89 protein-coding genes, 1 tRNA gene and 1 pseudogene (1 of these 91 running past the window's edge) are annotated in these 115,343 nt (G+C 67.6%); 44 read left to right on the top strand and 47 right to left on the bottom strand.

Going from position 1 to position 115,343, the window contains the following annotated elements:
- Positions 1 to 127 precede the first annotated feature (127 nt).
- Complete coding sequence (locus ADBZ6K_RS15695) at positions 128 to 907, top strand: alpha/beta fold hydrolase (protein WP_526348258.1); 780 nt, start codon at positions 128 to 130, stop codon at positions 905 to 907.
- A complete protein-coding gene (locus ADBZ6K_RS15700) occupies positions 867 to 1,031 on the top strand; it encodes a tautomerase family protein (protein WP_526348260.1) in 165 nt (54 codons plus the stop codon). Before ADBZ6K_RS15695 ends, ADBZ6K_RS15700 begins: the two co-directional genes overlap by 41 nt.
- Before the next feature lie 112 nt (positions 1,032 to 1,143).
- On the opposite strand, the gene ADBZ6K_RS15705 is transcribed toward ADBZ6K_RS15700, so the two are convergent.
- Positions 1,144 to 2,880: a helix-turn-helix domain-containing protein gene (locus tag ADBZ6K_RS15705; protein ID WP_526348262.1), complete on the bottom strand. Its 1,737-nt coding sequence runs from the start codon at positions 2,878 to 2,880 to the stop codon at positions 1,144 to 1,146.
- Between the two features lie 220 nt (positions 2,881 to 3,100).
- On the opposite strand from ADBZ6K_RS15705, the gene ADBZ6K_RS15710 reads away from it, so the two are divergent.
- The 5 genes from ADBZ6K_RS15710 (at position 3,101) to ADBZ6K_RS15730 (ending at position 9,369) form a co-directional block, all read left to right on the top strand.
- Complete coding sequence (locus ADBZ6K_RS15710) at positions 3,101 to 4,222, top strand: alcohol dehydrogenase catalytic domain-containing protein (RefSeq protein WP_526348264.1); 1,122 nt, start codon at positions 3,101 to 3,103, stop codon at positions 4,220 to 4,222.
- Positions 4,219 to 5,697: an NAD-dependent succinate-semialdehyde dehydrogenase gene (locus ADBZ6K_RS15715; protein WP_526348266.1), complete on the top strand. Its 1,479-nt coding sequence runs from the start codon at positions 4,219 to 4,221 to the stop codon at positions 5,695 to 5,697. Before ADBZ6K_RS15710 ends, ADBZ6K_RS15715 begins: the two co-directional genes overlap by 4 nt.
- Positions 5,698 to 5,764: 67 nt before the next feature.
- Entirely contained in the window at positions 5,765 to 7,126 is a 1,362-nt protein-coding gene (locus ADBZ6K_RS15720) for an MFS transporter (protein ID WP_526348268.1), read from the top strand.
- A gap of 258 nt (positions 7,127 to 7,384) precedes the next feature.
- Positions 7,385 to 8,692, top strand: a complete 1,308-nt coding sequence (locus ADBZ6K_RS15725; RefSeq protein WP_526348270.1) for an MFS transporter — start codon at positions 7,385 to 7,387, stop codon at positions 8,690 to 8,692.
- A gap of 5 nt (positions 8,693 to 8,697) precedes the next feature.
- Positions 8,698 to 9,369: a GAP family protein gene (locus ADBZ6K_RS15730; protein ID WP_526348272.1), complete on the top strand. Its 672-nt coding sequence runs from the start codon at positions 8,698 to 8,700 to the stop codon at positions 9,367 to 9,369.
- Positions 9,370 to 9,384: 15 nt separating this feature from the next.
- Here ADBZ6K_RS15730 and ADBZ6K_RS15735 read toward each other — a convergent pair whose 3' ends face one another.
- Genes ADBZ6K_RS15735 through ADBZ6K_RS15750 form a run of 4 tightly spaced genes read right to left on the bottom strand, consistent with a single transcriptional unit; the run spans position 9,385 to position 16,905 of the window.
- Entirely contained in the window at positions 9,385 to 11,184 is a 1,800-nt protein-coding gene (locus ADBZ6K_RS15735) for a fatty-acid--AMP ligase (RefSeq protein WP_526348274.1), read from the bottom strand.
- Positions 11,185 to 11,192: 8 nt separating this feature from the next.
- Positions 11,193 to 12,326 (bottom strand): acyltransferase PE, encoded by a 1,134-nt coding sequence (gene pe, locus ADBZ6K_RS15740; protein WP_526348276.1) that lies wholly within the window; start codon positions 12,324 to 12,326, stop codon positions 11,193 to 11,195.
- Between the two features lie 57 nt (positions 12,327 to 12,383).
- A complete protein-coding gene (locus ADBZ6K_RS15745; protein ID WP_526348278.1) occupies positions 12,384 to 15,425 on the bottom strand; it encodes an MMPL/RND family transporter in 3,042 nt (1,013 codons plus the stop codon).
- Between the two features lie 58 nt (positions 15,426 to 15,483).
- A complete protein-coding gene (locus ADBZ6K_RS15750) occupies positions 15,484 to 16,905 on the bottom strand; it encodes a condensation domain-containing protein (RefSeq protein WP_526348280.1) in 1,422 nt (473 codons plus the stop codon).
- A gap of 251 nt (positions 16,906 to 17,156) precedes the next feature.
- On the opposite strand from ADBZ6K_RS15750, the gene ADBZ6K_RS15755 reads away from it, so the two are divergent.
- Positions 17,157 to 28,085: an SDR family NAD(P)-dependent oxidoreductase gene (locus ADBZ6K_RS15755; protein ID WP_526348282.1), complete on the top strand. Its 10,929-nt coding sequence runs from the start codon at positions 17,157 to 17,159 to the stop codon at positions 28,083 to 28,085.
- A gap of 246 nt (positions 28,086 to 28,331) precedes the next feature.
- Here ADBZ6K_RS15755 and ADBZ6K_RS15760 read toward each other — a convergent pair whose 3' ends face one another.
- The 3 genes from ADBZ6K_RS15760 to ADBZ6K_RS15770 form a co-directional block, all read right to left on the bottom strand.
- Positions 28,332 to 30,314: a primary-amine oxidase gene (locus tag ADBZ6K_RS15760; protein WP_526348284.1), complete on the bottom strand. Its 1,983-nt coding sequence runs from the start codon at positions 30,312 to 30,314 to the stop codon at positions 28,332 to 28,334.
- A gap of 25 nt (positions 30,315 to 30,339) precedes the next feature.
- Positions 30,340 to 31,725 carry a cytochrome P450 gene (locus ADBZ6K_RS15765; protein ID WP_526348286.1) on the bottom strand — a complete coding sequence of 462 codons (1,386 nt, stop codon included), beginning with the start codon at positions 31,723 to 31,725 and terminating at the stop codon, positions 30,340 to 30,342.
- 231 nt (positions 31,726 to 31,956) lie between these two features.
- Complete coding sequence (locus ADBZ6K_RS15770; protein ID WP_526348288.1) at positions 31,957 to 32,205, bottom strand: EamA family transporter; 249 nt, start codon at positions 32,203 to 32,205, stop codon at positions 31,957 to 31,959.
- Between ADBZ6K_RS15770 and ADBZ6K_RS15775 the strand changes: the two genes are divergently transcribed.
- Positions 32,140 to 32,646, top strand: a complete 507-nt coding sequence (locus ADBZ6K_RS15775; RefSeq protein WP_526348466.1) for a hypothetical protein — start codon at positions 32,140 to 32,142, stop codon at positions 32,644 to 32,646. The two genes, ADBZ6K_RS15770 and ADBZ6K_RS15775, sit on opposite strands and share 66 nt — an antisense overlap.
- A gap of 196 nt (positions 32,647 to 32,842) precedes the next feature.
- Here the strand turns inward: ADBZ6K_RS15775 and ADBZ6K_RS15780 are convergent, their stop codons facing one another.
- The 3 genes from ADBZ6K_RS15780 to ADBZ6K_RS15790 form a co-directional block, all read right to left on the bottom strand.
- A complete protein-coding gene (locus tag ADBZ6K_RS15780) occupies positions 32,843 to 33,274 on the bottom strand; it encodes an SRPBCC family protein (protein WP_526348290.1) in 432 nt (143 codons plus the stop codon).
- Positions 33,271 to 34,803 carry a DUF2867 domain-containing protein gene (locus ADBZ6K_RS15785; protein WP_526348454.1) on the bottom strand — a complete coding sequence of 511 codons (1,533 nt, stop codon included), beginning with the start codon at positions 34,801 to 34,803 and terminating at the stop codon, positions 33,271 to 33,273. Before ADBZ6K_RS15785 ends, ADBZ6K_RS15780 begins: the two co-directional genes overlap by 4 nt.
- Positions 34,804 to 35,235: 432 nt before the next feature.
- Positions 35,236 to 35,784, bottom strand: a complete 549-nt coding sequence (locus ADBZ6K_RS15790) for a DUF302 domain-containing protein (RefSeq protein ID WP_526348292.1) — start codon at positions 35,782 to 35,784, stop codon at positions 35,236 to 35,238.
- Positions 35,785 to 36,079: 295 nt separating this feature from the next.
- Here ADBZ6K_RS15790 and ADBZ6K_RS15795 point away from each other — a divergent pair, with 295 nt between their 5' ends.
- Both ADBZ6K_RS15795 and ADBZ6K_RS15800 read left to right on the top strand, forming a co-directional pair.
- Positions 36,080 to 36,919: an alpha/beta fold hydrolase gene (locus ADBZ6K_RS15795; protein ID WP_526348294.1), complete on the top strand. Its 840-nt coding sequence runs from the start codon at positions 36,080 to 36,082 to the stop codon at positions 36,917 to 36,919.
- 17 nt (positions 36,920 to 36,936) lie between these two features.
- Entirely contained in the window at positions 36,937 to 38,010 is a 1,074-nt protein-coding gene (locus ADBZ6K_RS15800) for an alcohol dehydrogenase catalytic domain-containing protein (protein ID WP_526348296.1), read from the top strand.
- Here ADBZ6K_RS15800 and ADBZ6K_RS15805 read toward each other — a convergent pair.
- Genes ADBZ6K_RS15805 through ADBZ6K_RS15820 form a run of 4 tightly spaced genes read right to left on the bottom strand, consistent with a single transcriptional unit; the run spans position 37,953 to position 44,593 of the window.
- A complete protein-coding gene (locus tag ADBZ6K_RS15805) occupies positions 37,953 to 39,188 on the bottom strand; it encodes a Wadjet anti-phage system protein JetD domain-containing protein (RefSeq protein ID WP_526348298.1) in 1,236 nt (411 codons plus the stop codon). The genes ADBZ6K_RS15800 and ADBZ6K_RS15805 overlap by 58 nt on opposite strands.
- Complete coding sequence (locus ADBZ6K_RS15810) at positions 39,185 to 42,583, bottom strand: ATP-binding protein (RefSeq protein WP_526348300.1); 3,399 nt, start codon at positions 42,581 to 42,583, stop codon at positions 39,185 to 39,187. The genes ADBZ6K_RS15805 and ADBZ6K_RS15810 overlap by 4 nt, the downstream gene beginning before the upstream one ends.
- Positions 42,576 to 43,154: a DUF4194 domain-containing protein gene (locus ADBZ6K_RS15815; RefSeq protein WP_526348302.1), complete on the bottom strand. Its 579-nt coding sequence runs from the start codon at positions 43,152 to 43,154 to the stop codon at positions 42,576 to 42,578. Before ADBZ6K_RS15815 ends, ADBZ6K_RS15810 begins: the two co-directional genes overlap by 8 nt.
- Positions 43,151 to 44,593 carry a DUF3375 family protein gene (locus ADBZ6K_RS15820; protein WP_526348304.1) on the bottom strand — a complete coding sequence of 481 codons (1,443 nt, stop codon included), beginning with the start codon at positions 44,591 to 44,593 and terminating at the stop codon, positions 43,151 to 43,153. Before ADBZ6K_RS15820 ends, ADBZ6K_RS15815 begins: the two co-directional genes overlap by 4 nt.
- Positions 44,594 to 44,741: 148 nt before the next feature.
- Here ADBZ6K_RS15820 and ADBZ6K_RS15825 point away from each other — a divergent pair, with 148 nt between their 5' ends.
- Positions 44,742 to 45,017, top strand: coding sequence for a type II toxin-antitoxin system Phd/YefM family antitoxin (locus ADBZ6K_RS15825; protein WP_526348306.1), 276 nt, complete (start codon positions 44,742 to 44,744; stop codon positions 45,015 to 45,017).
- On the top strand, positions 45,014 to 45,424 hold the full coding sequence (locus ADBZ6K_RS15830; RefSeq protein ID WP_526348308.1) for a type II toxin-antitoxin system VapC family toxin: 411 nt from the start codon (positions 45,014 to 45,016) through the stop codon (positions 45,422 to 45,424). Before ADBZ6K_RS15825 ends, ADBZ6K_RS15830 begins: the two co-directional genes overlap by 4 nt.
- 254 nt (positions 45,425 to 45,678) lie before the next feature.
- On the opposite strand, the gene ADBZ6K_RS15835 is transcribed toward ADBZ6K_RS15830, so the two are convergent.
- The 5 genes from ADBZ6K_RS15835 to ADBZ6K_RS15855 form a co-directional block, all read right to left on the bottom strand.
- Positions 45,679 to 45,755, bottom strand: a tRNA-Met gene (locus tag ADBZ6K_RS15835).
- Positions 45,756 to 45,806: 51 nt separating this feature from the next.
- On the bottom strand, positions 45,807 to 47,219 hold the full coding sequence (locus ADBZ6K_RS15840; protein ID WP_526348310.1) for an FAD-binding oxidoreductase: 1,413 nt from the start codon (positions 47,217 to 47,219) through the stop codon (positions 45,807 to 45,809).
- 93 nt (positions 47,220 to 47,312) lie between these two features.
- Complete coding sequence (locus ADBZ6K_RS15845) at positions 47,313 to 50,753, bottom strand: ATP-binding protein (RefSeq protein ID WP_526348312.1); 3,441 nt, start codon at positions 50,751 to 50,753, stop codon at positions 47,313 to 47,315.
- A 133-nt stretch (positions 50,754 to 50,886) separates the two neighbouring features.
- On the bottom strand, positions 50,887 to 53,898 hold the full coding sequence (locus ADBZ6K_RS15850) for a UPF0182 family membrane protein (protein WP_526348314.1): 3,012 nt from the start codon (positions 53,896 to 53,898) through the stop codon (positions 50,887 to 50,889).
- Positions 53,899 to 54,044: 146 nt separating this feature from the next.
- Positions 54,045 to 55,067 (bottom strand): YlbL family protein, encoded by a 1,023-nt coding sequence (locus tag ADBZ6K_RS15855; RefSeq protein WP_526348316.1) that lies wholly within the window; start codon positions 55,065 to 55,067, stop codon positions 54,045 to 54,047.
- A gap of 224 nt (positions 55,068 to 55,291) precedes the next feature.
- Here ADBZ6K_RS15855 and ADBZ6K_RS15860 point away from each other — a divergent pair, with 224 nt between their 5' ends.
- The 3 genes from ADBZ6K_RS15860 to ADBZ6K_RS15870 are packed head-to-tail and all read left to right on the top strand — an operon-like array spanning position 55,292 to position 58,957.
- Complete coding sequence (locus ADBZ6K_RS15860; RefSeq protein WP_526348318.1) at positions 55,292 to 56,665, top strand: zinc-dependent metalloprotease; 1,374 nt, start codon at positions 55,292 to 55,294, stop codon at positions 56,663 to 56,665.
- A gap of 60 nt (positions 56,666 to 56,725) precedes the next feature.
- A complete protein-coding gene (locus ADBZ6K_RS15865) occupies positions 56,726 to 57,571 on the top strand; it encodes a cyclodehydratase (RefSeq protein ID WP_526348320.1) in 846 nt (281 codons plus the stop codon).
- A gap of 57 nt (positions 57,572 to 57,628) precedes the next feature.
- Complete coding sequence (locus ADBZ6K_RS15870) at positions 57,629 to 58,957, top strand: macrolide-binding ATPase MABP-1 (protein WP_526348322.1); 1,329 nt, start codon at positions 57,629 to 57,631, stop codon at positions 58,955 to 58,957.
- 17 nt (positions 58,958 to 58,974) lie between these two features.
- On the opposite strand, the gene ADBZ6K_RS15875 is transcribed toward ADBZ6K_RS15870, so the two are convergent.
- The 3 genes from ADBZ6K_RS15875 to ADBZ6K_RS15885 form a co-directional block, all read right to left on the bottom strand.
- Positions 58,975 to 59,277 carry a WhiB family transcriptional regulator gene (locus ADBZ6K_RS15875; protein WP_526348324.1) on the bottom strand — a complete coding sequence of 101 codons (303 nt, stop codon included), beginning with the start codon at positions 59,275 to 59,277 and terminating at the stop codon, positions 58,975 to 58,977.
- A 143-nt stretch (positions 59,278 to 59,420) separates the two neighbouring features.
- Positions 59,421 to 59,795, bottom strand: a complete 375-nt coding sequence (locus ADBZ6K_RS15880) for a hypothetical protein (RefSeq protein ID WP_526348326.1) — start codon at positions 59,793 to 59,795, stop codon at positions 59,421 to 59,423.
- Positions 59,796 to 59,956: 161 nt separating this feature from the next.
- A complete protein-coding gene (locus ADBZ6K_RS15885) occupies positions 59,957 to 62,095 on the bottom strand; it encodes a UvrD-helicase domain-containing protein (RefSeq protein WP_526348456.1) in 2,139 nt (712 codons plus the stop codon).
- Between the two features lie 123 nt (positions 62,096 to 62,218).
- Here ADBZ6K_RS15885 and mrx1 point away from each other — a divergent pair, with 123 nt between their 5' ends.
- Positions 62,219 to 62,461 (top strand): mycoredoxin Mrx1, encoded by a 243-nt coding sequence (mrx1, locus tag ADBZ6K_RS15890; RefSeq protein WP_526348328.1) that lies wholly within the window; start codon positions 62,219 to 62,221, stop codon positions 62,459 to 62,461.
- On the opposite strand, the pseudogene ADBZ6K_RS15895 reads toward mrx1, so the two are convergent.
- The 3 genes and pseudogenes from ADBZ6K_RS15895 to ADBZ6K_RS15905 form a co-directional block, all read right to left on the bottom strand.
- A pseudogene (locus tag ADBZ6K_RS15895) lies at positions 62,458 to 62,775 on the bottom strand (amidohydrolase family protein); the annotation flags it as partial. The gene mrx1 and the pseudogene ADBZ6K_RS15895 sit on opposite strands and share 4 nt — an antisense overlap.
- 41 nt (positions 62,776 to 62,816) lie before the next feature.
- On the bottom strand, positions 62,817 to 63,794 hold the full coding sequence (gene nudC, locus ADBZ6K_RS15900; RefSeq protein ID WP_526348330.1) for an NAD(+) diphosphatase: 978 nt from the start codon (positions 63,792 to 63,794) through the stop codon (positions 62,817 to 62,819).
- A complete protein-coding gene (locus ADBZ6K_RS15905; RefSeq protein ID WP_526348332.1) occupies positions 63,791 to 64,870 on the bottom strand; it encodes a potassium channel family protein in 1,080 nt (359 codons plus the stop codon). Before ADBZ6K_RS15905 ends, nudC begins: the two co-directional genes overlap by 4 nt.
- Before the next feature lie 51 nt (positions 64,871 to 64,921).
- Here ADBZ6K_RS15905 and ADBZ6K_RS15910 point away from each other — a divergent pair, with 51 nt between their 5' ends.
- Positions 64,922 to 65,317, top strand: coding sequence for a DoxX-related protein (locus ADBZ6K_RS15910; protein ID WP_526348334.1), 396 nt, complete (start codon positions 64,922 to 64,924; stop codon positions 65,315 to 65,317).
- A 42-nt stretch (positions 65,318 to 65,359) separates the two neighbouring features.
- On the opposite strand, the gene eutC is transcribed toward ADBZ6K_RS15910, so the two are convergent.
- The 5 genes from eutC to ADBZ6K_RS15935 all read right to left on the bottom strand — a co-directional run bounded on the left by eutC (position 65,360) and on the right by ADBZ6K_RS15935 (position 75,976).
- Positions 65,360 to 66,157 (bottom strand): ethanolamine ammonia-lyase subunit EutC, encoded by a 798-nt coding sequence (gene eutC, locus ADBZ6K_RS15915; protein ID WP_526348336.1) that lies wholly within the window; start codon positions 66,155 to 66,157, stop codon positions 65,360 to 65,362.
- 28 nt (positions 66,158 to 66,185) lie between these two features.
- On the bottom strand, positions 66,186 to 67,595 hold the full coding sequence (locus ADBZ6K_RS15920) for an ethanolamine ammonia-lyase subunit EutB (protein WP_526348338.1): 1,410 nt from the start codon (positions 67,593 to 67,595) through the stop codon (positions 66,186 to 66,188).
- The gene (gene eat, locus ADBZ6K_RS15925; protein WP_526348340.1) at positions 67,592 to 69,031 is read right to left on the bottom strand and encodes an ethanolamine permease; all 1,440 of its coding nucleotides are present in this window, start codon (positions 69,029 to 69,031) and stop codon (positions 67,592 to 67,594) included. Before eat ends, ADBZ6K_RS15920 begins: the two co-directional genes overlap by 4 nt.
- Positions 69,032 to 69,575: 544 nt before the next feature.
- A complete protein-coding gene (locus ADBZ6K_RS15930; protein ID WP_526348342.1) occupies positions 69,576 to 72,818 on the bottom strand; it encodes an ATP-dependent helicase in 3,243 nt (1,080 codons plus the stop codon).
- Positions 72,815 to 75,976: an ATP-dependent helicase gene (locus ADBZ6K_RS15935; RefSeq protein ID WP_526348344.1), complete on the bottom strand. Its 3,162-nt coding sequence runs from the start codon at positions 75,974 to 75,976 to the stop codon at positions 72,815 to 72,817. Before ADBZ6K_RS15935 ends, ADBZ6K_RS15930 begins: the two co-directional genes overlap by 4 nt.
- Positions 75,977 to 75,982: 6 nt before the next feature.
- Between ADBZ6K_RS15935 and ADBZ6K_RS15940 the strand changes: the two genes are divergently transcribed.
- Complete coding sequence (locus tag ADBZ6K_RS15940) at positions 75,983 to 76,834, top strand: alpha/beta fold hydrolase (protein WP_526348346.1); 852 nt, start codon at positions 75,983 to 75,985, stop codon at positions 76,832 to 76,834.
- A 4-nt stretch (positions 76,835 to 76,838) separates the two neighbouring features.
- Positions 76,839 to 77,135: an MGMT family protein gene (locus tag ADBZ6K_RS15945; RefSeq protein ID WP_526348348.1), complete on the top strand. Its 297-nt coding sequence runs from the start codon at positions 76,839 to 76,841 to the stop codon at positions 77,133 to 77,135.
- 101 nt (positions 77,136 to 77,236) lie between these two features.
- Here the strand turns inward: ADBZ6K_RS15945 and ADBZ6K_RS15950 are convergent, their stop codons facing one another.
- The 3 genes from ADBZ6K_RS15950 to ADBZ6K_RS15960 form a co-directional block, all read right to left on the bottom strand.
- Positions 77,237 to 78,091, bottom strand: coding sequence for a TIGR02569 family protein (locus ADBZ6K_RS15950; RefSeq protein ID WP_526348350.1), 855 nt, complete (start codon positions 78,089 to 78,091; stop codon positions 77,237 to 77,239).
- Between the two features lie 63 nt (positions 78,092 to 78,154).
- Positions 78,155 to 79,348 carry an adenylyltransferase/sulfurtransferase MoeZ gene (gene moeZ, locus ADBZ6K_RS15955; RefSeq protein ID WP_526348458.1) on the bottom strand — a complete coding sequence of 398 codons (1,194 nt, stop codon included), beginning with the start codon at positions 79,346 to 79,348 and terminating at the stop codon, positions 78,155 to 78,157.
- A 137-nt stretch (positions 79,349 to 79,485) separates the two neighbouring features.
- Positions 79,486 to 80,523 (bottom strand): DUF3152 domain-containing protein, encoded by a 1,038-nt coding sequence (locus ADBZ6K_RS15960; protein ID WP_526348352.1) that lies wholly within the window; start codon positions 80,521 to 80,523, stop codon positions 79,486 to 79,488.
- Between the two features lie 229 nt (positions 80,524 to 80,752).
- Between ADBZ6K_RS15960 and fasR the strand changes: the two genes are divergently transcribed.
- Positions 80,753 to 81,436: an HTH-type transcriptional activator FasR gene (fasR, locus tag ADBZ6K_RS15965; RefSeq protein WP_526348354.1), complete on the top strand. Its 684-nt coding sequence runs from the start codon at positions 80,753 to 80,755 to the stop codon at positions 81,434 to 81,436.
- On the opposite strand, the gene ADBZ6K_RS15970 is transcribed toward fasR, so the two are convergent.
- Positions 81,423 to 81,671 carry a DUF3107 family protein gene (locus tag ADBZ6K_RS15970; RefSeq protein WP_526348356.1) on the bottom strand — a complete coding sequence of 83 codons (249 nt, stop codon included), beginning with the start codon at positions 81,669 to 81,671 and terminating at the stop codon, positions 81,423 to 81,425. The genes fasR and ADBZ6K_RS15970 overlap by 14 nt on opposite strands.
- Before the next feature lie 324 nt (positions 81,672 to 81,995).
- Here ADBZ6K_RS15970 and ADBZ6K_RS15975 point away from each other — a divergent pair, with 324 nt between their 5' ends.
- Positions 81,996 to 82,901: a hypothetical protein gene (locus ADBZ6K_RS15975; RefSeq protein WP_526348358.1), complete on the top strand. Its 906-nt coding sequence runs from the start codon at positions 81,996 to 81,998 to the stop codon at positions 82,899 to 82,901.
- A 1-nt stretch (position 82,902) separates the two neighbouring features.
- Here ADBZ6K_RS15975 and ADBZ6K_RS15980 read toward each other — a convergent pair whose 3' ends face one another.
- Positions 82,903 to 83,607 (bottom strand): ferritin-like fold-containing protein, encoded by a 705-nt coding sequence (locus tag ADBZ6K_RS15980; RefSeq protein WP_526348360.1) that lies wholly within the window; start codon positions 83,605 to 83,607, stop codon positions 82,903 to 82,905.
- A gap of 234 nt (positions 83,608 to 83,841) precedes the next feature.
- On the opposite strand from ADBZ6K_RS15980, the gene ADBZ6K_RS15985 reads away from it, so the two are divergent.
- A complete protein-coding gene (locus ADBZ6K_RS15985) occupies positions 83,842 to 85,383 on the top strand; it encodes a DEAD/DEAH box helicase (RefSeq protein ID WP_526348362.1) in 1,542 nt (513 codons plus the stop codon).
- Between the two features lie 21 nt (positions 85,384 to 85,404).
- Positions 85,405 to 86,616 (top strand): Rv3212 family protein, encoded by a 1,212-nt coding sequence (locus ADBZ6K_RS15990; protein ID WP_526348364.1) that lies wholly within the window; start codon positions 85,405 to 85,407, stop codon positions 86,614 to 86,616.
- Positions 86,617 to 86,629: 13 nt separating this feature from the next.
- On the opposite strand, the gene ADBZ6K_RS15995 is transcribed toward ADBZ6K_RS15990, so the two are convergent.
- The gene (locus tag ADBZ6K_RS15995) at positions 86,630 to 87,451 is read right to left on the bottom strand and encodes a ParA family protein (RefSeq protein ID WP_526348366.1); all 822 of its coding nucleotides are present in this window, start codon (positions 87,449 to 87,451) and stop codon (positions 86,630 to 86,632) included.
- A gap of 50 nt (positions 87,452 to 87,501) precedes the next feature.
- Between ADBZ6K_RS15995 and ADBZ6K_RS16000 the strand changes: the two genes are divergently transcribed.
- The 3 genes from ADBZ6K_RS16000 to ADBZ6K_RS16010 are packed head-to-tail and all read left to right on the top strand — an operon-like array spanning position 87,502 to position 89,764.
- Positions 87,502 to 88,161 carry an acid phosphatase gene (locus tag ADBZ6K_RS16000; protein WP_526348368.1) on the top strand — a complete coding sequence of 220 codons (660 nt, stop codon included), beginning with the start codon at positions 87,502 to 87,504 and terminating at the stop codon, positions 88,159 to 88,161.
- Positions 88,143 to 89,279: an isochorismate synthase gene (locus ADBZ6K_RS16005; protein ID WP_526348370.1), complete on the top strand. Its 1,137-nt coding sequence runs from the start codon at positions 88,143 to 88,145 to the stop codon at positions 89,277 to 89,279. Before ADBZ6K_RS16000 ends, ADBZ6K_RS16005 begins: the two co-directional genes overlap by 19 nt.
- Positions 89,276 to 89,764 carry a GNAT family N-acetyltransferase gene (locus tag ADBZ6K_RS16010; protein WP_526348372.1) on the top strand — a complete coding sequence of 163 codons (489 nt, stop codon included), beginning with the start codon at positions 89,276 to 89,278 and terminating at the stop codon, positions 89,762 to 89,764. The genes ADBZ6K_RS16005 and ADBZ6K_RS16010 overlap by 4 nt, the downstream gene beginning before the upstream one ends.
- Here ADBZ6K_RS16010 and ADBZ6K_RS16015 read toward each other — a convergent pair.
- Genes ADBZ6K_RS16015 through ADBZ6K_RS16025 form a run of 3 tightly spaced genes read right to left on the bottom strand, consistent with a single transcriptional unit; the run spans position 89,710 to position 92,401 of the window.
- Positions 89,710 to 90,120 (bottom strand): hypothetical protein, encoded by a 411-nt coding sequence (locus ADBZ6K_RS16015; RefSeq protein WP_526348374.1) that lies wholly within the window; start codon positions 90,118 to 90,120, stop codon positions 89,710 to 89,712. The two genes, ADBZ6K_RS16010 and ADBZ6K_RS16015, sit on opposite strands and share 55 nt — an antisense overlap.
- 11 nt (positions 90,121 to 90,131) lie before the next feature.
- Positions 90,132 to 90,599: a type II 3-dehydroquinate dehydratase gene (aroQ, locus tag ADBZ6K_RS16020; RefSeq protein ID WP_526348376.1), complete on the bottom strand. Its 468-nt coding sequence runs from the start codon at positions 90,597 to 90,599 to the stop codon at positions 90,132 to 90,134.
- Positions 90,596 to 92,401, bottom strand: a complete 1,806-nt coding sequence (locus tag ADBZ6K_RS16025) for a sugar phosphate isomerase/epimerase and 4-hydroxyphenylpyruvate domain-containing protein (RefSeq protein WP_526348378.1) — start codon at positions 92,399 to 92,401, stop codon at positions 90,596 to 90,598. Before ADBZ6K_RS16025 ends, aroQ begins: the two co-directional genes overlap by 4 nt.
- A gap of 119 nt (positions 92,402 to 92,520) precedes the next feature.
- Here ADBZ6K_RS16025 and ADBZ6K_RS16030 point away from each other — a divergent pair, with 119 nt between their 5' ends.
- The 3 genes from ADBZ6K_RS16030 to ADBZ6K_RS16040 all read left to right on the top strand — a co-directional run bounded on the left by ADBZ6K_RS16030 (position 92,521) and on the right by ADBZ6K_RS16040 (position 95,689).
- Positions 92,521 to 93,198, top strand: a complete 678-nt coding sequence (locus ADBZ6K_RS16030; protein WP_526348380.1) for a TetR/AcrR family transcriptional regulator — start codon at positions 92,521 to 92,523, stop codon at positions 93,196 to 93,198.
- Positions 93,199 to 93,416: 218 nt separating this feature from the next.
- Positions 93,417 to 94,310: a shikimate dehydrogenase family protein gene (locus tag ADBZ6K_RS16035; RefSeq protein WP_526348382.1), complete on the top strand. Its 894-nt coding sequence runs from the start codon at positions 93,417 to 93,419 to the stop codon at positions 94,308 to 94,310.
- Between the two features lie 44 nt (positions 94,311 to 94,354).
- Complete coding sequence (locus tag ADBZ6K_RS16040) at positions 94,355 to 95,689, top strand: MFS transporter (protein ID WP_526348384.1); 1,335 nt, start codon at positions 94,355 to 94,357, stop codon at positions 95,687 to 95,689.
- Positions 95,690 to 95,797: 108 nt separating this feature from the next.
- Here the strand turns inward: ADBZ6K_RS16040 and ADBZ6K_RS16045 are convergent, their stop codons facing one another.
- Positions 95,798 to 96,547, bottom strand: a complete 750-nt coding sequence (locus ADBZ6K_RS16045; RefSeq protein ID WP_526348386.1) for an IclR family transcriptional regulator — start codon at positions 96,545 to 96,547, stop codon at positions 95,798 to 95,800.
- 71 nt (positions 96,548 to 96,618) lie between these two features.
- On the opposite strand from ADBZ6K_RS16045, the gene pcaH reads away from it, so the two are divergent.
- From pcaH to ADBZ6K_RS16070, 5 genes are all read left to right on the top strand, one after another.
- Positions 96,619 to 97,410: a protocatechuate 3,4-dioxygenase subunit beta gene (gene pcaH, locus ADBZ6K_RS16050; protein ID WP_526348388.1), complete on the top strand. Its 792-nt coding sequence runs from the start codon at positions 96,619 to 96,621 to the stop codon at positions 97,408 to 97,410.
- On the top strand, positions 97,407 to 97,961 hold the full coding sequence (pcaG, locus tag ADBZ6K_RS16055; RefSeq protein ID WP_526348390.1) for a protocatechuate 3,4-dioxygenase subunit alpha: 555 nt from the start codon (positions 97,407 to 97,409) through the stop codon (positions 97,959 to 97,961). The genes pcaH and pcaG overlap by 4 nt, the downstream gene beginning before the upstream one ends.
- Positions 97,962 to 97,963: 2 nt before the next feature.
- A complete protein-coding gene (gene pcaB / locus ADBZ6K_RS16060) occupies positions 97,964 to 99,175 on the top strand; it encodes a 3-carboxy-cis,cis-muconate cycloisomerase (protein ID WP_526348460.1) in 1,212 nt (403 codons plus the stop codon).
- Positions 99,172 to 100,305, top strand: coding sequence for a bifunctional 3-oxoadipate enol-lactonase/4-carboxymuconolactone decarboxylase PcaDC (gene pcaDC, locus ADBZ6K_RS16065; protein ID WP_526348392.1), 1,134 nt, complete (start codon positions 99,172 to 99,174; stop codon positions 100,303 to 100,305). The genes pcaB and pcaDC overlap by 4 nt, the downstream gene beginning before the upstream one ends.
- 171 nt (positions 100,306 to 100,476) lie before the next feature.
- Complete coding sequence (locus ADBZ6K_RS16070) at positions 100,477 to 101,361, top strand: SDR family oxidoreductase (protein WP_526348394.1); 885 nt, start codon at positions 100,477 to 100,479, stop codon at positions 101,359 to 101,361.
- A 41-nt stretch (positions 101,362 to 101,402) separates the two neighbouring features.
- On the opposite strand, the gene ADBZ6K_RS16075 is transcribed toward ADBZ6K_RS16070, so the two are convergent.
- The gene (locus tag ADBZ6K_RS16075) at positions 101,403 to 102,020 is read right to left on the bottom strand and encodes a TetR/AcrR family transcriptional regulator (RefSeq protein ID WP_526348396.1); all 618 of its coding nucleotides are present in this window, start codon (positions 102,018 to 102,020) and stop codon (positions 101,403 to 101,405) included.
- Positions 102,021 to 102,113: 93 nt separating this feature from the next.
- Here ADBZ6K_RS16075 and ADBZ6K_RS16080 point away from each other — a divergent pair, with 93 nt between their 5' ends.
- Positions 102,114 to 103,202 carry an aldo/keto reductase gene (locus ADBZ6K_RS16080; RefSeq protein ID WP_526348398.1) on the top strand — a complete coding sequence of 363 codons (1,089 nt, stop codon included), beginning with the start codon at positions 102,114 to 102,116 and terminating at the stop codon, positions 103,200 to 103,202.
- Between the two features lie 12 nt (positions 103,203 to 103,214).
- Here the strand turns inward: ADBZ6K_RS16080 and ADBZ6K_RS16085 are convergent, their stop codons facing one another.
- A complete protein-coding gene (locus ADBZ6K_RS16085) occupies positions 103,215 to 104,120 on the bottom strand; it encodes a LysR substrate-binding domain-containing protein (RefSeq protein WP_526348400.1) in 906 nt (301 codons plus the stop codon).
- 85 nt (positions 104,121 to 104,205) lie between these two features.
- Here ADBZ6K_RS16085 and ADBZ6K_RS16090 point away from each other — a divergent pair, with 85 nt between their 5' ends.
- The 5 genes from ADBZ6K_RS16090 (at position 104,206) to ADBZ6K_RS16110 (ending at position 109,517) form a co-directional block, all read left to right on the top strand.
- Entirely contained in the window at positions 104,206 to 105,765 is a 1,560-nt protein-coding gene (locus tag ADBZ6K_RS16090) for a GMC family oxidoreductase (protein ID WP_526348402.1), read from the top strand.
- Positions 105,762 to 106,778 carry an alpha/beta fold hydrolase gene (locus ADBZ6K_RS16095; protein WP_526348404.1) on the top strand — a complete coding sequence of 339 codons (1,017 nt, stop codon included), beginning with the start codon at positions 105,762 to 105,764 and terminating at the stop codon, positions 106,776 to 106,778. The genes ADBZ6K_RS16090 and ADBZ6K_RS16095 overlap by 4 nt, the downstream gene beginning before the upstream one ends.
- Before the next feature lie 130 nt (positions 106,779 to 106,908).
- A complete protein-coding gene (locus ADBZ6K_RS16100; protein WP_526348406.1) occupies positions 106,909 to 107,823 on the top strand; it encodes an alpha/beta hydrolase in 915 nt (304 codons plus the stop codon).
- A gap of 214 nt (positions 107,824 to 108,037) precedes the next feature.
- Entirely contained in the window at positions 108,038 to 108,250 is a 213-nt protein-coding gene (locus ADBZ6K_RS16105; protein ID WP_526348408.1) for a hypothetical protein, read from the top strand.
- Between the two features lie 391 nt (positions 108,251 to 108,641).
- A complete protein-coding gene (locus ADBZ6K_RS16110; RefSeq protein ID WP_526348410.1) occupies positions 108,642 to 109,517 on the top strand; it encodes an MBL fold metallo-hydrolase in 876 nt (291 codons plus the stop codon).
- A gap of 274 nt (positions 109,518 to 109,791) precedes the next feature.
- On the opposite strand, the gene catC is transcribed toward ADBZ6K_RS16110, so the two are convergent.
- The 4 genes from catC to ADBZ6K_RS16130 are packed head-to-tail and all read right to left on the bottom strand — an operon-like array spanning position 109,792 to position 113,027.
- Positions 109,792 to 110,073, bottom strand: coding sequence for a muconolactone Delta-isomerase (catC, locus tag ADBZ6K_RS16115; protein WP_526348412.1), 282 nt, complete (start codon positions 110,071 to 110,073; stop codon positions 109,792 to 109,794).
- A gap of 7 nt (positions 110,074 to 110,080) precedes the next feature.
- On the bottom strand, positions 110,081 to 110,947 hold the full coding sequence (gene catA / locus ADBZ6K_RS16120) for a catechol 1,2-dioxygenase (RefSeq protein ID WP_526348414.1): 867 nt from the start codon (positions 110,945 to 110,947) through the stop codon (positions 110,081 to 110,083).
- 47 nt (positions 110,948 to 110,994) lie between these two features.
- Positions 110,995 to 112,107, bottom strand: coding sequence for a mandelate racemase/muconate lactonizing enzyme family protein (locus ADBZ6K_RS16125; protein WP_526348416.1), 1,113 nt, complete (start codon positions 112,105 to 112,107; stop codon positions 110,995 to 110,997).
- Positions 112,104 to 113,027: a LysR family transcriptional regulator gene (locus ADBZ6K_RS16130; RefSeq protein WP_526348418.1), complete on the bottom strand. Its 924-nt coding sequence runs from the start codon at positions 113,025 to 113,027 to the stop codon at positions 112,104 to 112,106. The genes ADBZ6K_RS16125 and ADBZ6K_RS16130 overlap by 4 nt, the downstream gene beginning before the upstream one ends.
- A 248-nt stretch (positions 113,028 to 113,275) precedes the next feature.
- On the opposite strand from ADBZ6K_RS16130, the gene benA reads away from it, so the two are divergent.
- The 3 genes in view from benA to benC are tightly spaced (at most 36 nt apart) and all read left to right on the top strand, a layout consistent with a single transcriptional unit that may run on beyond the window.
- The gene (gene benA, locus ADBZ6K_RS16135) at positions 113,276 to 114,655 is read left to right on the top strand and encodes a benzoate 1,2-dioxygenase large subunit (RefSeq protein WP_526348420.1); all 1,380 of its coding nucleotides are present in this window, start codon (positions 113,276 to 113,278) and stop codon (positions 114,653 to 114,655) included.
- A gap of 1 nt (position 114,656) precedes the next feature.
- Positions 114,657 to 115,181 (top strand): benzoate 1,2-dioxygenase small subunit, encoded by a 525-nt coding sequence (gene benB / locus ADBZ6K_RS16140; protein WP_526348422.1) that lies wholly within the window; start codon positions 114,657 to 114,659, stop codon positions 115,179 to 115,181.
- A 36-nt stretch (positions 115,182 to 115,217) separates the two neighbouring features.
- Positions 115,218 to 115,343: the 5' end (the start) of a benzoate 1,2-dioxygenase electron transfer component BenC gene (benC, locus tag ADBZ6K_RS16145; protein WP_526348424.1), read on the top strand. 2,592 nt of this gene lie beyond the right edge of the window; only the first 126 of its 2,718 coding nucleotides appear in the window; it begins with the start codon at positions 115,218 to 115,220; its stop codon lies beyond the right edge, outside the window.

Below are 115,343 nucleotides of genomic sequence, written 5' to 3' on the forward strand. Positions count from 1 at the left end.
GATCGGCGACGATCGGTGAGTGAAGGCCGAACAGCGGCCCGCCCGCCTACCGGACCGCTCGGGTGCAGCGCGGCGCGAAGGCGTCGCGCTGCACTTCGACGTCTACGGTGGCGCCGCCACGACGGACATGCTGCTGCCGACCTGGTCCGTCGTGCCGTCGCGGTTCTGGAAGGCGCAGGTGGCGTTCCTGGTCCGGCACTATCGGGTCATCCCCTTCGACGGGCGCGGCGCGGGCCTGTCCAGCCGACCGCGGGGCGCCGCGGCGTTCGCCGATCGAGAGTTCGCGGCCGACGCCCTCGCTGTTCTCGACGCCACGGAGACCGAGCGAGCGGTGCTGGTCGGCTTCTCCTGCGGAGCCACCTGGGCCGTCCACCTGGCCGCCGCACATCCCGATCGAGCCCTCGGCATCGTTGCCATCGCCCCCGCGTGCGGGCTGAAGATCACCCGCCCGGACGTCGAACTCTGCCGCTGGCAAACGACTTTCGACGATCCACGGGATGGCAGAAATATTCGCGGCACAACTGGCCTCACACCGCACCAACGGCTGTGCGTGGTCACCGTCGGCGGAACCGCCGTCGGCGAGCCCTTGTTACGTCGAGTGCTCGAGGCGGCGCCGATCGCGCGCCGACTCCTGCCCGGACTGCAGTTCCTGATCGTCACGGGGCCACGAATCGGCGCTGTGCACAGAAGACGATGTGCACGAGGGACATCCACTGTCCACAGCGACACTCAACCCGCGTGTCGCCAAACCTGCCGACCATTCGCCTCGGCCGGCAACAGAACCCAGAGAAGGGTGAACGAAATGCCATTCGTCAACGTGAAAGTCATCCAGGGCGTTGTTCTCCGCGGAGCAGAAGCAAGACATCGTGCGGAAGGTCACCGACGTCCTGGTCGAGGTCGAGGGTGAGAACATGCGGCCGGTCACCTGGGTGGTGATCGAGGAGGTCCTGGGAGGCGATTGGGGCATCGGCGGAAAGCCGATTCACGTCGCCGATGTGAAGGCACTCGCCGCAGGTCAACCGGTCGGCTAGAGATCGTCGGTTCCCTGCGACACGACCCGAGGGTTCGTTTCGCCGGGCGGGCCCGCACTGATCTACTCGTCGCCCAGCCGCCGCGGACGCGAGGAGCAGATCAGGCAACGCGTCAGGGCTGCCGGAGACGCCACAACCGCAGCGCGAAGTGCACGTCCACGCTGTCCGGCGGGCGCCGCCAGGTCTCGCCCAGAAGGGTGTCCAGTCTGTCGGCTCGCTGACGGACGGTGTTGGCGTGGACGTGCAGGATCCGTGAGACGTCGGCGAGCCGTCCGCCGTGTTCGAGGTACTGCCATGCGGTGAAGCACAACTGGGTGTGATTGCGTACGTCGTACTCCAGGACCGGTCCCAGAACCCGCGCGATGAGGCTGTCGACCCATCTCGCGTCGCGATTGGCGGTGAGCATTCCGGCGATCCCGAGACCGAGCGCGTCTGCATGACCGTGTTCGCGCCCCAACGCGCGCAGGGCGTCGACGACAGCCTCGGCCTCCCGGTGCGCCGTTGCGACGTCACCGATGAAAGAAGCAGTGGCCGTGCCGATCCTGGCATGCGCGCCGCGCCTGAGAAGGGCGCGGTGAACACGGCCGCCGAGCTGACCCTGCGGCTCGGCATGTGCAGCGGTGACGATGCAAACATGTCCCGCATGCGGCGATATCACCGCAGGCGTTGCCGAAAGCGCCTCGCGCAAAGCCGATTGCGTAGCGGGATTGCGCACGTCGCCATCGGCCTGGCACACCGCGATCGTCAACCCGCGTTCGCCATCGACACCGAGTGCCTTGAGCCGGTTGAGAAGGGCTTGGCGTCCGCGTTCGTCGGCAACGATCAAGTCCTCGATCAACTCTGCCTGCGCGCGGCTGTCGGCTTCGGCGATACTTCGCTCGAACAAGAGCACGGTGGTCACGAACACGGCGGCGCGGCCGAGAGCCGCTCGCATCGAGGGAGTTTCAGCACCCACCAGCGTGGCGATGTGTTCCTCCCCCGCCGCCGCGGCCATCAGCAGGAGGGCACCGTCGGCGCCATCGGCGACCGTTGCCCCCTGTGTGCGTTGCGACACCGCGACCTTCACGCTGAGCTCCGGCGAACGAAGTATCCTGCCGTCGATAAGCTCAGTGCCGCCGAGGAATTCGCCCGATGGCGAGTAGACGCCGACCGGGCCGCCCGCGGTCTCCACGAGGACGTCGACGAGACCAGGGAGCCCTGTCGAAGCGATCAATGCCGACGTCAGCCGGTCATCGAGACGTAGCAGCGATTCCAGTTCATGGTGGCGCCTGCGGGTTGTCGATTGGGTGCTGAGAACCTCTGCCTGTACGGCGTTGAGTTCGCGGTTGAGCCGGATCTGTTCGAAAGCGACTCCGGCACAGGTGGCGATGTCGCTGAGCGCCTCGATTGTGGTGTCGGAGAACCGTGCCGACTCTCGATGAGCGACCAGCAGCGCGGCGACCACACGCCCCGCATTGCGGACCGGCACCCCCAGGATCGCCTCAACCCCCTCCAGCCGCACGATCTCGTCGATTTCGGGAAGATGGTTCATCTCGGGGTCGGAGAGGTATGCCGAGGTCTGGACCGGCCGGTTACCCGCGGCAACCGCGCCGAGTACGCCTGTGCCCAGGGGCATCCTGATGTTGCGGTATTCCCCGGTCTCGATGCCTTCGCTGTACGCGATATAGGTCTCGCCGTCGGCCAGGTCGTTGATGCTCAGGTAAGCCATGTCGGTGCCGACGAGCAGCCGGGCTCGGCGAACGATTCCGCGCAGGATGACGTGGCGTTCGCGGACGCTGGTGAGGTCCTCGCCGCACTGGCGGATAACCCGGCGGACTTCGTCGCTGGCCGGTTCACGCAGGGCCTTCATCAACCTCCTTCGAGGGCGCGGTGTCGGCGCAGAGTGTGTCGGTATCACATTTTGAAACTCTGATTATGGCATCTTCGCATATAGCTTCCACATCGCGCCGACCGCATCCTGTGTGTCACCACACAAACAAACGGAGGTTAGCGGTACACATGACAACTCAGATTCCCGCCCCGATGTCACGCGCTGCGTGCATTCCCGACGACAGCGCCGGGAGCACCCGATGAGGATCTGCGGTGCCGTGCTGTCGGAGCCGGGCAGCCCGCGCCCCTTTGCCGATTCCCGGCCCGTGAAGCTGGTCGCGCTCGACCTTGACGAGCCCGGTCCCGGCGAGGTGCTGGTCAAGATCGAGGCGGCCGGGCTGTGTCACTCCGACCTCTCGGTAGTCAACGGAACACGATCTCGCCCCGTGCCGATGGTCCTCGGCCACGAAGCCGCCGGCCGCGTGGTCCGGGTCGGCGAGGGTGTCGACGATCTGCCGGTGGGCCGCCGCGTGGTGATGTCCTTCCTGCCTCGCTGCGGTGAGTGCGCGAACTGTCGGACCGACGGGCGCCTGCCGTGCACACCGGGTTCGGCTTCCAACACCGCCGGTGAACTGTTGGGCGGCGGGCGCCGGCTGCACCACGATGGGCGGCCGGTGAGCCATCACCTCGGCGTGTCGGCGTTCGCCGATCACGCTGTGGTGGACCGGCGTTCAGTCGTCGCCGTCGACGACGACGTGCCGCCTCACGTCGCCGCGGTGCTCGGGTGTGCCGTGCTCACCGGCGGCGGGGCGGTCATCAACGCTGGCAACCCGCAACAGGGTGACACTGTGGTCGTCGTCGGCCTCGGCGGTGTGGGCATGGCGGCATTGATCACCGCCGTGTCGCTGGGGCGGGGAAAGGTCATCGGTATCGATGCCGTCGAGTCAAAGCGCCAACGGGCTCTCGAACTCGGCGCCGATGCCGCTTTCGAGCCTGCCGAGGCGATCGCGGCCGGACTCAGAGCACAGGTGGTCATCGAGGCGGCGGGCAACTCGCGTGCCTTCGAAACCGCATTGGCGGTCACCGACGTCGGCGGTACCACGGTGACCGTTGGCCTACCGGCGCCGCAAGACACCAGCACGGTCTCACCGCTGACCCTGACGGCCGAGGCACGCGTCATCGTGGGCAGCTACCTGGGGTCGGCGGTACCCGCGCGCGACATTCCGATGTACGCGCAGCTGTGGCGTGAGGGCCGCCTGCCGGTGGAGTCACTGATTTCGTCGACCATCGGCCTCGACGAGATCAACTCCGCTATGGACCACCTTGCCGACGGCGAAGCGATTCGGCAGATCATCCTCTTCGAGAAGGAAACCACCCGATGACGACAAGACATATCGAGGAAAACCGCCTGCTCGACATCGTGCCGACAGGACTGCTGATCGGCGGTCAATGGCGTGAGAGTCGTTCGGGTGCAAGGTTTTCTGTCACCGACCCGGCCACCGGGTCCACCTTGACGACGGTGGCCGACGCCGGGGCCGCCGATGCCGCGGACGCACTCGACGCCGCGGTCACCGCGCAGCGCGACTGGGCCGCGACGGCGCCGCGGACACGTGGGGAGATCCTGCGCCGCGCCTTCGACGCCGTTCATGCCCGCGCCGACGACTTCGCGCTGCTGATGACACTCGAGATGGGCAAGTCGCTGTCCGAGTCCGCGGGCGAGGTTCGCTACGGCGCGGAATTCCTGCGCTGGTTCAGTGAAGAGGCAGCCAGGATCGACGGACGCTACGCGACCGCGCCCGACGGCGGCTCTCGCCTACTGATCACCAAAAGACCTGTCGGGCCCTGCCTGCTGATCACACCGTGGAACTTTCCCCTTGCCATGGTCACCCGTAAGGTCGCGCCGGCCATCGCCGCAGGCTGCACCATGATCGTCAAGCCCGCCGATCTCACACCGCTGACCGCGCTGCTGCTCGCGCAGGTGCTTACGGATGCCGGACTGCCGCCCGGCGTCCTCAACGTCGTCACCACCTCCTCCGCCGCGGCGACCACCGCACCGTTGCTCGGCGATCCGCGGCTGCGAAAGCTGTCCTTCACCGGCTCAACCGAAGTCGGCCGCACCCTGTTGAAGCAGGCGTCGGACACCGTGCTGCGCACCTCGATGGAGCTGGGCGGAAACGCACCGTTCCTCGTGTTCGACGACGCCGACCTCGACGCCGCCGTCGAAGGCGCGCTCGCCGCGAAACTCCGAAACGCCGGCGAAGCGTGCACGGCCGCCAACCGGTTCATCGTCCACGAGTCCGTCGCCGATGCGTTCGCCGCTGCGCTCGCCGAACGCTTCGCCGCGAAGATGGTCGGCCGGGGAACCGAGGACGGCGTCGAGATCGGGCCGCTGATCAACGAGCGCAGCCGGGAGAAGGTGCAATCCCTTGTGGACGACGCCGTCCAGCGCGGCGCGTCGGTACTCACCGGAGGTGCTCCCGTCGCCGGGGACGGGTATTTCTATCAGCCGACGGTGCTCACCGGAATCCCCGCATCGGCCCGGCTGCTCACCGAGGAGATCTTCGGTCCGGTCGCCCCGATCACCGTCTTTCGCACCGAGGACGAAGCGATCGAGGCCGCCAACGCGACACCGTTCGGGTTGGCGGCCTACGTGTACACCCGCGACCTGGGCCGAACAATCCGGCTGACGGAACGGCTGGAGACCGGCATGCTCGGCGTCAACACCGGCATCGTGTCGAACCCGGCCGCACCCTTCGGCGGTGTGAAGCAATCCGGCCTCGGCCGCGAGGGCGGCGTCGAGGGAATCGAGGAGTACCTCGAGACCATGTACGTCGGGATCGCTTCACCCACAGACTAATTCATCCGTTCACACCGGCCACTGTCAGCAGTTCGCCGGCCGTATCAACCTGCCCGAGGAGATGTTCATGAGTTCACCAACCCGCGATCACGACCGCACTGCGGCGAAACGCTCGCTGCAGTCAGGAACCATCGGGGCCATCGTCGAATGGTACGAGTACACCATCTACGGAACGACAGCCGCGCTGGTGTTCGGCACGCTGTTCTTCCCGCAGTTCGAGCCGGGTATCGGCCAGATCGCCGCCCTCGCGTCGTTCGGCGTCGGGTTCCTGGCCCGGCCACTGGGCGCTGTGGTCGCCGGTCATCTCGGCGACCGGATCGGCAGGAAATCCACACTCATCCTTACCTTTTCGGTGATGACGGTGGCGACCGCGCTCATCGGGCTGCTGCCGACGTACGACCAGATCGGTCTCGCCGCACCCATCGTGCTGTGCCTGCTACGCCTTGCGCAGGGCTTTGCGGTCGGCGGTGAATGGGGCGGCGCGGCGATCATCGCCGTGGAAAGCGCCCCACGCGCCCGCCGCGGCTACTTCGGCTCCTGGCCGCAGATCGGGGTGTCCGCGGGGCTGCTGCTCGGCTCTGCGGCCATCATTCTGGCGACCACCGTCTCCGGCGATGAATTCACTCAATGGGGTTGGCGGATACCGTTCTTGCTGAGCATCCCGCTCACCGCGGTGGGATTCTTCATCCGGTTGCGGGCCCTGGAAAGTCCGACGTTTCTCGCAGAGAAGGCGCGCCAGGAGGCGGTTGCGGAAGAGCAGAAGGCGCCGTTCCTCGTTCTCGTGCGAGAGCATCGCCGTGCGCTGCTGATCGCCATCTTCGGCCGGTTCGCAGAGGCCGGAAACTATTACCTGTTCACCACTTTCGCGCTGAGCTACGTCACCGCCAACCTCGGCGTCTCACGGGGTATCGGCCTGATCGCGTCGATGATCGGTGCCGCGGCCAACATCGCCATGATCCCGGTGTACGGACGGCTCTCCGATGCCATCGGTCGCCCCCGCAGTTTCCTGATCGGCGGCGCGTGCATCGTCGCCACCGCGGCACCGATCTTCCTGTTGCTGCAGACCGGCCAGACGTGGGCGATCATCGCGGGAACCATGCTCTTCATGGGACTGGGGCACGCCATGGTCTACGCGCAGCTGCCCGCGCTCTACTGCGAGCTGTTCCCGACCGCGGTGCGGTACTCAGGCATCTCGATCGGCTATCAGATGGCGGCGATCCTGTTGTCGAGCTTCACGCCCGTGCTGGCCAGCACGCTGTTGCTGTGGTCGGGCGGCAGCCTGTGGCCGGTGATCCTGTTCGCGATCGGCACCACCGTGATCGCCATGATCGCCGTGTCATTCGCTCCGGACCGCAGGGCGGTCGATCTCGACGACATCGGCGCACCGGCACCCGCGGACACCGGCGGAGGGCTGCGCGTCCCGCGGTGATGTCTAACTCCGTTTGAACCGACGCGCCTCGGCCTCCCATTGGCACGAACAACGTGAGCGAGATGGCGAGCGAGCGCGTCGGGCTGCGGTCGAGATCCACCGCCAGATAGTGGCATCCACGTACACGACTCGCCGACGAACGCTCCCTCCCGCCAAGGAGACCCGCCCGGCAGCGCACGGCCACTTCCCGAGATATCTTGTGGCACACGGGTAGCAATCACGCCGGAGTCGATGCTGGTGAGTGAGGACGAGACAGCCATGAGCAGCCGCGGCGCGGACCCCCACACCGCCCCGCGGTCCGGCGTGGCGGCATGGGCACTGTGGGACTGCGGCGCGACGGGCGTGAACGCCGTCGTCGTCACGTTCGTCTTCTCCGTCTACCTCACCGAGCAAGTCGGTTCGGGGCTGCCCGGCTCCAGCACGCCCGCAAGCTGGCTCGGTCAAGCGCTGACGATTGCCGGGCTGTCCGTCGCGCTGCTGGCGCCGGCGACCGGTGTTTGGGTGAACGCACCGAACCGACGCCGCACGGCCCTCACCGTCCTCACGGGCCTGGTAGTGGCGCTGACGGCGGCGATGAGCCTGATCCGGGCCGACTATCACTACTTGCTACCTGGCCTGGCGCTGCTCGCGTGCACCGCAGCGTGCAGCGACCTGGCGACCGTGCCGTACAACGCCATGCTCAGGCAGGTGTCGACCGAGGAGAACTCGGGACGAGTCTCCGGGCTGGGATTGGCCGCCGGATTTCTGGGCAGCGTGCTGCTGCTGATGATCGTGTACGCCGGCTTCATCCAGGGTGACGGCGACACCCGCGGTCTACTGGAAATCGGGGCGCACGACGGCGACAACGTGCGGGCGTCGATGTTGCTCGTCGCGGGCTGGATGGCGCTGTTCGCCTGGCCACTGCTGATCTCCGCACGCGCGCATGCCCCCGTCGAGGAGCACCCTCAGGTCGGGTTCCTCGGCGCCTATCGTGCGCTGTGGGATGAGCTGAAGGGCGAATGGCGCCGCGACCGCAACGTCATCTACTACCTGTTGGCCAGTGCGGTGTTCAGGGACGGACTGACGGGTGTGTTCACCTTCGGCGCGGTGCTCGGCGTCGGCGTCTACGGGCTGTCGCCCGCCGACGTGCTGGTGTTCGGCGTCTGCGCAAGCACCGTCGCCGCAATTGGGGCCTTCCTTGGAGGCCGACTCGACGACGCGGTGGGTTCCAAGCGTGTCATCACGGGGTCACTCACCGCGATGATCGGTGTCGGACTGGCCCTGCTGGCATCATCCGGACCGCAAGCGTTCTGGATTTGCGGCCTGCTGCTGTGTCTGTTCATCGGCCCGACCATGGCTTCCGCCCGGGCACTGATGCTGCAACTGTCTGCGGAAGGCAAGGAAGGGGTGGCATTCGGCCTATACACCACAACCGGGCGGGCGGCGTCGTTCCTGGCGCCGTGGATGTTCTTCACCTTCATCGACGCGTTCGATGCCGAGCGGGCCGGGTTGGCTGGACTGGGCCTCGTGCTGGCGGTAGGTCTGACGGCGATGATCATGGTGCGTGTGCCGCGCGGGGCGCACTAGCCGTCATGTGGTTCACGCTCCTCATGATGGCTGTTGCCGTCAGCCTGGAACCGTTCCGGATGGGGGCGACGGTCCTGATGATCAACCGGCCCCGCCCCCTTCTGCAGTTGCTCGCCTTCCTCACCGGCGGCTTCGCGATGGGCATCACGGTGGGCATCGTCGTGCTGTTCGTCCTGCGACCGGCCATGAGGTCGGCCCATTTCACCCTCCCCAGGGTGCAGATCGTCATCGGTGCGCTACTGCTGGGCTACGCCGCGGTGCTGGCAACGGGCCTGCTGGATCGACGCGGCGGCGAATCGACGGGCCCGGCTGCACGGGTATTCGCACCGCTCGCAATGCGGGCCCGACAACTGCTCTACGGCCATTCACTGTGGACGGCTGGCGTCGCGGGCCTGGGCATCGCGCTGCCATCGGTCGACTATCTGGCCGTACTGGCGCTCATCGCCGCCTCCGGTGTCGCGGCGACAGTCCAGGTCGGAGCCCTGTTGATGTTCAATATGGTGGCGTTCGCATTCGTGGAGATCCCGCTGATCTGCTACCTGGTGGCTCCCGCCCGCACCCGCGAAACGCTGGCGGCGCTGCAGGATTGGCTACGGTCCCGGCGCCGCCGCGCGGTCACCGTCCTGTTGGTCGTCGTCGGTTGCGTGCTACTCGGCGCGGGGTTGGTTGGGCTCTGACGGTGGGAGAGACAGCTAGGCGTCCAACCGGACGAACTGGCTCTGCCGGTACTGCTCGACGCACGCGGCGCGGCGAATCTTCCCGCTCGTCGTGGTCGGGATCGACCCCGCAGGCACCAGGACGAGATCCCCGACGTACAGGCCGTGCACATTCGATATCGCGGCGGTGACTTCGCTCTTGATCTCGCTGAGCCGGTGCGCCGGCTCGGTGGAGTCACCCGCCTTCTTGACCTCGATGACGGTGACCAGCTTCTCGGTGCTGTCAGCGCCGTTAGCGGTGACCGATATCGCCGCAACCCGGCCGCGGGTGATTTCCTGGACCGTCGCCTCGATGTCCTCGGGATAGTAGTTGCGGCCACGGATGATCAGCAGATCCTTGATGCGGCCGACGATGAACAACTCACCCTCGGAGATGAAACCCAGGTCACCGGTTCTCAGCCAGGGTCCGTCCGGCGTGCCTGGCGACGGGTCGACCAGCGTCGCGCCGAAGCACCGCTGCTGTTCCGGCGGTTTACGCCAGTAGCCGTCGGCGACGTTGGCGCCGTGCACCCAGATCTCGCCGACCAACCCCGATGGGCACGCACGGCAGGTGTCGCTGTCGACGATCCGCAGCGTAGGTGATTGCGGCACCTTGTATTTCACAAGCGCAGTGGTTTGCCCAGCTGCCGTGCCGGTTGCGGTTGCGGTTGCGCGCCGCACCACGCGGCCCGCTGACAACTCGTCGGTGCCGAAGTGGGCGGCCGGCGACGATTCGCTCCAGGTACCGCTCGTCACGAAGACGGTCGCCTCCGCCAAACCGTACGACGGACGGATCATGTGGTCGCGAAAGTTGAAGTGCGAGAACCGGTCAACGAAGCGCCGCAACGTCGCCGACTCGACCCGCTCGGCACCGCTGATGATGCCGAGCACCCCGCCGAGGTCCAGCCCGGCCAGGTCGCTGTCCTCGGTCTTCCGGGTGGCCAGATCAAACGCAAAGTTGGGCGCCGACGACCACGCGTGCGGATTCTCGGCGAGAGCCCGCATCCAGCGGGCCGGCCGTTCCAGGAACGCCACCGGGCTGGTCAGCACCGCGTGAAAGCCACCGAGGATCGGGGCGCAGACGCCGAGTACCAAACCCATGTCGTGATAGAAGGGCAGCCAGGACACCATCGTGGTGTCCTGGGGAACGGTGATGCCCGAATCCGCGAAGTAGCTGCGCATCAACTGGGCAAAATTCACCTCGAGGTTGCGATGGGACAGCATGACCCCGGTCGGCGTTCGGGTCGAACCCGAGCTGTATTGCAGATACGCGATGCTGGGCGCGTCGGCGATCTCGATACCCGATCCGCCGCCCGATCCGCCCCCCGATCCACCGAAGTGTTCGCGGGCGTCCAGATCCAACCTGTCGATTTCGACGATCTTGGGTGCGGTGTCCAGCCGCGACTGGTCGACATAGTCACCGACGTCTCCGGCAACCCCCGAGGTGGTGAGGACGACCGACGGCGACGTGTCGGCCAGGACCGCGCCCACCCGCTCGTCGTTCGCACCGCGATGCGGCAGTGGCAGCGGCACAGCGATGAGTCCTGCCTGCATGGCTCCCAGGAAAGCCACGATGTAGTCCAGGCTCTGCGGAGCCAGGATCACCGCCCTGTCACCGACCGACGCACGCATGCTGAGTTCACGCGCCAGATTCCACGTCCGGCGCGACAGTTGTGACCAGGTGAGCGTCTCGGAGGTCCCCGTCGGCACGGTGTAATCGGTGAACGTGAAGGCCGCGTCGTCGGGACGCAGGCTGGCACGTCCATGCAGCATCGAGAGAACGGTGGACGGGGACATCGGCGGTGTCAGCGCGGGCCGGTGGCGAACGTGGACAGGACGACGTTGACGAGCTCCGACATCGGATCGGTGCCGCCGCCGAACGTCGCCTCGTTCGCCGGTGCGGTGACCTCGAGCGGATCGAAGCCGTGCACCGGATCCACCTGGACCGGAGCGGTCGCCGGGTCGTCGTTGCGTGAGTAGCCCGCATTCACCCGGGGCAGCAGTATCGCGTCGAGACGATTCAGCGTGTCCTTGTCGTACCCGAGGTACTTGAAGGGCAGCACAAGCGGAAGGTGCTCCTCGGGAATCAGGTACGTCGTCGTCGTCGCACCCTTGGAGTTGACGGTCGTCCTGATGTTCTGCGGTGGCACCATGCTCGGGTTGGTGAACGCCACCGCGGTGTGGCCGGTGGCCAGACCCGCGATCGAGTTGGCGAGCGCGAACAGGTTGTCGGGGCGGTCGGGGAAGTCGGCGATGCTGTCGTAGGCGGAGACGAACTGGTCGGTGTGGTACTGGCTTTCGACCGGAGCCGGTATGCGGTAGTCCATCGAGGGCACGACGCTGCCAACGGGGAACATCTGGGTGAGGAAACTCTCGCCGAAGGGGTGTATGGCGATGGGGTCGCCGAACGTCGCGAACTTCAGTTGGTCCGGCGGCGGTGCCGCCGGGTCGTTGGCGAGCTGCGCCTTGACGGCGTTGAGCACCAGCGCTCCCTCGGACAATCCCATCGCCCGTCCGGGGCCGCCGTTGCGGATGGCGGCGATGAGGTTTCCCTCGCCCTCGTCGACCGACTCGCCGATGCTGGGGCCGTCGAGCCCCAGGCCGGGATAGATCTCCTCGCCCAATGCGCCGATGCCGGGAAGCAAGCGTTCGAGGGTGTGCCCCTGGACCTGTCCGGCCGGATAGTCGACCTTCGTCCGCTTCATGCCCGGGAACCAGTCCTCGCCGGTCATGCGGATGTACTCGTCATAGGGGATGCCGAGAACGTGGGCGCCGCCCAACGCGTATGCGGTGCCGGTGTCGGCCGGCACCAGGGGCGGCGGAGCGGGGGCAGGCGGCGCCGGGGGCCGGGTTTCGTCGGCGATCGCAGGGCCGACGCCGAAAGCACCTGTGACACCGGCAGTTACCAGCACCGCAAGTCCTGCGCGGAGCTTCTTCATCCCTACTCCTGACCGCTGTGCGTCGTTTCGTAGTCTCACATACATCACGGGCGTGCGCTAACCCACCGGTCCGGCGGTTTCGCCCGAAGACAGGGCCGCCGACGGGGATGACCGGGACGTCGGGGACGACCGGGTCGCGTCCACCCGCGATGGCCACCAGTTCGCCCGCCCGACCAGCGCCGCTATCGCCGGCACCGTGACGGTGCGCACCACGAAGGTGTCCAGCAGAATTCCCACCCCGATCACGAAACCGCCCTGGATCACGATGCCGATGCTGGAGAACAACAGACCGGCCATCGAAGCGGCGAAGATCAGACCCGCCGCGGTGATCACGCCGCCGGTCGTGCTCAGGGTACGGATGATCCCGTGACGGACGCTGTGCGGCGACTCGTCGCGCATCCGCGACACGAAAAGCATGTTGTAGTCGGCGCCCACGGCGATCAGCACCACGAAGGCCAACGGGGGCACGCTCCAGTGCAACTGCTGGCCGAGCAGGATTTGGAACACCAGCACGCCGATGCCGATCGCCGCGAAATACGAAATCACCACGGACCCGACGAGATACAGCGGCGCGACGATCGCACGCAGCAGCGCCATCAGCGTCAGCAGGACGACGATCAGCGTCGCGATGATGATGAACCGGATGTCCTGCTGGTAGTAGTCACGCGTGTCGCGCAGCGCGGCGGGAAACCCGCCCATCGAGACGGTGGCGTCGGCCAGTGCGGTGTTGGGCTGAGCGCCCCGAGCGACGTCGCCGATCTGATTGACCTGATCCATCGCCTCGGAGCTGAACGGGTTGAGTTTGGTTTGCACCAGGTATCGCACGGAGTGGCCGTCCGGCGAGATGAACGCCTGGGCTGCCTTCTGGAAATCCGGCAGACCCAGCACCTGTTCGGGGATGTTGAACCCGGCCTGCGACGGATCGGCAGCGTTGCTCTTCATGTTCAGCAGGAATACCGATGCCTCGTCGAGTCCGGCGGCGATCACCTTGACCTGCTCGACGAGCTCGTCGACGCCGGCGGCTACCTGCTGGCTCCCGCCGGCCAGCCGGTCGGCGCCTTGGCGCAGCTCGGACAGGCCCGCCTGCGCGCCGCCGGGCCTGTTCAGCCCCATGGTCTGGACGGCATCCGCGACCGTCGCCAGTGCGCGGTTGAGCTTGTTCACCGACGCGGTCAGCGTCTGTCCGCCACCGAAACCCTGCAGCTGCTGGGCGGCATCGTTGATCTGGTTGAGACTTCCGTCGTTACGCGCGGCGGCGAGCCGCTCGAACTGTTGACGGGTCGCGGCGCACGAGGGATCGGCGTCGCATACCTGGTTGCCCTGCAGCGCCGTCAGGACCGGCCCGATCCAGGCGAACACATCCCTCACGGCGGAGAAGTTCACACCCATCGAATTGCCGAGCTCGTTGATCCCGTCGACGAGCTTGGCGGCGGTGTCGACGTCGCGCACCAGCTTGTCGCCACCATATTGGGTTCGCACCGAGGTGAGCGCGTTGAGCAGGCTCTGGATACTCGGCGCGATCTTGTTGACCTGGCTGCGCACGTCGGCGAGGCTGTCGGCCACCGTGTTGGCCCCGGCCGTCAGCCGATTCAGGTCGCCGGTGCGCTGGCCGATCTGGGTGGAGCCGTCGGCCAGCCGGGAACCGACAAGACCCGCCTGATAGGTGGCCCTGAATTCGGGCGGCACCTCGCCCAGGGGCCGGGTGATGCCGCTGACGAGACCGACGTCGGGCAACTGGGCGACACGCGAAGCGAGCTGCTCCAGGTCGGCGAGGGCACGCGGGGTGCGCAGATCATGCGGCGACTGGATGAGGATGTATTCGGGAATGGACTGGCTGATCGGAAAATGTCGCTCCAGCGCGGCGTACCCGACCGAACTCGGCGCCGAGGCCGCCACTGCCTTGCGGTCGTCATAGTTGTACTGCGCGAAGATCGCGACGCTGGCGAGCAGGTTCAACAGCAGCAGGCTGGCCACCAGGTGGCGCACCGGGTTGCGCACGATGCGGATACCCGAACGGCGCCAGAACTGGGCGGTCAGTTCGCGCCGTGGGTTCACCCAGCCGCGCGGGCCCGCAAGCACCAGGATCGCGGGCAACAGGGTAAGCCCGGCGAGGTAGGCGACGCCGATCCCGATCGCCGATGACACACCGACCGTTTTGAACACGCCCATCTTGGCGAAGCTCAGGAGAAGGAAGGTGATGCCCACCGTGGCCGCCGAAGCGCTGATCACCTTCCCGATCGAGACCATCGCCGCCTTGACCGCCTCGTCGGAATCCGCACCCGAGCGCAGATAGTCGTGATATCGGCTGATCAGGAAGACCGCGTAATCCGTTCCCGCGCCTGCCATGATCGCGCTCAGGAAGATGACGGACTGGTTCGACACGCCCGACCCGGTCAGCATCGAATACGCCGCCACCAGCGCCTGCGCAATCAGCAGGGACGACCCGATCGTCACCAACGGGAGCATCATCGTGACCGGGTTGCGGTAGACCACCAGCAGCACACCGAGAACCAGGACGGCGATAGCGATCTCGATCGGCAGGCGGTCCCGCTGACCCGCAACCGTGAGGTCGGCGACCGTGGCCGCCGGACCGGTGAGATGCACCTCCAGCGGGCCTTGCTGTTGCGGGACGGTGTGCTCGACGATGTCGGCCACGCGGTTGAACGACTCGAAGGACCGCGGCGTGCCCAACTCCCCCGCCAGACCCACGGGAAGCACCCAGGTCGTCTTGTCCTCACTGGTCAGGAACTGGCGCAGTTGGGGCGTGCTGACGAAATCCTGCACGCTCACGACGTCCGTCGTGTTGTCGCGCAGCGCGTCCACGAGCTTGCGGTACACCGCCTCGTCAGCGGGGCCCAGCCCGTTCTCGTTGATCAGCGCCACCAACAGGAGGTCGTCGTTGCCCGATTCGTGAAACGCCTCGGTCATCTTCTTGGCGGCGACGCTCGACGGCGCGTCGCTGGGCAGGATCGCGAGCGGATGCCGCTGGGACATCTCGGCCAGCGACGGGAACGCCAGCGGCAGCGCAACCGCCAACGCGACCCAGATCCCGATCACCGCCCAGGGCCAGCGCGCCACCACCTCGGCTAGCCGTCGCATACCAACCCGGCCCCCAAATCGCGGAACGCAGAAAGTCTGCCCATCGAACTGTCCTCGCCTATGCGACCCGTCCCCAATGCCCGCTGTGGGCGACCCGTGCGGACACCGACCTCATCGCCTCGATGTATCGGGTGACCGATTTCCGGGCAACCGGATTGTCGGGGTGCATGATCGCCATGACCGTCCCCTCCCCGTAACGGAATATGTAGATCGTCAACTGGTAGGAGAAACGCCCGTCGGGGTAAATCCCGATGTTGTTCGCGAGGCCCATGTCAGCCGCGGCGAGGATCGCGTTGAGCGGGGCGGCGCCACCGTGCAGGAAATTCGAGACCGGAAAGTTCGGCCGGGGCCAGTTCAGCCACGGGGCCAATTCCAGCACGCGGTAGTACGGAACTCTCGACATGTCCAGGCTCGAATCGAAAGCGGCCTGCGCCGCCCAGGCGGCGTCGCTGAATGAGGTCGCCGCTACCGGGACGGTGATGGGGATCAGGCCGGTAAACCACCCCTGCGTCATGAAATTGTCGCCGGCGGTGCGGGAATCCCTCGGGGTGAGCCCGTAATACGTGAGCGCACCGGTGAATTCGTGCTCGACGAGGCCCAGGCAAGCGAATAAGCCACCGACGAAGCGTGCGCCTGCCGCGGTGCAGGCCGATTCGAAGCGTTCCGTCTGCGCGACGTCCATCAGGACCATCGAGGTCATGTCGCTGCTGGTGGAGGTGTTCGGGTCGCCCAGTGGCAGCGGAAACTCGGGAAAGCCGTCGTTGTTGTTCTCAGCGAATTCGATCCAGGCGCGTACGCCCGGGGAATCGAGCGTCAACGCGGATGTGTGTTCCCGCTCGCGGACACAGAAATCATCGAAGCTGCCGGCATCGGGAAGGATGAGCGCCGGGCCCCCGCCACTGAGCGCCGAATACATTCCGTTGGCTTCCAGCATCGTCGTGCCGATCAACGTCGCGTCCCCGTGTACGTGATCGATGGCGGCAAAAAACGTGAAAAACCCGTCGTTCTGAACGACCCCGAAGGTGAAGCAGCCCCACTCCAACGGACTCGGAATGGCCACGACGTGCGCATGAATTTCCTCAGCCGTCATGGCGCCCTGATCGATCGGCGTGAATTCGATATCGGCCGGATCCTCGATGGCGTGCCGGACGAACTCCCCGTCACCGGTCTGTTCGAACCAGCTGCGAAATGTGTCGTGCCGTCGTAGATATGCATTGACGGCGCGATCCATGGCGGCGATGTCGCATTGGCCGGCCACCTCGCAGCTGGCGATGATCTGCCGGGAGAAGTTCAGTCCTGCGGACGTCCGTTCGCTGTAGTTACGAAGGTGCTGGCCCTGCATGTGGCTGATCGGCACGGAGCTCGCCGGCGCCCGCTGCGCCTTCTCGGCGGACGCGGCTGTCGGATGCCAGGACGTGACCGACCCCGGACTCACCGACCATTCATCAAGCGCGCCAATCGTGATCTTTCCGATGCGCAAGACGTGGTCCTTTCCGTACCCCCCGCTTGGCCGGCCCGCGGCCGGCATCACACGTGGCCGCCCCAACATACCCCCGGTGTGTGGGCAGCCGCCCGATACGGGCGACCGCACAGCCAGCAACGCCGCGCGAGCCGCGGCCGCGCGTGAAATAGTGTCCGACGGGGGGTGAGGTGGCATTCGCGCGCGCGTCCGATGCGCGACAGATGTCAGCGGGTCACAGCCTGACTGTCCGATACAAGGAGGACCACGTCGTGGGATCCGCCGACCGTCCGAGCGATTCACCGCCGCGTTTCGCCATCGTCGGCTACGCCGCGCGCTTCCCGGGCGCCCCGGACGCCGAGAGCTTCTGGGACGTACTGAGGGAGGGCCGCGACGCTATCTCCAACGTGCCAACGGACCGCTGGGACGCCGACGAGTTCTTCGACCCCGAACCCGGCACACCCGGCAAGGTGGTCACCCGGCGGGCCGGCTTCGTCGACGACGTGACGGGATTCGACGCACCGTTCTTCGGAATGTCGACGCGCGAGGTCAGGCTGATGGACCCGCAGCACCGGCTCCTGCTCGAGACGGCATGGCGGGCGGTGGAGCATTCCGGCACCGCACCGACCGATCTGGCCGACACCAACACCGGCGTGTTCGTGGGCCTGGCCACCCACGACTACCTGGGCATGGCATCCGACGAGCTGACCTATCCCGAGATCGAGGCCTATATGGCCATTGGCACGTCGAACGCCGCGGGCGCCGGACGGATCAGCTACCGGCTGGGGCTACAGGGGCCGTCGGTCGCCGTCGACACGGCGTGCAGTTCGTCGCTGGTGGCAATCCATCAGGCCTGCCAGGCACTGCGCCTGGGCGAATGTGACCTCGCACTGGCCGGCGGCGCGAACGTGCTGCTCACCCCGGCGACCATGATCACGTTCTCCAGCGCGCACATGCTCGCACCCGACGGCCGGTGCAAGACATTCGACGCGGCGGCCGACGGCTACGTGCGGGGCGAGGGCTGCGGCGTCATCGTCATCAAGCGTCTCGAGGACGCGGTTCGCGACGGTGACACGATCCGTGCCGTGATCCGCGGCAGCGCGGTCAACCAGGACGGCGCATCGGGCGGTTTGACGGTGCCCAACGGCATTGCCCAGCAACGGGTTATCACCGATGCTTTGAAACGCGCCGGTCTGGAGGCCAGCGCCATCGACTACCTGGAGGCGCACGGCACGGGTACCTCGCTGGGTGACCCGATCGAGGCCCAGGCCGCAGGTGCGGTGCTCGGCGCCGGACGTGAACCCGGCCGGCCGCTGTTGATGGGCTCGGTGAAGACGAACATCGGACACCTGGAAGCGGCGGCGGGTATCGCCGGCGTCATCAAGGTCATCCTGTCGCTCGAGAACGAATTGCTGCCGCAGCACCTCAATTTCCGGAATCCGTCGCCCCACATTCCCTGGGATCGGCTTGCGGTGCAGGTCGTCGAAGAGCCCACCGCCTGGGAACGCCGCCCCCGGCCGCGGATAGCCGGCGTCAGCTCCTTCGGGTTCGCCGGGACGAACGCGCACGTCATCCTCGAAGAGGCACCGGAGGTGCCCGAGCGGGCCGCTGCGACCCCCGGCCCGGTCGAGCGGTTCAGCGTCGTGCCCCTTTCGGCGCGTACACCCGCCGCCGTGGTGCAGCTTGCCGACGACTACCGCAACTGGTTGAGCGCGCATCCCGAGGCCACTCTGGCCGACCTGAGCTTCACCGCGGGCGCGGCACGGGCTCACCTCGAGCATCGGGCCGCATTGGTGGTCAACTCCAGAGAAGCCACCATGGACCTGCTCGGCGCGCTCGCGGACGACCGCCCCGCTCCGGGTCTGGTTCGCGCAGAGTCTCACGACACACCCAAGACGGCGTGGCTGTTCACCGGGCAGGGCAGCCAGTACCCCGGCATGGCCAGGGAGCTGTTCGACACCGAACCGGTGTTCGCCGAGACGCTTCGCCGATGCGCGGCCGTGGTAGCCGATGTTCTCGAAAAGCCGTTGCTGGACGTGATCTTCGATATCCAGGCGAGCGAAGCGACGGGAGAAAATACCCAGGCGACGCTGCGTCAGACGTCCTACGCGCAGCCCGCGTTGTTCGCCGTGGAGATGGGCCTGGCCCGGCTCTGGCAGTCGTGGGGCTTCGAGCCGGACGTGGTGGTGGGCCATAGCGTCGGCCAGTACGCGGCGGCGTGTGTTGCGGGCGTGTTGAGTCTCGAGGACGGCGCCCTGCTGATGGCCGAGCGTGGCCGCCTCTTCGGCAGCCTGCCCGCGGGCGGGCGGATGGCCGCAGTGTTCACCGCCGCCGAACGGGCCGAAAACCTGACCGACGAGTTCCCCACCTTGTCGGTGGCCGCCTACAACGGTGCCAACACCGTATTGTCCGGGCTCGCGCCGGATCTGGAGCGTGCGGTGGCTCGGCTGGCGGCCGACGGCGTCCGGTGCGACTGGCTCGACACCAGCCACGCCTTCCACTCGGCACTGCTCGATCCCATCCTCGGCGAGTTCGAGGAGTATGCGGATCGGTTCACTTTCAATACGCCACAGCGGATTCTGATCGACAACCGCACCGGCACCGCGCTCGGGTGGAACGTGAAACTCGACGGCGCGTACTGGCGCCGTCATGCGCGTCAGCCGGTCGAGTTCGCCAAGAGTGTGGCCACCCTGGCCGAGCTGAACTGCAAGGTGTTGATCGAGATCGGCCCGCAACCGGTGCTCACCGCCGCGGCTCTGCGGGCCTGGCCCGACCCGGCCACCGCACCCCGGGCCATCGCGTCGTTGCGCCGCAACACCTCCGACCCCCGGCAGATCATCGAAGCCGTCGCCGACGCCTATGTCTCGGGACACCTTCCCGATTTCGCCGCTTTCCGGCAGGCGCACGCGCGAAAGCTCGACCTGCCCACCTATCCGTTCGAGCATCGCCAGTACTGGTTCTCGGACAACCAGGATCGGGCCGCGAAGCCCCAGCGTGCCGGCGGGGCACGGACGCAGGCGGTTCGCCTGCTCGAGGACGGCCGACTCGAGGAACTCGTGGCCTTGCTCGACGGCGACGAACAGACCCTCAACGTGCTGACCAAGCTTGCGGCACAACATAACCAGGAACGTACGACGCAATCGATCGCAGACGACCGATACGAGTTGCGCTGGGAGAAATCCACGACTGCCGGCTCCGGCGAGGCGGCCGGCTGGATCCTTGTGGGCGACGACACCGAAGCGATCAGGCCGCTGGTCGAGGTGCTGACCGCACGCGGCCAACGGCACCGTTTTGTCGAGTTGCCGGTGTCCGACACCGACACCGACAGGCTCGCCGAGACGCTACGCGCTGCGGCAGCCGAGGATCCGACGCTGCAGATCGTGAACGTCGCGGCGCTGGACTCCGACGGTGCACCGTCGATGCGGTCCCTGTTGCGGATGCAGCACCGAATCTTGGGTGAGACCCGGCGGCTGCTGCGTGCCGCGGCGGCCGCCGAGATACGCAGGCCCATCTGGATCGTGACCCGCGGCGCGCAGCGGGTCGGCGACGCCGACACCGTGTCGCCGGAGCAGAGCTGCCTGTGGGGATTCGGTCGCGCGGCGGCGTTGGAGCTCCCGCAGGTGTGGGGCGGACTGGCCGATCTTGCCACGGGTAGCACCGAGGAATGGTCCCGGTTCGTCGACCATGCGGTGGCCCCACCGCGTGGTGAGGACCAGATCGCGCTGCGCGATGACGCGATCTATGTTCCCCGGCTGGTTCGACGGGCCGGGCCGCCGAGTGCCGCGCCGCTGGAACTGCGCGCCGATGCAACATATTTGGTGTCCGGCGGTCTCGGGTCCATCGGGCTGGAGATCGCCGGATACCTGGCCGCGCACGGCGCCAAGCAGCTGGTGCTGACCAGCCGGCGCGCGCCCGGCGACGCCGCGCAACGGCGCATCGATGCCCTCGGAGAACAGTACGGTTGTGAGGTCCGAACCGTCGCTGCCGATGTCGCCGACGCACACGACGTCGCACGCCTTTTTGCCACCGTGGCGGCCGAGCTTCCGCCGCTGGCCGGCATCGTCCACGCCGCGGGCGAGATCGGCACCACCCCGCTGAGCAACCTGGACGACACCGAAGTGGATCGTGTGTTCGCCGGAAAGGCCTGGGGTGCTTGGCATTTGAGCGAAGCGGCTCTTGACGCGTCACCTCACGCCCTGGATTTCTTCCTCAGCACCTCCTCGATCGCCTCGGTCTGGGGTGGATACGGCCAGACCGCCTACAGCGCGGCCAATGCGTTCCTGGACGGGCTGGCCTGGCGCCTGCGCGAACAGGGCGTCCGCGGAATCAGCGTGAACTTCGGCCCCTGGTCGACGGGCATGGCCGACGCCGAGTCCCGTGCCCGGCTCGAACAGCGCGGGGTCCGGACCTTGTCCCCCTCCGACGCGCTGGCAGGTCTGGCCGATGTCGTGTCGGCCGGGGCGGCCCAGGGTGTGGTAGCCCGGATCGACTGGGCCCGGTTCCTGCCGCTCTACCAACAGGCGGGCCGGCGGGGATTCCTGGCCGAGTTGGAACGCGACGTGCCCGCCGCGGTGTCCGCGCCCGTCACCGCGTCCGGGAAGACCCAGTTGGTCGAACGGCTCACCAATGCGCCGGTGCAGCAACGCAAGAAGCTGCTGACCGATTATCTGCGCGACGCGGTCGCCGAGGTGACCCGGGTGGATCCCGCGGAGATCCGCGAGGATGCGGGTTTCTTCGACCTCGGTATGGATTCGCTGATGGCCGTCGAACTGCGGCGCCGCATGGAACAGGGTGTGGGCAAGGAAATCCCGGTCACCCTGGTGATGGACCACCCGCGGCTGTCCGACGCCGCCGACTACCTCCTCGGTGACGTGCTCGGGCTCAGCGAGCAGAAATCCGGGCCGGCGCCGGCGTCGGTGGTGACGACGCGTACCGACGAACCGATCGCGATCGTCGCGGTGTCGTGCCGTTTCCCCGGTGCGCCCGATCCGGAAGCGTTCTGGGAGGTGCTGTCCGGCGGCGTCGATGCGATCCGAGAGGTTCCGGAGGATCGCTTCGACATCGACGAGTTCTACGACCCGGATCCGGAGACTCCGGGCAAGACGTACACGCGCTTCGGTGGGTTCCTCGACGGCATTGACGGGTTCGATCCCGAGTTCTTCGGCATTTCGCCCCGCGAAGCGGTGTGGATCGAGCCGCAGCAGCGCCTGATCCTCGAAACGGTGTGGGAGGGCTTGGAAAGAGCGGGGTACGGGCCGTCCTCCTTGCGCGGCAGCCGAACCGGCGTCTTCACCGGGGTGGCCGCCAACGAATACGCGCACCTGCTGTCCTCGGAGTCGGTCGACAAGATCGAGCCGTACTTCATCACCGGCAATGCTCTGAATGCGATTTCCGGTCGGGTGGCTTTCGCGCTCGGCCTCGAAGGCCCGGCGGTGGCGGTGGACACCGCATGCAGTTCGGCGTTGGTGGCCGTCCATCAGGCCTGCCTGGCGCTGCATTCCGGTGACTGCGACATGGCATTGGCCGGCGGGGTGAACGTGCTGCTGAGTCCGGTGACGGTGATCGCCGCATCCCGGGCGAGGATGCTCTCCCCCGTTGGACGCTGCAAGACGTTCGACGCCTCGGCCGACGGCTATGTGCGCAGTGAAGGCTGCGGCATCCTGGTGCTCAAGCGGCTCAGCGACGCGCAGCGGGACGGCGACCGGGTGCTGGCGGTCATCTCCGGCAGCGCGGTGAACCAGGACGGTGCGTCCAGTGGCCTGACGGTGCCCAATGGTGGTGCACAGCAACGACTTATCGGGACGGTGCTGGCCCGCGCCGGCTTGACGGGCGCAGACGTCGACTACCTCGAGGCGCACGGCACGGGCACCCCGTTGGGTGATCCGATCGAGGTGCAGGCCGCGGCGGCCGCATACGGCGGTGCGCGTGATGCGGACCGTCCGCTGCTGATGGGATCGGTGAAGACCAACATCGGCCACACCGAGTCGGCGTCCGGCGCCGCGGGTCTGATCAAGGTCGTGCTGTCCCTGCAACACGAACAGCTGCCCGCGAGCCTGCATTTCGAGAACCCGTCGCCGCACATCCCGTGGGACTCGCTTCCGGTTCGCGTGGTGGACAAGGCCACGCCATGGCGCACCAACGGCAGGCCGCGGCGTGCGGGCGTCAGTTCCTTCGGGTTCACCGGGACGAACGCGCATGTGCTGATCGAGGAGGCACCGCCCGTCGTCGCCGAGGAACCGACGGGGCCTTCGGGGTCGTCGGGGTCGCTCGACGTACTTACGTTGTCGGCGCGCTCGCCGGAAGCACTGGTGGCACTGGCGCAGCGCTACGAGTCCTGGTTGGCCGCCCACCCGGATGTCGACATCGCCGAGGTGTGCCTGACCGCCGGAACCGGCCGGTCGCACTTCGAGCACCGGGCAGCGCTGGTGGTGGATTCGGTCGAAGGGGCTCGCCAGGGCATGGCCGAGCTGGCCGAGAACCGACAGCGCCCCGGCGTCCTGCGTGGCGAGCACACCAATCGGCCGACGACGGCCTGGTTGTTCACCGGGCAAGGCAGCCAGTATCCGCGGATGGCCCGCGAATTGTTCGACGCCGAGCCGGTTTTCGCCGAGACTGTGACGCGGTGCGCGGAAGCGGTCGACGACATGCTGCCGCGCCCGCTGCTGGAGGTATTGTTCTCGAACGACCCCGAGGCGGGCCAGGCGGTGCGGCATACGTCGTTTGCGCAGCCGGCACTGTTCGCCGTCGAGATGGGGCTGGCCCGGCTGTGGCAGTCGTGGGGTATCAAGCCCGACGTGGTGCTGGGCCACAGCGTCGGCCAGTACGCGGCTGCCTGTGTGGCCGGAGTGTTCAGCCTCGAGGACGGCGCACGGCTCATGGCCGAGCGAGGCCGGCTGTTCGGCAGCCTGCCCGCCGGCGGCCGGATGGTGGCGGTGTTCACCGACCCCACGCACGTCGAGCAGATCGCCGGTGAGTTTCCGCGGGTGTCCGTCGGCGCCTACAACGGACCCAACACGGTCCTCTCGGGTCCGGGTGAGGATCTCGAGCAGATCGTCGCCCGCTTCGGCGACGAGGCGATCCGCTGCACCTGGCTGGAGACCAGCCACGCCTTCCATTCCGAACTGCTGGATCCGGTGCTCGACGAATTCGAGTCGTACGCCACGCAGTTCACGTTCGCCGCGCCGGCGTTGCCGCTGGTGTGCAACCGCACCGGCGCCGTCCTCACCGGCCAGACCCCGATCGACGCGGGGTACTGGCGGCGGCATTCGCGTCAGCCGGTGCAGTTCACCGAAAGCGTGCGCACCGTGGCGGCGCTGGGCTGCTCGGTGTTGATGGAGATCGGTCCGCAACCGGTGCTGACCGGCGCCGCGGTGCAGGTCTGGCCGGAGCATCTGGCCGCGCCGCGGGCGATCGTCTCGATGCGCAAAGGCGTTGGTGATCGACGTCAGATCGCCGAGGCGCTGGCCGCGGCCTACGTCGGCGGTCACCGGCCCGATTTCGCTGCGCTGCACCCTGCTTCCGGGCGCCGTGTGGAACTGCCTACCTATCCATTCCAGCGTCGACGCTTCTGGCCCAAGTCTTCGGGCATCGCCGTCGACGGCGCTGCGGCGTCCGGAATCCTGGGCAATGCCAAGGATCTTGCCTCGGGTGACTCGGTGTACACCAGCAGGTTGTCGGTCAGATCGCAGCCGTGGCTTTCCGACCACGTCATCTACGGCACCGTCGTGGTGCCCGGGGCGACCTATGCCGCGATGGCGCTGGCAGCCGTCGGTGCGCCGGCGAGCGTCAAGGAAGTGTTCTTCTACGAGCCGATCATCCTGCCCGAGAAGAGCTCCCGTGAGGTGCAGCTGACACTGCATCCGGTCGCAGACGGTGGGCAGCGCTTCCAGGTGCACAGCCGTCCGTACGGTGAGCGGGACGCCGAATGGTCGCTGAATGCCGAAGGCACCGTCGTGACCGGCGTTTCGGACGTGTCGGCGCCCGAGGCGGAACCCGTCGACGCGGTGACCGAGCGGATGGAACGGATGCGTCCGCAGGATCTGTTCGAGACCTTCGCGGACATGGAGCTGGCGTGGGGGCCGAACTGGTCCGGTTCGCTGAAATCATTGTGGCTCTCCGACGGCGAGGCGGTCGGAGACATCAGCGTCGGTGAGGAACTGGCCGAGCAACTGGGAACCGAGCCGATGCATCCGGTGCTGATGGACCTGTGCACCGGGGTGGCCTTCCCGGCGTTCCCGGCACTGCTGGCCGCAGAACAGGGAGTCCACGATCTGTTCCTGCCATTGCGGTACGGGCAGGTGTGGCTGGCCGAGAAGATGCCGCGCCGGTTCTACTGCCGCGCCCGCTGGCACACCAGCGAACTCAACAGCGAGACGCAGGTGTTCGACCTCGACTTCGTCGACCGAAATGGCCGGCTGCTGGGCGGAATCCGCGAGTTCACCGTCAAACGCGCACCCCGGGAGGCGCTGCTGCGCGGCCTCGGCGGCGACGCCACCCGGCTGCTGTACACCCTGGGCTGGCACGAGGTACCGGTCTCTGGGGAGACCGCAACCGTCGACGGCACCTGGCTGGTGTGCGGCTTCGACGAGCTGGCTGCTGCGCTCCCGAGCTGTATCCCGTTCGACCGTGATGCTGGGTTGTTGGGACCCGTGCTCGCGGAGGCGGCCGAACGGGGTGTGCCGTTCGCGGGTGTGGTGTGGCGGGTCTCGGCTTCTGAGGGTGAGGCCGAGCGGTTGGAGTCGGAGATCGCCCAGTTGTTGTCCGCTGTGCACACCGTGCAGGGCGGGCAGGTGAAACTGCCGGGCGGCCTGTGGATCGTCACCGAGCGGGCCGTCGCCACAGAATCGGGCGAGCCCGTCGACCCGGTGCAGGCCGCGCTCTGGGGATTCGGCCGCACCACCATCAATGAGGAACCCGCGCTGCGCTGTCGACTGGTCGACGGCGACGGGTCACCGGAGGCCGTGCAGGCGCTGGCTACGCTGCTGGCCACGCCGGCGGACGAACCGGAACTTGCCGTGCGCCAAGGCAAGCTGCTCGCGTCGCGGTTGTTGCCGTGGGCGCGCAGCGGGCATCTCACGGTGCCGCGCGGCAGTGACTACGTACTGGCGCCCACCGAGCGGGGTGCGATCGACAACCTGCGGCTGACCGAGACGGACGTGCCGGCGCCGGACAAGGGCTACGTGCAGGTGCGGGTGGAGGCCGCGGGCCTCAACTTCCGCGATGTGCTCAACGTGCTGGGCCTCTACCCGGGCGACCCCGGACCGATCGGCGGCGACTTCGCCGGCGTCGTCACCCAATTGGGCGACGGGGTCACCGGACTCGATCTGGGCCAACGGGTCTACGGCTCCATGCAGGGGGCATTTGCCAGCCGGTTCAATGTGCCGGCCCAGTTCCTGGCACCGATCCCGGATGGGATCAGCGCCGTGGAGGCGGCGACGATTCCCGCTGCGGCGCTGACGGTCCGGCTGGCCTTCGACTGGGCGGCGCTGCGGCCGGGCGACAAGGTGCTCATCCACGCCGCCAGCGGGGGTGTCGGGCTGGCGGCGATCCAAATGGTCCAGCGGTGCGGTGCCGAGGTGTTCGCCACCGCAAGCACGTTCAAGCGTGCGACACTGCGACGGCTGGGCGTAAAGTACATCTACGATTCGCGCACAACGGATTTCGCCGATCAGATCTTGGCGGACACCGACGGCGTCGGGGTGGACGTGGTGCTCAACAGCCTGACCAGCGAAGGGTTCATCGAGGCGACGTTGCGGGCCACGGCCGAGGGCGGGCGGTTCGCCGAGATCGCCAAGCGTGACATCTGGACGGTTGAACAGATGGCCGAGGCGCGGCCCGATGTCACCTACGAGATCGTCGCGCTGGACACCGTGATGCTGACCGAGCCCGATCGGATTCGCAATTTGCTCACCGAGGTGTCCGATGGGTTGGGCCGGGGTGAGTGGATGCCGCTGCCCGCCGAGGTGTATCCGCTGACCGAGGCTCGGGCCGCGTTCCGCCGGATGCAGCAGGCGCGGCACATCGGCAAGATCGTTTGTCAGATACCGAATCCGCTGCAGCCACGCGCGGATCGGAGCTATCTGATCACCGGCGGTCTCGGTGCGATCGGTCTGCACACGGCGTCCCACCTGGCCCAACTCGGCGCGGGCGACATCGTGCTGACCAGCAGGCGCGCGCCCGACACGAATGCGCAGCGGGCGATCGACGAGATCACCGAGCGCTCCAAGTGCCGTATCCATGTCTTCACCGCCGACGTGGGCGAGGAGTCCTCGGTGTCGGCGTTGTTGGAGCGGATTCGCGCGGAGTTGCCGCCACTGGCGGGGTTGGTGCATCTGGCCGGTGTGCTCGACGATGCGTTGCTGTCCCAGCAGGATGTGGAACGATTCCGGAAGACCCTGGCGCCCAAGGCCTATGGCGCCATGCATCTGGACCGGCTGACGAAGGACGACGACCTGGACTTCTTCATCGTGTCCTCCTCGGTGTCCAGTCTGTTCGGCTCCCCCGGTCAGTCCAACTACGCGACGGCCAACGCACTGCTCGACGGCCTGGTCGCATCGCGGAGGGCGGCTGGCCTGCCCGCCACCGGCATCAACTTCGGGCCTTGGGGCGAGGGAGGCATGGCGTCGTCGAAGGCAGCGCACGCGAATATCGGTGCGCAGGGCCTGATTCCGCTGGATCCGTCGGGGGCGCTGGGGGCGCTGGCCGAGGTCGTCGCCAACGGCACCGGCCAGGCCACCGTCATCAAGGCCAACTGGGTGCGTGCCGCCAAGGTGCTGGGCACGTCGCGGCCGCCGATCCTCGACCTGGTTCTGCCCAGTGCCGCCGGCGAGGTGACCGGTGACAGCGAGCTGCTCAAGCAGCTGCAGGAGATCCCGCCGGCACAGCGCGCCGGCTTCGTGACCGAGTTCCTGCAGTGCGAAGTGCAGAACTTCCTGCGGCTTGCGCAGCCGCCGGCCGCGACGAGCCGGTTCCTGGACCTGGGTACCGATTCGCTGATGGCGATCGAACTGCGCAACCGGCTGCACAGTCAGTTCGGCGGTGCGTTCACCATCAACGCGACGGCGGTGTTCGACTATCCGACCATCGGCGGGCTGGCCGAGTATCTGGTAGCTCAGCTGCCCGATGCGGTGTCGCAGGCTGTATCGGAGGCCGCGGTGGATTCCGCGGAGGAAGCCTCACTGCCGGGCGAGGACCCCGCCTGACTTCGGCGACATCGGCACCGATCCAGGTCGCGCCAACCAGACTGTGAGGGAAGCCGGACTTGTCGGTTCCCGCAGCCACACTCGTGGCATGGCCGGACGAGTTGATCGAAGAGTTCGAGGACTCGTTCAGCGACGCACGAAACACCCGTAACGTGCACTCCTCTCTGGCTCACGACACGGGAACTGCTCACCACGATGCAGCGACGTATCGATGAGCGCAGGACGTCGACCGCGGGGCGGCCAGTACTACTGACCTGCCGTATCGCCCCCGTTACGGGTGCCGCAGGCGTGGTGCGGGGTTGGGGCGGGAAGGTCAAGTGCCGGGTTGCCGTCGAAGAATCCGCTGGGCTTGAGGTGGAAACCGATGTAGGACACCGGCATGACGGGCCAGTCTTCGGGTCGGGCGACGTGGTGAGCGCCGAAGGTGTACCAAACGACGACATCCTCGTTGACCAGCGGCCGGTCCTGTTGAACCCATTGCGGAAGGCCCGCACCACCGCTGCTTTGATACGGGTAGTCGCCGGCGGCGAACCGTTCGCGTACAGAGTATTTCGTCACCCACAGGTGGTGCCTGATGAAGCCTGCCCTGTTGAGTGCCGGGGCGTCCTGGTGCAGCATCGGGAACGCGTTGTCGCCGGGTAGCAACGCGTAGCCGACGGGTTCTCCGACGTGGTTGCGGCGCTCGTGGTTGATGATCGTCCAAAAGCGGGCAGATCGAGGATCGATGTCGCGTTGCGCTTCGGATTCGCGCGCCAGCGGTGTAGCGGTGACGCGCCAGGCGTTTCCATAGGGGTTCTCGGGGCCCACCGGGTCCGGGTGGCTGTCCACCTCGACGACGGTGTTGCGCTGACCGTCGACCGCCATGTCGAGTCGAGCGTTGAAGAAGTGCTGGTGGTGTGGCGCGTACAGGCCGGGCGCGCATTTCACTCCGTGGCGTGGCTTTTCGTCCGCGCGGTGTGCGCCCATCGACATGATGCCGGTCAGTTTGACCTCGCACTGGATGGTGCCGTCTTGGTAGAAGTACCAAAAGAACCCGTAGTCGTAGTTGGCGATGGTGGCGAAGAACGAGATCGCCAGCCGCCGCGATCGGCGGACCTCGGTCTTCCCGGTCCGGTAGTCGGTGTGCTTCCAGAGCACGCCGTAGTCCTCCTCGTGGATGCAGATGGCATTGTCGACCACCCGAGCCTGCCCGTCGGCATCGGTGAGCGCGGCGCTCAGATAATGCACCTCGCCCAGGCAATCACAGCCCAGTTCCAGACTGTTCACATCCACGCCGAGGCCTTCTTCGCCGCCGTCGAAGGCGCTCTTGTAGACGTGGATCGGGGCGGGGTCTCCGTAGGGCACCACCATCTCCGAAATCGACATCCGGTAGGCGATCGAACGCACGGTCCCACGGTCGTCGTAACTGACGGTGTGCAGCACCAGCCCCTCGCGAGGGGTGAAGCCGACCCGCAAGCACCATTTCTGCCAACGCAGCTCATGCCCGTCGACAGTGAAACCCGGGCCCTGCGGCTGGCTGACCTGCAGTGGTGCAACGTCGGTGCGTGGTCCAGCGAACCGCGGGACATTGCCCTGGACCTGGATTCCCGATTCGGTGTATTCCGCTGGGGTGGAAGGGATATCAACGACACCGTGGTCGATGACCTCGACTACCTCACGCCGGTCGAGGTCCACCACAATGCTGAGCCCTTCGACCGGATGCCCGTAGGCATTCTCCTCGGCGGAGTAGCCGACGAAGGTGAGCGGGCGGCTCAGCCGGCGGGTGGGCGCATCCTGCTCGCCGAGATACGCCGCGGGCCACGCGTCGACCAAGACGTGGGTGAAGTCCTGCACTCCGCGCGTACGCATCGCGGCCTGCCACCGCGGATCCTCTTTGACCAGCCGCTCCACCAGCGCGAAATCCTCCTCGATCCCCGCGGACTGCACCGCAGCGACAGCGTCGAGCACGACCAGCCGACCGTCGGTCAGCGAGACCACGGCCTCGAAAGTCTGGCCAGTCGCGGCGTCACGGACCACCAGGAACGCTCGGCGGTCGACCTGCTCATCGTCCGACAACTCGAGAATCAGTTGCTTGGGAGGTTCCTCAACTTCGATGCTGACAAAACGGGGGCGAGCGACTTCGGGCGCATCACGTCGGAAGATCCGAGCCGCGGCTTCGATCTCTTCACCCGTCAACGGATCCAAGGGATGCCGTCGCGAAGCCGTCACGGCCGTCCCGGCGGCGTTCATGCGCTGTCCCTCCACATCTTTCGGTTCAACCGTAACGATCGGCCTCCGCACGACGCACACCCACCCGCGCCCGGATCGGGCCACCGGCAACCAGGGTGAACGGCACCGCCATCGGGAAATCCGGTTCGACGGACCGAATGTCGACCTTCCGGATGACGCTGGCAAGCGCAAGGGTGGCTTCCAGCATGGCGAAGTGGTCGCCGATGCACGAGCGCGGTCCCGCGCCGAACGGCAGATAGTGCCAACGGTCGCGGTTCTTGGCGTTCTGCGGGCTGAAGCGGTCGGGGTCGAACTCCAGCGGCCGCTCCCACAGCGCCGGGTCACGGTGCAGCGCGTAGATGCCGACGCCCAGCAACGTGCCTGCCTCGACACGATAGCCGTCGACCACGATGTCCTGCGTCGCCGCCCGTCCGACACTCGCGGCGGGCGGGCACAGCCGCAGCGCTTCGTGTAACACCTGGACCGTGTAGCCCAGCCGGGGGATGTCCTCGGGTGTCGGCTCCCGATCGCCGAGCTGGGCGACTTCGTCATACACGCGGTCCTGGATGTCACTGCGGCGGCCCAAGGCCCACAAGGTGTACGCCAGCGTCGTGGCCGTGGTGTCGTGGCCGGCGAACATGAACGCGGTCAGGTCGTTGCGGATCTCGTCGTCGGACAGTGCACGCCCGGTGTCGGGATCGGTGGCCTCGATGAGGGCACGCACGAGTGGCGCCTCCCGGCCGGGGTCTGCGCGGCAGGCCTGCAGGATCTCGTCGGCGATGCGATGGACGGTGTCGCTGGCGGCGACGGCCCGGCGACGGGCCGGGGTGGGTAGCCATTTCGGGGCGCGCACCGGCCGCAGCGACCGGTCGGCCACGTAGCGCAAGGAGACGGTCAGCGGTTCGGCGATGGCGTCGACCTGTTCGTCGAGGTCAAGCCCGAGCACCGCGCGGCCCAGCGCCCGCAGCGTCAGCTTGCGACATTCCGCATCCAGATCGACCACGGCGCCATCACGCCAGGTGCCGGTCACCGAGTCGGCGGCCTGCGCCATGTGGCCGGCGAAAGCGTGGACGCGCTGTTTGGTGAACACCGGCTGGAGAGCGCGACGGCGCGGCAGCCAGGGCTGATAGGGTAGATTGAACAGGTTGGGGCCCAGCAGGTCTCGTTGTTCCCGGTGCACAAGGGACTTCTCGGTGTGCGTCCCGCTACCCAGCACATCGCGCATACCTTGCGGGGACGTCACGACGACGACCGGCTGCATGAGCCATTTCGGGGCGAGCCGCAGTCGCGTCACCGGACCGCCCGCGTCACGCAGCACCTCGAGCCCGGTATGAAAAGCCCTAAGCGCCTTGACTTGTCTGCGGTACGGCAACGGGTTCAGCGGCGCCAGTGGCCGCGCCCTCACGTCGACGTTCTCGGTTCTCACGTCCACGGTGCGACCCCCTTCGTCCCCGGGACCCGAACCGGGGCTGTATCGAGGTTCGCACGCGAACGCGGCGGCGTATAGCGTAGGCCACTACTCGATTTTCGCTTGGCAGCGTGCGGGCGGTCAATCGGTCAAGCCGGATAGGTCGACGACCGCCCCGTGTTGGCCCACTGCGTTTCTCAGATCGGTTCCCAGATCATCCCGACTGGAAGGGTCGATCCGAACGGCGTACGTGCGTCACCGCGTTGCGTGCGCGGGCTCCTTATTCGTTGAAACGTCACGGTTTCCCGCTCGGGTACCGACGGCGGTCAGTGCACAACCGATGATGACCAGACCACCCAATACCGTTGGCCAGGTCAGTTGTTCGTGAAGTAGCACGGTCACCCAGTAGATGGTCATGACTGGCTGAACGAGCTGGGTTTGGCTGACTTGTGCCATCGGGCCGAGCGCAAGACCGCGGTACCAGGCGAAGAACCCGAGGAACATCCAGACCGCCGCCCGACGTCATGCACCTCGGGCGTACGGCAGCAGTTTCTCGCTGAGCGGCACGACGTACGGCAGTCGCTGTTCGCTGAAGTACTCCGCTTTGCGTCGGCGCAGCATTCTGTCGCCGTCAGCGACCCAGTCAAAATGCTTTCGCCTCAACAGTTTCCGAGAAATCTCGTTCACATTCTCGGGGTTACGCTCGGCGAGCCGCTCGAACACCAATGGCGACACCGACGGATCGTCAAGGTAGTCCCTTATGCGTTGCCGGACAGCCGGGTCACGAAGCTGATCCGGATCGGTGAAAACTCGTTCGATCGACCCGAAACCCGCATACAGCCCAGACCGTCGACTTCGTCGTGGATGATCGCAACCAAGTCAGAGCTAACCAGATCAGACGAATACTCGACGTTGATCGCCACCGTCTCGGACTGGCTGCGCTGACCGCGGCCGCGCTGACCGCCAGTAGCGTCGACCTGACCCGCCGCGCGGTCGCGGTCCGCCAACAGCGCGCAGCGCCGCTGGCGGCTTTCCCGCCTGGTGCGCGTTCGCCACTGCGTTGTCAACGCATATCTGGTGGATCAACCGGCATTGATGCATTCCCTCATCCACCACCATCGGCCGGGTGCTTCGCACCTTCTCAGATCCGCGACAGTTCTCGGCGAAGTCCCTCCACACCCTTGTCGAGCAGATTGGCCACCGCCAGACGCAACAGCGGTTCGGCCCACCGCAGCCATCCCCGGAAGGCGAACCTCACACAATATGTGATCAGCGAACCCTCGGGGTGGGCGGCGACGGTGATGGTGTCATGGGCGATGACCGAAGCGTTCTCGCCGCGCAGTTCGATCGAATGGCCCGGTGTCAGGCCCGTGACCACGTAGACAAGGTCACTCGTTCGACCCGCGAACCGGGACGTGTTGGCGTAGCGGGTTCCCACACCGCCGTCACCAGCGATGCGGACGGTCCTGACCGTCCCGGGGTCCCACTGCTCGGTCGTGGTGAAGTCGGCCAAGTACGCGAACACGGCGTCCGGTCTCGAATCGGTGGTCAGCTCACGCTGCATCGTGATCATGTGCACTCCTTGCGCGGGGAATCTGGCACGCGCCCGGTGTCGCTCGTGTCGCCGGCCACGGCTGGGTGACGGAGCGGTCTGCGGTGCGTGGCGGCAACGGCGATGTTGTTGACCATGCCGGTGAAGATGATGCCGTGAAACGGCAGTAGTGCATACCAATAGAGCTGTCCAGCAAGGCCTTTCGGAAAGAAGATCGCACGCTGGTGCAGACGGGTGATGTCCGTGTGGCGTGATTCGAGTCGCCATTCCAGCCAGGCGCCACCGGGGGTGCGCATCTCGGCGCGCAGCCTCAATAGGCGCGGGCGCTCGATGCGTTCGACGCGCCAGAAGTCGAGGGCGTCACCGGTGTGCAGGAGGTGGGGGTTTCGGCGGCCCCGAGCCAGGCCGACACCCCCGGTGAGTCGGTCCAGCCAACCGCGGATCGTCCAGGCAAGCGGAAATGAGTACCAACCATTCTCTCCGCCAACACCTTCGACGACCTGCCATACCTGCTCAACGGTGGCGTTGCAGTCGATGCTGCGGTCGTCGGTGTAGATGACTTCACCGGCCCAGCTGGGATCAGACGGCAGCGGGTCGGCGGGGGCTGCGGTCGCGGAGGCGTTGGCCCAGGTGGTTTCCACCTCGCCGTCCTCGATGCGGCGCAACGCGAGCGCGACGGCATCCCGATATCGGGTCGCCCCTGCCGGTGGCGGCGCGATCATCGCGTCGATATCGTGCTCGGCGACCACGGCGTCGGTGCTGAGGGATTCGATGAGGGCGCGGCCGATGCGGGGCGGTACCGGGGTCACCAGTCCGATCCACAGCCCGGCGAGTTTCGGTGTGAGAACAGGCAGTACCAGAATTCTGCGCCGGGCCAGACCGGCGACATCGGCGTAGATCTGCATCATCTCGCCGTAGCGCAGCACATCAGGGCCGCCGATATCGTAGGCGCGGCTGTGCGGCAGCGCCGCGGTTGCGGCGGCGAGCAGGTAGTAGAGCACGTCGCGGATGGCGATGGGCTGGATGCGATTGTTGACCCAGCGTGGTGTCGTCATCACCGGCAGCCGGTTGGTCAGATGCCGGATCATCTCGAAGGACGCCGAACCGGAACCGATCACCACCCCGGCCTGCAGCACAACCGTCGGGACGCCGGAGTTCAGCAGAATTTCCCCGACCTGGCTGCGTGATCGCAGGTGCGTCGAGAGCCGATCCGATTCCGCATGCAGGCCACCGAGGTAGACGATGCGCCCGACGCCGGCGCGCCGTGCAGCGGCGGCGAGGTTTTCTGCGCTGTGGCGCTCGGATTCGATGAATTCTTCGGGGCCGCCCATCGAGTGCACCAGATAGTAGATGACGTCGATGTCGCGGCAGGCGTCATCGAGTGATCCCGGGTCGGTGAGATCACCGCGAACGACTTCCACGTCGGCGGCCCACGGAACATCGCTGATTTTGTCGGGATTGCGGGCCAGTGCCCTGACCCGGTGACCGGCTTCGACTAGACGTGGGGCAAGGCGGCCACCGATGTATCCGGTGGCGCCGGTCACCAGCACGTGCAGCGACGGGTCGGGACGCGCGGGCCAGGCGAATACCTGCTCGCAAGCCGCGTCCACCGCACTGCTGTGCACTACTGCCACAACACCTCCCCGCGGGATCGTCCCTCTTTACTTATTCGGAGCATCCCGGCCGGCGGATGGGTCACACCCGAGAAATTCTCGGCGTACCGCCCACTCGCCGATCCCGGCATGCAGCGGGCGTGCGCAGCCCGCCAACAGCAGGACGCAAGATGGACAGATGCCCACCCTGCCGTGGTTTCGTCGCGATTTGAGGTTGGGGGATCTGCCCTCCTGCTGGCAGCCGCCGACGTCGATCGCCAGGTGCTCGGCCGGTTCGTAATCAGAGCCGAGCGGCTGGAGGCCTGCCGGCGCGATCTTGCCGAATCCAGCCGCCATCGCGGTAAATGGGCCCATCAGCGGCCTCGGCGCTCACCGCGGCGCCCCGTCGCCGTCGGTCTCGGCGAACGCGGCTGCGGCGTTCACGCCGATCACCGCCAATAGGTTCGCCACTTTGCGGTCGAGTTCGAGACCGACGTCGGTGACGGCGGGATCGTCGAGGCTGGCGAACAGGGTGCTGGGTTGATCGAGGGTGAAGATAGCGTCTCCGCGGGCGTCGCCGTGGATGAGGATGCGTAGCGGTGCGTATAGCAGGGCCAGGGAGGAGTGGCGAAACATCTGCTCGGCGATGACGTGATTGCCGACTAGGTACTCCACCGCCGGGGTGTAACGGCCGGCGGCCGACATCAGCGGGGCGGCGTCGATGGAGGAGAACACCATCAGCTCGTGGGGTGCGTTGGCCGCGACCGCGGCGCGAACGTCGTCCCAGGTCCCGCCGCCGGCGGTGATGTCGTGCACCGCTTGACTGTCGAACACCGGCGCCGCGGCTTCGAAGGCGGCTCGAAACTCATCGAAGGGCTTCGCGGTGGCGATGTCGAGGCGGACGACGCGGTGCGGCGTGCGGGTGGTTGACGCGGACATGAGGCTCCTTCGGGTGTGCGGTGGCGGTGCGTGTCGGGCGACCTTTCAGCGAAGGGCTTGCCAATCGCGGGGCACCGCCCCGGGCCGGACCAGGGGCTGGTTGGGTGACTCGCCTGCTCGACCTCCTCACATGTGTGAATTCCGTTGTTGTCGACGCTATTCCCGCAGACAGTCAGGGATGGTGGCCCTGGTGGGACCAGGAAAATCACGGCATGGCTGGTGGGGCTCGATCCGGAATTCGAGGCACGGTTGCTGCGCTCACGGTGAACACATGTGCCCACCGAGGAGGAGCGTCATGAGCACCAACATCGAGCCACGAACAACAACCATCGACGGACTGTCGGTCCGGTTCGCGACGGGTGGCAGCGGTCCCCGGCAGGCGATGCTGCTCAGCCCCTGGCCCGAAAGTGTGTTCGCGTTCGAGCAGGCGTGGCCTCGGCTCGCCGGGGAAGCGCGTCTCGTTGCGATCGACCTACCCGGATTCGGCGGATCGGAGCGTCGCGCCGACCTCATGAATCCGAAGGCGATGGGCGACTTCATCATCCGCATGGCCGACGCATTCGACCTCGAGCAGCCGCATGTGGTGGCGCCCGACGTCGGTACATCGGCAACGCTGTTTGCGGCGTCGGCCCGTCCGGATCGGTTCGCCAGCCTGGTGATCGGCACGGGCGGCGCCGCGGTTCCCATCACGCTGGGCAGCCCGCTGAAGGACTGGGTCGAGGCGACCGACGTGGAGCCTTATCGGCAGATCGGTGGGCGCACGATCGTCGATATCGCGCTGGACACCATCGCTGGTTACCGTCCGTCACAGCGCATTCGCGACGACTACATCGCCAGCTACGACGGGCACAAGTTCGCCGACTCCATCGCCTACGTTCAGGCCTATCCGGAACAACTTCCGATTCTCGGCTCGCTGCTACCGGGAATCACCACACCGGTGCGAGTGGTACAGGGCAGCGAAGACCAGGTCGTGCCCTCGGTGAACGCGACCTATCTCAGAGATCGGCTGCCCAACAGCAACGTTGACTTCATCGACGGCGGCGGGCACTTCATCTGGGAAGAACGGCCCGACGAGTATGCAGCACTGGTCGTCGACTGGTGGAACCACACCGCTGCGAACGCGGCCAGCCGGTAATCGGAAAGGGATCGAAAATGCCTACCTACCGTGCCTATCAAGCCACAAGCCAGCACAATTTGGAGCTCGTCGAACGACCGCTGCTCGAACCTGAGCCCGGCTACGTCCGGTTCAGGGTTCTGAGTTGTGGCGTGTGCCATAGCGATTCCCTAGCCGTCGAGGGTTTGCGCCCTGACCCGGACCGACCGGTGGTGCCCGGACACGAAGCCGTTGGCGTCATCGACGCCATCGGAGCCGACGTGACCGGCTGGCAGCTGGGCGACCGTGTCGGAGTCGGCTTCCTGGGCGGCCCCTGCGGCACATGCGACTGGTGCCGCCGCGGAGACTTTGTCAGCTGCACCAATCAACCCTGGTTCGGCACAACGGCGGACGGCGGGTACGCCGAGGTGGCCTACGCCCGTGCCAGCGGGTTGGTCCGCATACCGGATGCACTGGAATCGGTGGCCGCCTCACCACTGCTGTGCGCCGGCATCACCACCTTCAACGCGTTGCAGCTGGTGACCGCCGGACGGGATTCACTCGTGGCCATCCAGGGAATCGGCGGGCTCGGACATCTCGGCGTCCAATACGCGAACAAGCTTGGATACCGCGTCGCCGCCATCGCACGCGGCACCGACAAAGCCGATCTGGCCACAGCGCTGGGCGCCCATCACTACATCGACAGCGCCTCAACCGATCCCGCCGATGCCCTACAGGACCTCGGCGGGGCCGCGGCAATCGTCGCCACCGCTGCGAGTGGAGCGTCCATGTCGCCCCTGGTCGCCGGCCTGGCGCCACGGGGTCAGCTCATCGTGGTCGGCATCGCCGAAGACCCGATCCAGGCCAGCACCACCGATCTCATTTTGGGGAATCGGTCGATCGTCGGCAGCAACACCGGCACGCCGATGCAGAACGAAGTCGGGATGAGTTTCAGCGCCAGACATGGTGTCGCGGCCATGACCGAGGTCCTGCCGTTCGAGGAAGCACCCAAGGCGTATGAGCGAATGATGTCCGGCGCAGCCCGGTTTCGGGTGGTCCTCGAGATGGCGGCGGATCAGAGCGAGCCCGATTTCCGCAACGCTTCTTCGGAGGGGCTGCCACGCTCAGAATGAAAGGCAATCAGATGCTCTGCAGTCTGCCGGCGGGCCGCCGATAGCCGCCGCTGAACCCAATGCCAGTCGATGCGCTCCTGCTCCAGGCGCACCCGTGCACCGAATCTGTCCTCGACCAGATCGATATAGAGGTCAAGTTCATCGGGCGTCAGTCGGGTGAGGGCCGACGCGGCTGGGCGTTCTTCGTGAACCCACCGCTCACGATGGGCCATCAGCGTCTCACGATCCATCAGCACCGAGCGTGTCCGCGGCAGCCAGGCCCGCAGGCGGTCCAGTATCGCGAATCCATGGGTGTCGATGTCTCCCCAGTAGTGGACATCTGCGTTGGCCAGCCACGGTAACCGTCCGACGTTGTCGACTTCGAAGCCCTTGCCCCAGATCACCACGCCATGCTCAGGGACGTCGACGCTTAAGTAGCTGATCTCGTTCTCGACGATCACCGCCACCCTTGGCTCGATGTCCACCAGCGCCAATTCGTCGGGGCGCGCGGCCAGCTCGGAAAGCGGGTCCGGCAGGCCCACCGACGGCGAGATCCTCAACCGGACCAATCCAGGCTTGGACCTAAGGCCCAGGCCTGCAAGGAATCCCGAAGCTGTCGCCGGTACAGTCAGCATCGCCGCCAACACCGGTCGGTGCCGTTCGGCGAACTTGGTGTCAACGCCGGGTGCACTGATCTCACGCAGGTACCGGTTCGAGTGACGGTGCCTGTCGAGCCAGACGTAGGCGGCGATCAGCTGGGGCATCTCGGCCCCAAGGCCGAGCGCGTGGTGCGGGTGGTCGACGATCCACTCTCGAACCCGCGGGTGTTGATCTGCGAGAGCAAGGATCTGGTCGAAATCACGGACTGAAGTCGCGACACCCAAGATGGCCCAGGCCTGTTCGATCGAGGACACCACCGCACGGACGGGCAGTCGATTGCGGCCGATCTGCCTGCCGCCGATCGATCGCCACTGGAGGGTGTAGTAGCGATCGTCGCGGCGACCGGCGTCGAGCGCAGCCACCCAGTCCCGGGCGGCCGCGATGTTGTCACCGACCTCCGACGGTTTGGGGCCGCGAAGTGATATTTCGATCGGTTCGAATTGAACGCCGTTGGCGTGGATACGCAGCAGTGATCCATCGTCCCAGCGGCGCCTGACCCTGGCGGCAATGTCGTGCGGTGTCGTCCACCCGGAGCTCACGATCGCCGTCCGTCACGTCGCGTCCGGTACTCCTCGATCGTCATCGTCTGGAGGCGAGAATACGTTCCGCTGGGGTTGTCGACGAAGCCGATTGCCTTCACATATGGCTCGATGACGTGAACCTTCTGCAATGGTGTGACGATCAGAAGTTGCAACCCGAGCGTCGCGAAGAGGTCCAGCGCGTAACGCGTCGAGGCATCCGAGCCACGCCCAAACGCCTCGTCGATGACAGCGAATCGGAAGTCTCGTGACTTCTCGGCACCCCATTCCAGCCCGAACTGGTAGGCCAGCGATGCTGCGAGGATCGTGTAGGCGAGCTTCTCTTTCTGCCCGCCGGATTTGCCGTCGGAATCGCTGTAATGCTCCCATTCATCGCCGGTTTCGACGTCACGTTCGGAGGCGGAAAAGACGAACCAGTTACGTACGTCGGTGACGCGTCGCGTCCAGGTCTTGTCGGATTCGGCGTAGCCGTCGCGGCCACGGAAGCGCTCGATGATCCGCTTGACGTCGAGGAAGCGTTGCTCAGAGTACTGGTCACCGTCGAGTGCAAGGCTGTCGTTGGTCAGGTTGCGCAGGTCCGAACGGAACTGCGCGATGTCCTGGTTGGTGGTGGGTTCCTTTTCCAGCCGTATGTAGCGACCCGGATTGTAGGGCACGGCACCGAGCGCCTCGTTGATGCGTTCGACGCGTTCATCGATGGCCGACGCCTGCCGGTTGAGCCAGTTGTTGAACCCTGCCAACTCCTGGATGGCGTTCTTGTTGAGTTGCTCCTTGAACTCGGCTTCGAACCGCGGGAGGTCGTCGGTCGCGACGCGCTCGCGGAACGCCAAAAATTCCTGGCGTGCCTCGACATTGGCGTCCATGTCGACACGAAGCTCAGGCCATCGCCGCAGTACATCGTTCATGTGCTGACCCAGGTTCAACGCATAGCCGTTGAGTTGTCCAGTGAGTCGCTCGATGCGCTGGTGCAGATCGGCCGACAACGTCGCCTGGGTCTCCGCGCAGTCCGCCGCCCGCACCGGGCGATTCTTCCGAAGACGTTCATCGAGGGCCGCATACGACGCACGGACGGTCGCCAGCTCTTGCTCCGGCTGCGCTGCGACGAACTCGTCGTCACGCTTCTTCTGATCGGTTGCGTCCTTCGACGCCTTGGCCGTTGTCGCGAGCCTGCCTGCAAGCTTCTCGATCAACTCCCCTACGGCTGCGGCTCGCTCTTCGTTCTCGGCAAGCGCCCGCGCGATTTCCTCCAGCCGCGACGAACCGGCCAACAGGCGTTCACGTTCGGCGTCATGGTCGTTGGCACGGCGCACCGCCTCGTCGACATCGAGATCGCCCCACGACTGGTACTCCTCAAGACGGGCGAGCGCTTGCAGCTTTGCCTGCACCGCATCCCGTTGCGCGTCGAGCCTCGCCAACTCGGCGCCAGCCGCCGCCAGCTTTCCCTCCAGCTCGGCGAGCTCCTCGCGCAGCGCGGCGATCTTTCGCTCATTGGCCCAGCCGAGCACCCAGCGACGGGGGTCGTCGACGCGGTGTCGGTCGTCCTTCTCGTGGCGCTCACCCGAACGCACCTGGCCCTCGCGGGTCACCGCCCGCCGCTGGCTGCGGAACTCCTCGAGGCTCGACGCGCATCGATAGTCGGCCCGTTTGGTGAGCTCATCGACGAGGTACTGATGGAAAAGCCCGTCCTTGACCTCGATGCAGTCGGCGAGCCAAAGCCCCTCATGCCCCGGCGATTGCAGCGGAACCCGTTGTCTGGCAACCCTTTCGTAGACGAGCTTCGCTCCGATCGCCTTGCCACCTCGGCCATGGTAGGTGAGCCTTCGGCCGTTCACCCATCCGGCGACGGCGTCGTAGTGCTGCTGCGGCACCAGCAGCGAAAGGGCGAACCCTCGCAGCACTCGTTCCGCGGCGCCCCGCCACTCGGCGTGTTCATCGGTCACGTCAAGCAGTTCGCCCGCATACGGAAGGTCTTCCGGCGTCAATCCGAGGGCGGCACACAGCTCCGCGCGCACCTCAACCTGCTCGACGGGCAGGTTGCTGGTGCGTTGCTCCAGGCTCGTGAGTTCATCGGAGACGAGCCCGCATTGGCGTCGGAATTCCCTCTCCTGTCCGATCGCGTCGGCCGTGGCCATATCGAGGACCCGCTTCTCCGCGGTGAGCCGCGACCGCTCCGTGGCGGCCACGATAGACAGAGTCGCGAAGTCCTCGTTGTCGGCGACGGGTTCCAGCCCGGCATCGGCGACGGCGGCATCGAACCTCGTCCTGGCATGACGACGGGTCTGAGCCTGGGCACGCGCTTCGCCGGCAAGTCGCTCCAGCTCGCCAACGCGGTCCCCGCCGGCCTTGGCGCGTTCCTCGATCAGAGAGTCGTGTTCGTCCTTGAGCTTCTGCGCCTTAGCTTTTACACTGTCCTGCTCCTTCCATAAGGCCAAGCCCTCGGCCTCCAGCTGGGCGATCTCGTCGGCCAGCAGACCGGAGCGAAACTCGGCGATGAAGAGCCGCACGGCGGATCGTTCGCGCTCCGTTGACTCACGCTCTGCGAGCGCGGCGTCGTACTTTGCCGCGGTCTGCGCGACGGGCTCGAGCGCTTCGAGCTGCTCTCGCGCACGCTTCACGGCATCGTGGGCCTTCGTCAGGTCGTCGAAATGGGCGATGATGTCGCGAACCCGGTCGGTAGAGTCGCTCGGTTCGAGCATGTGGTCGCGGACAAAGTCATTGAGGTTGCCGACCGACTTCATCGAGACGGTCTGGTGGAAGAGCTCGAGCGCCTGCTGCGAGCGGATTCCTAGGAGACGACGCAATGAGGTTGCGTACTTAGGGAACTCGTCGAAGATCTCCGCCTCGGTAGCCCGCAGCCTCTTTCGGAGATCGCGTAGGTCCGTGCCGAAGTCGGCGAAATCCGTTGCGATCGTGAGCTCTTTTGTTGCGGTGACGAAGAATCGGTAGGGCTGTCCCGCGCTCTCGCGCTGCTGAAAGACTTGCGCCAGGGTAACCGTCTCATCGTAGCCGTGGTTGGTGAAGACCCCGAGAACGACGGAGTAGCTCCGCCTGTTCTCGCGCAGGCCCTTGGGGCGTGACCGCCCGGTGGCCTCGTTTCGCTCGGACTTGTAGTGGCCTTCGACGTACGAGCGCAGGGTGCGTTCCTTGGCGTCGGCGCCCGCGGCCTTGTTGTAGGCGGCCTTGTGCGAAGGCATCAACAGTGTGGTGAGCGCGTCAACGATTGTCGACTTCCCGGAGCCGATGTCCCCGGTGAGCAGCGCGGTGTTTGTGTCGGGAGTGAACCGCCAGACTTGGGAGTCGAATGTGCCCCAGTTCAAGACCTCCGCGTACTGGAGTCGGTAGCCGGCCCTTCGGGTATCGCCGAGTCCGACCATCGAGAAGAGTCCGTCATTCATCGTCGGCCGCCGCTCCGGCGTACTCCGTCAGCTTCGTCGCGAAGTCCGACAAGGTCTGGGCGTCGACGTAGGCCTTGAGGATTCGCCGCACCTCCCAATGGTCACCCTGACCGCGCAGCGGCCGCAGAAAGCCGAGCTCGCGTGCCTTGTTGATCGTCGTCTCCGCCTGATCCACGAGACGTGCGTCGTTGGTGGACTCAGTTTGGAAGAGCCTGAGCATCTCGACCATCTGGTCGGTGGTGAGGACCAGTCGGCCATCGCAGCCCGTCGTCTCGAACTCAACGAGGCGCTTGCGCAGCAACACCAGCAGCAGGCTGACGTTGTACGTTAGTGCCCGCCTGCGCACCAGACGCGGCAGCGCCTCGTCGCCGTCTTCGTCGGGCCGGGACCGAAGATAGGCGTAGCCCTCGGCGTCGTCGATGACCACGTCGACGCCGATGGTGGCGAAATGGTCCCGGACACCGGCGCCCATGCGTTCCAGTACCAGCCAGCTGTCCTCGTCAGACTCTCGGTAGACAACACCTTGCATCAACCGGATGATCGCGCCGGCGACTGCGTGCTCGCCACTCATCGTCGTCGTACCGTCACTTTCGGCAGCCTCGCCCTCTTGGCGATATCGGGGTCGGCTGGGTCGGAGTATTCGAGGAGAGACTCATCGGTGTCGTCCATGTCGACCGCCACGTCTTCGTCGTTGAGTGCGAGGTAGCCGACGATCTCCGCGGCGCCCTGCTCGATGGGGTACATCGCGACGACATCGGACAGAAGAGCCGAAGAACCCTCGGGCAGAACCCCGCGAATGATCTCGGCCAGCCGCGCCTGGTCGACGAAGGTCTGAGCGAAGAGGAGATCGGTATCGACGTCCTGGGTCGCCGCTGGGAGCTCGCTCTCAACCGCCACCGCCGCGGGCGGTTGGTAGAGCGGGCGCTCGAACGGTAGCGCAATCTCGATGCCCGGCTGGTCGACCGTGAGCCCAAAGGTCGGCGGATTGTCGCGGAGCGCGAGAGCAAGGCTCTCCACCGCCCTGACCAGTTCAAGGACGCGCCGGTTCTCCAGCCAGACCTGGTCGTCGAGGAAGCGCCGCAATTGTTCGGATATCTGCCGAACGGTGCGCTGCGCACGATCGGCAGCTTCAGACCAGTCGTGGTGAATGCCGCGAATCCGATGATCGGCCTCGATGGTGTCGAGGGTCGACACCTTGGCGAGCAACTCAGCGAGCTCGGCCTGGCGCGACTCGGAGAGAAGGAAGTCGTAGAACGACTGGAAACTCCGACCCTGGTCCGAGCCGGCGATCTCCGATCGGCTTCCGACCAACTCACCGAGCAATGCGCCTTTGGATCCATCCCAGGCCGCGATCTTCTCCCGCGCGGCACGGTCGAGCAGCCGGAAGTTCTCCTCGACCTCGCGAAAGTCCGAGAGTAGTTCCCGCGCGGTCGCGGAGAGCTGTTGGTAACGATCGCGCACCGCAGTCGCGTCCAGTACAGCAAAAACACCGGCCTCGACGGCCGCGATCTCGGCGTCGAGTTCGTCGCGGCGGCGGCGCAGTTCGATGAGCCGGACATCGGGTTCGACTTCGGTCCCGTGCACGATCTGCCGCAGCAACTCGACCACGGTGTGAAGCCTGGACTCGGTCCCCACGAAGGACCTGCCTTTGAGAGACGTGACCCACGCGTAGGCCTTCTCGAACGCTGGCGTCACCTCATAGTGGACGTCGTCATCGCCGGGCGGGTAGAACCGTCGGAGGTACGCGGCGTCGGTGGCCGCCCAGTCCTCCAGATAGGACCGAGCGTCCTTACGAAACCGTTCCTGACCGTCCTCGGTGGTGGTATCCGTGTTCAGCGCGTACAGGTGGTCGTCCAACGCGGCCACGACCTCGCTAGCCGGGCATGCGCCTCGGTTGCCCTCGACGAAGAACTCACCGAGGAAGGAGAGGATCAGATTGGCATTGCCGGCGCGCAGCAGTCGCCAAGCGGGGTGCCGCTCCCGCAGCGCCTCGATGGTCGCGTACTCCATCAGGGAAGCCTAGAGAATCCAACCGACAGATTCCGCCGCGTACCACGGAGAGTCGGGATACGCGATTTCGAGGTCCCAGGCGACGAGTGGTGGCCAGCATAAGTCGGACTGCGCGGACAGCTGACCGCAGGGCTCCAAACCCCACAGGGTGGCAATCGGAGTCCGGGAATTGAGGCAACACGCGTCGCGATACCTCGCGCGGGTTGAAGCCGGCGAGCAACTGGGCGTCACCAACAACGGGCGGCTGGTAGCCAGGCTCGTCCCCGTGAGGGAAGCCGAGCGCTCCCGTGAAGCCTTGATCAAATCTGGCGTCTTGGTTCCAGCAAGTCGGCCGCGCAACCTCCTCGACGTCACCGCCACGCCACGGCACGGCCGTAAGCGCAACCTGTCCGAAGTTCTCAACGAGATGCGCGATGAACAGTGATCTACATGGACACCTCAGCCCTGACCGAGCTGCTCGTCACCGAAGCTGAGACACCAGAGCTGCGGTCCTGGCTCATTGCGCATAGCGACCAGGGTGAATACACAGTGACGAGTGCGCTCGGCCGCGTCGAACTAATGAGAACCGTTGCACGACAGGGGGAGCCAGGACTCTCCGAGCGTGCACGCTACCTACTCGACGGACTGGACATCCTGCCCGTTACCGATGCAGTAATCGCCCTGGCTGAATCGATCGGACCGGCAACTCTGCGCTCACTCGACGCAATTCACCTTGCGTCGGCGTCCCAGATCAGACACGAGCTCACATCATTCGTGACTTACGACCAGCGGCTCTTAGAGGGCTGCCGCAACGTCGGATTCGATACCCAATCACCAGGCGCAGTCCAGTAAACGTACAAGCAGGGAAAACGGAGCAATACGCGTCATGACCCCCAGAGCCAGGGCTTATTGGGGTCGAAGCGATTGGCACGACACTGCCAGCTCGGCTGTCGGTCTGAGACACGCTGGCGGAAGCCTCGCGGGTACGTCCGCCATGGAGGTTCTGATCGGCGACAATTGGGCCTACGAATCAGATGACGTTCCCAAAAGTGTTCCCAAACAGCATGAAAGAGGCCCCCGGAGACGTCTCCGGGGGCCTCTTTACCTGGTAGCGGGGACAGGATTCGAACCTGCGACCTCTGGGTTATGAGCCCAGCGAGCTACCGAGCTGCTCCACCCCGCGATGGTGAACATGAGGTTACCGAAGCGGCCGGTGCAGCTCCAAATCGCCTGCTCAGCAGCGCGGCCGGTTCCGCTCACGGCTGAAACCGGCGGCCTGACCCGTCCGCAGGACGCCGGCCGGGTCGTACCGGCGCGCCAGCGCCGCCAACCAGTGTCGGGCGTCGTCGCCGTACGCCCGGGAAAGGCGGCCCGGATCGGTCGACGGTGCGAAGTTCGGCATCTGACCGCCCGTTGACCAGGGTGTGAGCGCCTTGACCACCGCCGCCGCATGATCCGGCACCATCTCGGCGATCGGCGGGACCAGCGCGCCGATGACGGCCAGCGAGAACGGGGCATCTCGGTGACAGAACGCACTGCGGTGACGTGGCTCACGGCTCAGCGCCCCGCCGAGCTGCCGCACCTCCACGATCGCCTGGACCGAGCCCGATCCCGGCCCCGCCACCTCCAGCAGCGCGTCCACGGCCTCGGCGGGCAGCTCACGCAGCAGCGTGTGGTCCTCGTGCGTGGGCATCGGATCCACGGGGTCGGCGTGGACGGCGCCGATCGCCGCATACGGCAGCACCCCGATCGTGTCCATCACCGGGCGGGCGACCGCGCGCATCGGCCCCAGCAAGCCCTCGGCCCGCACCGGATCACCCAGCGCCGCGTAGCGCACCGCGACGGTCAGCCGTCCGGCCAAAGGTTCGGGGATACCGGGCATCGGCGGCAGCCGCTGCAGCGCCACCGACGTGTTGGCATCCTCCGGCAACCCGGCACACCACTCACGCCACGCATGCAGCACCGCCGCGGCATCTGCACCGTCGAAATACAAAGCACCACCGTAGAATTCAGCGATCGGCAGCAGGGAGATCTCGACGCCGGTAACGATGCCCAGCGCCGACTTCCCGCCGCGAAGTCCCCAGAACAGGTCGGCATGCTGCTCGGGTGTCACCCGAAGCACCTGTCCGTCACCAGTCACCAGATCGAACGCCCGCACGTAGTCCGCAGACAGGCCTACCGAACGCACCAGCGGCCCCACTCCCCCGCCGGTCAGGAAGCCGACCACGCCGACCCCGGGCGACGAACCCATCACCGGGGCCAAGCCGTGCGGCGTCGCGGCGTCGAGCACGTGCTGCCACTGCGCTCCGGCCCCAATCCGAGCGGTGCGGCCGGCGGCGTCGACCGTGCACCCCGTCATCCACGACGTGCTCACCAGGATGGTGTCATCCTCCACCGGCAGCGCCCCGTGCCCGGTCGCCTGCACGGCGACCCGCAGCCCCTGCTCGGCGGCGAACCGCATCACCTGGGCGACATCACGCGCCGAGGTCGCGAGCACGACCGCGTACGGGCGGACCGCGACCGCGACGTTCCACGGCGTCGCGCGCTCGTAGTCGGGTTCGCCGGGTAGCGCCACGGGTCCGTCGACCCGGTCGCGCAGGGCGGCCACCGCGTCGTGCAGCTCGTCGCGGATTTCGGACAGCGTCATGTGAATTCCTTTCGGGCAGGTCAGGTACGCGCCGTTACCATGCCCGGCTGCTCTTGGAGTTTTCTTGGAGCGCCGCCAAGACAGTTCCAAGCCTCAGACAAGCGCACGCGCGGCAATGGCAACGCCACGCATCCCCATCCGCTCGGCGTCCTCGGCGATGCCGCTGGCCAGCACCCCACGCTCCTGCTGCGAGTCGGTCAGCTCGCACGCCAGCAGCCTGCACCGCAACAGCGTCGGCGCACCCCCGGTGCGCGTCGCGATGTTCTCGGCGATCGCCAGCGACGACAGTGCCTGGACCCGATCGCCGAGCAGCGCATGCAGGCGCGCCGTCGCCAACGCCACCGGCCCGGCGATGCCGACCTGGCCGATGACAGCGATGCGGTCCTCGGACGGTTCGAGCACGGCGAGCAGCGGCGCGGCGAACTCGGACAGTCGATGCTCACACGCGAGATGTGCCAGCAGCGCCGTGTGGCCCAGCGTCGTCCAGAGGTGCGCCCCGCCAGCGCGGCGAGACCACTCACGCAGCCGCGTCCGCGCCTCCGCCCGCGCGCCGGGATCGCGGTCGACGGTGAGCAGCGCCGCATGTGCCAGCGCCACCATCTCGTTGCCACCCGTGTCCCCGATGACCCGCCCGCCCGGCCGCTCCAAACGCGACGGTCCGCCCTGCTCCCACCGCAGACTGGCAATGGCGACCATGCCGCTGCCCGCTTCGTAAAGCTCGGTCCGCTCGTGGACGTGCGCGGCCAGTTCGTGGTGGCACTCGGCCTCGGCGAAGTCGCCCCGCCACACCGCCAGCACCGCTTGCATCCAGCGCAACTGTGCACGAAGCACGGGCAACTGCATCTCGTCACTGCCCTCGATGCCCGCTTGGAGATGGCGCTTCGCTAGATCGACATCCGCCAGGTTCATCGCCGCCATCGTCGCGACGGAATGCCCGATCACCGCATCCTCGCGAGAGCGGCTGTGCTGCAGCGTATTCAGTCGATCAACCCAGGACAGAGTGTCTTCGCTGAACTGCGCCACACCGGAGTAGGTGATCAACCGGCCCATCAGTGCGTCCGCGACGACATCCGGATCGCCGCTGGCCTCGGCAAGTTGGTCGGCCCGGTTCAGGTAGCCCGCGGCCACCGACGGGTCGGGGTGATAGCAGTGCCCGACCGCCAGCGCCGCCAGTACCCGCGCACCCGCGCCGGGGTCGGACTTGGCGACAGCCGAAGCACGTTGCAGCACAGCCACTAACGGGCCGGGGTCGGCGCCCGGTGCGAGCCACGGCCAGCCACCGCTGGCCCGCAGCAGCGCGCTGGCCAGCCGTCCCACCGTCGCCGTCCGCGCCGCATTCAGCGCCTCCCGCAGATAGCGCTCCACCGTGTCGAGGACCAACTGTCCGCGGCCGGCGCGAGCGTGCGCCTCCAGCATCGCCGCGGCCAGTCCGTCGCGCTCAGCGTCGTCGCGCTCCGTTGCGGGCAGTCGGTCGTAGGCGTCCAGCGCCTCCTGCCACCACCACGCGGCGATGTCCGAACTCCAGCGCCGGGTGGCCTGCTCGGCGGCCAGGCGGCACGCCCGGACCACGATGTCGGCGTCGACCAGGGGTTGTGCGGCCACGAGATGCTGCGCGCGCCGGGTCAGCGCATCGTCGGCGCGGCTGGTGGCCAGCGCGTCGGCGACCTTGGCGTGCAGGCGTTGTCGTCGCAGCGCGGGGATGCCGGCCGTCAGGTGTTCACGCAGCAGGCCGTGCGCGAACGCGTAACCGTCACCGGTGTGAGCCTCGACCATGATGCGCGCGTCGGCGGCCTCGTCGAGACGATCGGCCAGGGTGTCAATGTCCAGACCGGTGGCCTGCGCCAGCATCGGCACCGCGTCGCGGTCCATCGCATCCCCGACGACCGCCGCCGTCCGCAGCACCTGCACGACGGCCGGATCCAGTGCGGCCAGTCGCCGATCGAGCACCGTCTTGACCGCCAGCGGGATCTCCGAGCCGACCCGTTCGGCCTTCGGCAGCCGGGCGTATTCGGACACGAAGAACGGGTTACCACCGGTCCGGCGGGCTAGTTCCGCGACTTCGGCGTCGGTCACTGCGTCGTCGGCGATTTGATTGGCCAGTGCGGCAACGTCTTTCGAAGAAAGGGCGGGCACGTCGATATGCCGGTTGCGGTCGCCCCGCGCGACGGTGGACAGCAGGCGGGCGACCTCCGGCGACCACTCGCCGTCGCGGACGGTGAGAATCAACGCAACCGGCCGGTCGCGCATCGCGCTGGCGAGATAGGCCAGGCAGCTCACGGACGTCGAGTCGGCCCACTGCACATCGTCGACGACGACAGCCACCGGCGCACGCCCGGACTCCAGCAACGTCTGGACCCGCTCGTACATCCGGAATCTGGCGGTATCCGGGTCGGAGTGTGGGGGCACTTCGAGCACCTCGTCGGCGTCGGCTCCCAACGCGCGCACCAGCTGACGAATGGGCCACCACGGCGGGGCGGCCTGCTCGTCGGGACAACTCACCCACGCCGTCTGGACGCCCTCGGCGGCGAACCGGGCGATCAGTTCCTCGGCGAGGCGGCTCTTGCCGATACCCGCGGGCCCCGACAGCACCAGCCAGCGTGCGGCTCCGGCCCGCACATCCGCGAGAACAACGGCGGCCGTCGATAATTCACGTTCCCGGCCGACCAGTGCGCCGCGTGAGGGGGTTTCGGTCCCGCAGATCGCCGGGGCCGGCGTCACCGTCGGGCTGGCCACCTCGTCCGCACCCGACCACGACGGCGTCCGCGGCCACGCAGCCAGCTCCGGCGCCTGACGCAGGATCGCGGTCTGCAGGTCACGGAGCTCCGACGGCGGGTCCAGACCCAGTTCCTCGTCGAGCAGACGGGCATGGCGCACGTACACCTCGAGCGCTTCGGACGCACGGCCGCATCGGTACAGGGTCAGCATCTGCAGCCAGCAACCCCGGTCGGCGAGCGGGTCGGCCGCGCGCAGCCGCGCCACCTCGCCCAGGGCCTGCGTCGCGCGCCCCAGCGCGAGGAGCGCCGTGATCCGGATGTCGAGGCACTCGCTGAAGAGTTCCGCGACCCGGGTCGCCTCCTCGGCCACCCACGGTTCGTCGCGCAGATCGTCCAGGAACGCTCCCCGCCACAGCGTCAGCGCGTCATCGGTTGCGCCCAGCGCCTCGTCCCAGGCGCCGGATTCCCGCGCTGTCGCGGCGCGGGCACATTCGGCGGCGAACACAGCAAGGTCGACCTCGCCGGCCTCAAGATCGAGGTAGTAGCCGGGTGGCTGCCGGATGATCGGCGACACCGGCCGCGACGTGTCGGCCCCGTCACGAAGGGCACGGCGAAGGTTCGAGATGTAGGCCTGCAAGCTTGCCGTGGCGCTGCCGGGCACATCCTGGCCCCACACCGCGTCGACGAGGCGGTCGACCGACACCACCCGACCCCGCGCCAGCAGAAGCGCCGCCAGCACCGCCCGTTGCTTCGGGGGGCCGACGTCGACGGGAGAGTCCCCGTCCATCACCTGCAGCGGCCCGAGCAAGCGATAGCGCACCGGGAGAGTGTAGAGACGTCCGCTACTCCCCGCGCGAACGTGCGTGGTTGTACGCCCGGGCGCGGCGTGTCGCGTACAGACACGCGCGCTGGTGCAAAGGAAGTCAGCGCGAACGAGTTAGCGCGGGATGGGACTAGCTGGTGGAGTTGTACTTCTTCATCGCGTCGTCGAGGCGTTGCAGCGCCTCGCCGTACTGCGCGAAGTCCCCGTCCCGCTGGGCCTCACGGACCCCGTCGAGCGCCTGCTGAACCTCCTGCAGCGCCGCGGCTTTCGGACCCGACAGCTGCACCGCGCCCGGCACGGCCGCCGCGGGCAGGGGCGGCGCTGCGGGTGCGGTGCCTGCCTGGTTGGCCGGCGGCGCCGCGGCGGGTGCGTCACCGTTGCCCGGCACCGCCGCAGCCTGCGTCTGCGCGCCTGGCAGCGTGGGCGCCGGACCCGTCGCGGTGGCGTCGGCGCCAGGACCGAACAGTTCGGTCAGCGCGTCGCGCACGGTGGGTCCGTACCCGACCTTGTCGTTGTACATCATCGCCACCCGGATCAGACGCGGGTAGCTCGACGCGGCGTCGCTGCTGCCAGGCGACGCGTACACCGGTGCCACGTATAGCAGACCGCCCTGCCCCACCGGCAGTGTCAGCAGGTTCCCCCACCGGATGCGGTTCTGGTTGTCCCGGCCGATCACACCGAGGTCCTGCGACACCGCGGTGTCGGTGCTGATCGCATTGAAAGCCAGCTTCGGGCCGTTGACCTGACCCGGAATCGTCAACACCGTCAGCTTGCCGTAGGTGTCGGGATCCGAACTGGCGCTGATGTAAGCCGCCAGGAAGTCACGGCGGAACCTGTTCATCGCACTGGTCAGCTGGAAGGACGCCGAACTGTCATTGGCCGCAAGGTCTTTGGCGACGATGTAATAGGGCGGCTGGTAGCTGCTCGCGGTCGGGTTCGGATCGAGCGGCACATCCCAGAAGTCCGAGGTCGAGAAGAACGTGATCGGGTCGTCGACGTGGTACCTGGCCAGCAGTGCGCGCTGCACCTTGAACAGGTCCTCGGGGTAGCGCAGATGCGCCTGCAACTCCGGGCCGATGTCGCTCTTGGGCTTCACGGTGCCGGGGAAGACCTTCATCCAGGTCTGCAGCACCGGGTCGTTCTCATCCTGCGCGTAGAGGGTCACGGTGCCGTCGTAGGCGTCGACCGTGGCCTTGACCGAGTTGCGGATGTAGGACACCTGCTTGTCGGGCAGCAGACGGTTGGCGGCCACCTCGTTGGAGTCCGCGGTCGCCGACGACAGCGTCGTCAGCTCCGAGTACGGGTAGTTGTCCAGCGTGGTGTAGCCGTCGACGATCCACACCATCCGCTTGTTGACGATCGCCGGGTACACGCTGGTGTCGGTGGTCAGCCAGGGCGCCACGGCCTCCACCCGCTCCGCGGGGTCGCGGTTGAACAGAATCTTGCTGTTGTCACCGATCACGTTGGAGAACAGGAAGTTGCGCTCGGCGAACTTGGCGGCGAAGACCGAACGCGAGAACCAGTTCCCGATCGGAACGCCGCCGTTGCCCGCGTAGGTGTAGTTCTTCGTCTCGGTGTTGGTCTCGTAATCGTACTCACGGTCGGGGCCGTTGCTGCCGACGATCGCGTAGTCGGCGGTGGTACTGGCGATGACCGGACCGAAGTAGACACGCGGCTGATCCAGCGGGGCCGGGCCCGGCGAAACCACACTGCCGTTGGCGCCGACGACGCTGGCCAGGAACTCGGGGTAGCCGCCGTTCTGGTTGGGGTCGTTGGCGACGCCGCGCACGGTGTTGGCGGGCGACGCGATGAAGCCGTTGCCGTGGGTGTAGACGGTGTGGCGGTTGATCCAGTCGCGCTGGTTGTCGATGAGGCGGTCGGGATTCAGCTCCCTGGCCGCGACGACGTAGTCACGCAGGTTGCCGTCCGGGCCGACGTAGCGGTCGATGGCCAGCTGGTCGGGGAAGTTGTAGAAGTTCTTGCCCTGCTGGAATTGGGTGAACGCGGGGCTGACGATCGTGGGGTCGAGCAGCCGGATGTTCGACGTGGTCGACCGGTCGGCCGCGACTTGCTGCGCCGTCGCCTGTGCATTGCCGCTGTAGTCGCGATAGGTGACCACGTCGTCGGTCAGCCCGTAGGCCTGCCTGGTCGCGGTGATGCTGCGGCTGATGTATTCGCTTTCCTTCTGCGCCGCGTTGGGTTTGACGCTGAACTGCTCCACGATCAGCGGCCAGCCCGCACCCACGATCAGTGAGCTCAGCAGCAACAGCACCACGCCGATCGCCGGGATGCGCAGGTCGCGCAGCACAAGCGCGGAGAACACCGCCACCGCGCAGATCAGCGCGATCGCCATGAGGATGAGCTTGGCCGGCAAGACCGCGTTGATGTCGGTGTAGCCGGCGCCGGTGAACGGCTTGCCGCTGCGGCTGGTGCTGAGAAGCTGATAGCGGTCCAGCCAGTAGGCGGCGGCCTTGAGCAGGATCAGCACACCGACCAGCGTGACGAGCTGGATGCGCGCCGCGCGGCTCAGCGCCCCCGTGCGACCGGCCAGCCGGATACCGCCGAACAGGTAGTGCCCCAGCAGGTTGGCGATCAACGCCAGGAAGGTCGCGACGAACAGGAAGCTGAGCACCAGGCGATAGAACGGCAGGTCGAAGGCGTAGAAGCCGAGGTCGATGCCGAACTGCGGATCGGTGACCCCGAAGTTGCCGCCGTGCAGGTACATCTGCACAAGCTCCCAGTAGCTCTGCGCGAACAGGCCCGACATCAGACCGACGGCCAGGGGAATGCCGATGCCGAACAGCCGAAGCTTGGTCATCACGGTGGTGCGGTAGCGCGCGACGGGATCGTTGGGTCCCGCGGTCGGCACGAACACCGGCCGGGTTCGGTAGGCCAGCGCCAGGCCTGCGAACACGATCGCGCCGATCGACACGCTCACGACCAGGAAAATCAGCAGCCTGGTGACGACCACGGTGGTGAATACCGAGCGGTAGCCGAGTTCGCCGAACCACAGCCAGTTGACATACGCGTCGACCAGGCGGGGCCCGATCAGCAGCAGTACCACCAGCGCGAGCGCGACTCCAATCAGGATTCGGCTACGTCGCGTGAGCTTCGGCATCCTCGCCGCGGGCCGCATACCCACTCGTCAACTCCAGTCTCGGTCCGTGATGTTCGGTCGTCGATACGCCGACGTCATCGTCGACGGATCGCGACGTGTCGATCGCCCCGTATCGATCCCCGTATCGATGAACGTGCCACAACTGTACGCATTCCTCGTCCAGCAACCTCTCAGCAACGGGGAGGTTCGCCACCGGCGGAAATCGCGTGCAGCGCGTCCACCGCGTCGGTGAGAGTGGCGACCTTCACCAGATCCAGCCCGTCCTGTGGTGCCGTCTTGGCCTCCGCGCAGTTGTCCGCGGGTACCAGGAACGCCGTCGCACCCGCCTCCCTGGCTGCCAACATCTTATGGGTGATGCCACCGATGGAGCCGACCTCGCCGTCGCCGGTGATGGTCCCGGTTCCCGCGATGAACTTGGCGCCGTTGAGGTCACCCGTCGTGAGCTTGTCGATCACCGCGAGGCTGAACATCAGTCCCGCCGATGGGCCGCCGATGTTGGCGAGGTTGAAGTCGATGGTGAACGGCGCCCACGGCGCCTCGACCACGCCGACGCCCAGGTAGCCGTGCTCGCGGTCGGGGTTGGCGCCGAGGGTGATGGTCGCGACGCCCGGGGATGCGTTCTTGCGGCGGAAGTCCACCACCAGTTCCTCACCGGGTTTGGTGGCCTTCAGGAACGTCTGGAACTCGTCGAGGTTGGCGACCTTCGTGCCGTTGACCGCGTCGATCGCGTCGCCGGCCTCGAGCTTGCCCACCGACGGCCCCGGGTCGGAGACATTGTCGACGATCACCGCCTGCGGATATTTCAGGAAGGACAGCGCGGCGAATTCTGCGTTGTCCTCCGACTGCTGGAAGTCGGAGCTGTTCTCCTTGTCGACCTCGTCCTTTGACTTGTCCGGCGGATACACCAGATCGCGCGGCACCAACTGTTCGCGGCCCGACATCCATAAGGCCAGCGCCTGGCCCAGCGTCAGCCCGTCACGCTGAGACACGGTGGTCATGTTCAGATGCCCGGCGGTCGGATGCACCTCGGCGCCCTTGATGTCGACGACCTGCTTCCCGTCGACCTCGCCGAGGGTGTCGAACGTCGGACCCGGCCCCAGCGACACGTAGGGCACCGTCACCACCGACAGAAGTGCGCCGAAGGCGACGATCGGTATCAACGCGACCAGCAGCGTCAAAATCCGCCTGTTCACGCCGCCAAGAGTAGAGGTTGACGACGCGATGTCCCCGACGACGACGGTCGATCGCGATTTCTGCCCCTTGGCTGTGAACGCCCAGGCGAGCACGACCCTGGCGCGGATCTCGGCGCGGGTCGGCGCACATCTGGGCATACATATATGAGCGGCTATGAGCGGCTTCGCTCAGAGCATGGCCCACCGGCCCACATCAGCCGCCCGCGATGGGTACCGTTGACGACATGGCTGACCTGCCCTTCGGCTTCTCCGCGGGTGATGACCCCGACAAACCCAAGAAGGACCCCGACGGCGGCTCGGGCTCGGGCCAGAACCCGGCGGATCCATTCGGCGCAGGCGGCGCCGGCTTCGACATGGGTGACCTCGGGCAGATCTTCACCAAGCTCGGCGAGATGTTCAGCGGTGCGGGCGGCGCCATGGCGGGCGGCAAACAAAGCGGTCCCGTCAACTACGACCTCGCCCGCCAGCTCGCATCGAACTCGATCGGATTCGTCGCGCCGATCCCCGATGCGACCAGATCGGCGGTGGCCGACGCCGTCCGACTCGCCGACACCTGGCTGGACGGGGTGACGGCGCTGCCCGCGGGTACCACCAAGGCGGTGGCCTGGACGCCGAGCGAGTGGGTCGACAGCACCCTGGACACCTGGAAGCGGCTGTGCGATCCGGTGGCCGAGCAAATCTCAACCGTGTGGGCGTCGGCGCTGCCCGAGGAAGCCAAGAGCATGGCGGGCCCGCTGCTGGCGATGATGTCACAGATGGGCGGCATGGCCTTCGGCTCCCAGCTCGGTCAGGCACTGGGCAAGCTCTCCCGCGAGGTGCTGACCTCGACCGACATCGGGCTCCCGTTGGGCCCCAAGGGCGTGGGAGCACTGTTGCCCGAAGCGATCGAATCCTTCTCCGAGGGGCTCGAGCAGCCGCGCAGCGAGATCCTGACGTTCCTGGCCGCGCGTGAAGCCGCGCACCATCGGCTGTTCAGCCATGTTCCGTGGCTGTCCAGTCAGCTGCTCAACGCCGTCGAGGCATTTGCCAAGGGCATGAAGATCGACATGAGCGGCATCGAGGAGTTCGCGCGGGGGTTCAACCCGGCGTCGCTCAACGACCCGTCGGAGATGGAGCAGCTGCTCAATCAGGGCATCTTCGAACCCAAGGCCACCCCCGAGCAGGAGGCGGCGCTGGAGCGACTGGAAGCGCTGCTGGCCCTCATCGAGGGCTGGGTGCAGACGGTCGTCAATGCCGCGTTGGGCGACCGGATTCCCGGCACGTCGGCGCTGTCGGAGACGCTGCGCCGGCGCCGGGCCAGCGGCGGTCCCGCCGAGCAGACCTTCACCACGCTGGTGGGACTGGAGCTGCGGCCGAGGAAGCTGCGCGAGGCCGCGGCGTTGTGGGAGCGGCTGACCGAGGCGGTCGGCGCCGATGCTCGCGACGGGGTCTGGCAGCATCCCGATCTACTGCCCAGCTCGGCCGACCTCGACGAACCCGCCGGTTTCATCGATCGAATCGTCGGCGGCGACACCAGCGGCCTCGACGAAGCCATCAACCAAGCCATCGCCGACCTGGAGAAGGGCGACCTGGACAAGGGCGACGACACCAAACCCTGAACCGCCTGCGCCTGTGGATAACTTCCGCACGGGCCGTCGGTGCCGTGGCAGAGTCGTCGCATGCCGACCGACGAGCAGTATGAGGTGAACCCGGCGATGCCGGTGCTGCTCCGGCCGGACGGACAGGTCCAGGTGGGCTGGGATCCCCGGCGCGCGGTGCTGGTCCGCCCGCCGACCGGGATGAGCCAACAAGCGCTCGCCGAGCTGTTACGAGCACTGCAGTCGCCGATGGCCATGCACGACGTGCGGGCCGCGGCGATGCGGCACGGCTGGCGAGATCCGGACACCGTCGCCGACCTGGTGGTCTCGCTGATCCGGTCCGGCGTCGCAACGGCGGGGTCGCGGCGGCGGCCCCACACGCCGTCGGTTCGCATTCACGGCCGCGGGCCGCTGTCAGACCTGCTCGCTAGCGGTCTGCGCTGCTCAGGCGCACGGGTGCAACGCACCAGCAGGCGGCATGCGGTCATGGCGTCCGAGGCCACCGATCTAATGGTGCTGTCTGACCTGCTGGTCACCGAACCGCGGGTGGTCCGCGACCTCCATGCGACCCGGATCGCTCACCTGCCGGTGCGAGTGCGCGACGGCACCGGCCTGGTGGGTCCCCTGGTCATCCCGGGTGTCACCAGCTGCTTGGCATGCGCCGATCTGCACCGCAGCGACCGGGACGCGGCGTGGCCGGCGATCGCGGCGCAACTCCGCGGTGCCGTCGGCACCGCCGATCGGGCCACGGTGCTGGCGACCGCAGCGCTGGCCCTCAACCAGATCGCCCAGGTCATCCGCGCCGTGCGGGAGGGCGACGATCGCGCCGACCCGCCGCCGACGCTGGACACCACACTCGAATTCGACGTCGGCGCCAGCTCGATCGTCGCGCGCCGTTGGTCACGCCATCCGCGCTGCTCCTGCTGAAAACAATCGTTTCCAGTTGGATGCGGGGTCTCAGCCATCGTCGTGGATGATTGAACCGTGGCAGACATCAAGCGCGGGCGGGCAGCCCGCAACGCGAAGCTGGCGACGCTGCCCGTCGGCATGGCGGGGCGTGCCGCGCTTGGCTTCGGTAAGCGCCTGACCGGCAAGTCGAAGGACGAGGTCACCGCCGAGCTGATGGACAAGGCAGCCAACCAGCTGTTCACCGTCCTCGGCGAACTCAAGGGCGGCGCGATGAAGGTCGGCCAGGCGCTGTCGGTCATGGAGGCGGCGATCCCCGAGCAGTACGGCAAGCCCTACCGGGAGGCGTTGACCAAGCTCCAGAAGGACGCCCCGCCGCTGCCTGTCGCCAAGGTGCACCGCGTGCTCGACGCCCAGCTGGGCACCAAGTGGCGGGAGCGATTCGCCTCGTTCGACGACGTTCCCGTCGCCTCGGCCAGCATCGGGCAGGTCCACAAGGCGGTATGGGGGGACGGCCGCGAGGTGGCGGTCAAGATCCAGTACCCCGGCGCCGATGAAGCGCTTCGCGCTGATCTCAAGACGATGCAGCGCATGGTCAGCGTGCTCAAGCAGCTCTCCCCCGGCGCCGACGTCGAGGCCGTCGTCGACGAACTGATCGAACGCACCGAGATGGAGCTGGATTACCGGCTGGAGGCCGACAATCAGCGCGCGTTCGCGAAGGCCTACCGGGGCCATCCGCATTTCCTGGTACCCGCGGTGGTGGCCAGCGCGCCGAAGGTCATCGTGGCCGAGTGGATCGACGGGATCCCGCTGGCGCAGATCATCCGGTCCGGAACGCCCGAGCAGCGAGACCTGATGGGCACCAGGCTCTTTCAGTTCACCGACGATGCCCCTCGGCGGCTGGGGCTGGTGCACGGCGACGCGCATCCCGGCAACTTCGTGCTGTTGCCCGGCGATCGGATGGGCGTCATCGACTTCGGCGCCGTCGCACCCATGCCGGGAGGCTGGCCCATCGAGCTGGGCCAGATCCTGCGCTACGCCGTCGACAAGGATTACGACCGGCTGCTGCCGACCATGGAGAAGGTCGGCTTCATCCAGAAGGGTGAACGGGTGTCCGTCCGCGAGATCGACGACATGCTGCAGCAGTACGTGCAGCCGCTGCAGGTCGAGGTCTTCCACTACAACCGCAAATGGCTGCAGCGGATGGCCACGGTGAATATGGAACGGGCCGCCGGTCAGATCAAGGCCGCACGGCAGATGGCGATTCCGCCGCGGCTGGCCATCCCGATGCGGGTGATCGCCTCGATCGTCGCGATCTCCTGTCAGCTCGACGCGCATGTGCCGGCCCGCCGGATCGCCGAGGAGTTCGTGCCGGGATTCAGCGAGGCCGGTCCGGCAGCCGGGTAGCTGCCGGACCGGGTAACTCACGCCGCGTAGGCGTCCTTGCGCGGGCGGCCGCGCGGACGCTTGCGGGCGACGATCGCGCCACGCTCGAAGATCTCGCCACCCCATACACCCCACGGTTCCTGGCGTCCGATCGCGGCGGCCAGGCATTCGCGCCGGATCGGGCAATCCGCGCACAGGGCCTTGGCCTGCTCCAACTCGACTGGGCTCTCGGCGAACCACAGGTCGGGATCGCCAGTGTGACACGGCACCGTCGGCAGCATCGCGACACCGCATGTCACCGACGGGACGCTCTCGTCGCGAGCGCTCATCGAAACTGACATGTGCTCTTCCTGCTTCCTGGTCGTTGTTTCGTCTGCCATCTGTCTTGGATGGATCTGCGACCAGGTTCTTCGGTGCTTCCCGAAAAATATGGCCACGGATCCGGTGATTGCGGGTCCGTGGCCTGTGGGGCGTGTGGGGTTCTCTAGGGGGTACCCCAATTCACGGACGTGCAATTCGCGGTAGCGGCGCGGCGCTTCGCGGTTGCGGTGCGACGCTGCACGGGCAGGGCTGCAAAGGCCTTGGGCGCCTGCGCAATACGCCGCCATCCGGCCGCGGGCGCGTTCGAAGGAACGGCCGTCGGCGCGTTCGAAGGAACGGTCGTGGGCGGGCGATGCGCCGGGCTGGCGGCCGCGGCAGGTGCCGCCGGATACGCGACGGGTGGCATTGCAATCGCGGCGTGCGCGGCAACATCAGTTGCGGCGTGCGCGCTGACATCGGGTGCGGCGACCCCGGTGACATGGAGGAGCTGCGGCATGCCAGTAACGTTTACGCCGACAATTGCATCGATAATCGCCATGATCGCAGCACCTCCTCTCGCGCGTCGCCTGTAGCTGTACCTGAGGCTAGACCCTAGCAGCCCAGACCGGCAATACATTTTCTACCTGCGGTTTTGGCGCGATCTTTGCGCAACTTGGCGGTTGCCGGAGGCGTCCCTGTCTCCCGCCCTGTCTCCCGCGACTACGACTGCCGGTCCCTGACCATCGCGAGCACGTCGGGTCCGAACTGCTCGAGCTTGCGTGCCCCGATGCCTGGGATCGCGACCAGTGCGGCGTCGTCGGTCGGCATAGCCTCCGCGATCGCGATGAGTGTGTTGTCGGTGAACACAACGTAGGCGGGCACGTTCATCGCCTTGCAGGTGCGCGAACGCCACTCCTTGAGATGGGCGAGCAGTTCGTCGTCGATGTCGGACGGACAACTCTCGCAGCGGCGGAGCATGATCGACGCCGGAGTGGTCAGCGCGGCATTACAGACCCGGCAGCGTGGTGGCGCACCGCGGGACCGCTTGACCCTGGCGGGAACGGCCTCGGCGGGCGATTGGGGCGCGATGCCGTTCAGGAATCGTGACGGCCGCCTGCCCTGCCTGCCGCCCGGAGCCCTGGCAAGGGCCCAGCTCAGCGCGAGATGTGTTCGCGCCCTGGTAATTCCGACGTAGAGCAGCCGTCGCTCCTCCTCCACGGGCTCGCTGTCGGCACCGTGGGTCAGGGCGTGCGATATCGGCAGAGTCCCGTCCGCCAGCCCCACCAGGAACACGGCGTCCCATTCCAGCCCCTTTGCGGCGTGCAGCGACGCCAGCGTCACACCCTGCACCACCGGCGGGTGGCGGGCGTCGGCCCGCTGCCGCAATTCGGCCAGCAGCGCGGGCAGGTCGAGCGACGGCCGTTGCGCGACCTCGTCGTCGACCAGCTCGGCCAGCGCGGTGAGTGCCTCCCAACGCTCCCTGGCGCGGATGCCCGCCGGCGGCTCGGCGGTCAGGCCCAGCGGTTCCAGCACGCCGCGCACCAGCTCGGGCAATTCTCCCGCCATGTCACGCGCTGCGGCACGTTGCAGCGCGAGCATGGCCTGCCGGATCTCCTGACGGCTGAAGAAACCTTCACCACCACGCACCTGAAACGCGACACCCGCCTCCGTCAGCGCCTCCTCGTAGACCTCCGACTGTGCGTTGATCCGGTAGAGCACGGCGATCTCCGAGGCCGCGGTACCCGACGCGATCAGCTTGCTGACGCCCTTGGCGACCGCGGCGGCCTCGGCGACTTCGTCGGGATTCTCGCGGAAGGTGGGCGCGGGCCCGGGATCGCGCTGGCCAGTCAGGTGCAGTTTGCTACCTGCCATTCTGCCCCTGGCGGCGGCGATCACCCGGTTGGCCAGCGACACCACCTGGGGGGTCGACCGGTAGTCGCGCTCCAGCCGAACGACGGTCGCGTCGGGAAACCGCCGCGAGAACTCCAGCAGGTAACGCGGGGTGGCACCGGTGAACGAATAGATCGTCTGGTTGGCGTCGCCGACGACGGTGAGATCGTCGCGATTCCCCAGCCAGGCGTCGAGCACGCGCTGCTGCAGCGGGGTGACGTCCTGATATTCGTCGACGACGAAACACCGGTACCGGTCGCGGAACTCCTGGGCCACCGCCGGGTCGTTCTCGATGGCGGCCGCGGTGTGCAGCAGCAGGTCGTCGAAGTCCAGCAGCGCCTCACCGTCGCGGCGGGTCTTGAGGGATTCGTAGCCGGCGTACACCGCGGCCACCTTGGCCGCGTCGAAGGGGATGTCGCGGCCCGCCCCCGCGACCGCACCGGCGTAGCCCTCCGGGGTGATCAGCGAGGCTTTGGCCCATTCGATCTCGCCGGCCAGGTCGCGCACGTCGTCGGTGCTGGTGGGTAGGCCTGCTCGGTTGGCGGCCTGCGCCACTACGGCGAACTTGCTGTCCAGCAACTGCCAGCGGGTGTCCCCGACCACCCTCGGCCAGAAGTACCGCAGCTGGCGCCGGGCGGCGGCGTGAAACGTCATGGCCTGCACCGACCCGATGTTGGCGCCCACGCCGGATTCCTGCCCGAGCGTGCGCAGCCGCGCGCGCATCTCACCAGCTGCCCGCTGGGTGAAGGTGACCGCCAGCACCTGACCCGAGGCCACATGCCCGGCAGCCACCAGGTAGGCGATGCGGCGGGTAATGGTGCGGGTCTTGCCCGTCCCCGCCCCGGCCAGCACGCATACCGGCCCCCGTGGCGCGAGCACCGCCTCGCGCTGTTCGTCGTCGAGGTCGGCGGCGATCAGACGTTCGGGCCCGGGCCGCTGCCGCGCGGGATGGCTGGCCTCTGCCGACATGGCGTCCATCTTGGCAGCGCGGGCCGACAGGGGTGCTCGCGGCGGGCACATGTCGGCGTGCATTCCCGGCTTCATCGGGCGTTTGGTCGGTGACTTGGCGGCGTCGGATAGGTTCAACGGCTTATGAGCACAGAGCTGACCATGTACACGACGTCGTGGTGCGGATACTGCCTTCGGCTGAAGAAGGCGCTGAAGGCGGAGGGCATTGTCTTCACCGAGATCGACATCGAGGGCGAGCCGTCGGCGGCGGATTTCGTCATGTCGGTCAACGGCGGGAACCGGACCGTGCCGACCGTGAAGTTCGCCGACGGGACGACGTTGACCAACCCCAGCGCCGACCGCGTCAAGGCCAAACTGGCCGGTTAGCGGCCTGTCGGCGCGGCGGAGTCGTCGCGGATGACGGCACCGCCCTTCATGACGAAGCACACGTGCTCGAGCAGGCTGACGTCGCGCAGCGGGTCGCCCTGCACGGCGATCAGGTCGGCATACGCTCCGGCGGCCACCACGCCGACACGATCGGTCCACTCCATGAGTTCGGCGGCGTCGCGGGTCGCCGACCGTAGCGCCTGGTGGGGAGTCTGCCCCCATTTGACGTGGTAGGCGAATTGGCGGGCGTTGAGCCCGTGCGGGTAGATGCCACTGTCGGTCCCGTATGCGATGCGCACGCCTGCCGCGACGCAGCGGGCGAGGGTGGGTTCCTGCGGTCAGTCCTAGTCCGGTCCTAGTCCAGCGCGGCCCAGGATTCGATGATCTCCCGCGCGATGGATACCGATCCCGGCAGCAGCAAGCGCGACGGCGCGTCACCGCCGCCGCGGGCACCGCTGACCCGCGGCGTGTAATCCGCCGAACTCCAGTCACCCGCGGTGAGGGCGGCCCGAATCTCGGCGCGGGTGAACCACGCCGCCTCCGCGATCTCCCCGTCGTTGAACGAGAACGGCTGCTCGGGGTCGCCGAGCGCATGGAAGCCGACCATCAGCGAACGGGGAAACGGCCACGGCTGGCTGCCGAGGTAGCGGACGTCGGTCACGGTCAGCCCGATCTCCTCGGCGACCTCGCGGACCACGCAGGATTCGAAGGACTCCCCCGCCTCCACAAAGCCCGCCAGCAGGGAGAAGAGGCGCTGCGGCCACACCGTCTGCCGTGCCAGGACCGCGCGGTTGTGACCATCGTGGATCAGACAGATGACCGCAGGGTCGATGCGCGGGAACTCTTCGTGATTGTTGTCCGGGTTCAGCCTCGACCAACCCGCCTTGATCGGCTTCGTCGGCGCACCGTCGACCGGGCTGAACCGGGCATTGTCATGCCAGTTGAGCAGCGCCGCGGCGGTGGCGACCAGTTGGGCGCTGACGTCGTCGAACACCTCACCCGCCCGGCGCAGGTCCATCACCTCGCTGTCGGCGGCACCGGCGGCAGCGTCTTGGGGCACCTCCAGCACCGCACGCACCCCCCACACGTGCCTGCTGTCAGGCAACCGGCCGAGGAAGACCGCCTGATCGGGAGGTGCCGGTGCCAGTGCGGACGCGGCGCCGAGCACCACGCGACCGTTGGAAACCAGCACCTGATTGCGGGGGTCGATCCGCACCAGCAGCGCGTCACGCCACCCGGCGGTCGCCGCGTCGATGTCGGTGCGCAATGTGTCGGCCCGGTCGGCGCCGACCCTGGACAGCAGCGGCACCCGCCGCAGCTGGAAACCCGTCATCGTTCGGAGTCCGCGCTGCGGATGTAGAGCAGTCGGTCACCGAGTTCGAGGGAATCCACCGCGGCGTCGTCCACGCGCAGCAGGGTCCCGGCCCGGACCACGCCGAGCACGATGTCGGGCAGGTGCCGCGCCGACCCGCCCGCCTCCTTGGGGGTGACCTCGCGTTCGGCGATCGCGAATCCGGCATCGGGCGTCAACAGGTCTTCCATCATCTCGACGACGCTCGGGGTCTGAGTTGCGATACCCAGCAACCGTCCCGCGGTTTCGGAGGTCACCACCGTGGTGTCGGCGCCGGACTGCTTCAGAAGGTGCTGATTCTCGGCCTCCCGCACCGCGGCGATGATCTTGGCCTTCGGTGCAATCTCGCGCGCGGTGAGCGTGACCAGTACGGCGGTGTCGTCCCGATTGGCCGCAACCACGATCGCCTTGGCGTGCTGGGCGCTGGCCAGTCGCAACACCTCGGAGTCGGTCGCATTGCCGCGCACCGTCACCAGCCCGGCGCTCCTGGCCCGTTCCAGGGCCACCGGGTTCTCATCGACGACGACGATGTCTGCGGGGGCGACCTCGTCGCCGACCATCGCGGCAACCGCCGTCCTGCCCTTCGTGCCGTATCCGACGACGACGGTGTGGTTGCGCACTCTGCTCCTCCATCGCTGGATCTTCAACGCCTGGCGGGACTGGGTCGTCAGCGTCTCCACAGTGGTACCGATCAACACGATCAGGAAGGCCACCCGCAGCGGCGTGATCACCAGGACGTTGATCAGCCTGGCCTCAGGGGTGTACGGCGTGATGTCGCCGTATCCGGTGGTCGACAGCGAGACCGTCGCGTAGTACAGGCAGTCCAGGAACGACAGCGGGCTGTCCTGCACATCGCGGTAGCCGTCGCGATCCAGATACACGATGAGGACCGCGGCGAACAACGCCCCCAGCGCGTAGACAACCCTGCGCACGATCCGCTGACCGGGGCTGACGAACGGCTCGGGAATGCGCAGGATGTCGACAAGCGCCGAATCCGGCCGCGATGTCAGGTTCTCTTCGATGGCCGCGAGCCGGCTCCGCAGTCTGCCTTTAGCCATGATCGGCTGTCCGCCGGTTCACTTGCTGGGGCCGCACGCCACAATGAAATCATGACCAGTGCCCCATCCGTCGCTCAGCGGACCGGCAGTTCCACCCGCGCCTACCGCCTCGCCGCACTGCTTTTCGGAATCGGGACCATCCACTTCGTCGCGCCGAAGCCCGTCGATGCGATCGTTCCGCCGGAACTGCCTGGCAGCCCCCGCTTCTACACCTATGCGTCGGGTGCCGCCGAGTTCACCATTGGCGGCATGCTGCTCGCACCCCGCACCCGCAGGCTCGGCGCGCTCGCGGCGGCTGGGTTTTTCGTGTCGGTGTTCCCGGCCAACCTGCACATGGTGCGGATGTGCCGGGACAAGCCGTGGCCGATGAAGGTCGCCGCCCTGGCCCGGCTGCCGCTGCAGGTACCGCTGATCACCGAGGCGATCAAGGTGTACCGCACCTCCTGACCCGGGCGGCGGTCGGGCTGATGGGGCGAAAACCGTTGGCTGTCAATTCATTCGGTGTGCATCCGGCTGGCCCAGGGCGATCGTCTCAGCAGCATCGAGCGCCGCGCGCGACGTGTCCTTCAGCGACACCCCGGACCGGCCGAGCCTGCGCGCCCCCGCCACCAGGGCGCCCGCAATGCGGGCCGCGTCTCCGTAGCCGAGGCCGTCGGGCGGATGGATGTTGGAGATGCAGTTGCGGTCGGCGTCGGTCAATCCCGGCTGCGGCCGGTGCGTGAGGTAAATGCCGAGACTGTCCGCGACGGACAGCCCTGGTCGTTCGCCGATGATCACCAGCACCGTCGCCACGCCGAGCGCGGACCCGATGTGGTCGCCGAGGGCGACGCGGGCCTGGGTGGCGATGACAGGCGGGGCGATGCGGTAGCGGTCGCCCAACTCCGCGGCCAGCGCCCCGACGAGGCCATGCCCGTGCTCGATCAGTGCGCGCGGGGAGAGCCCGTCGGCCAGCACGAAGCCGATGTCGGCGCCGGTGTCGGGCAGAGCGGACAGGTCGAACGGGGTTCGGCCCAGATCGGGCCGCCGAAGGTATTCGCCGCGGTCGGCGGCGCGGCTTCGCACCGCCAGCGGCGTACCGAGCCCCAGCGTTTCGATGCGCTCGCTCAGGGCGTCCACGTCGAGCGGTATGTGTACCGCATCCCGCGCCGCCGCGTGTGCGGCCATGAATTCCAGGACGCGGGTCGAGGGCAGCGCGTTGCCGACCCGGCCCAGGCCGATGCGGGCCTGGGTGGTGCGGCGCAGCGGTGACCACACGTCGGCGGCGGGAGTGTCATCACGGGCGGTCATCGCGGTCCTCGGCTCTTCGCGCAAGCGCTCATCGCACAGCCGCCAGCTCGAGCAGCGGCGAGCCTGCCGGGTCGACGGGCAGGACCATGCCGTTCGCATCGGCCATTCCCAGGCGCGCCAGCCACGCCTCGAATTCCGGGGCGGGTCGCAGGTGCAGCGCCTGACGCACGTACAGGGCGTCGTGGAACGACAGGCTCTGATAGCCGAGCATGACGTCGTCGGCGCCGGGCACCGTGATGACGAACGCGACACCCGCGACACCCAGCAGGGTCAGCAGGGTGTCCATGTCGTCCTGGTCGGCCTCGGCGTGGTTGGTGTAGCAGACGTCCACCCCCATCGGCAGGCCCATCAGCTTGCCGCAGAAGTGATCCTCCAGCCCGGCGCGGATGATCTGCTTGCCGTCGTAGAGGTACTCCGGGCCGATGAACCCGACCACCGTGTTGACCAACAACGGCTGCAAGGCGCGCGCCACCGCATAGGCGCGCGTCTCCAGCGTCTGCTGGTCCACCGGCTTGCCGCCGACACCCAGGTGCGCACCGGCGGACAGCGCGGAGCCCTGCCCTGTCTCCAAGTACATGACGTTGTCGCCAACGCTGCCCCGCCCCAGCGACCTCGCAGCCGCGTTGGCCTCGGTCAGGATCGGCAGTGTGACACCGAAACTCGCGTTGGCGGCCTGGGTGCCTGCGATCGATTGGAACACCAGGTCGACAGGGGCGCCCTGCTCGACGAGGTCCATGGTGGTGGTCACGTGGGTGAGCACGCACGACTGCATCGGTATGTCGAAGCGCCTGCGGATGTCGTCGAGCAGGTGCAGCAGCTCCGAGGTCGCGTGCGGCGAGTCCGTGGCCGGGTTGATGCCGATCACCGCGTCCCCACAACCCATCAGCAGGCCGTCGAGGGTGGCGGCGGCGATGCCGCGCGGGTCGTCGGTGGGATGGTTGGGCTGCAGGCGGGTGGCCAGCGTTCCCGGTGTGCCGATGGTGGTGCGGAACGACGCCGTGACGGTGACGGCCTCCGCGACGGTGATCAGGTCCTGGTTGCGCATGATCTTGCTGACGGCGGCAACCATCTCGGGGGTGAGCCCCGGCGAAACGGCCGCCAGACGCGCGGCGGCGTCGGGTTGCGTCGTGACCTCGAGGAGCCAATCCCTGAGCCCGCCGACGCTCAAGTGCGAGACCGCCGAGAACGCCTGCCTGTCGTGGGTGTCGATGATCAGCCGGGTGACGTCGTCGGTCTCGTAGGGCACCACTTCCTCGGTGAGGAAGGTCGCCAGCGGCAGGTCGGCCAACGCCCAGGCCGCCGCCGCCCGTTCCTCGTCCGACTCGGCGGCGCAGCCGGCCAACTGATCGCCCGACCTCAGCGGGGTGGCCTTGGCCATCAGCTCCACCAGCCCGTCGAACTGGTAAGTGGTGCCGTGGATTTGGTGCTGATAGGTCATCGAAGGTCCTCTTCGGCGGCGGCCAGCGCAGCGAACTCCTCGTCGGGCGAGTTGGCCACCAGGCGATGCCTGCTGTAGAGGCCGAAGTACAGCATGAACAGGGCGAACACGACCAGGCAGCACGCGGCGGCGACGTAGTCGACCAGGAAGGTGGCGATGACCGCGAGGACGGCGATGACGAGCGCGAAGCCGGTGGTGGCCGTGCCGCCCGGCGTGCGGTAGGGCCGCGGCATCTGGGGTTCACGCCTGCGCAGCACGATGTGGCTGATCATCATCAGCACGTAACTCAGCGCCGCTCCGAACACCGCCATGTTCAACAGCAGCGCGCCCTTGCCCGTCAGTGACAGCGCGAAGCCGATCAGGCCGGGCACGATGAGCGCCAGCGTCGGCGCCTTGCGTGAGTTCGTCACCGACAGGACCGTCGGCAGATAGCCGGCGCGCGACAGCGCGAACAGCTGCCGCGAGTAGGCGTAGATGATCGAGAAGAAGCTGGCGATCAGTCCGGCCAGTCCGATGTAGTTGACCACCCGCGCCGCGGTGCCGTCACCGAGGGCTTCGACCAGAGGATTGCCCGACGTCGACATGGCTTCCGCGCCACCGGCACCGGTGGTCAGCACCAGAACGGTCGCGCAGGTGACCAGCAGGACCGCGATCGCGGCGATGATGCCGCGGGGAACGTTGCGTTCCGGATTGGCGGTCTCCTCGGCGGCGAGCGGCACACCTTCCACGGCAAGGAAGAACCAGATGGCGAACGGGATGGCCGCCCAGATGCCCAGATAGCCGTGCGGAAGCAACGCCGACGCGCCCGCCGCATCGCCCGGTGCGATATTGGTCAGATTGTCGACCTGGAAGAGGGGGACGGCCGCGACGGAGAAGACCACGAGCCCGACCAGCGCGATCGCGGTGATCACGAACATCACTTTCAGCGCTTCGCCGACGCCCGCCAGGTGGATCCCGATGAACAGCGCGTAGGCCGCCAGGTAGACCCACCAACCGTCGGTGATGCCGAACAACCCGAGCGACTCCACATAGGCGCCGATGAAGGTGGCGATGGCGGCAGGCGCGATCGCGTACTCGATGAGAATCGCGGTCCCCGTGGCGAATCCGCCCCATGGCCCGAGAGCGCGGCGGGCGAAGGTGTAGCCGCCTCCCGCTGCGGGCAGCGCCGAGGACAACTCGGCCATGCCGAGCACCAGCGCCAGATACATCGCGGCGATCACCACCGCGGCGATGGCGAGCCCACCGAAACCGCCCTCTCCGAGACCGAAGTTCCAGCCGGAGTAATCGCCCGATATCACGTAGCTGATACCGAGTCCGGCGAGCAACACCCACCCGGCGCTACCCTTCTTCAACTGCCGCTTCTGCAGATAGGCGTCGGACTCCAGGTGGGTATCGACGCCGTGGGCGTGCGTCACCCGGTGCTCGTTGGTACTCATATCAAGCTCCTTTAGATACAACGGATTTCGTGGAGGGCTACGCCCCGCGCCGCGGGGTGTGATCGCGGGGTGTTATCCGGGACACTAGAACCGGCTAGGTTGCAGCACCGTTGCTTCGATTTGAGTTAAACCGTTGCGGCACAACATAATACACGGACATAGGCAGCTACGTCCGAAATATGCTGCGCCACAGCTGGTTACCGGCGGTCGGGCTATTCAGTTACGCGGCGGCGGCGGCCGTTCGGCCGCGCCGAGGGGCACGACGTTGTCATCACCCCTCGCGTGACGAGCGGCGGCCGGACGTTGTCCGACATCCGCGACGCCTTCGTCGCTGGGGCGAAATCATGGAATCTGAGCCTTCGGCCTACCTTTAGAGCCATCATGGCGGGCGATCCGACGTTGATTCCTCCGTGACATGACCTCTAAAGGTTGCCGAACCAACCTTTAGTGCAGACAGACTAAGCCCCTTCACAGCCGTTTGTCCACCCTTTGTACGATCTGCGCCACCGAGGACGCCGATCACGCCGCGGATGCGCCGCCTGCGCTACGCCGCCGCCTCCACCAGCAGTGCGGTCAGGTCGTTGACGTCCGGCAACGTATCGGGACGGACCGTCCGTCCCGCGCGGACATAGTGGAATGCCGCCCGCACCGACCCAACCGGGCAGCCGCGCAGCTCGGCCCACGCCAGGCGGTACACCGCCAGCTGCACGGCGGCCTCCCGCAGCGCTTCGGCCGTATCCGGAGGCGCGCCGGTCTTCCAGTCCACAACCGTCCAGCCGCCGTCGCCATCGGCGAACACCGCATCGATACGCCCGCGCACCACGGTCTCGCCGATGACCATGTCGAACGGAATCTCGACCTCGGCCGGTGTGCGCGCCGCCCAGTGCGACACCATGAAGGCCGCCTGCAACTCGCCAAGGCTCTCCTCCAGTGCCCTGCCTGCTTCACCGTCGACCGCGCCGGGCAGGTCGTCGAGGTCGATGAGCACCTCAGCGTGGAAGTACCGCTGTACCCAGTCGTGAAATGCGGTTCCCAGCCGGGCATTCGGATCCGGACGCACGGGCAGGCGCCGATACAGCCGGCGCGCGGCGGCGGCCGGGGCTCGTCCGACGTCCACCAGCGCGCTCACCGACATCTGCCTGGGCAGCGGCGTGGGACGCGCCGCTGCGGACCGCTGACGTTCGGCCAGCAGGGCGTCGACGTCGGCTGCCCATCCCTCAGCATCGTTGACCTCGTCGAGCCCCCCGGACAAGGCCTCACCGACAAGGGCGGCACCCCTGTCGATATCGCCGCGCCGCGATCCGGCCGGATCGATCGGCCAGGACGCCTCCAGCACGGTGTTGCGCAGCGGGTTCGGGTCACCGTCGGCGGGCGGGGGTGCCCATTCGTCGATGCGGCCACACGGATCGCCCTGCACCGCCGACGCCTCGATGATCTCCTTGATCTCGCAGAGGAATTCCGACGGTCCCCGAGGCTTGGCCCCCGACTCACCCCAGTGGTGCCCGGAGAGCAGCAGGGTGCTCTGCGAGCGCGTGATCGCGACGTACAACAGTCGGCGTTCCTCGTCCACGCGCCGCTGCTCGAGGCGCTGCTTGTGGTCGTAGATCTTGTCCGACAGCTTCTTCCGGTCGGTGACGTCGGAGGTGTCGAGCACCGGCACTCCATGCCGGGATACCGTGGCCCGGTCGCCGCGCAACAGCGGCGGAAGGTCGGCGGCATCGGTCAACCAGGTGCGGGTCTGCGCCGTGGAGGGAAAGACCCGTCCGCTCAGGTGCGGTACCGCGACCACCTCCCACTCCAGACCCTTGGCGGCGTGCACGGTGAGGACCTGCACCCGATCCGGCGAGACGCCGACCTCGGCGGGTGCCAGACCGTTCTCCACCTCAACTGCCGCCGCCAAGAAAGCCAGCAGCCCCTCCACCGACGCTCCGGGCCTGGCCGCATAGTCGACGACCACATCGGACAGCGCATCGAGATGCTCGGTCCCCACCCACCCCGACGGCACGGGACGGGCCGCACGCGCCTCGGCGTCGATTCCCAGCACCCGGCGCACCTCGGCGACGAGATCGGCAAGCGGATAGCTCAGGTGCGCCCGCAGGGCGTTGAGCTCACGACCCAGTGCCACGATCCGGCGATGCCCGTCCGGCGAATATCGCGCGGCCTCGCCGGGGTCGCAGATCGCGTCGGCCAGGCAGGGCGTCTCGCGCTCCGGCACCCACCGGTCCCCGGGTCGCTCCCGGGTGTCGGGGCGCCCCGCAGGCACCTCGAGTTCGACGGCGCGACGCCACAGCGCCGCGACATCCGCCCCGCCCAGCCGCCAGCGCGGTCCGGTGAGGATCCGTATGGCCGCCGACCCGGCCGTCGGGTCGGCGACCATACGCAGCATCGCCACGACGTCGGCGACCTCGGGCACCGCGAGCAGGCCGGCCAGGCCGACCACCTCGACCGGCACCCCGCGGGCGGTCAGCGCCTGCGCGATCTGTGCGGCGTCGGCGTTGCGGCGGACCAGGACCGCCGCCGTCGGTACGGCGCGGCCCGCCGCACTTGCCTCCTGCCGCAGGTGGGCCAGGCGGTCCGCGATCCACTCCCGCTCGACGGCGATGTCGGATAGCAGCGCACACCGGATGCTGCCCGGCTCGGCATCGGGGCGCGGCCGCAGTGACCGCACCGCAACCGAGCGCCGTCGCGCCTCCGCCGATACGGCGTTGGCCAGGTGCAGCGCCCGTGGCGGGTTACGCCAGCTGGTGCGCAGTTCAAGCACAGGTGCGGGCGTGCCATCGGAGCGGGGAAAGTCGGTGCTGAACCGCGGCAGATTCGTTGCCGACGCACCCCGCCAGCCGTAGATCGACTGAATCGGGTCGCCGACGGCCGTCAGCGCCATACCGTCGTCGGCGCCCCCGCCGAACAGTGCCGACAGGGCGATCCGCTGGGCATGTCCGGTGTCCTGATATTCGTCGAGCAGCACCACCCGGTAGCGCTGGCGCAGCTGTTTGCCGACGGCGGGTGAACTCACCGCCAACCGCGCGGCCGCGGACATCTGCATGCCGAAGTCCATCACCTTGTCCGCGCGCATCCGCGCATGCAGCGCGTCGATCAGCGGGACGAGCTCGCTGCGCTCCGACTGGGTGGCCAACATGCGCAGCAGCCACTGGCTGGGTCCCCGGTCGCGCTGATAGGGACCCGCCGGCAGGGTGTGCACCAACCGCTCGAGCTCGACATGCGTGTCACGGAGCTGCTCGGTGCCGACCAGATGTTCGGCGAGCTGACCCGCCAGGCGTAACACCATCGCGGTGATCGCCGCGGGTGTCTTGTCGGTGTTCAGCGGTCCCGGATGCTCGCAGACGACGCGGAAGGCCAACTGCCACAACTCGGTTTCGCCCAGCAGCCGCGTATCGGGCTCCACTGGGAGCAGCAGACCGTGCTCACGCAGTAACGTCCCCGCGAATGCGTGGTAGGTGCCCACCGATGGGGACCCTGTGTCAGCCGCCGCTTCGGCGGGGAGCAGACCCGCCCCGTCAAGCCGGGCCAGCCGCGATCGGACCCGCCGCAACAGTTGCCCCGCGGCCTTGCGGGTGAACGTCAACCCGAGCACCTCCCCCGGCCGCGCATGGCCGTTGGCCACCAGCCAGACCACGCGCGCGGCCATCGTCTCCGTCTTACCCGCACCGGCGCCCGCGATCACGACCAGCGGACCGGGCGGTGCCGCGATGACGGCGGCCTGCTCGGGTGTGGGTGGGAAGAGCCCAAGGGCGGAGGCCAATTCGGCGGGACCGTAACGCTTCGTCACCGACGTTCACCCCCTGACGCCTGCGCCGGGCAACTCGAAGCCACCGGGCAGTGCGCGCATCCCTCGTTGATGCGTGCGGGGAAGCTCGGGCCCTGGGTGGCCGCCGCGGCCAGTCGCACCCGTTCACTCCACTCGGCGCGCGTGTCGCCGGTCAGCGCGTCCTGCTCACGCTCGGTGGCGCCTGCCGCCCCGATCTTGCCGAGGTAGACGAGGCGTCCACCGCCGGGCTGCTCCCCCTGTGCCAGTACACCTTCGGCGATGGCCAACTGATAGAAGGCGAGCTGGGCGTGACGCTGCGCGTCGTCCTTGGTGACCGGACTCTTGCCCGTCTTGATGTCGACGACCACCAGCCTGCCCTCGCTGTCACGTTCGAGGCGATCCACCCGGCCGCGGACCCGCACCGCGGGTGAGTCACCGTCGCCAGGGGCGACCGCACCGTCGACGTCGACCTCGGTGCCGACCTCGGTCAGTTCGTGGCGCGTGTCGGAGCGCCACTGCGCGAATGCCGCGAGCATCGCCCGGTGTCTGCGTAACTCGTTGTCCGAGTGCCACGGCGCGTCGAACGGCAGGTGTTCCCAGCAGGATTGCAGTTCGCCGTCCATCAGCTCGATGCCCGCTGCGGGGCCCGCGACCAGAGCGTGAACCAGCGACCCGATGGCCGAGCGCACGTCACGACCGTCGGTGCCGCCGTGGCGCTCGAGCAACCAGCGCAACGGGCAGTCGGTGAGTATCTGCAACGTGGACGGCGAGAGCGTGACGACACCGTCATCACCGTCATCACCGTCATCACCGCCGTCACTGCACCACAGCGGGTCGGCGCTGGAGACGGGGGCCATGCCGTACCACTGCCGGGGGTCGGCGCCGGGAACCCCGGCCGCGGCGAGCCGCGCCAATTGCGTTGCGGCGCATGCACGGGTGGCGTCATCCACCGTCTCACCCGGTGCGCAGACGACCCCCCGCAGGCGGCCGACGACAGCGGCGGCCGACAGCACCCGCGGCGCGCGGACGGGCTCGGCGGGGGCGGAATCGGTGCTCAGCGCCGCCAGCTCCACGCAGAACGGGGACGGCAACATCGATTGGTCGCCGGCGTCACTGTCCACCGCAGTGACCAGCAGGTCCGCACTGGTTCGGCCCATCGCCGCGAGCAACAGCCGCCGCTCCTCGGCCAGCAGGGGCGCCGTCGTCGACACCGTCTCATCGGCGGCGGCGACGCCGTCGAGGACGTCGACCAGGTGCTGGGTGGCCAGTACGCCGCCGCGCGGAATGGTATTGGGCCACAGTCCGTCCTGAAGTCCCGCGAGCGCCACGAACTCGAACTCCCGGCCAATCGCAGCGTGGACACTGAGCACCGCGACCGCGTCGACCGCGGGCCGCGCTTCACGCGTCGGGGCGGGCAACGTCAACGCCTCCACGTGGTCGATGAGGCCGCGCAGCGAGGCGCCCGCGGTGCGGTCCACATACTGGTCGGCGATGTCGAACAGCGTGGTCACCGCGTCGAGGTCGCGGTCGGCCTGCGCCCCTGCGGCGCCGCCCCGTTCGCTGCTGGCCAGCCAGCGCTGCTGGAGCCCGCAGGCATGCCACGCCTGCCACAGGGTATGGCGCGGGTCGTGCCCGGCGTCGGCCGACTTGCGCGCGGCGGCGAGCACGGCACGGACCCGCCGCAGCGGCCGGTCCAGGTCGGCCGCCAGGGCGCTCGGCGCACTGGCCAGCGCCTGGACGAGCGGGTCGGCCAACTCCCGGGGAGCCTGCGCGCCGTCGTCGGACAGGGCGTTCGAGCGCAACGCACGCCGCAACCGGCGCAACGTCACCGGATCGACCCGGCCGATCGGCCCGGTCAGGAGCAGTAGCGCCCGATCATCGTCGACACCCTCTGCCGTCGCCGCGAGCACAGCGAGCAGCGCACGCACCGCGGGCTGCTCGGCGGGAGGCGCGCCGGCGGCGGCCGGCTCGACCGGCACACCCGCGCCGGTCAAGGACCGCGCGAGCGCGGCTCCGACCCGGGACACGGAGCGGACGATCACCGCCATCCGCGACCAGGGCACACCGTCGACGAGATGGGCACGCCGCAGTGCGTCGGCGATGACCGCCGCCTCGGCGTGCGGTGTCGCGGCGATCTGGACCCGAACGGTTCCCGGCCGTCCTTCGACGCCCTGCAACTCGGGGCCCGCAGGCCCGGGCAACCGGCGCGCGATCCCGTTGATGGCGCGGGCCACCGCGGGCGGGCAGCGGTGCGATTCGGTGAGGGTGATCACCACCGCCCCGTCGGTGGGGCGAAGGAGCGCGGGATCGGCGCCGCGGTAACCGAATACCGCCTGGTTGGGATCACCGGCGATGACGGTCAGGTCGGTACCGCCCGCCAGCACCCGCACGAGCCGGGCCGCCTGGGGGTCGAGGTGCTGGGCGTCGTCGACGAGCAGCACCCTGATCCGGGCCCGTTCGGCCGCCAGCAGCTCGGGGTCGGCGCCGAAGGCCTCCAATGCCGCACCGACCAGTTCCGCGGCCCCGAGCGCAGGCACGGTGGCATTGGGTGCGGCCATGCCCACCGCGGCGCGCAACAGCATGATCTGCTCGTAGGCCTGGGCGAACTGGCCTGCCGCCAGCCATTCCTGGCGTCCGGATGTTCTGCCGAGGCGTTGCAGGGCAATCGGATCGATGCCGCGTTCGGTGCATCGGGCCATCAGGTCGCGAAGTTCGGCGGCAAACCCGGCGGTGAGCAGCGCCGGACGCAGCGCGGCCGGCCAGGCGACGGACGCGCTTTCACCGTCCTGCACGTCGCCGGCCAGCAGTTCGCGGATGATGCCGTCCTGCTCGGCGCCGGTGATCAGACGCGGGGGCGGCGCGCCGGTGCGAGACGCGGCGAGGCGTAACACCGCGAACGCGTAGGAGTGAACGGTGCGGACCAACGGTTCGCGCACCGCGCGCCTGCCGGTCGCCAACAGTTGCGTGGTGATGGCGGCGCGGGCCTCGGTGCCCAGCCGGGCCGAGCCGGTCAGCAGCAGAACGGATTCCGGCTGCACCCCGGACGCGATGTGCGCCGCGGCGACCCGGATCAGCAGCCCGGTCTTTCCGGTCCCTGCGCCGCCGACCACCCGCACGAGGCCACGGGCGCCGGGTTCGGTCAGTGCGGCGGCGTTCAGGTCGGTCTGTGGTGCGGACATGCCGGCATGACATCACGGGGGTCCGACAAGACAGCCCGGTGCATCTGCTGGCAGCATCGACGCGTGACCAGTGAAAGACAGCCATTGCATGTGCACCACTACGGTCCGGCGCGGGCCGCGCAGGTCCTGGCCATCCACGGTCTGACCGGCCACGGCCGGCGATGGGAAATACTGGCGACCCGATATCTTCCCGACGTTGCGATCGCCGCACCCGACCTGCTCGGCCACGGCCGTTCGTCGTGGGCGGCGCCGTGGACGATCGATGCCAACGTGGCGGCCCTCGGCGCACTGAACGCCGACTTGGACGCCCCGGCGCTGGTCGTCGCGCACTCCTTCGGCGCAGCCATTGCGCTGAATCTCGCGGCGGCCAGGCCGGATCTGGTGTCCGGGCTGGTGCTGCTCGATCCGGCCGTCGGGCTGGACGGCGCCTGGATGCGCGACGTCGCCGACAGCATGCTGGCATCGCCGGACTACACCGATCGCGCCGAGGCCCGCACCGCCAAGTCGTCGGGCTCCTGGGGGGATGTCGACCCGGAACAGCTGGACCGCGAACTCGATGAGCATCTGGTCGAGCTACCCGGCGGGCGCTGTGGGTGGCGCATCAGCATTCCCGCGATGACGTCGTACTGGAGTGAGCTGGCCCGGCCGACCGTCCTGCCGCCCAAGGGGATACCGACCACACTGGTGCGCGCGACGCGGACCGATCCGCCGTACGTGTCACCGGAGTTGATCTCGGGGCTGACGTCGCGGCTCGGGGCCGATTTCACGCTGCTGGACTGGGACTGCGACCACATGGTGCCCCAGGCGTTGCCGCAGCAGACGGCCGAACTTCTTCGCGACCGGCTTGCGGGGAGTTGAGCCGATGGCGGCGGTGACCGACGAGCAGGTGGAGACCGTCCGCACCCTGGTGGCGTCGATCCCGCGGGGACGGGTGGCGACCTACGGCGACATCGCCGACGCCGCAGGCCTTTCCAGCCCCCGCATCGTCGGCTGGATCATGCGCACCGATTCGTCCGACCTGCCGTGGCACCGGGTCATCACGGCCTCCGGCCGGCCGGCATCGCATCTTTCCACGCGGCAGTTGGCGTTGCTGCGGGCCGAGGGCGTGCTGGCGGTCGACGGCCGGGTCCGCCTAGCCGAGGTGCGGCACACGTTCTGACGCGCCCCTCGAAATGACGTCACGACGGTCCCTGAACGCGAATGCGCGATATGCCAACGCGCTTGACTGGTCCGAACTGAAAGCCACAACGGTGCTCGCGCCTACAGCGCCAGACGCACCAGCGCGGCCGTGCGCGCCAGGCCGGGGAAGGCCGCCGCGGTGGAGCGGGGATGCAACGCATGGACGGCCAGCCGGAACATCAACGCGCGCAACAACATCTGCGGCCACTCCGGCAGCGACCCCCACCGCTCGATCAGGCCGTCGTCGGCCTCACCCCATGACAGCGCGTCCACCACGACGACACCCGCGGCCCAGGGCGTGGGCCGCCAGTACGGGGTGATGTCAGTGATCCCCGGCGCAGCGGCGCCGGCGAAGAGCACGGTGCCGTACAGGTCGCCGTGGACGAGTTGGCTTGGACTGCGCGTCGCGCGCCGCAACCCGGCGAGCTGGTTGATCAGCTCGACCGACCGCTGCCCGTCCGCCGAGCCGGGCGACACTCGCGCTCCCGGCGGCAGTGATTGCAGCGGCCGGTCTTCCCAGGCCGCGCGATCGGCGGCGATGAACACGTCGACGTCACCCCATGGTGCGACCGGCGGCTGCGTGAGGAACCTGGGCCGCTCGAGTTTGGCCGTCGCTTCGTGCAGCCGCACCGCCGCCGAGACGACCTCGTCATGGCGCGGCTCGGGGCTGCCCGCCACGAAAGTGTCGGCGCGCCAGCCTGCGACCACGTAGCGGCCGTCGCTCGAGCGCACCGGTCGTGCCAGCCGCACGCCGTCGACGAACAGGGTTTCACGGACCTTCGCCGACCACGCGGCCCTGGCATGGTCGGCGACCATCGACAGCACCACCTCGCCGCAGCGCCAGCCGCCCTCCCAACTCGAACCGAGCGGCACGGGGCGGACGCCGACAAGTCCGAACGCCGCCAACACATGTTCCGGCGGCCGCTCCACAGTCACAGGGGTCAGGCTACCGGCGACGAAGCCGCAGGTCGGTGCGTCGCGCAGCTGTGTCGCGTTGGATCAGTACATCACCATGTCGGGTTCGAGCTGCTTGGCCCAGGCCACGATGCCGCCCTGCAGGTGCATGGCATCGGAGAAGCCGGCCTTCTTCACCGAGGCCAAGGCCTCGGCCGAACGCACACCGGTCTTGCAGTACAGCACCGCCGTGCGGTCATGCGGCAGCCTGGCCAGCCCGGCGCCAGAATCGATCGTCGACTTCGGGATCAGTTCGGCACCCTCGATGCGGTTGATGTCCCACTCGACGGGCTCGCGCACATCGATCAACGCGAGCGCCCTCCCGGAGTCGAGCAGTTCACGCAGTTCCCTCGGGGTGACGGTGGCGTCGGCGGCCGCCTCCATGGCCGCATCCGACACCACGCCGCAGAACGCGTCGTAGTCGATCAGTTCGGTGATCTTGGGCGTCGACGGATCCTTGCGGATCTTGATGGTGCGGTAGGTCATGTCGAGTGCGTCGTAGACCATCAGCCTGCCCAGCAGCGGATCACCGATCCCGGTGATCAGCTTGATGGCCTCGGTGCCCATGACCGCGGCGATCGAGGCACACAGAATCCCAAGCACCCCGCCCTCGGCGCAGGACGGAACCATCCCCGGCGGGGGTGGTTCCGGGTAGAGGTCGCGGTAGTTCAGGCCGCGCTTCTGACCGTCGGGCCCGTCGGGTGCGTCTTCCCAGAACACCGACACCTGGCCCTCGAAACGGTAGATCGAACCCCACACGTACGGCTTGTGCGCCAGCACCGCGGCGTCGTTGACCAGGTAGCGGGTGGCGAAGTTGTCGGTGCCGTCGAGGATCAGGTCGTACTGTTCGAACAGTTCGACGGCATTGTCGGTTTCCAGCCGCAGCTCATGCAGCACAACGTCGACCAGCGGGTTGATCTCGAGAATCGAATCGCGCGCGCTCTGCGCCTTGGACCGGCCGATGTCGGACTGGCCGTGGATGATCTGACGCTGCAGGTTGGATTCGTCGACAACGTCGAATTCAACGATGCCGATCGTCCCGACGCCGGCTGCCGCCAGATACAACAGCGTCGGCGAGCCGAGCCCACCCGCACCGATGACCAGCACTCTGGCGTTCTTCAGGCGCTTCTGGCCGTCGACGCCGAGGTCGGGAATGATCAAGTGACGGCTGTAGCGCGCGACCTCCTCGCGTGTCAGCTCGGCCGCAGGCTCCACCAGCGGTGGGAGTGACCCCGACAGATTCCCGGACACGGTATGTCTCCTCGAAACTCAGCGGAACCGGTTCGCGCGAGCACGCACCCGATGCCTACCCACGCTTACCCAGAATAGGCACCCCACACAACACGCGTGACCGCGTCAGTCTTCCCGAGCCGGCTTCAGGCGATCGGATACGGCCACGGGTTGAACCGGCAGGTCTTGCCGTCGGCACTGACGGTGCCAGGGTCGAACTTGGCGGCGTCGTCATTGCTCGTCGAAAACGTCTGCTGCATCATGATCGGCGCCAGCGCCCCGTTCTCCGGGCACTGCTCGTGCCGCTGGTAGCCGATGGCGTGCCCGACCTCGTGATTGATCAGATACTGGCGGTAGGATCCGACGTCCCCTTGGAATGGCACCGCACCGCGCACCCAGCGCGCCTCGTTGACGAACACCCGTGGCTGCCCGTCGGTGTAGGCAGGGTTGTAGCAGGACGCCTCGAGCTGGATGTCGTAGCCGCAGCCGCCGCGGATCGTCATCGGCGAGGTCAGCGACACCCGGAAATCGGGTGGCTCGGGAGAGGTCGCATCGACGCGGGTGAACGCGAATTGGGGATTGTGCGTCCAGCTCTTCGGATTGGCCAGCGTCTCGCTGACCATCCTGGCGAAGCCGTCGTCGCCCCCGAACGACGTGGTGTCGAGGCCGTCCTCGACCTCGACGGTGTAGGTGAACGACTTGACGGTGCCCTCGCCCACCTTCGGCGTGGCGCCGGGCACGATGTGCCAGAGTCCGGTGCCCGCCTCGGTGAACGGTCCGCCGTCGGGAAGGATGCCCGTCGGCAGATTGGCGTCGAACTGTGTCAGTCCCTTGGGCGGCGCACCAATGATCGCCGTGCTGGCGGCGCCGATGGTGGGCGGACCTTGTACGGGGCCCTCCTCCTCGGCGGCGGTCGGCGGCGCACTGGTTCCGGTGACGGTCTGGTATAGGACGATCGCGGTCACCACCGCGAGGACTGGCACCGCGTACGCGCGCCAGCCGTAGGTGGAGATGAAGCGGCCGAGCCAGGTCTGCTTGCGCCACCGGCGGCGGTCGTCACGGTTGGACCGGGCCCGGCCCGACTCCGCGGTAAGCGGGTCGCGCTGAGCACGCAGCGGCTCCCGCCACTCGTTGCGCAGCACTGGCGCACGCCCGCCCCCGCCGCGCCCCGAGTCGTCCGTCACCGGAACAGGATGGCACAGACCAGCCCACTTCCTCCTCCGGCACGCCACCCCGGGCCCCCCGCCCGGCGGCCTGCGACCAACGTCGGCTAACTGCCGGTGGCGGTCCCGCAGCGCATCCGCAACGGTCGGTAGTAGTGTCGTTGCGACGGGCGAGTTGAGTGGATCTGGACGTGCGCGGTCCGGCGCGGACGGGCCCACAACCGCCGCAGCCATCGAGATTGAGGACGTGATGAGCGATCTCGCCAATGCCGCCGAGAGGAGAGGCCAGCGGGCCGCCGGCAAGGGCACCCCGGCCGCCGCCTCAGGCGGAGGCCGGCGGGGCAACCGGTTGCCGCGCGACGAGCGCCGCGGCCAACTGCTCGCCGCCGCCAGCGAGGTATTCGTCGATCGCGGCTACCACGCCGCGGGGATGGACGAGATCGCCGAACGCGCGGGTGTGAGCAAACCCGTTCTCTATCAACACTTTTCGTCGAAACTCGAGTTGTATCTCGCGGTGCTGCAGCGCCACGTCGACAACCTCGTGTCGGGTGTGCGCCAAGCGTTGCGCACCACCACCGACAACCGGCAACGGCTGCGTGCGGCGGTACTTGCCTTCTTCGACTTCATCGAGCACGACGGCCAGGGCTACCGGCTGATCTTCGAGAACGACTACGTGACGGAACCGCAGGTGTCCGCACAGGTCAAAGTCGCCACCGAGGCATGTACCGACGCGGTGTTCGATCTGATCAGCCGCGACTCCGGGCTTGAGGCGCACCGGGCGCGGATGATCGCGGTCGGGTTGGTGGGCATCAGCGTCGACTGCGCGCGCTACTGGCTGGACAATGACCGCCCCATTTCGAAGGATGCGGCGGTGGAAGGCACCGTGCAGTTCGCCTGGGGCGGCCTGTCACACGTCCCGCTTACCCGGTCTTAGCCGAGTCCGCACCGACTCCGAAGCCGACCCTGCGCACATCGGCGGCGCCGATCTCGACGTAGGCGATCCTGGTGTTCTGCACGAGGAACCTTCTGCCCTTGTCATCGGTCAGGGCCAGCACGCCGGATTCCTTGCCGAGCGCGTCGGTGACCAGCTTCTCCACTTCGCTCGGCGTCTGCGCGCTGTTGAAGCTCAACTCACGCGGGCTGTCCGTGACACCGATTTTGACCTCCACGGTTGACCCTTTCTCGCGGTCTTCTCAGGCTGGCTCCCTGCCCGTCCCTCACAGCAGGCTAGTGGACGGAAGTCCCCGCTCGGCACGGTGGTGCGGCGCCGGCCGTCACTTCGGCGACGGTCGGGCATGCCCGTCGCGGCGCATGCCTGGATGCCGGCTCGGGGCATTTCGCTCCGCATGGCTCGCTGAATACGCGCCCTCGACCCAACCGAGTCCGGACCGTAACCGACACACCCCACACCGAACCTCATCCGTCACTTTTGTACCGATAGCATCAGGTCCGCCAGTCAACGAGACGATCGCGATAGCAGGGGAACAGCCCACATGAGCAGGCCTTATTCGCCACAATCGCCGCATTCGTCGACGCGGACGGAGCGCCTGACCGACCACGCCGACCGAGCCGCCGCTGACCACGATCCCTACGGCAACCGCCCCCGCTACGGCCAGGGATACGAGGACTACGACTCGTATCGGGGCGGCGTGCCCCACCACGAGTACAAGAACGAGTACAAGAACGAGTACAAGAACGGCTACAGGAACGACGACAACAACCACGAGGACTTCGAGGACTTCGAGGACTACGAGGACTACGAGGACTACGAGGCCGCGCCGATCGATCGCCGGTGGATGTGGATAGCCGGTGTCGCGGGCGCGATCCTGCTCGTCGCGGTCATCTGCACCGTCGTGATCCTGGGCGGCGGGGACAGCGGGTCGGTCTCGGCGACGGTCAGCCCTGCGCAGCCACGGACGAGCCAGCCTGCCACGACCGTCCCGTCGGATGCGTTGCCGTCGACGGCGCCACCGCGCGGTTCCCTCTCACCCGTGCCCGCGCTGCCGCCGGAGACGGTGACCACCGTGACGCCGTCACCGTCAGCGAGTGCGGAGCCCCTGCCGCAACCCGCTCCGCCGCCCGCGGCAGCGCCTGCCCCGCCGGCCGCCGAGCCCGTGCCTGCGCCGGATCCGAGGACGGTCACCTACACCGTGACCGGAAATCGCCAGCTGATCGACCTGGTGACCGTGATCTACACCGATCAGCGGGGTGCGCTGCAGACCGATGTCAACGTGGCGCTGCCGTGGAGCAAGACCCTGGTTCTGGACCCCGGCGTGCAGCTGACCTCGGTCACCGCGACCAGCATGGGCGGTCAGCTCAACTGCGCGATCACCGATGCCGCGGGGGCGACGATCGTCGCCCAGAACAACAGCACGATCATCACGACCTGCACGAACTGATTCAGGCCAGCCCCAGCTCCTGCATGCGGGCGCTGTGGGTGCGTTGCAGCCGCTCGAAGAACTCGGCGATCTGGGAGAGCCCGCCACCGGTCGACATCACCAGGTCGACGAGTTCGTCGTGCTCGGCCAGTACGTACTGGGCCTGGGTGATGGCCTCGCCGAGCAGCCGGCGTGACCACAATGCGAGCCGGTGACGCTGTCGGTCACTGGCCTTGACGGCCGCCTGCACCTCAGCGACGACGAACTGTGAGTGGCCGGTCTCGGAAAGCACCGCCCGCACCACGTCGGCGATCTCGTCGGGCAGCGCGTCGGCGATCTGGAGGTAGAAGTCAGCCGCCAACGCATCGCCGATGTAGGTCTTGACCAGCGCCTCAAGCCACGTGCTCGGCGTGGTGAGCTGGTGATAGTCCTCAAGCACCGCCGCGTACTTCGTCATCATCGGCACGACGTCGACGTTGCGGCGCTCCAGCGCGTCGCGCAGCAGCTCGTAGTGGGACATCTCGGCGGCGGCCATGCTGGCCATATTGATCCGGCCGCGCAGATTCGGCGCCATCCGCGCCTCCTCGGTCAGCCGGTAGAACGCCGCCACCTCGCCGTAGGCCAACACCGCGAACAGCTCGTTGACGCCGGGATGCTCGACCGACACGCCCGGCCCCGCTGGGTCGGCGATCTGCTCGGTAGATGCGGCGGGCTGCGGCGAATTCATGGCCCAACTGTAGACGCCGACCGACTCCGCGACGCTCTGGCAAAGAAGGGCGGTTATCATGGTTCCAGGCAGCGGCCCCGGAATCGCGGCTGCCGCCGAAGAAATGTGCGTGCACGTGTATGGCTCGCCTCGATGGCCAACCTTCCTCGACGGCAGAGCCCCTTGATGACTCGTCAAACTCGTGTGCGCGTGGAAGCAACGAGGTTTGACCCTGAAAGGCATCGTTACGCGAGCATGACTCCACTTATCTCAAAACCCCACATCACCTTTGCCACACTCGGAGTTCGCGACGAAATCGTGCGCGCACTGACCGAGAAGGGCATCGAGCATCCCTTCGCCATCCAGGAGCTGACCCTGCCGCTGGCGCTCGCCGGCGAGGACCTCATCGGTCAGGCGCGCACCGGCATGGGCAAGACGTTCGCATTCGGCGTACCGCTGCTGAACCGGGTCAGCACCGACCACCAACGCCCGCTCACCGGCATACCGCGGGCCTTGGTCGTCGTGCCGACGCGTGAACTGTGCATCCAGGTCTCCCGGGACCTGTCCATGGCCGCAAAGCACCTGAGGGCAGGAGCCGCAGCGGAGCGCCCATTCACGGTCGTGTCGATCTACGGCGGGCGCCCCTACGAGCCACAGATCGAGGCCCTCCAGAAGGGCGTCGAGGTTGTCGTCGGCACGCCGGGCCGGTTGCTGGACCTGGCCCAGCAGGGCCATCTGCAACTCGGCGGCCTGTCGGTGCTGGTTCTCGACGAGGCCGACGAGATGCTCGACCTGGGCTTCCTCCCCGACATCGAGCGGATCCTGCGCCAGATACCCGACACCAGGCAGTCGATGCTGTTCTCGGCCACGATGCCGGACCCGATCATCACGCTGGCGCGGACGTTCATGAACCAGCCCACCCACATCCGGGCTGAGGCCCCGCACGCCTCGGCCGTGCACGACAAGACCGAACAGTTCGTGTACCGCGCCCACGCATTGGACAAGGTCGAGCTGGTCAGCCGCGTGCTGCAGGCCCGCGGCCGGGGCGCCACCATGGTCTTCACCCGCACCAAGCGCACGGCGCAGAAGGTGTCCGACGAGTTGGCCGAGCGCGGCTTCAAGGTCGGCGCCGTGCACGGTGACCTGGGTCAGGGTGCGCGGGAGAAGTCCCTGAAGTCGTTCCGCGGCGGCGCCATCGACGTGCTGGTCGCCACCGACGTGGCGGCGCGCGGTATCGACATCGACGACGTCACCCACGTCATCAACTACCAGTGCCCCGAGGACGAGAAGACCTACATCCACCGCATCGGGCGCACCGGCAGGGCCGGCCGCACCGGGGTGGCGATCACCCTCGTCGACTGGGACGAACTCGCTCGGTGGACACAGATCGACCAGGCGCTCGGGCTGGACTGCCCCGATCCGGCCGAGACGTATTCGAGTTCGCCTCATCTCTACGACGAGCTGGGCATCCCCGCCGAAGCCCGGGGCACCGTCGGACCCGCCCGGGCCTCGGGAGCGCGGACGTCGGCGCCGAAGGAAGCCGCCCACAAGCAGGACGCGCAGGACAGAGACAACAGGGACAACAAGGACGACAAACCGGCCCGGCGCAGCACCCGCGTCCGGCGGCGCACCCGCGGCGGCAAGCCCGGCACCGGCCACCCGGAGGGCACCGCTGCCGCCGACGAGCAACCCGCTGCGCCGGAGGACGATCAGGATGGCGCCGCTGACGCCACCCATACCGGCCGGCGGCGCCGGCGTCGTCGGCCCCGCAAGACCGAAGCCGCCGCGGCAGGTTAGGCCGCGTTCAGCCCGACCCCGATGGTCAAACCCGAACGCCGTACCCGCGGCGACATCGTCGCGGCAGTGGCCATTGTCGCAGTGGTCGCGATCGCAGCGACCCTGATTTGGTGGACGAGCGACGCCAGGGCGACGATCAGCAGGCCGGCCGCGGCGCCGCTCCCCCCGCTGGAGTCGGCCAGTGACGTGCCGGCGTCGTTGAGACAACTGTGGACGGTGGCGAGCCGGGCCACCACCATGCCCGTCGTCGCGGGCGGTGCGGTGGTGACCGGGGAGGGGCGCACCGTCACCGGACGCGATCCGGCGACCGGCGCCACGGCGTGGAGCTATGCACGCGACGTCGACCTGTGCGGTGTCACGTGGGTGTACACCGACGCGGTGGCCGTGTACCCGGATGTCAGGGGCTGCGGGCAGGTCAGCACCATCGACGGCACCACCGGAAAGCGCGGCCCCGCTCGCACCGGCTATGCCGATCCCGACGTCACCCTCTCGTCGGACGGGACGACCGTATTAGCCGCGGGTGACAGCCGGCTGGAGCTGTGGCGTTCCGACATGGTCCGGATGCTCAGCTACGGCTCGCTGGATGCGCGCATCAAGCCGGATGTCCCCGCCTCGCCGGTGTGCAGGCTGGTGTCGGCTGCCGCGAGCTCCGCGGCCGTGTCCGTGCTCGAGGCCTGCCCAAAACAGCCCGACCTGCGGCTGACGCTGTTGCGCCCGGCCGACGACGAGGATGTGCCCGAACTGAAGTACGTGCCGCAGCCCGGCGTGACGGACGAATCCGGCGCCCGTGTGATCGCGGTGTCGGGCACCACCACGGCCGTGTATGTGCCCTCCCCGGTGCCTGCGGTGAACATCGTCGACGACACCGGCGCGACCGTCGCCACCACACCGCTGACCGGCCCGCCGTCCCCGCAGGCGACCGCGAGCCGGGCGGGCGACCTGATCACCTGGTGGACCGGCGACAGCGTGCTGGTGTTCGACGGCAACGGGCTGGCCTACAAGTACACGGTGACCCCGTCGGGTGAGAACCGTGCCATCGGACCGGCGACGGTAATGGCCGACAGACTGATCGTCCCGGTGACCGACGGTTACGACGTGTTCGATCCCGACACCGGCAAGGGTGAACGCCACATTCCGGTGGCGCGCCGGGATGATCGGACCCCGGTGGTGCCCGCGGTGGCTGGAACGACGATCCTCGAACAGCGCGGCGACGAGCTCGTCGCGCTGGGTTGATCGACCCCCCGGATCACACCTCGGGGGTGAAGGTGGCCATCGCCTTGCCGTTCTTCCAGTGCCGAAGCAGCGCTTCGGCCAGTTCACGGTAGGCGATCGCGCCTTTGTTCCTGCGCCCGGCAAGCACCGACGCCCCCGACGCGCTCGCCTCGGCGAAACGCACGGTGCGTGGGATGGGCGGCGCCAGCACCGGCAGTTGATAGCGGTCCGCGACGTCGAGGAGCACATCGCGGCTGTGGGTGGTGCGTGAGTCGTACAGCGTCGGCAACGCACCGAGCAGCTTGAGGCCGGAATTGGTGATCTGCTGTACGTCGGCGATGGTGCGGAGGAACTGACCGACGCCGCGATGTGCCAGGGTCTCGCACTGCAACGGCACGATCACCTCATCGGCGGCGGTCAGACCGTTGAGGGTCAGCACGCCCAGCGAGGGCGGACAGTCGATGATCACCACGTCGTAGGGCGCCGACCGCGAGCCCGATTCGACGAGCTTCGCCAGCGCGCGCTTCAGCGCATACTCCCGGCCCGCGCGCATCAGCAGCATCGCCTCGGCGCCCGCCAGGTCGATGTTGGCCGGCAGCAGCGTCATCCCCTCGGCGGTGTCCACCAGGGCAGCGTCGGGCTCCACGTCACCGAGCAGCACCTCGTGCACCGACACCGGCAGCTTGTCGGGATCCTGACCGAGCGAGAAGGTCAGACATCCCTGCGGATCCAGGTCGATCAGCAGGACCCGCCGGCCTTTCTCCACCATTGCCGCGCCCAGCGACGCGACCGTCGTCGTTTTGGCAACCCCACCCTTTTGATTGGCGACCGCAAGTACCCGCGTCACACTGCCCATCCTGGCACGCCCGGATCACATGGGGTGGACGTGGGGCACAATCAGATGCCGTGAGCCACGACCAGACCGATGAGCTGTTGACCGCGCCCGCCGCTGGCGGCGTGCTCAAACACCGCCTGCTGCTGCTGCGCCACGGCGAGACCCTGTGGTCGAAGTCGCGCCAGCACACCAGCAGCACCGATCTGGAACTCACCGAGACCGGCAGGATGCAGGCCAAGCTCACCGCCAACGTGCTGGATGGCCTGAGCCTGTACAACCCGCTGGTCATTAGCAGCCCCCGGCGGCGCGCACAGACGACGGCCGAACTGGCCGGGCTGACCGTCGACGTGGTGTCTCCCCTTCTGGCGGAATGGGACTACGGCGAGTACGAAGGCCTCACGACGCCACAGATCCGTGAGCGGGTGCCGGGTTGGCTGCTCTGGCGGGACGGCTGCCCCGGCGGGGAGAGCGTCCAGCAGGTCAGCGACCGCGCCGACGCCGCCATCGAGATGGCACTGGAGCCGATGGCGTCCCGCGACGTGGTATTCGTGGGCCATGGACACTTCTCCCGCTCCGTCCTCTCCCGCTGGCTGGAACTGCCACTGCCCCAAGGGATCCGATTCGAGATGGTCGCGGCGTCGATCGCGGTGTGCGGGTTCGAACGTGGCGAACGTCAGCTGACCGCACTGGGGTTGACTGGCTACGCCCACCCGTGCCTGCCGGCCACTTGAGCGGCTCGGCATACCGTGCGGCGACGGCTGAACCCGCCTTCCTGCTGACCGGGCCCGACGGCGTGCTGCTGGCCTCGGGATTGCGCACTGGCTACCCGCTGCTGTCCGACGCGCAGGCCGCGCTGAGATCCGGAGATGCGCCAATTGTGGTGGGCGCCTTACCATTCGACCTCTCCGATGCGACAGCGCTGCGGTGTCCGCAGTCGGTGTGGACCGCCTATGCCGCGCCCGACGGGCCGAACCGGTCGCTGCCGGCGGTGCGCATCGCCGAAACCCTCCCCGAACCCGATGAGCATCGCGCCCGCGTCAGCGCGGCGGTGCGCAAGCTGAACGACCCGCGCGCGGGGCTGCACAAGGTGGTCCTGGCCCGCGCGCTGCGGCTGGCCGCCGACGGGCCGATGGACGCGGGCACCATCGTCGCGCGGTTGATCGACGACGACGCGACGGCCAGCGTCTACCTGTGCGATCTGACACCGGCGGGCGGCGCGTACACCGGAACCGTCCTGGTGGGCGCGAGCCCCGAACTATTGGTGGCACGCCGCGGCGAAACGGTGATCTGTCGTCCGTTCGCGGGTTCGGCGCCACGGTCGCCGGATCCGGAGCGCGACAGCGCCAGCGGGGCGGCCCTGACCGGGTCGGCGAAGAACCTCCACGAGCACCAGCTGGTCGTCGACGAGATGCGCAAGGCCCTCGACCCGTTGTGCGTCGACCTGCAGATCGCGCCGACGCCCCAGCTGAGCCGCACCGCCGCCGTCTGGCATCTGAGCACCCCCATCACCGGAAGGCTGCGCGACACATCGATCACCTCGCTGGATCTCGCGGTGGCCCTGCATCCGACCCCGGCGGTCGGCGGGGTGCCTGCCGGCGCCGCCGCGGGCCTCATCCGCGACCTGGAGGGCGACCGCGGCTTCTACGCGGGCGCCGTGGGCTGGTGCGATGCGAACGGCGACGGCCGCTGGGTGGTGTCGATCCGATGCGCGCTGCTGTCGGCCGACCGCCGCACCGCCGACGCCCGCGCCGGTGGCGGCATCGTCGCAGAGTCCGATCCGGACGACGAAGTCTCGGAAACCACAACGAAATTCAGGACCATCCTTTCGGCGCTAGGGGTACAGACATGACCGAGCACATCCGCAGGGTGCGGCCGGGCGACGAGACCGAGCTGACCGCGATGATCCACGAGCTCGCCGAATTCGAGCGGGCCGGCCACGAATGCACCGTGACCGAACACCAACTGGCAGAGGCGCTCTTCGGCGAACGGCCGACCGTCTACGCGCATATCGCGGAGATCGACGGCAACGCTGCGGCCGGCGCGCTGTGGTTCTACAACTTTTCCACGTGGGACGGCGTGGCGGGCGTCTACCTGGAGGACCTGTTCGTCCGCCCGCAATACCGCCGCCGCGGCCTGGCCCGCGCGCTGCTGGCGACACTGGCCCGGGACTGCGTCGACGCCGGTTACACCCGGCTGACCTGGGCGGTGCTGGACTGGAACGTCAACGCCATCGCCACCTACGACGCCGTGGGCGCCAAGCCGCAGACCGAGTGGATCACCTACCGGTTGTCGGGCCCTGAGTTGTCGGACCTGGCCGGCCGGTCGCCGGGCTGAACCCCGGCAACCCAATCCAGCGCCTGGCGGCTGAACAGCGGTGCCAACACCGCCAGCGCGACCGCGGTGACCGCGATGCTGTACCACAGCTGGTGTGAGGTGAAGACGTACCAGGCCACCCCGAGCAGCAGCAGGTTCGCGAAGACAGCGATCCCACGCCCCCAGCGCCGTCCGGTGACCAGCGCCCAGCCGCCCGCGAGCACACCCGCGCCGATCAGCAGGAACCAGGCGGCGGTGCCGTAGCCGCTGACAATGTGCTGGTCGGCACCGCCGAATCCGCGGATGACCAGCACGAGGGCCACGATCAGCATGACCAGGCCCTGCGCGGCGACCAGCAACCCCGCCAGACGCACCATCGGCGGCGGCATCACGACGCGCCGCCCAGCTTCCCGGCGAGGAAACGCACCGCCATCTCGTAGCCCATCGGCCCCGCACCGGCGACCACCATCTCGGCGACGGCGGACACGAACGAGTGGTGCCTGAACTCCTCGCGACGGTGGATGTTGCTCAGGTGCACCTCGGCCACGGGCAGGTCGGCACTGCGCAGCGCGTCGGCGATCGCCACCGACGTGTGGCTGTAGGCGGCGGGGTTGATGACGATGCCCGCACAGTCACCCCTGGCCTGGTGGATGGCATCGATGAGCACACCCTCGTGATTGCTCTGCACCGCACGCACCTCGAATCCGAGTTCTTGCGCGACACTTGCCACGAGCTCTTCGATCTGGGCGAGCGTGGTCGCTCCGTAGATCTCGGGCTGGCGGGTGCCCAGCAGATTGAGGTTGGGCCCGTTGACGAGGAGCAGCCTGCGGCGAGCGGGGTTGTCGCGTTCGGTCACCGTCGTACGGTACCGATGCCGTCGAACTGGGCCGCCAGGCGCACCGGCGCGTTATCGACGCCGTACCCGTCATAGCGGCCGAACCGCTGGACGAACTCGAAGAACACGGTGCCCACGGTGCGGGTGTAGAAGTGTACGAAGTGGCCGTGCGCGTCACGGTCGTAGAGCAGGTTCAGCGCGCGCAGCTCGGCGACCATCGCGTCGTCGATGCCGAACCGCCCGGACAGATAGTCGTAGTAATTGTCCGGTACCGCAAGGAACTTCAGTCCGCGCTCGGCGGCCGCCCTGGCCACGGCCACCACATCGGAGCAGGAGAACGCCACATGCTGGGCCGTCTCCGCCCCGTCGAGCACATGCGGGGCGACGTTGAGCAGCAGCCGCACCGCGGAGTCCGGGCTGCGCATGCCCTGGCTGCGCACGAAGCCGTGCGGACCGGGCACCTCGGCGGGCACGTCGGCGCTCAACCCGAAGACGCCGGTGAAGAACAGCACCGCCTCCTCGGCGCTCTGCCAGGGTTGGGCCAGATTGACGTGGTCGACGCTGCGCACTGGTGTCGCGTGTGCGGGTAGTCCGTTTTCGAACTCGTCGACCCACGCCGTCTCGGCGACCCAGAACACCTCGGTGCCGTCGGGTGCGACCGTCGAGCCAAGTTCCTGCTCGGAGGCATAGGTGCGCCGATAGGCCGTCGGCGCCATCAGTTCGGTTGCGCGGCGCGATGTCGCACCCGCGTCGGGAACCTGCAGCCCGACCGCGGCGACGTGCGGTATCTGGTCGCGGGCCTGCTGTTCGTTCAGCACCACGCGCGCGTCACCGGCCACCCACAGCGAGACGGGTTTCGTGCGGTGCCGCCCGGAGGAGGTGAAGCCGAGCTGGCCGAGCAGCACCTCGACCTCGCTGGTGTCCTCGGCCTTGATCTCGACGAAGTCGAACCCGGTCGGCGGCTTGGTGGCGGTGAGGGTGGCCAGGTCGTGACGCCAGCCCTCGCGGTGCGCCGCGGCCGTCCTGTCCTGCAGCAGGCGCAGCGACCGCAGTGCGTGCACCGCGGTGCGGTCGGGGTCGGTCTGGCGAAAGGTGTCGTTGAAGATCTCGAGCGAAAGCGGTCCGTCGTAGCCGGCGGCGAGCACGTGGGAGGTGAACGCCACCAGGTCGAAGTTGCCCTCGCCGGGAAACAGCCGGTGGTGGCGGCTCCAGGACAGCACGTCCATGGTCAGCGCCGGCGCGTCGGCCAGTTGCAGGAAGAAGATTCTGTCGGCCGGGATGCGCTCGATGTCCGCCGGGTCGTGCCCGCGCGAGAGCACGTGGAAGCTGTCCAGACACACGCCGACGTTCGGCCGGTCGGCGAGTTCGACGACCCGCCAGGCCCTGCGGTAGTCGTCGATGAAGCGACCCCAGGCCAGCGCCTCGAACGCGATCCTGATGCCGTAGCGCTGCGCCAGGTCGCCGATCCGGCCGAGCTGATCGGCGGACACCTCGTCGGAGTCGACGGTGGCGGTCGCGACGTTGCCGCAGACGAGCACGGTCTCGATGCCCAGCCGCTGGGCGGTCGCGAAGGTCGCGGCGGCGCGGCGCACGTTGTCGGCGAACGTCGTCTCGTCGACGCCCTCGAGATCACGCAGTGGCTGGTAGAGGTCCAGCGACAAGCCGAGGCGCGCGGCCAGAGCGCGGATCTCCTCGGGCGAGTGATCGGAGGCGATGAGATCGGGTTCGAACAGTTCCACCCCGTCGAAGCCTGCCGCCGCGCATGCGTGCAGCTTCTCGACGAGCGAGCCGGAGAGCGACACGGTCGCTATCGACGTCTTCACGATTCCTCCTGTGACGGGGACCACTTCGGACCTCAATGTACCAAACGGTTAATTGTGACGGAAGCCCCGACGAGGAAGTTGGTCATGCGGACAGTCTTGCGGGCAGTAAGCTGCGCGACGTGGCGGCAAGCCCCAAACCAAGGCTCAAACGGGGGCTCAATGCTGGGCCTAAACAGGAGCTTCAGCGCGACGCCGAACGCACCCGCGGGGAGCTGCTGGCAGTCGCGACCGAGGTGTTCGCCGAATCCGGCTATGCCGGCGCACGGGTCGACGAGATCGCCGAGCGCACCCGCACCACCAAGCGGATGATCTATTACTACTTCGGCGGCAAAGAGCAGCTCTACCTGGCCGTGCTTGAGAACGCCTACCGCGGCATCCGCGATGCCGAGCAGAAACTACGGGTCGACCACAGCCATCCCGTGGAGGCGCTGCGGCGGCTGGCCGAGCTGACGTTCGACCACCACATCGCCCATGAGGAGTTCATCCGGCTGGTGTCCATCGAGAACATCCACCGCGGCGAATTCATCCGGCAACTGCAGTCGCTGCGGGAACTGTCGGCGCCGGCCACCACCCTGCTCGACGAGATCCTGGCAGACGGACGTGCGCAGGGCCTGTTCCGCCAGGATGTGGACGCTCTCGATGTGCACATCGTCATCAGCTCCTACTGCGTGTTCCAGGTGGCCAATCGGTACACCTTCGGATTCCTGTTCGGCGTCGACTTCGCCGAGACCTCCCAGCGTGCCCACCTGCGCCGAATGATCGGTGACGTGGTGGTCGGCTGGGTCACCAACCGCTGACGCACCCGCCGCCCGCGCACGCGAGGAGCGAAAAATCGCACGCACCCGCGCACGCGAGGAGCGAAGTATTTCCCGTGCAGGGGGCTCGCTACCCCGGCTCGCACCTGTCTCGCACTCATCCAGGGACGCGGCTCACACAAAACACTTGACGAGACGCACACCACAGTGCTCTACTTTTGCGAACGTACTAGTTCGTACATTAAGGAGACGGGCACGAGATGACACACCCCAAGGGCCATCACCCCTACCTGGTCGGCCTGGTCGGCACTGGCGTCGGTCCGTCGCTCACCCCCCCGATGCACATGGCAGAGGGGCGCGCGCAGGGCATGGACTACGTCTATCGCACCATTGACCTCGACGTCATCGGTGCTGCGCCCGAGCAGATCGGCGAAATCCTGTCCTGGGCGAAGGCGCTCGGCTACGACGCGCTGAACATCACCCACCCGTGCAAGCAGCGGGTCCTGGCCCACCTCGACGAGGTCGATCCGGTCGCCGCAGCATTGGGCGCCGTCAACACCGTCGTCTTCGAGCAGGGACCCGACGGCATCCGGGCCGTCGGGTACAACACCGACACCACCGGATTCGCCACCGGGTTCACCGAAGGTCTGCCCGGCGCGCCGACCGGCCACGTCGTCCTCGTCGGCGCAGGCGGCGCGGGCGCCGCGGTCGCCGACGCCCTGCTCCGGCTGGGCGCCGCGCACCTGACCATCGTCGACGTCGACATCGACCGCGCCGCCGCGCTGGCCGGTGACCTCGCGACGCGGCACACCACCGCCCAGGTGGATGCCTCGGCCTTCGACAAGCTGTCGGTGCTGCTGCCCGATGCGGACGGGGTCGTCCACGCCACCCCCACCGGCATGGCCGCCCACCCGGGCCTGCCGTTCGACGCCGCACTCCTGCACGCCGGCCTCTGGGTGGCCGACATCGTCTACCGTCCGCTGGACACGCCGCTGCTGCAGGCCGCCCGCGCCGCGGGCTGCCGCACCCTCGACGGCGGCCACATGGCCGTACACCAGGCCACCGAAGCGTTCGCACTCATCACCGGCGTGACACCCGACGCACACCGCATGTCGAGTCACTTCCGTTCACTCGTCGCCGCCAATCCGGCATGAATCGTCCATTCACCCATCACAATTCACACCAAGGAGTTACACACATGACCACCACCGACCAGTCGGATGCGCATACGCGCACCCCCAGGAAGGCCGCGCTGGCCAGTTTCATGGGCAGTGCCGTCGAGTACTACGACTTCTTCCTGTTCGGATCGGCGGCCGCGCTGATCTTCCCGCACATCTTCTTCCCGTCCGGTGACGACGCCGCGCTGGTGATGTCGTTCGCCACCTTCGGCTTCGCCTACGTCGCCCGGCCGGTCGGTGCGTTCATCCTCGGCCACTTCGGCGACCGCATCGGACGCCAGCGGGTGCTGATGTTCACGCTCGTGCTGATGGGTCTGTCCACGTTCATCATCGGCTGCCTGCCCACGTTCGAGACCATCGGCTGGGGTGCCCCCGCACTGCTGGTCGCGTGCCGGCTGATGCAGGGCCTGTCGGCCGCCGGCGAGCAGGCCGGCGCCAGCTCACTGACGCTCGAGCACTCTCCCGACCACCAGCGCGCGTTCTTCACCTCGTGGACGCTCACCGGCACCCAGGGCGGTCTCATCCTGGCCTCGCTGGTGATGATCCCGTTCATGGCGCTGCCCGACGAGGCCAAGTACAGCTGGGGCTGGCGGGTGCCGTTCTGGTTCTCCGCCGTCGTCGTCATCGTCGCCTTCTTCATCCGCCGTCAGCTGCATGAGACCCCGCAGTTCACCGAGGCCAAAGAGGCCGGAACCATCGCCCGCGTGCCGCTGATCCCGCTGATGCGCAACCACTGGGCCGATGTCCTGCGCGTCATCGTCTGCGCCTTCATCGCCGCCGTCTCAACGGTTTTCGCCAACCTGGCGCTCGCCTACGGCAAGAAGGTCGGCCTCGAAGCCGATATCACCCTGTGGCTGGTCGTGGTCGCCAACGTGTTCGCACTGGGCACGCAGCCGCTGTTCGGCAAGCTCGCCGACCGCATCGGCCGCAAGCCGGTCTTCATCTACGGCGCGCTGTCATCGGCGGTGCTGATGCCGTTCTACATGCTCTCGATGAGTGGCGGGAACACCCTCCTGACGTTCGCGCTGGCCGTGGCGACCTTCTCGTTCGGCTACGCCGCCGCCAATGCCGTGTGGCCGGCGTTCTACGGCGAGATGTTCTCCACCGAGGTCCGCTTCTCCGGCATGGCCATCGGCACCCAGCTCGGGTTCCTGCTGGCGGGCTTCGCACCGTCGATCGTCACCGCACTCGGCGGCGTCCGGGAAGGCGGCTGGATCGTGATCAGCGTCTTCACCGCGGTGGTTTGCGTGGTATCCGCCCTGGCGGCCGCGACGGCTCGCGAGACCAAGGACGTGCCCACCGAGCTGCTCGGCAGGAAGGTCCACAGCTCCCCCGACGTGCTGATCAAGCACTGACACGCGGCACACCCGCCGCGCCGGCCCCGCCACCATTCCCCGGGTGGCGGGGCCTTCGCGCGTAAAAGCCTGTTCAGCAATCGATTACGCCTTCCGCACGGGGCCGGCTCACAGCAACCGGCCGATGCCGCGCGCCGCGACTTGCAGGGCGCCCAGCAGCCGCTGGCGGTCGCGCTTGAGGCTGGGCACCACCACCCCGATCGCGGCGGCCACCGCGTCATCGGAGGCCTGCACGACCGGAACCGCCATCGAACACGCCCCCACCGACATCTCCTCGGATGTGGTGGCCACACCTTCCCGACGGATGCGTTCCAGCTGGGCCAGCAGCACCCGTGGCTGGGTGACGGTATGTGCGGTGATGCGAATCAGGTTGGAGCACACCGTCTCCTGTACTTCACGCGGCGCATGGGCCAGCAGCACCTTGCCCACCCCGGTGCAGTGCATGGGCAACCGGCTGCCCACCGTGCTCACGATCGGCACCGACGCCCGGCCCGACATCCGCTCCAGGTAGAGCACCTGGTGGCCGTCCCGCACCGCCAGATGCACGGTAGCCAGGGTGGCGGCGTAGACGTCATGCAGGAAGGGCTCCGCCACCTGCTTCAATCGACCCTCGACCGGCGCCAGCAGGCCGGCCTCCCACAACAGCCTGCCGACCACGTAGCGCCCGTCGCCGCGGCGCGCAAGCGCCCCTCCCGCAACCATTTCCCTGACCAACCGATGCGCCGTCGGCACAGGGATGTCAGCCCGGTGCGCGAGCTCGGTCAGCGCCAGACTGCGGTGCCGTTCGTCGAACGCGGCGATCACCGCGAGCAGGCGGGCGGTCACGGTGACACCCGGTGCGGAGGTGTTCCCGGCCATCTTCACCATCCTTCCGCTGAACGGAAGTCTACTGTGTCCGCCGCCACGCCCGACCCCCTAACGTCTTCTACATGACAGCCCTCGTAAACACCGACCCCGACAGCGCATCGGCGAGCCAGGCGGAGATCAACGCGGAGATCGCGGCGATCGAAACCGGCTACCTGCGCACCGGCGTCGAAGAGACCCAGCCCCGCCTCGACTACGCCCCCTATCGCAGCAGCCTGCTGCGGCATCCGACCAAGGATCTGCACCACGCCGATCCGGAGACGATCGAGCTGTGGGCGCCCTGCTTCGGCGAGCGCGACGTGCACCGCCTCGAATCCGACCTGACCATCCAGCACAACGGCGAACCGATCGGCGAGCGCATCATCGTCACCGGACGCATCATCGACGGCGACGGCCGTCCGGTGCGCCGCCAGCTCGTCGAGATCTGGCAGGCCAACGCAGGCGGACGCTACGTCCACAAGCGCGACCAGCATCCCGCGCCACTGGATCCGAACTTCACCGGGGTCGGTCGCTGCCTGACCGACGACGACGGCAACTACCGGTTCACCACCATCAAGCCCGGCCCCTACCCGTGGAAGAACCACCACAACGCGTGGCGGCCTGCGCACATCCACTTCTCGCTGTTCGGAACGGATTTCACGCAGCGGATGATCACCCAGATGTATTTCCCCGGCGATCCGCTGTTCGGCCTCGACCCCATCTATCAGTCCATCACCGACCAAAAGGCACGCGACCGGCTCGTCGCCACCTACAACCACGATGTGACCACCCACGAGTGGGCGACCGGCTACCGCTGGGACATCGTGCTGACGGGAAGCAACAGGACGCACTTCGAAGCAGAGGACCACGACCTATGAGCACACTCCTGACCGCAACTCCGGGCCAGACCATCGGGCCGTTCTACGGCTACGCCCTTCCGTTCGAGCGGGGCAACGAGCTGGTGCCGCCGCAGACGCCCGGCGCCGTCCAGTTCCACGGCGTGGTGACCGATGGTGACGGCAAGCCGGTTCCGGACGTCATGCTGGAGATCTGGCAGGCCGATGCCGACGGCAACGTTGCGCAGTCTGCAGGCTCGCTGCGCCGCGACGGGTGGACGTTCACCGGCTGGGGCCGGGTATCCACCGACGACGAGGGCCACTTCAGGTTCAGCACGGTCGAGCCGGGTCCCACCGAGCCCGGTAAGGCGCCGTTCATCGCTGTCACCGTGTTCGGCCGCGGGCTGCTCAACCGACTGTTCACCAGGGCATACGTGCCGGGCGAAGACCTCGACGACGACGCGCTGCTGGCCGGCCTCCCCGAAGACCGCCGCGCCACCCTGATCGCCGAACGCGACGAGCAGGGGCTGCGGTTCGACATCCGGTTGCAGGGCGAGCGCGAGACGGTCTTCCTGCGCTACCCGGGACAGTGAGCGTGCCCGACCTGTTCTGGCCCGGCGACGAGCGCGCGGGGGACGTGATGAGCCAGACCGCGTTCCTCCGCGCGCTTGTCGAGGTCGAAAATGCCTGGCTGGCAGTGCTTGTCGAGGAAGGCGTGGCGCCCCGCTCGGCGGGTGCCGACTTGACCTCGATGGTCTCCACCGACGACGCCGGACCGATCGCCGCGGGCGCCGAGCGTGACGGCAACCCGGTCACCGGCCTCGTCGCGCTGCTGCGAAAACGTGCGGGCACGGACTACCCGGACGCCGCGCGCTGGTTGCATCGCGGGCTGACCAGTCAGGACGTCCTCGACACCGCGCTCATGCTGTGCCTGCGCGACGCACTGCGCAGGGTCGACGAAGAACTCACCGCACAGGTGGCAACCCTGGTCCGGCTCATCGAAACCCGCCGGGATGCGCCGATGCTGGCACACACGCTGACCCAGCCCGCCCTGCCCAGCACGGCCGGGCTGAAGTTCGCCACCTGGCTGTCCGCCGTGCTCGACGCCCGCCGGACACTGGCGGCCCTGCCTGCCCTTCCCGTCCAGGCCGGCGGCGCGGCGGGCACGCTGGCCGCCACGACGGAGCTCACCGCATCACCGGATGCCGCGGTGGCACTGGCCGACGCGCTCGCCTCGGCGCTGGGACTCGCCGCCGCACCGCCCTGGCACACCGTGCGATCGGTCGTCACCCGCTCCGGCGACGCGCTGGTCGGCTGCTGCGATGCGTGGGGCCATCTGGCCGCGGATATCGCCACCGGCAGCCGCTTCGAGATCGGCGAGTTCGCCGAGGGGCAATCCGGCGGTTCGTCCACCATGCCGCATAAGCGCAACCCCGTCGCGGTGGTACTGCTGCGGCGCGCCGCACTGGCCGCCCCGGGCCTCGGTGCGACGCTGCACTCCGCGTCGGCGGCCAGCGTCGACGAGCGCGCCGACGGCGCCTGGCATGCGGAGTGGTCGACCCTGGCCATTCTGGCCCGGCGGACCGTGGTGGCCGCGGCCCAGGCGTCGGAGCTACTGTGCGGCCTGACCTTCGACGGCACCCGCGCGGCGGCCAACCTCGCGGCGGCCGACGGCGTTCTGGCCGAACAACGAACAATGAGCGGACTCACCGGACGTCCACCCGCCCCGGCTTATCTCGGTGCCACCGACCGGCTCGTCGACGCGGCACTGCAACGGGCCAGAGAACAATTGAAGGAACCGCAATGAGCGCTGCCCCGACGATCACCGGCACCGATTTCGGTGGCCCCGACGACGCACCGCTGCTGGTGCTCGGGCCGTCGCTGGGAACCTCGGCGGCCACCCTGTGGGGGACCGCGGCACGACGACTCGCCGCCCGATTCCGGGTGATCGCCTGGGACCTGCCGGGTCACGGCGACTCCCCCGCCTACGCCGAACCGTTCACCATCGCCGATCTGGCCGCGGGAGTGCTCGCGCTCGTCGACCGCGTCAGTCCCGGGGCCGGATTCCACTACGGCGGCGACTCCGTCGGCGGCTGTGTCGGTTTGCAGCTGGCCCTCGATGCCCCGCAGCGGATCCGGACCGCCACCCTGGTGTGCACCGGCGCGGTGATCGGCACCGCCGAGTCCTGGGCCGAACGGGCGGCCACGGTGCGCGCGTCGGGAACCGGGGCGCTGCTCGTCAGCTCCGCGCAACGCTGGTTCGCCGCGGGGTTCACCGACAAGAACCCCGACACCAGTTCGGCGTTGCTGCATGCGCTGCGCGACGCCGACGACGAGAGCTACGCGCGGGTCTGCGAAGCGCTCGCCCGATTCGACGTGACCGACCGGCTGGCCGAGATCGCGGCGCCGGTGCTGTGCATCGCCGGCGCGGACGACATCGCCACCCCACCGGAATCCCTGCGCCGCATCGCATCCGGTGTGAAGGACGCGCAGCTGAGAGTGCTGGACGGGGTCGCCCACCTGGCCCCTGCCGAGACGCCGCTGAAGGTCGCCGATCTCATCGCCGGGCTCGCCGCTCCCGATGTCTACACCGCAGGGATGGCGGTGCGCCGGGAGGTGCTCGGCGACGAGCACGTCGACCGGGCCATCACGGCGACAACGGATTTCACCTCCGACTTCCAGGATCTGATCACCCGCTACGCGTGGGGCAGCATCTGGACCCGGCCCGGTCTGGATCGCCGCAGCCGGTCCCTGATCACGCTAACGGCGCTGATCGCCCGCGGCCATCACGAAGAGCTCGCGATGCATCTGCGTGCCGCGCGCCGCAACGGCCTGACCGACGACGAGATCAAAGAAGTGCTTCTCCAGGCGGCGATCTACTGCGGTGTACCGGACGCGAACACCGCCTTCCGGATCGCCGCGCAGGTGCTGGGCTGATCCGTCACAGGAGCCTCACGAAGTCTCTCCGAACAGATCGGCGATCGAGGTCGCCGCGCTGAGACCGAGAGCGCGGGAACATTACCCATCGCGTCCGCGTTGGTAGGCATATCGATATGTATACAGACGTAGACATGGGATATGACCATCCCGCGATTCTTAGGAGCCCGAATGTCAGCTCGTTCGAAAGTCATCCTGGTTACGGGTGCCTCCCGGGGCTTGGGGCGTGACATCGTCATCGCCGCATTGGCGGACGGGCATCGGGTCGTCGCCGGTGTCCGGTCCGTCCCAGCACTGACCGATCTAGCAGCTGAGCATCCTGAATCATTGGTCGTCGTCGAACTCGACGTGACCAACGATGGGCACGTGCGCGGCGCGGTGAGCGCGACGGTGCAGCGATTCGGCCGCATCGACGTGTTGGTCAACAACGCCGGCTACGCCAACATGGCCGCGATCGAGGACGTCGACTTCGAGGACTTCACCGCACAGGTGGATACCAACTTCTACGGCGTCGTTCGCCTGACCAGAGCCGTGCTGCCGATCATGCGGGCCCAGCGATGCGGTCATATCGTGCAGATCTCGTCGGTGGGAGGGCGACTCACCCGACCGGGCCTGGCCGCCTACCAATCATCGAAGTGGGCGGTGAACGGGTTCTCCGGTGTCCTCGCCGCGGAGGTCGCTCCGTTGGGGATCAAGGTCAGCGTCCTGGAACCGGGCGGGATGCGTACCGACTGGGCAGGGTCGTCCATGCGAGTCGATCCCGTGCGCGCGGAGTACGCGCAAACCGTGGGGACCGCGGCCGGGATGAGCAGGACGGGCCATCTCGGCGCCAGCGATCCGGCCAAGGTTGCCGATCTGGTCCTGCAGGTCATCGGCATGGCAGCGCCACCCGCTCGGCTACTCGTCGGTCCGGATGCCTTTCGGTACGCCACGGCGGCGGGACGTGACCTGCTGGCCTCGGACGAGAAATGGGAGACGCTCAGCGTCTCCACCGCCGCCGACGACGCCACCGCCGAACAACTCAACCCGCTTGGAGTCGAAACCGCATGCAACTGAGGGTGATTCGCACACAATGGCGTCCTTCTCGAGCGCTCCTGTCATGACACACTGCGACGCCGACGCTTCGGCTTCGGCACAGGGGTGTTGACGATCGCGCCGAACACCTTCTCCAGCGCGTCGCGCAGGAAGCGCCTCTCGGTCTCGTCGACCGGATGCGGCGCAACGATGCGCTGCATCAGGAGGGCTCCGCTGATCACCCCGAGAATCAGATCTGCTTGCGGTTGAGCACTCGGCCCGGGAAGCGCGTCGACGAGCCGAGTCTTCACGTGCCGCTCGATCGCACCCCGGACGATCTCGGTGGCGTCTGCGTTCGACACCGACCGAAGCATGATCAGGAAAGGTGCCGGCAGATCATCGTCGGGCGCGATCCGCGCCACCAACTCCGACGCGATGTCGCGAGCGATGGTTGCGGCGTCTCGTGGCTGCTCAGCGACGAATACCGGCGCAGCGAAGGATGTTTCGACTGCCTCGGCGAACAGCTGTCGTTTGGATCCGAAGTAGCGGTTCACCAGCATGGCGGTGACCCCCGCGCCCTGTGCGATCTCGCGAACGCCGACCCCGTCGTATCCGGCGCGGGCGAAGGCCACGATCGCCGAGTCCAGTATCGCCTGGCGGGTGGCCGCCGCGTTCTTGGGTCGACGCTGTTGCGAGGGCACGACAACCAAGCTAGGGAATCATTCCGCCAAAGTCTACGTTCGTACAATTGCCGATGTCTACATACGTAGACTTAATGGAGGTTGACTATGGATATGGCTGAGATGGCTCGCGGGTCGGCACGGGTGGCAATGGGCCACTCCGATCTGACCGTTCGACCGATTGGGTTGGGCTGCATGGGAATGTCGCAGTTCTACGGTGACGCCGATGATGACGAGTCGGTGTCGACCATTCGCGGCGCCCTCGATCTGGGCGTCGACTTGTTGGACACCTCCGATGTGTACGGAGCATCCGACATCACGTGGGGCGTCGCGATCAAGGGATTCGGACACAACGAAGCACTCATCGGACAAGCGCTCGAGGGGCGTCGTGACCAGGTCGTCCTGGCCACGAAGTTCGCCGCCAGAATCAACGACGATCACAACGGCATCGCCATCAACGGACATCCGGACTACGTCCGGACAGCCTGTGACGCCAGTCTCCAACGGCTCCGCACCGACGTCATCGACCTGTACTACTACCACCGCATCGATCCTCGGGTACCGATCGAAGACACGGTCGGAGCGATGAGTGATCTGGTGGAGGCGGGGAAGGTCCGCGCGATCGGCCTTAGCGAGGCCTCACCGGATCACCTCCGGCGCGCGCACAGCGTGCATCCGATCTCCGCGCTGCAAAGCGAATACTCCCTGTGGGAGCGAGGTGTCGAGGCCGGCGGCGACAACAGCGTAGTGGCAACCTGCCGTCAACTCGGCATTACGCTGGTGCCGTACAGCCCGCTCGGACGATCCGCACTGACCGGCGCTCTGCAACCAGGCGCCACTTTCGCACAGAGTGACTTCCGCGCTACGAATCCCCGGTTCAGCGCCCACAATCTGGCGAAGAACCTCGCACCCGTGGAGCAGCTCAAGATCATGGCGCGCGGTAAGGGCTGCAGCCCAGGGCAACTCGCACTTGCCTGGCTCCTCGCCCAGCCGCTCGACGTGGTCGCCATCCCCGGCACCAAGCGACTGGCTTTCGCACGAGAAAACCTCGCGGCAACTGACGTGGCCATCAGCGCCGACGAAGTCTCCTACCTTTCGTACGCCTTCAGTCCGGACCTGATCGCCGGTGACCGGTACTCCGCCGTTCACGCACGGACGGTCCCGGCTCCCGTCTCACCGCAAGGACGTCCCTCGGGAGAATGACGTGACCTACCGTCATCGCTGTTGGGTGCGGGCGGCAGCGGCCGCATCCAGCAGTGCGTCGGCCAGGCGGGCCGCCGCGGGGGTCAGCCGGTCCACCGGCGGGCTGGCCAGGTACACCTGCCACAGCACCCGGTCTGCGAGGTCGACGGCCCGCAGGTCACTGAAACGCCCCGCTTCCGAGACGGGCATGAACGCGGTTCCGAGACCGTTGCCGACAAGTTCGGCGATGGCGGCGAATCCGGCGGGAACCTCGTACTGCGTGCGGGGCTGCACGCCGGCGGCGTGGAAGGCGTCGTCGATCAGCCGTCGCAGGCCGAACCCGGGTGGGAAACCGACCAGGTCTTCGTTGGCGATCTCCGAGAGCTCCACCGGCCCACTGGTGGCCAGCGGATGGTCCTCGCGGCAGACGAACACCATCGGCTCCTCGAACAGCAGCCGCATCTCCAGCTGCGGCGGGAATCGTTCGGGAACCGATACCAGCGCAACGTCAAGAGACCCCTCCACAAGGGCGGACAGATACGCCGACGCACCCGACTGGCTCAGCCGCAGTCGTAGTCGGACGAACGGGTGCACGCGGTGAAAGTCGCCGAGCGCCCGGGCGACATCCATCGGCCCGTACGAGATCAGCGAACCGAATTCGACGATGCCGGAAAGCGATCCGCGGAACTCGCTGACCGATTCGGTGGCCGCGCGGCAGGCGCGCAGCACTTCGTACGCGTGCGCGCGGAAGCGTTCGCCCGCCGCGGTCAGCTTGATCTGCTGGCGGGTCCGGTCGAACAGTTCGACACCCAGTTCCCGTTCGAGCTTGGCGACGGACGTCGACAGCGCGGACTGCACCACGTGTACGCGTTCGGCGGCACGGGTGAAACTCAGTTCACCGGCGACCGCCACGAAGTGCTCGATCTGGCGCAATTCCACATCCGGAATTCTATCTACTACATAGATGTCTTTAATCAAAAACAATCGTTGGACTTGATGATCTGGTTGGACTGTTATGGAATGCATGCCATTCATCACCGCCCCTGACACGAGCTACGACGTCATCGTGTGCGGCGCCGGATCCTCCGGATCGGTCGTCGCCCGACGCCTCGCCGACAACCCCGCCGTCTCGGTGCTGCTGATCGAGGCCGGTGGAACCGATCAGGTGCCGAGCGTCACCGCGGCCGGTCAGTGGCCGTTGAACCTCGGAAGCGAGCGGGATTGGGGATTCATCGCGGCCCCGTCCGCACACGTGAACGGCCGTTCGGTACCACTGTCGATGGGCAAGGTACTCGGCGGCGGATCGGGCATCAACCTGATGGTGTGGGCGCGCGGACACAAAGCCGACTGGGACTTCTTCGCGTTCGACTCCGGCGACAAGAACTGGGGCTACGAGGCCGTTCTGGATATCTACCGGAGGATCGAGGACTTTCACGGCGATCCGGACCCGGACTACCGCGGAACCGGCGGCCCGGTGTACGTCATCCCCGCACCCCTTCCGAATCCGCTGGCACCAGCCACGATTGAAGCTGCCCGTTCGGTCGGGATTCCGACGTTCGACAATCAGAACGGCCGGATGATGGAGTGCACCGCAGGTGCTGCGATCACCGACATCCGGGTGCGCGACGGACGACGCCAGTCCGTCTTCGGCACTTACGTGGCACCGATCGTCCATCACCCCAACCTCAGCGTCCTCACTGCCGCTCTGGTGACCCGGGTCATCGTGGGCGGAGGTCGGGCGACCGGTGTCGAACTCGTGTCCGGTGGCCAGGTGCACCGCGTCACCGCGACAACCGAGGTCGTCCTTTCGCTCGGAGCGATCCACACCCCGAAGGCGTTGCTGCACTCCGGAATCGGCGATGAATCGGAACTGCGTCGCGTCGGCATCCCGGTTCGCGCACACCTGCCCGGCGTCGGGCGCAACCTCCAGGACCATCCCGGATTCGACTGCGTGTGGGAATACCGGGAACCGCTGCCGCCGCGCAACAACGCCTCGGAGGCAACGTACTTCGTGACGAGTGCACCGGGGCTGGAAGCGCCCGACCTGCAGACCTGCCAGGCCGAGGTGCCGAAGTCCAGTGCCGAGAACATCGCCCGATTCGGCCTACCCGAGCAGGGGTGGACACTGTTCGCCGGCGTGGTGCGACCCAAGAGCCGCGGGCACCTCTCGCTACGTTCGGCCGACCCACTCGATCCGATCAACATCCACGCCAACATGTTGGCCCACCCCGACGACGTCAAAGCCGCAGTCGCCGCCGTGGAACTGTGCCGGGAGATCGGCAACTCCGCAGCACTGCGGCCGTTCGCCCGCCGAGAAGTCATGCCCGGAAATCTGAAAGGCGCGGAGCTGGAACGGTTCGTCCGCGACGCCGCATCCAGCTACTGGCACCAAACCTGCACGGCCAAGATGGGCCGCGACGCGATGTCCGTCGTCGACGCGCGGCTGAAGGTCTACGGCATCGACGGCCTGCGGATCGCCGACGGTTCGATCATGCCGCGGGTCACGACGGGAAACACCATGGCGCCATGCGTTGTCATCGGTGAACGCGCGGGCGACATGATCCGGAAGGAACACGGACTGTGAACAGAAGGGACTTCGGGCTGCTTGCCGCGGCAGCGGCGGGTGCCGCCACTCTCGCAGGGTGCACGTCGACACCCGCGACGGCCGGCCCACCGACAGCGCCGGCGCACCGACTCGGCCCGGTCAAACAGATCGACGCAGGCGACCTCAACGTCGGGTACGCCGAAGCGGGCCCGTCCGACGGCCAACCGGTGCTCCTGCTCCACGGCTGGCCCTACGATATCCACAGCTACGCGGACGCGTCGGCCGTCCTCGCCGCCAAGGGGTTCCGGGTGATCGTGCCGTTTCTGCGGGGCTTCGGGACGACGAGGTTCCTGTCCCCTGACGCAATGCGCAACGGCCAGCAGGCGGCGCTCGCCCACGACGCCATCGCGCTGCTGGATGCGCTGGACATCCACAGTGCGATCCTCGGCGGGTTCGACTGGGGTGGCCGCACCGCCAACAACGTGGCAGCGCTGTGGCCGCAACGGGTTTCGGGCCTGGTGGCGGTCAGCGGATACATCACGGTGGATCTGGCCGCCAACCGCAAGCCGCTGACACCGCAGGCCGAGTACGGCTGGTGGTACCAGTACTACTTCGCCACGTCCCGCGGTGAGGCCGGATACCGGCAGAACACCAAGGACTTCAACCGCCTCATCTGGACCAACGCCTCCCCGCTGTGGCACTTCGACGACGCCACCTACGACCTGAGCGCCGCTGCCTTCGAGAACCCCGACCACGCCGACATCGTCATCCACAACTACCGCTGGCGGCTCAGCCTCGCCCACGGCGAAAGCCGTTACGACGCTGACGAACACCGCCTCGCCGCGAAGCCGCAGATCACGGTCCCCACCATCACGATCGGCAGTGATTTCGATGGTGCCGCAAAGGACGGCGCCGCGTACCGACCGCTCTATACCGGTCCCTACGAGCATCGAGTGCTCGACGGCATCGGGCACAACGTGCCGCAGGAGGCACCTCATCAGTTCGCGTCGGCGATCGCCGACATTGCAGACATCGCCAAGCACATCAACTAACGGGACGGATCATCACGATGAGCGCACAGATTCCGGTCGGGCGCACCTTGCTCTCGCGTGTCCACGCACTCCGTGAGACCTGCCCCGACTTCGAGCTGACGAGTTGCGGACAGTACGGGCAGGCCGCGTGATGTCCCTGCTGTCCCGTCCGCTCGTCGCCGATACGCTGGCCCGGCTGTTCGCGGCGACTGTCAACCCGGCGCCGAAACCCGCGGTGCGGTTCACCGACATCCCCGGCCGCACTTCGTCGGCCACGATCCCGACGCGCTACGGAGCGGTCGCCGCCACGGTCTACCATCCCCCGATCGACGTGGAGTCGCCGGCGGTGTACGTCAACATCCATGGAGGCGGATTTGTCGTCGGGCATCCCGAACAGGACGATCCGTGGTGTCGGTACCTGGCCGCCCATGCCGGGGTCGTCGTCGTCAACCCGGACTATGTGCTGGCACCTGCTTACCGATTTCCTGCTGCGCCACAACAGATCTACGACATCGTCTGCTGGGCGGCCGACGCGGACCGGCAGTGGGACGGGACTCGGCTTTGCGTGGGCGGGCAGAGCGCGGGCGGCAATCTTGCCGCGGCAGCCGCCCGTCAGGCAGTGGAGAACGGCGGCCCGCGCATCGCTTTGCAGATGCTGTTCTACGCCCCGCTGGACCTGGTGACGCCCACGCGGGACAAGCCGACGACGATCGGCTCGCGGGCGGTGATGAAGCCGTGGATGGGCGAGGTGTTCGATACCGCCTACATTCCTGATCCGGCACTGCGGCGCCATCCGCTGGCCTCGCCGGCCTGGGGTGACGCCGCCCCCCTGGCGGGTATCGCGCCCGCGCTGATCGTGACCGCAGAGCAGGACCGACTCCGCGACGAAGCGCGACGGTATGCCGACAAGCTGGCGGCTGCCGGCGCGTCGATCGAGTACTACGAGGTGCCCGGCGTCGACCATGGCTACAACATCATGAGTTCGGCGACCGACGTCACCCGCCACTCCTACGCGCGGATCTGCGAGCACGTCGTCCGTGCCACCGCCGCAGGCGGATCACGTTAGATATGCGCTCTTGCCCGCCGGCTGTTTCCACCTGAACGGGCGCCCCTGATCGGTGCGGGTGGCCGCATGTCCACCGATCGGTGGACACCGGATTCCCCCACACCAGGGCCCGATCACCCGACAGACATCTGTGCGCGCAACCGGCATTCTTGGTTCATCGCCGGAACACACCGGCCGGAAGGGCCGAAAAGCCCACGCACACAAGGAGAACCACATGAACACCATCGCACGCCGGATCGCCGCCGGACTCGCCCTGACCGCCGCCCCCGCCCTCATCGCCCTGGGCGCCGCCGCCACCAGCTCCGCGCAGACCACCCCCACCCACACCAACACCCCCTCGATCAGCCACCCGACCTTCCCCCAGCAGCACAACACCCCCCAGCCGGGCACCTCGATCCACCACCACCACCAGAACCACAACGGCTGAACCCCAACCCGACAGCAGGCCCGGACGCCCCCACACCTCCGGGCCTGCCCGGCATCCACCCCCGCTCACAGTCAGGAATCGACGTGACCAGCACTCCACATGCGATGCCCGCGTATGGCGCCTCGCGCGGTCCGGAATACGCCACCACCGAAGCGGTCACCGGGCACAGTGTGGTCGCGGCCGTGGGCTCACCGTCGACGCGAGCCGATGCCACCCCAGCCAGGACGCAGACAGCGCGACGGCGGCAAGGGTAACTGCGGATGATCCTGTCGCGATAGCCGAGCATCTGCCACGCTGCTAATTTCTCATCTTGTCGGTGCACGACGGCGTGACCCGGACAGGATGTGCGCCGTACCCCGGCTCGTGAGAACGACGCACATTGGAGGCCTTGATGTCTGACGTTGACAAACCCGATGTCGTTCCTGTCGCGAAGCCCTTGAACGTCCGCTGGATACACGGATCGGTGTCGTCGAAACACAATTCCGATCCCGACTTACAGGTCTACTGGTATGACGACGACACGGTCATGCTGCGACAGAACAAGGCCATCGACTATGAAGCACCGTTCTTGTTCCTGCTCTTCGGGCGTGATCGCGTGGTTCTACTCGACACCGGCGCAACCGCTTCCGCGCAGTACTTCCCGCTGCGCAGATTGGTCGACGACCTGATCGGGACGTGGCTGGACCGTCACAGCCGCGACGACAGCGCCTACGAACTGCTGGTGCTGCACACCCATTCACACGGCGATCATGTCGCCGGTGACGGGCAATTCGTCGACCGCCCCGACACATCCCTTGTGAAGGCCGACAAGGAGACGGCGTGGAACTTCTTCGGCTTCGCCGAGGACCCCAGCGCCGTCCAGGCAGTCGACCTGGGCGAGCGCACCCTCGAAGTCCTTGCCACGCCGGGCCATGACGCCGCCGCCGTCACGTTCTACGACACGCGCACGGGCATCCTCTTCACCGGGGACACGGTGTACCGGGGCCGGCTCTATATCGTTGACTGGCAAGCGTTCACGCAGAGCATCGACCGACTCATCGACTTCAGCGCATCCCGCCCGGTGACCCACGTCATCGGCTGCCACATTGAGATGACGAGGACGCCAGGCGTCGACTACCCGGTGTTGACGACCTTCCAGCCCGACGAACCCCCGTTGGAGATGACCGTCGAGCATCTCGACGCGATACGTTCAGCACTTCGCGACGCCGGCCCCCACCCGGTCAGGCATGTCTGCGACGACTTCATCCTTTGGCCCGAACAGGAGTAGTGGGCCGAATTCGCCCGATTCCAGGCAGGAACCGGCCCATGCCCGTACCCCCTGCATTGGTATCGATCGAAGAAAGATGTTGATATTGCGATATATGCATATTTTTATTGCACAGGCAAAGGCCGTCAATCTTCGCAACCGCTCCTGACCTGCGTGGCACGGCGGCATCTCGCCCAGACATATGGCAGCGCCTGGCGCGAGGGTGGACTTATGCGACGCGAAGGACGGCGCGTGCCATGAGTCCACCCTCGGCAGTGCCTGCGACGCCAGCCGGTCAGGCCTTGACGTCGGACGGGTGGGCGGCCAGCGGGGTGACGTGCACCTTCATGTAGGGGAACAGCGGCAGACCGGAAAGTATCTGGTGCAGTTCGTCATTGGACTCGACGTCGAAGATCGAGAAGTTGGCGTACTCGCCGACGATGCGCCAGATCTCGGGCCACTTGCCTGCCCGCTGCAGTTGCTGTGAGTAGTCCTTCTCCCGTGCCACAAGCCTGGCCCGGACATCCGGGTCAAGCTCGTGGGGGATGTGGACGTCCATCCGCACGTGATAGAGCATGGAACCTTCAGCCCCGCTCGGGGTCGAGGACGAAGCCGTAGGTGACCTTCTCGCTGCCGTCGGCCTGGGCCTGCGGGGCGAGGATCAGCTCCGGCTTGACCGCGCTGGCGATGTCGTCGTCGTTGTGCTGATCACCGGGGAAGTACAGCTGCGCGGTGAGCAGCTCGTGACCGGGTGCCGACACCTTGACGTGCAGGTGAGCGGGCCGCCACGCATGCCAGCCCGCGGCGGCGATGAGCTTGCCGCATGAACCGTCGGTGGGGATCATGTACGGCGCGGGACGGATCGTGGTGATGGTGAACCTGCCGTCGGCGCCCGTGGAGAAGGAGCCGCGCAGGTTCCACTCCGGCAGACCGGGGGCGAACTGCGAGTAGAACCCGTCGGCGTCGGCGTGCCACAGCTCGACCTTGCCCTGCAGCGGGGTGCCGTCGGTGGAGGTGATGACGCCATCCCACACCAGCGGGGTGCCCGCCTCGTCGTCCCGCATCGGAATGGTGCCCGTCGCGCCGCGCTCAGGTGAGCCGGGGACGTAGTACGGGCCCTCGATGGTGCCCTTGTTGCCCTCGCGGTGGTCGGTCGCGACGTCCTCGACGACGTGCTCCACCCACACGTCGAGGAACAGCGGCCACTCGCCGTCCTCACCGACGTTGATCAGCCACGCCTTGAGCGCGTTGTACTCGTCGTAGGTGACGCGGTGCCTGCGGATGGTGTCGTGCACTGCGGCGAGCACCTCGCGGGCGATGGTGTCGACACGTTCGGCCGGGGTGTCCTTCACCGCCGCGAAGGGCGACTTGTCGGCGTGGAAACGCTCAGTCGCCGATGCGCCGGATGCGGCGGCGCTGGCCTGTTCGGTGGGTGTTTCGATGGTCGTCATCGTTCTTCTCCTGATTTCCTTTGTTGGGCTGTCGATCTGGTCAGGGGTCAGTGGGGTCGCCGGTCGGTGCGGTACCGGTCGAGCTTGTCGGGATCGATGTCGACACCGAGGCCGACGCCGGGCGGGATGTGCAGCAGGCCATCCCGGATGCGCAGGGGCTGGGCGAGCAGGTCGTCGGACATGTCGAGGAAGTTGGACAGTTCGCCGGCCCGCCGTGACGTCAGCTCGTAGGCGGCACCGAAGGTGACCGCGCACGCGGTGCCGAGCTGACCGTCGATCTGGTTGCCGATCACCACCTCGAGGCCGAGACCCTCGGCGAGGTGGTGCACCCGCGCCGAGCCGGTGAATCCGGTACGCGCGGTCTTGATGCTCACCGCGGTCGCCGAGCCGCCAAGCACCTCGCGGGTGACGTCGGCGGGCGTCGGCACCGACTCGTCGGCGATGAACGGCACGTCGAGCTGTCCGACCAGCCAGCGCCGGCCGAGCACATCGTCGGCCGGGCACAGCTCCTCGGCGAACAGCAGGTCCAGGTCGGCCATTTGCTTCATGGCGCGCAACGACTCCGAGGCACTCCACCCGCGGTTGCCGTCGACGTACAGTTCGACGGCGTCGCCGAAGCGGTCACGCAGCGCGCGCACGACGGCGGTGTCCAGCGTGACGGGCAGCCGCCCGACCTTCACCTTGAAGGTGGTGATGCCGTAGGTGTCGCGCATCCGCTCCGCCTCGGCGACCATCTTCGCCGGCTCGGCGAAGCCGAGCATGTGGCTGACGCGCATCCGGTCGGTGTATCCGCCGAGCAGGCTGCTCACCGGGAGCTCCAGGGTGCGGCCGAGGGCGTCCCACATCGCCATGTCGACTGCGGCCTTGGCGGTGGGGTTGCCGACGGTGCGGCCCAGCCGCTGCTGCACGACCTCGCGTTCCAGCAGCGTCAGACCGATGATCTGGGGGGCGAAGATCTGCTCGATGACCGCGACGATGCCGGGTTGGGTCTCGCCGTACGTGAACGGACGCGGCGGCGCCTCGGCCACGCCGACGATGCCGTCGTCGGTGTGCACCCGCACCAACACGTGTTCGGCCACGTGCACCTCTCCGGAAGCGAACTTCAGCGGTTTGACGTAGGGGATGGCGAACGGAATCGCCTCCACAGCAGTGATTTTCACAGTGCCTCTCTCCGGGTCTCTCTCGGGGCTGCGTCGGCATGGGCGGGAAAGGCGGTCTGCAGGACGTCGACGACGGCGTCCACGACCGGGTTGTCGGCACCCTGGCGCCAGGCCAGGGCGAGGTCGATGGTGCCCGCGTCGAGCAGGTCCCGGAAGACGACGCCCTCCAGGGATAGCGAGCGCACCGAAGCGGGCAGGACCGCGACGCCGAGACCGGCGGCTACAAGCGCGAGCAGGACGGCAGTGCCGGGTGCGGAATGCTCGCGGCGCGGAACGAAGCCGGCGCGCCGGCAGCTGCGCAGCAACGCGTCGTTGACGGCGGAGTCCGGGCTCGAATACGCCACGAAGGGTTCGCCGCGCAGATCCGCCATCGCCAAGACCGGTTCGACCCCCAGCCGGTGGTCGACGGAGACGGCCAGCACAAGCGGTTCGACGTCGATGGTGCGCAGCGCGATGCCGTCACCGGATGCCGGCGGACGCAGCACGCCCAGATCCAGCGAGCCCGTCCGCAGACCCTCGCACTGTGGCGGTGTGAGCAGGTCGGCCTGGATCTCCAGGGCGACGTCGGGCAGCTCCCGGCGCACGGCCCGTGCGATGCGCGGCAGATAGGAGAACGCCGCTGTTCCGGTCAGCCCGACACGCAGCAGCCCGGCGCGGCCCGCGGCGATACGTCGAACCCCCCGCTCGGCGTCCGCGACACCTGCCAGGATCCGCTCCGCCTCGGCGCGCAGGAACTCCCCCGCCGCCGTCAGCGACACCTGGCGCGTGGTGCGGTTGAACAGGGTCACGTCGAGTTCGGCTTCGAGCTGACGGATCGCGTAGGACAGCGCAGGCTGGGCAACGTGCAGCTGCTCGGCCGCCTGGCCGAAGTGGCATGTGTCGGCCACGGCGGCGAAGTAGCGCAGGTGACGAAGATCCATGGCTCCCAGTCCGATGTCGTGTTTCCGGCAATGTCTCGTTGGGTCTCGTTGGGGCCCGGTTGTGATGGGCGACACCTCCACGGTAGGTCGCAAATACATACAGAACAAGGACTAAGTTTCGTCTTATTGATAAACGGAACTGCTTAATAAGGCCCTAGGTCAGGACTGGGAATTCCCCTCGTGTGATCGGGGACACCACCTGTGAGTGTGCTGGGAAGCATCACAAACAGCCCAGTCCGGAGGAACTTATGACCGCATCGATCACCCCCCGTCCCAACCGCGTGGCGAGCGTTCTCGCCAACGCGGTCATCGACGATCCCGAGGCCGGTATCTACCGCGCCAACCGCCGGATCTTCACGGACGAGGAGATCTTCGAGCTGGAGATGAAGCACATCTTCGAGGGCAACTGGATCTATCTGGCCCACGAGAGCCAGGTGCCCAATCCGGGCGACTACTTCACCACCTACATCGGCCGCCAGCCCGTCGTGATCACCCGCGACAAGAACGGCGAGCTGCACCTGCTCGTCAACGCCTGCGCGCACCGCGGCGCGATGATCTGCCGGCGCAAAACCGACAACCGGATGACCCTGACCTGCCCGTTCCACGGCTGGACCTTCCGCAACGACGGCACCCTGCTCAAGGTGAAGGATCCCGACGGCGCCGGCTACCCGGACAGCTTCAACGTCAACGGCAGCCACAACATGACCAAGGTCGCGAAATTTGACGGCTACAGAGGCTTTCTGTTCGGCAGCCTCAACCCCGACGTCCTGCCACTGGACGAGCACCTCGGCGACACCACCAAGGTCATCGACATGCTCGTCGACCAGTCGCCCGATGGCCTGGAGGTGCTGCGCGGATCGTCCACCTACACCTACGACGGCAACTGGAAGGTGCAGGCCGAGAACGGCGCCGACGGCTACCACGTCACCGCCACCCACTGGAACTACGCCGCGACAACCAGCAGGCGGTCCACCGGCGAATCCAAGAACGACACCAAGGCGCTCGACGCCGGCAGCTGGGGTAAGTCCGGCGGCGGCTACTGGTCGTTCCCGCATGGCCACCTGTGCCTGTGGACCTGGGCGGGCAACCCAGAGGACCGGCCGCTGTGGGACAAGCTCGACGAGCTCAAGAAGCAGTACGGCGACGCCAAGGGCGAGTTCATGGTCAAGGGGTCGCGCAACTTGTGCCTGTACCCGAATGTCTATCTGATGGACCAGTTCTCGACGCAGATCCGGCACTTCCGCCCGATCGCGCCGGACCAGACCGAGGTCACCATCTACTGCATCGCCCCCAAGGGGGAGAGCGCCGAGGCCCGGGCCCACCGGATCCGACAATACGAGGACTTCTTCAACGCCTCGGGTATGGCCACTCCCGATGACCTGGAAGAATTCCGCTCCTGCCAGCTGACGTTCCGGGCGCAAGCCGCGCCGTGGAATGACATGAGCCGCGGCGCACAGCACTGGCTGACCGGACCCGATCCCGTAGCCGAAGCACTCGACATGAACGGCGTCATCTCGGCCGGGATCAAGAACGAGGACGAGGGTCTCTATCCCGTCCAGCACGGCTATTGGCTGCAGACCATGCGGGACGCCCTCGCCCGCGAAGAAGCCACAGGAACGGAGAACTGAGATGACCACCACCGAAAAATCCAGCACCGCTGGGAAACTCATCACCCAGAACACCATCGAGCAGTTCCTCTACCGCGAGGCCCGCTACCTGGATGACCGCGAGTTCGAGAAGTGGCTCGGCTGCTACGCCGACGACGTCGTCTATTGGATGCCGTCGTGGGATGACAACGACGCGCTCGTCGAGGATCCGCAGCGCGACATCTCACTGATCTACTACGCCAACAAGGGCGGTCTGGAGGACCGGATCTTCCGGATCCGCACCGAGCGGTCGTCGGCGACGTCGATCCCCGAGCCGCGCACCAGCCACAACATCAGCAACGTCGAGGTCATCGAACGCCGGGGCGACCTGGTGGACGTCCGATTCAACTGGCACACCATGTATTTCCGGTACAAGACCATCGACCCGTACTACGGAACCTCGTTCTACACCATCGACTTCTCGGGCGAACAGCCGCTGATCCGGCGCAAGACCGTGGTGCTCAAGAACGACTACATCCACCACGTGGTGGACGTCTACCACTTCTGAGCTGACGACGTCAGCCGAAAACTTAAGGCCACCAACATGACCCAAACCACGGGATATTCGGTGGCGCTGTCCTTCGAGGACGGCGTCACCCGCTTTATCACCTGCCGAGACGACCAGACCGTCGCCGACGCGTCCTACCGCCAGCGCATCAACATCCCGCTG

Origin of the sequence: Mycobacterium sp. (genome assembly GCF_044223235.1) — a bacterium.
In the GTDB taxonomy this organism is placed as follows: Bacteria; Actinomycetota; Actinomycetes; order Mycobacteriales; family Mycobacteriaceae; genus Mycobacterium.

Coding starts and splice junctions, on each gene's coding strand:
- ADBZ6K_RS15695 (WP_526348258.1), top strand. CDS start 128: ATGCTGCTGCCGACCTGGTCCGTCGTGCCGTCGCGGTTCTGGAAGGCG.
- ADBZ6K_RS15705 (WP_526348262.1), bottom strand. CDS start 2,880: ATGAAGGCCCTGCGTGAACCGGCCAGCGACGAAGTCCGCCGGGTTATC.
- ADBZ6K_RS15710 (WP_526348264.1), top strand. CDS start 3,101: ATGAGGATCTGCGGTGCCGTGCTGTCGGAGCCGGGCAGCCCGCGCCCC.
- ADBZ6K_RS15715 (WP_526348266.1), top strand. CDS start 4,219: ATGACGACAAGACATATCGAGGAAAACCGCCTGCTCGACATCGTGCCG.
- ADBZ6K_RS15720 (WP_526348268.1), top strand. CDS start 5,765: ATGAGTTCACCAACCCGCGATCACGACCGCACTGCGGCGAAACGCTCG.
- ADBZ6K_RS15725 (WP_526348270.1), top strand. CDS start 7,385: ATGAGCAGCCGCGGCGCGGACCCCCACACCGCCCCGCGGTCCGGCGTG.
- ADBZ6K_RS15730 (WP_526348272.1), top strand. CDS start 8,698: ATGTGGTTCACGCTCCTCATGATGGCTGTTGCCGTCAGCCTGGAACCG.
- ADBZ6K_RS15735 (WP_526348274.1), bottom strand. CDS start 11,184: ATGTCCCCGTCCACCGTTCTCTCGATGCTGCATGGACGTGCCAGCCTG.
- pe (WP_526348276.1), bottom strand. CDS start 12,326: ATGAAGAAGCTCCGCGCAGGACTTGCGGTGCTGGTAACTGCCGGTGTC.
- ADBZ6K_RS15745 (WP_526348278.1), bottom strand. CDS start 15,425: ATGCGACGGCTAGCCGAGGTGGTGGCGCGCTGGCCCTGGGCGGTGATC.
- ADBZ6K_RS15760 (WP_526348284.1), bottom strand. CDS start 30,314: ATGAACGCCGCCGGGACGGCCGTGACGGCTTCGCGACGGCATCCCTTG.
- ADBZ6K_RS15770 (WP_526348288.1), bottom strand. CDS start 32,205: ATGTTCCTCGGGTTCTTCGCCTGGTACCGCGGTCTTGCGCTCGGCCCG.
- ADBZ6K_RS15780 (WP_526348290.1), bottom strand. CDS start 33,274: ATGATCACGATGCAGCGTGAGCTGACCACCGATTCGAGACCGGACGCC.
- ADBZ6K_RS15790 (WP_526348292.1), bottom strand. CDS start 35,784: ATGTCCGCGTCAACCACCCGCACGCCGCACCGCGTCGTCCGCCTCGAC.
- ADBZ6K_RS15795 (WP_526348294.1), top strand. CDS start 36,080: ATGAGCACCAACATCGAGCCACGAACAACAACCATCGACGGACTGTCG.
- ADBZ6K_RS15800 (WP_526348296.1), top strand. CDS start 36,937: ATGCCTACCTACCGTGCCTATCAAGCCACAAGCCAGCACAATTTGGAG.
- ADBZ6K_RS15810 (WP_526348300.1), bottom strand. CDS start 42,583: ATGAATGACGGACTCTTCTCGATGGTCGGACTCGGCGATACCCGAAGG.
- ADBZ6K_RS15815 (WP_526348302.1), bottom strand. CDS start 43,154: ATGAGTGGCGAGCACGCAGTCGCCGGCGCGATCATCCGGTTGATGCAA.
- ADBZ6K_RS15820 (WP_526348304.1), bottom strand. CDS start 44,593: ATGGAGTACGCGACCATCGAGGCGCTGCGGGAGCGGCACCCCGCTTGG.
- ADBZ6K_RS15840 (WP_526348310.1), bottom strand. CDS start 47,219: ATGACGCTGTCCGAAATCCGCGACGAGCTGCACGACGCGGTGGCCGCC.
- ADBZ6K_RS15860 (WP_526348318.1), top strand. CDS start 55,292: ATGGCTGACCTGCCCTTCGGCTTCTCCGCGGGTGATGACCCCGACAAA.
- ADBZ6K_RS15865 (WP_526348320.1), top strand. CDS start 56,726: ATGCCGACCGACGAGCAGTATGAGGTGAACCCGGCGATGCCGGTGCTG.
- ADBZ6K_RS15875 (WP_526348324.1), bottom strand. CDS start 59,277: ATGTCAGTTTCGATGAGCGCTCGCGACGAGAGCGTCCCGTCGGTGACA.
- ADBZ6K_RS15880 (WP_526348326.1), bottom strand. CDS start 59,795: ATGGCGATTATCGATGCAATTGTCGGCGTAAACGTTACTGGCATGCCG.
- ADBZ6K_RS15885 (WP_526348456.1), bottom strand. CDS start 62,095: ATGTCGGCAGAGGCCAGCCATCCCGCGCGGCAGCGGCCCGGGCCCGAA.
- mrx1 (WP_526348328.1), top strand. CDS start 62,219: ATGAGCACAGAGCTGACCATGTACACGACGTCGTGGTGCGGATACTGC.
- nudC (WP_526348330.1), bottom strand. CDS start 63,794: ATGACGGGTTTCCAGCTGCGGCGGGTGCCGCTGCTGTCCAGGGTCGGC.
- ADBZ6K_RS15905 (WP_526348332.1), bottom strand. CDS start 64,870: ATGGCTAAAGGCAGACTGCGGAGCCGGCTCGCGGCCATCGAAGAGAAC.
- ADBZ6K_RS15910 (WP_526348334.1), top strand. CDS start 64,922: ATGACCAGTGCCCCATCCGTCGCTCAGCGGACCGGCAGTTCCACCCGC.
- eutC (WP_526348336.1), bottom strand. CDS start 66,157: ATGACCGCCCGTGATGACACTCCCGCCGCCGACGTGTGGTCACCGCTG.
- ADBZ6K_RS15920 (WP_526348338.1), bottom strand. CDS start 67,595: ATGACCTATCAGCACCAAATCCACGGCACCACTTACCAGTTCGACGGG.
- eat (WP_526348340.1), bottom strand. CDS start 69,031: ATGAGTACCAACGAGCACCGGGTGACGCACGCCCACGGCGTCGATACC.
- ADBZ6K_RS15935 (WP_526348344.1), bottom strand. CDS start 75,976: ATGTCCGCACCACAGACCGACCTGAACGCCGCCGCACTGACCGAACCC.
- ADBZ6K_RS15940 (WP_526348346.1), top strand. CDS start 75,983: ATGACATCACGGGGGTCCGACAAGACAGCCCGGTGCATCTGCTGGCAG.
- ADBZ6K_RS15945 (WP_526348348.1), top strand. CDS start 76,839: ATGGCGGCGGTGACCGACGAGCAGGTGGAGACCGTCCGCACCCTGGTG.
- fasR (WP_526348354.1), top strand. CDS start 80,753: ATGAGCGATCTCGCCAATGCCGCCGAGAGGAGAGGCCAGCGGGCCGCC.
- ADBZ6K_RS15975 (WP_526348358.1), top strand. CDS start 81,996: ATGAGCAGGCCTTATTCGCCACAATCGCCGCATTCGTCGACGCGGACG.
- ADBZ6K_RS15980 (WP_526348360.1), bottom strand. CDS start 83,607: ATGAATTCGCCGCAGCCCGCCGCATCTACCGAGCAGATCGCCGACCCA.
- ADBZ6K_RS15985 (WP_526348362.1), top strand. CDS start 83,842: ATGACTCCACTTATCTCAAAACCCCACATCACCTTTGCCACACTCGGA.
- ADBZ6K_RS15990 (WP_526348364.1), top strand. CDS start 85,405: ATGGTCAAACCCGAACGCCGTACCCGCGGCGACATCGTCGCGGCAGTG.
- ADBZ6K_RS15995 (WP_526348366.1), bottom strand. CDS start 87,451: ATGGGCAGTGTGACGCGGGTACTTGCGGTCGCCAATCAAAAGGGTGGG.
- ADBZ6K_RS16010 (WP_526348372.1), top strand. CDS start 89,276: ATGACCGAGCACATCCGCAGGGTGCGGCCGGGCGACGAGACCGAGCTG.
- ADBZ6K_RS16015 (WP_526348374.1), bottom strand. CDS start 90,120: ATGGTGCGTCTGGCGGGGTTGCTGGTCGCCGCGCAGGGCCTGGTCATG.
- ADBZ6K_RS16035 (WP_526348382.1), top strand. CDS start 93,417: ATGACACACCCCAAGGGCCATCACCCCTACCTGGTCGGCCTGGTCGGC.
- ADBZ6K_RS16040 (WP_526348384.1), top strand. CDS start 94,355: ATGACCACCACCGACCAGTCGGATGCGCATACGCGCACCCCCAGGAAG.
- ADBZ6K_RS16045 (WP_526348386.1), bottom strand. CDS start 96,547: ATGGCCGGGAACACCTCCGCACCGGGTGTCACCGTGACCGCCCGCCTG.
- pcaH (WP_526348388.1), top strand. CDS start 96,619: ATGACAGCCCTCGTAAACACCGACCCCGACAGCGCATCGGCGAGCCAG.
- pcaG (WP_526348390.1), top strand. CDS start 97,407: ATGAGCACACTCCTGACCGCAACTCCGGGCCAGACCATCGGGCCGTTC.
- pcaDC (WP_526348392.1), top strand. CDS start 99,172: ATGAGCGCTGCCCCGACGATCACCGGCACCGATTTCGGTGGCCCCGAC.
- ADBZ6K_RS16070 (WP_526348394.1), top strand. CDS start 100,477: ATGTCAGCTCGTTCGAAAGTCATCCTGGTTACGGGTGCCTCCCGGGGC.
- ADBZ6K_RS16080 (WP_526348398.1), top strand. CDS start 102,114: ATGGCTGAGATGGCTCGCGGGTCGGCACGGGTGGCAATGGGCCACTCC.
- ADBZ6K_RS16090 (WP_526348402.1), top strand. CDS start 104,206: ATGCCATTCATCACCGCCCCTGACACGAGCTACGACGTCATCGTGTGC.
- ADBZ6K_RS16100 (WP_526348406.1), top strand. CDS start 106,909: ATGTCCCTGCTGTCCCGTCCGCTCGTCGCCGATACGCTGGCCCGGCTG.
- ADBZ6K_RS16105 (WP_526348408.1), top strand. CDS start 108,038: ATGAACACCATCGCACGCCGGATCGCCGCCGGACTCGCCCTGACCGCC.
- ADBZ6K_RS16110 (WP_526348410.1), top strand. CDS start 108,642: ATGTCTGACGTTGACAAACCCGATGTCGTTCCTGTCGCGAAGCCCTTG.
- catC (WP_526348412.1), bottom strand. CDS start 110,073: ATGCTCTATCACGTGCGGATGGACGTCCACATCCCCCACGAGCTTGAC.
- catA (WP_526348414.1), bottom strand. CDS start 110,947: ATGACGACCATCGAAACACCCACCGAACAGGCCAGCGCCGCCGCATCC.
- ADBZ6K_RS16130 (WP_526348418.1), bottom strand. CDS start 113,027: ATGGATCTTCGTCACCTGCGCTACTTCGCCGCCGTGGCCGACACATGC.
- benA (WP_526348420.1), top strand. CDS start 113,276: ATGACCGCATCGATCACCCCCCGTCCCAACCGCGTGGCGAGCGTTCTC.
- benB (WP_526348422.1), top strand. CDS start 114,657: ATGACCACCACCGAAAAATCCAGCACCGCTGGGAAACTCATCACCCAG.